This is a genomic window from Roseobacter sp. OBYS 0001, assembly GCF_019654895.1.
GTDB classification, from domain to species: Bacteria; Pseudomonadota; Alphaproteobacteria; order Rhodobacterales; family Rhodobacteraceae; genus Roseobacter; species Roseobacter litoralis.
The window spans coordinates 57,672-173,014 of sequence record NZ_BPES01000008.1 but is presented as its reverse complement, the minus strand read 5'-3'; the positions used below and the strand labels follow the sequence as shown (position 1 = coordinate 173,014).

Here is a 115,343-nt window from a genome sequence, read left to right as displayed (position 1 = left end):
CCGTCGCGTGCACCCTCAACAACTGCATCGGTGATCAGTGCAATCGCCTCAGGGTGATTCAGCTTGACCCCGCGCGCGAGTCTTTTACGGGCAACTTCGGCGGCCATTGAGATAAGTAACTTGTCTTTTTCCCGTGGGGTGAGTTGCATAGCCTATAGCCTCCAGCTTTGGGGAAGAGTGTCATCCGTGATCAGGTCCAGCACGGGTATCAAGGAGCGCCGCAGGATATACCCATCCGTGGCCAAAAGGCGCATGACCAGAACATCCTTGTGCAAAAGGCTGACGCCGCCTGAGGCACCAATTATCCGGCGCAATGCATCAATGCGCCCTTGTGCATCAGGTGACACCCACACGAGGCTTGCCATCGCGCGCGCGCAACCGCCAATCGCCGGTCTGTCGAGGTGCGCGGCCACATCGCCCTGTAAGTGAATGGCGTCGTGGTAAATCGGCGCGCCGTTACGTCGGATATCAATGCGATCCCGAAAGGCGAGAGCGCTGACATCTTCACCCATGGCCCTGCGCCCAAAGAGGACCGGTTCAACCATCAGGAACTCGGCCCCCGTGCAAAGGTTCACGCTGAGATGGCGGTCAATTGCGGCATTTTTGTAGAGGATCGTCTCCTGTGGCAGCCAGAAAAGGTGGCTGCCTGCTTCGGCTTTGAGGTTTGTTTTGATCTCGCCGGTTTGACCAACTTGTGCGCCATATGCGCGCTCTGCCGCCTGCGTCGTCATGGTCAACCGGGACCCCGCACCGGCACAGCCGTCAATTTCAAACCGGTCACCCCCTGTGACGCCGCCTGCTGTGTTGATCAGGGTCGCCTGAACGATGTCGCGGGATGTTGGAAACAAGAGCTTCAGCGCGCCCGACTGTCGCAATCCGTCGATGCCAGAGCCACCATTGACCCGCTTGCTGCTGACACGGGCAAAGCCGATGGCGCGGGGTTGGTCCAGCGGTGTGGCAGTGCGCATGAGCAAGGAAGAGGGCCTTCAGGTCGTTTCAAACTTGCGTCAGCTTCACATAAGGCCAAACGAAATGACCAGAATGAGGAAAGAATTCAGCCGCAATTTAAATCGCTGTGCCTGTTTATTGTGCGTTTTTCGCTATCGTGGCACGGGGGACGCCGGACCTTGATCCAGGCGCCGTATATGCGCTGCAGCGCCCTGCGGGAAAAGCGCGGCCACCAGCGGGTCGTGACCGGGTATGATCAAATCCGGGCTGGAGGCCAGCCTTTCAAGGGTCGCAAAGCCTTCCAGCATGTTTTGCAGATCAACTACAATCGGGAAGGGTTTGCGGGCAAAAACGTTCTCATAATAATGCGCGGCGTCCGATGCCAGCACGAGCCAACCCGCTTGCGTTCGGACCCGGACCGCCTGCAGGCCACGGCTGTGCCCGCCGATGCAATGGACGCTCACGCCATCCGCTACTTCTGCGTCGCCCTCGTAAAAGATTACCTTGCCCGCATAAAGGCGCTTGACCGCTTCGCAGATATGATCCGCCGTGAAGGGCATGCGCAAGGTGTCATGACACATGCAGGGGCCGGTGGCATAGGCCATTTCTGCCGCCTGCATATGCAGTTTCGCATTCGGGAAAAGGTGCAAGCCGCCCGCGTGATCGTAGTGCAGATGGGTGACGATCACGTGGTCGATCTGCTCCGGCAGTATCCCAAGGGGGCGCAAGGCGGCAACAGGGTCCATCCGGATGGGACGATCGCGATTTTGCGCTTCTGGCTGGTCATATCCAGTGTCCACGAGGATCACCTCGTTGCCTCGACGCAGCAGCCATATGAAATAATCCATCGGATGGGGCGCGTCGTGATTGTCATCAAAGATAAAGCTGTCGCGCCGTGTGCGGCTGTTTCGATCCGCATATTTGATGGCGTGTACTTCCCATGTGCTCACTGAACGACACTCCGGTAGGTTTTAATGTCCTTGGCTGCAATCATGTCGGCGGTTGCGGTATCGAAGGCTTGAAAATGCGCAGTGCGAAGATGTGCGTCAAATGCGGCAGCGTCTGAATATATCTCGTACAGAAAAACCTCCTCCGGGCGCGCGCTGTCTGTTGCCACGTCAAACTGCAGGCAGCCGACCTCATTCTCCAATGACGCCCTCGCGTTCTCATACATCAGCGGCATGAATTTTTCGGCGCGCCCGGCTTTAAGGGAGAATGTGACCGTGACTGCAAACATTCGTTTCGCTCTCTTCTAGGGTGCTTTTCTGGTCAAGCGTTCTGCGCGGTTGAATAAAGTATGCATTAATGTATACGCTAATGCAATCGCCATGAAAGTGGATTTCGCCCCTGACCTCCTGATTTGAGAATGAGCCATGCAAAACACCTATAAGATCGCTGTTTTCGAGGGGGACGGCATTGGCCCCGAGATCACGGCCCCCACCGTCGAGATATTACGCGCCCTGTCCGAGCGTGCCGCCTATGATTTCGATTTCATCCCCTGTGCTGCGGGGGCCGCGCATTACGCGCAGTTCGGAGAGTCTTTGCCGGAGTCGTCCATGACGCAGGCGCAGTCGGCTGACGCAATCCTGCTCTCCGCCATGGGGTTGCCATCGGTGCGCTATCGCGATGGCACCGAAATCTCGCCGCAGATCGAACTGCGCAAGAAACTCGATCTGTTTGCGGGTGTGCGACCAGTTCGGATATTTCCGGGGCTGAACACGCCCTTGAAGCTTGCACCTGACCAAGAGGTGGATTTCGTGCTGATCCGCGAAAGCACCGAAGGGCTGTTTCATACGCAGGGCTGTGGGGAAGTTACCGAGGATGAGGCGCGCGAAACGCTTCTGATCACGCGCGAGACATCTGAAAAACTGTTCCGTTTTGCCTTTGATCTCACAAAAACACGCAAGGCATCGGGCCGCGGCAAGGGGCGATTGACCTGTGTGGACAAGGCAAATGTGTTTCGCGCATTCGCCTTTTTTCGCGCACTTTTTGATGCGGAGGCCGCCAAACACGGCGATGTGCAGGCGGATCACGCTTATGTCGATGCCACGGCCTTGTGGTTTGTCCTTAAGCCTTGGGAATTCGATGTTTTGGTCACGGAAAACATGTTCGGCGACATCTTGTCTGACCTCGGCGCAGGTCTGATGGGGGGCTTGGGCGTTGCGCCTTCGGCTGACATCGGTCTGGATCATGCAGTGTTCCAGCCCTGTCATGGATCGGCCCCGGATATCGCGGGGCAGGGCGTGGCCAATCCGATGGCCATGATCCTGTCGGCGGCAATGATGCTGGTTTGGTTGGGGGAACGGCATGACTGTGCAGCCCTGAAACGCGACGGCAGCCAGTTGCAGGCGGCCGTAGAAGCCGTCATCGGTGCGGGTTACCATCTTACGGCGGATATGGGTGGCGTGGCCAGCACGGCAGAAGCAGCCCGCGCCGTCCTAGACAGCGTACTAAAGCAATGACAAACGCGCTGCGCCTTGCCTGCGTCGGGGCGGGCTATTTCAGCCAGTTCCATCTGGGATCATGGGCGCGGATCAAAGACGTTGAAGTCGTTGGTGTTGCTGATACGCAAGTTTCAGCGGCGCAGGCGACAGGCTGCCCAGCCTATTCGGACACGGGCGAAATGATCCAACGCACATCACCGGATATTCTGGACATTATTTTGCCCCCGGCAGCGCAGGCTGCCACTATCAATGCGGCCCTTAAGGCTGGCGTCAAAACGATCATTTGCCAAAAGCCCTTTTGCACCTCCCTCGAGCAAGCAAAAGAAGCCGCCGCGCGCGCGGCACATGCGCAGGCGCGGCTGATCGTGCATGAGAATTTTCGCTTCATGCCGTGGTACCGCGCCATCAAGGCTGAGATCGCGCGTGGTGGCATTGGCGATGTGCATCAGGCCGTGTTTCGGTTGCGCCCCGGCGATGGTCAGGGCCCCGATGCCTATCTGGACCGGCAGCCCTATTTCCAAAAGATGCCTGCGTTTTTGGTCCACGAAACCGCCGTGCATTGGATTGACACCTTCCGGTTTCTCTTTGGTGATCCGGTCTCGGTCTATGCCGATCTACGTCGCCTGAACCCGGTGATTGCGGGCGAAGATGCAGGCTATATTATCTTTGAACACAAAGGCGGTATCAGGTCGGTTTTTGATGGGAACCGACACCTTGATCACCAAAGCGACAACCTGCGGCGCACCATGGGCGAGGCCTTGATTGAAGGGACTGGCGGGACGCTGTCCCTGTTCGGCGACGGGCGGGTTGAAAAACGGGTCTTTGGTTCAGCAGAAACAACGCTCTTGTTGCCCCCCGACCGGTGGGATGGATTTGGCGGGGATTGCGTGCATGCGCTGCAAACACATGTGGTTGCTGGCTTGCGGGGGAGCGGCATGTTCGACAACGAAGCGGAAGAGTACTGCAAAGTCATCCGCATCCGCGATGCCATTTACCGATCCGCACAAGAGGGGGGCAAGGTGCTCGTGACATGACGGACATCAATGCCGCATCTAACACGCAGCGCGCGATCAGGATGTTGCGTGACCTCATTTTCAGCGGTGATCTGAGCCCCGGATCGGATCATCTGGAAACCGAGCTTGCTGCGCGGTTGGGCATGTCGCGTACGCCCGTGCGCGAGGCGGCGTTGTCGCTACAGGCGCAGGGTCTTGTTGAGGTGCGCCCGCGCCGTGGCGTCCGTGTGCTGGGCGTGTCGTCGCAAGATATGTGTGAGATATACGATGTGCTTACCCTGCTTGAAAGCCACGCCGCTGAGCGCGCCGCCGGACAGGGCTATGGTTCGGATGATCTGCGCGCGCTGGAAGCGGCTATCGACGAGATGGACACAGCCCTTGCACGTGACGACCGGGAGGCATGGGCCCGTGCGGATGATGCCTTTCATCTTGAACTCGTGCGTTTGGGTGGGAACCAGCGCATCGAGGCCATCGTGGCAATGATGGCGGATCAGGTGCGCCGCGCGCGCGCGATGACGCTTTATATGCGCCCCTCTCCTGTGCGCTCGAATGCAGATCACCGGGCGGTTTACGCGGCCATCGCAGCAGGCCAGCCGGATCAGGCGCGCAGCCTGCATCAAAGCCACAGGCGCGCCGCACGCGACATATTGGTCGGCCTGCTGGCCAAGCACAAATTGCATCGCCTTTAATTGCATAAAACTGTTGAATTTCTACGGACATTGGCTGCGTAAAACGTTACGATTGAAAAAACGCAGCTAATCAAGGGCGCAGAATGGAAAACACGCGACAGACAGCCGTCATCGGCTTGGGCTCCATGGGGTATGGCATCGCCTTATCGGCGCTGCGCGGGGGGCATCAGACTTATGGATTTGATGTGAACGCGGAACAAGCTGCGCGTTTCCTTGCCGACGGCGGGCAGACTGGCGCGCTTGGCGATCTTGCCCCGCAGCTAGAGGTCGTGGTGGTCGTTGTGCTGAACGCTGCCCAGACGGAATCCGTGTTGTTCGGCGACAACGGGGTGGTGGCAGACTTGGCCAATGGGGCGGTCGTTATCGCTTGTGCCACGGTGCCTCCGGACTTTGCAAAATCCATGAGTGCCAGATGCGCGGAATATGGTGTGCACTATCTGGATGCGCCAATCTCGGGCGGGTCGATCAAGGCGGCTCAGGGTAAGTTGTCGATCATGGCGGCGGGCACGCCAGAAGCATTTGACGCCGCGCGCCCTGTTCTGGACAGCATCGCCGAAACGGTTTTTGAACTGGGGGACAGCGCCGGGGCGGGATCGGCGATGAAGGCCGTCAACCAACTGCTGGCAGGGGTGCATATCGCAACCATGGCCGAAGCGCTGACCTTTGGTATGACGCAAGGGGTCAGCCCGGACAAGTTTGTCGAGGTGATCAGCAAATGTGCGGGCACCAGCTGGATGCTGGAAAACCGCGCACCGCACATTGTTGCGGGCGATTACACACCGCATAGTTCGGTGAACATCTGGCCCAAGGATCTTGGTATCGTGCTCGATATAGCCAAAAACGCGCAGTTCAGCGCGCCGATCACAGCAGCCGCCCTTCAACAGTTTGTCGCGGCAGCGGGGCAGGGATTGGGCCACGAGGATGACGCGGCCGTCGCCAAAGTATACGCGCGCAACGCCGGGCTCACGCTGCCCGGTGAAAGCTGAAGACAGGGAATAAGGCAGAGCAGATGAATACTATCCTTGGCTGTATTGCTGATGACTTTACCGGTGCCACTGATCTTGCAGGGTTGCTCGCGCGTTCCGGTATGCCCGTATCTTTGCGCATTGGTGTACCACAGGAACCGCCCACCGATACGGCTCCGTTTGAGGTCATCGCACTCAAATGCCGGACCGCGCCGGTGGATGCGGCGGTGGCCGAATGCCTCGCTGCTTTAGAGTGGCTGCGCAGTTCCGGTGCCACACGCTTTTTCTGGAAGTATTGTTCGACTTTCGACAGTACCTCTGAAGGCAACATCGGTCCGGTTGCAGAGGCGCTGATGGCGGCCCTGAACGCGGATCAGACGATCTATTGCCCGGCCTTTCCGGAAAATGGGCGCTCAATTTTCATGGGGAACCTGTTTGTCGGGCAACACCCCCTGTCCGAAAGCCCGATGAAGGATCACCCCCTTACGCCTATGCGGGACAGCAACCTGATGCGCCTGCTGAAACCACAGGTGACGCGCCCCGTTGGATTAATCGACCGTCTGACCGTTGCACGCGGCACGGACGCTGTGCGGGTCGCGATGCAGGATCACGCAAGCAAAGATACCGCTCATATCGTTGTCGACGCGGTCGCAAATGAGGATCTGTCGGTGATTGCCGAGGCGTGCCGGGATATGCCGCTTTTGACCGGAGGGAGTGCGCTCGCCATGCCGCTGCCAGCGCTGTATCTACGCGACGGGCTTATAGAAGCAGACACAGTCATTCGCCAAAAACCTGACGTGGTCGCTGATGGCATCGTTCTATCGGGTAGCTGTTCAGCAATGACGCAAACGCAGGTCGCAAAGTACCTTACGAAAGCACCCGGCTTTCGGCTTAACCCGCTGGAACTGGCCGAAGAGGGTCCAGAAAAGGCGCTCGAATGGCTTCAGAACCAAGCGCTAAACGCGATGCCGCTGATCTACGCCACGGCTGAACCCGCCGACGTTCTGGCAGCGCAAGCGAAACTGGGTGTCGCCCGGGCCGGTGAAATTGTGGAAGACGCGCTGGCACAGCTGGCCGTTCTTGCGCGGGATCGCGGCGCCAGACGGTTTGTCGTGGCGGGGGGCGAGACATCAGGCGCGGTGACCAAGGCGCTTGGGGTGTCTCAGCTTGATATCGGTTCTGAAATTGCGCCCGGCGTGCCTTGGACGTATTGCGAAAGCGCAGGCAAACACATCGCGCTGACGCTCAAATCAGGTAATTTTGGCGATGCAGATTTCTTTGCCAAAGCGATTGAGGTGCTGGACGCGTCATGACCGCAGAAAATCGCCTCAGGGAACAGATCTGCCAGTTGGCGAAATCTATGTTTGACCGTGGTTTGACGGGCGGCAGTACCGGCAATATCTCGGCGCGCACGGATGATGGGGGACTTTTGGTCTCGCCAACCGGTACAAGTTTCGGGCGCCTTGATCCGGGTCGGTTAAGCCGCTTTGATGCAACGGGAAAATTGATCGGAGGTGATGCGCCGACCAAGGAAATGCCCTTGCATTCAGCATTTTATGATACCCGTTCGACCGCAGGGGCGGTTGTGCACTTGCATTGCTGTCACGCTGTCGCGCTTTCCATGATGCCGGACGCGGATGAAGACAATTTTCTGCCGCCGCTGACGCCCTATGCCATCATGAAGCTTGGCAAGGTCAGGCTGTTGCCGTTCTTTCGGCCCGGTGATGCGGCAATGGGCAAGGCCGTGCGCAGTCTGGCGGGCAAACGCAGCGCGGTGATGTTGGCCAACCATGGCCCGGTGGTTGCCGGAAAAGACGTGGAGGCGGCGTGCAACGCGATCGAAGAGCTTGAGGATACCGCACGGTTGGCGTTGATGACACGCGGGCTTCAGCCCCGGATGCTGAATGCGGCACAGATCACCGATATCGTGACGCACTTTGACGTAGATTGGGAGGAATGATGCAGTTTTCTGCGAACTTGGGCTTTCTTTGGACCGACCGTCCTCTGCCGGAGGCGATACATGCCGCAAAGGCAGCGGGCTTTGATGCGGTTGAATGCCATTGGCCCTACGCAGAAGCTGCACAAGACGTCGTTGCAGCACTGAAAGCGACCGGTCTGCCCATGCTCGGGCTCAATACGCTGCGCGGAAATCTGGATGCGGGCGAAAACGGATTATCCGCCTTGCCCGGTCGAGAGGTGGAAGCACGCGCCGCCATTGATCAGGCGATCAGCTATGCGCAGGCGATCGGGGCGCAAAACGTGCATGTGATGGCGGGCTTTGCACAGGGTGTCATCGCTGAAAACTGCTTTGTGGAGGCGTTGGAATACGCCTGTGAACAAGCGGGACCGCATGGCATCAATATTTTAATTGAACCGTTAAACCACTATGATGCGCCGGGGTATTTCCTGAGCACGACAACGCATGCGCAAGAGATTATCACCCGAGTTAGTGCATCAAACCTGAAGCTGATGTTCGACTGTTATCACGTCCAGCTGATGGAGGGCGATCTGAGTAACAGACTTGCGCGCCTGATGCCGGTGATCGGGCATATCCAGTTCGCGCGTGTGCCGGATCGGGGTCCGCCCATTGGGGGCGAAGTCAACTACCCGCATATCTTTGGCGTGATCAAAGGGTTGGGGTGGAACAAACCCCTCGGGGCTGAGTATAAATCAACGCAGCCAACGGATGATACGCTGGCGTGGATGCCGGACTTGCCAGACTGAGGGTCATGCGATCACGTCAGTAAAGCGGCCCCTGATGCCCTGACAGGGCGTCACCAGTCAAATCTGATATGCTCAAGCCGTCTGCTGCGGACCCCGCAGGAACCAATCAAGCGAGATGAACGGCAAATAAATGCCTGACCTGATTTGCGCGCCAGCAAATACTTTGGTCTCAGGCTGGCTTCCTGATCATTCATCCTGATAAGATATGCTCATGTCACAAAAGAACAAAATAACCATCGGCTTCTTGATTTTCCCGGGCTTCCCCATGGCCTGTCTGACCTCAATGATTGAACCGTTGCGCGCGGCGAATGAGATCGCGGAGGTGGATGCGTTCGACTGGGTAATTTTGTCCGAGGACGGGAATACGGTGACATCCAGCGCGCAGGTTGTTTTTCAGGCCGACGCGGGGCTGCATGATGTGCATGACATTGATCAGCTGTACCTGATGGCGGCCCCTGCCAGCTCTTTTGCGGACCCCTCCAGGTCTGATGCTCAGTTGCGCAAACTGGAACGCCATGGCGTGACTTTGGGTGCGGTCAGTGGTGGGGTTTTCCCACTGGCCAGAGCGGGCTTGTTGCAGGGTTTTCGCACATCGGTTCACTGGTGTTACGCCGCGGCCTTCGCCCAAGAGTTCCCGCGCATTTCTGCCACAAACGAAGTGATTTCCATTGACCGTCGCCGCATCACGGTGTCAGGCGCCGCCGCTGGCTTTGATCTTGCGCTGCATCTCGTGGCAGAGCAGCTGGGGCAGGGCGTTTCCACCGAAGTTGCCTGCTGGTTTCAACATGCGCTTGTGCGCGGTCAAGGCGTCGATCAGAGGGTGCCGACGGTGCGCGCGGAAAGCACGGATGATATGCTGCCCACAGTCGTCAGGGAATCCATCGAGTTGTTCAGCAGCCATATCGAGGACCCGGTGAAAGTCGCCGATGTGGCAGATATCGTCGGCGTTTCTGCGCGGCAGCTTGAGCGCATGTTTCGCAAAGCCACAGGCCACAGTCCATTGCAGTATTACCGCATGATGCGGATGAACGCCGCGCGTCAACTCGTGCGCTATTCCAACGATAATATGACGGCGATTGCCCTGGCGGTGGGCTATGCATCTGCCACGCCCATGATCCAGAACTACAAGGAGGTCTTTGGACTTCACCCGGCAGAGGATCGCGAAAAGGTAAATCTGTTCAGGGTCCGCAAGAACCTCGCAGTGCCCGTGGTGTCCTAAACGACGGCCCGCGCTACGGTCATCAGGGCATGATGCAACGTGCCAGCGGACGAACGCGGCCCCAGTACTTGAAAGCCTTGCGCCTCAGCGTGGCAGTTCAAAAAACAACCGATGTGATGTATCGTCGTGCGCTGACCATCGCCTGCCACCATCCGTCTGGCCGGGGCGGGGCATAAGCGCTCGAACAGGTCGACAACACCGGCGCCTGTGACATCGAAAACAACCCATCCGTCCGTTTGTTCAGTGACGGAGGCCGCATCTTGCAGCGACGCCTTGAGGTCATCGGCCAGTAATTCATGCGTCTCGAACGGTGCAGACACCATCCATTGATCGGGTCCGGTCCAGAAGGCGGCAAAAGGCTCGCCGATAACAGCTCTGGCAGGGCCGGGCGCGGTTGCTCCGATATATGTACTGAGCGCGTTGGCGCAGCGTGCTTCCTGCCCATGGCGCGCTGAAACAGATGCCAGCGCAAGGCCGAAGTTCTCCGAAATCCGGATCGTGCCGATCTTATCGGCGCGTGGCGCAGACGCTCCCAAGGCGGATGTTGGTGATAGGTTATGCACGCAGGCGTTCTCCGTCCGGGTCTATGAAATGGGCGCTGACGATCTCGACTTGTGTTTCATACTCTGTCAGCGGGCTGACCAGCCGCATGACTTCACCGATGCGCGCATCGCCGTTCTTTACAAAGGCCAATGCGATATGGTGGCCAAGGTTTGGTGAATAGCAGGCCGACGTGACATAGCCTTGGCTATGGGCCGCGTCCACCGGACCAGAAGCCGCCATCAGATGTGCGCCTGCCGGGGTTTCCCTGTCGGCGTTGACGGGTTTAATCCCGACCTGCCGAAACGCATCCGGCTCGTTCAGGCCCTCGCGTCGCGACAGAACCGCACCGATGCTGTCTTTTGCCTGACTGACCATCCGCCCCAGACCGAGGTTCAGCGCCGTGGTGGTACCGTTCAGTTCGTTCCCCGCAGCGTGGCCCTTTTCGATCCGCATCACGCTGAGCGCTTCGGTGCCGTAAGGGGTGATGTCATATTCCGCGCCCACCTGCATAAGGCGTCGCATCAACGCATCGCCATAGCGGGTCGGCACGGCGATTTCATAGGCGAGCTCCCCACTGAAGGAGATACGAAAGAGCCGTGCGCGCAGCCCACCGCAGACCGTGATGTTGCCACAGCCCATGAAGGGAAAGGCTTCCTTGCTCAGGTCATAGTCCGCATCAACGATGCGTTGCAAAACCGCACGGGAATTTGGACCGGCAACAGCGAACTGTGCCCAGCTTTCGGTGGTGGAAATCAGTTGCACATCCAGACCAGGGAACAGACACTGATGCACGAATTCCATGTGCCGATAGACGTTTACCGCGTTCGCGGTTGTGGTTGTCACCACGAAATGGTCTTCGGCAAGGCGCCCGGCGGTGCCGTCATCCATGGCGATGCCATCCTCGCGCAGCATCAGGCCATAGCGCGTTTTGCCCACGGCCAGTTTGGCAAAGCCATTGCAGTAAACCTTGTTGAGGAAGGTCGCAGCATCACTGCCCTGCACATCCACCTTGCCCAGCGTCGTGACATCGCACACCCCGACCGACCGGCGCGTTGCCAGCACTTCACGATCAACACTTTCGCGCCAATGTGTTTCATGCGGCAACGGAAACCACTGTGCGCGCAGCCAGTTTCCCACTTCGACAAAAACCGCACCGCGCTCTTTGGCCCATTCGTGGCTCGGTGTTTTGCGGACCGGCTTGAAATCCTTGCCAACCGAGCGACCTGCAAGTGCACCCAGAGCCACGGGTGTGTAAGGCGGGCGGAACATCGTTGTCCCCACTTCGGGGATCGATTTTCCGGCCATTTCGGCCATGATCGCCAACCCGCCCATATTCGAGGTTTTGCCCTGATCCGTTGCCATGCCAAGCGTGGTGTAGCGCTTGAGGTGCTCAACGGAGCGAAACCCTTCCTGATGGCTCAGCTTGACATCCTTGACGGTAACGTCGTTCTGCTGATCGAGCCAGGCGCGGCTTGCGCCCTCTACGTACCAAAATGGCGTCACGGACACCTCAGCATCCTCGGCCTTTGGCAGTTTGGGCAACCGGCCTTTCAGACCCAACGCTGCTTTTGCCGCCTGCGCGCCGCCGCGCAATGCGCCCATGGTCGACAGATCACCGCGGGCGGCACCTGCGACCGTCATGCCGGGGGGCAGTGACGGGCCCGGTACAAATGCGGCAAGCTTTTCATTCCACACCGGGCGGCCACCGTGATGACAGGTCATATGCACATTGGGGTTCCAGCCGCCTGACACGGCCAAGGCACCACATTCGATGACGCGCGGGCTGCCGTCGGGCATTTGCACGTCGATAAAGGTGAGGCCAAGGCGACCTCTGGTATCGACGACCTGCGCCCCGGCGATTACTTCGAAATCGGTGCTCAGGGGGGCCGTTTCGCGTGTGTCGATAACTGCAGCGACCTTGATACCTTTGCCTGTCAGGTCGCGAGCGGTCTGATGCCCCTCGTCCGAATTTGTGAACACAGCGATCCGATGCGCCGGCGCGGCCCCGAAGCGGTTCACATAGCTACGCACGGCGGAGCCCAGCATGATGCCGGGTCGGTCGTTGTTGTTAAAGGCAATCGGGCGTTCGGTTGCGCCACCGCAGAGGATCGCGTTTTGCGTGTAAATGCGCCACAGAACCTGACGCGCCTTACCCGCTTGGGGTGTCCGCAGATGATCGCTGACCCGTTCAACTGCACCGTAAATTCCGTGGTCAAATGCGCCAAGGATCGTTGTGCGGGGCATCAACCGCACATTTGGCAGGCTTGCAAGCTCTGCCAGCGCAGTCATGGCCCAGTCACTGCCGGTTTGATCATCGACGCTGAGAACTTCGCTGTTCAAGCGCCCGCCCATGCGGAAATCTTCATCGGCAAGGATCACATCCGCACCGGATCGACCAGCGGTCAGGGCCGCCATCAACCCCGAGGGTCCCGCACCAATGATCAGAAGGTCACAATGCAGGAACCCTTTATCGTAATCGTCGGGGTCTGCCTTTAGGGACAAAGACCCAAGACCAGCGGCCTGTCGGATGATCGGCTCGTAGAGCTTTTCCCAAAAGGCGGCGGGCCACATGAACGTCTTGTAATAAAACCCGGCTGTCAGAAAGTTTGACAGGCGGTCGTTGATCGCCAGCAGATCAAAGCGCAGCGTTCCAAGGCGGTTTTGGCTTTTCGCCCACAACCCGTCGTAAAGCTCGGTTGTGGTGGCGCGCGTGTTGGGTTCCTGACGTGCGCCGCCGCGCAGTTCCACCAGCGCGTTTGGTTCCTCGGACCCTGCGGTCAGCGGGCCGCGCGGACGGTGATATTTAAACGACCGGCCCATAAGCCGCACATTGTTTGCCAGTAATGCGGAAGCCAGCGTATCGCCGGGGTGCCCTGTGTATTGGGTGCCGTCGAAATTGAATTTCAGTGTTTGGGTGCGGTCAATCTGGCCGCCCTCGACCCTGTTGATCTGGCTCATATGCTGCGCCCCCGCGCGCGCGCGACGTCGCGCGCCATCTCAACTGACGTTATCTCATGGGTAATGGTATTGCGGGTCACGACCAGCCAGGACCGATCGCCCCCCTCATGAAACCAAAGCTCGCGCAAGAGCCCCGCGGGGTTTTCACGAATGTATTGATATTCGTAGAAATCCTGCGCTGCGGTGTCCGTCTGAGGATCGGGCCGGTCGATCAACGATGCGTCCCCAAGATAGGTGAATTCGGAGCTGTCGCGCGGGCCAAGAAGGGGGTGATTAATGATCATCAGTGCAAATTGGGCTGTGCGCCCATCCCTTTCTCATCAATCATGCGCCCTTTTTCGAACCGGTCAAAGCGGAAGGCCGTTGCGGTCGGGTGCGGCGCGTCCTTGGCCAGCAGATGGGCAAAGCAGAAACCGGATGCAGGCGTTGCCTTGAAGCCCCCGTAACACCACCCGCCATTGAAATAGAGCCCGTCGATGTGCGTCCGGTCTATGATCGGTGAGCCATCCATCGACATATCCATGATCCCGCCCCACATGCGCAAAAGGCGCGCGCGGCCCATCATCGGGAAAATCGCCATGCCACCCTCGCAGACGTCTTCGAGTACGGGAAGATTGCCGCGCTGCGCATAGGAATTATACCCGTCCAGATCGCCGCCAAAGACCAAACCACCCTTGTCGGACTGGCTGCAATAAAAATGCCCTGCACCGAATGTGATGACACCCGGCAAGACGGGTTTCAGACCTTCGCTGACAAAGGCCTGCAAGACGTGGCTTTCCATGGGCAGGCGCATGTCGACTTTGGACATCAATCGCCCCGAAGATCCGGCAACCGCGCAGCCGATCTTGCCCGCGCCGACAAAGCCGCGCGAGGTTTCGACACCGGTACAGCGGCCGTTTTCAACGCGAAAACCCGTCACTTCACAGTTCTGGATGATGTCGACGCCTCGGCTGTCGGCGCCGCGCGCGTACCCCCAGGCCACCGCGTCGTGTCGCACTGTGCCGCCCCTGTGTTGGGCCAGACCACCCTTGATCGGGAAGCGCGCGTTTTCGAAATTGAGGAAGGGATAGCGTGCCCTGATCTCATCAACGCTTAAAAGATCAGCATCGATTCCGTTCAACCGCATGGCATTGCCGCGTCGGATAAAGGCATCCCGCTGCGCATCCGTATGAATCAGGTTCAATATCCCGCGCTGGCTGACCATCGCGTTATAATTGAAATCCTGCTCCAGTCCTTCCCAGAGCTTGAGCGCGAATTCGTAAAAGGGCGCGTTGCCATCCAGCAGATAGTTTGATCGCACGATCGTGGTATTGCGCCCGACGTTGCCGCCACCAATCCATCCCTTTTCAAGAACGGCGATCTTTTTATGCCCGAATTCCTTCGCAAGATAATAGGCGGTGGCAAGACCATGCCCGCCGCCCCCAATGATGACGATGTCATAGTGGCTTTTGGGTTCAGGGTCGCGCCACGCAGGCGCCCAGCCTTTGTGCCCTGTCAGCGCTTCTTTGATGACCTGAAAACCTGAATATCGCATTGGCTATCCTCTTGATCCGAAAATGGCAGGGTTTTTGCACCTTGCCAGTCTGAAACCGGACATGCTTATCCTCAAATACGACGCGCATCACGTGCTGCGATGATATGTGTTGGCGCAAGACTTGTACCGGCCCGGTTTCACCCGCAGTATCGCAGCCGAAGCGGAGGTGGCATGTTGGCGAGCATCCAGTTGACTGAGGACGAAGCGGCGGTGCTTGACGGGCAGACCGGATCGCAAGGTCATCGTATGGCATTGCAAATTGTGCTGGAGGCCGCGCAAATTCTGGGAGCTGACCGGCTGGTGCCGATCCATTCTGCTCATATTGACGGGTGTCTTTATCATGGCGCGTCCGGGACCCTTTTTTGCGAGCGATTGGTTGAGCTTGGCGCACAAACTGCTGTGCCTGCGACGACCAATGTGGGTGCTTTGAACCTCTTGAAACCCGCGCAATCCCGCCTGTCCGGCGAGGCGCGGAAAATGGCGTTTCGGTTAATGGTTGCGCACGAACGGTTGGGCTGCATTCCCAGCTGGACCTGCGCGCCCTATCAGGCGGGTGCGCGCCCGGCTTTTGGCACGCAGGTCGCATGGGGGGAATCCAACGCGGTGGCTTTTTGCAACAGTGTTCTGGGCGCGCGCACCAATCGGTATGGTGACTTTCTGGACATTGCCTGCGCAATTGCGGGCCGCGCGCCTTATTATGGGCTGCACCTTGCCGAAAACCGACATGCGACCCTCTTGCTCGACCTGACTGACATCCCTGCCGAATGGCAGCAGGATGAGGTTTTCTTTCCGGTCCTTGGCGCATTGATCGGTCGTCTGGCAGGCGCGCGCGTTTGCGCCGTTAAGGGTATCGTCGGCACACCGGGTGAGGATCAGCTCAAGGCATTATGCGCGGGTGCGGCGTCAACCGGGGCGGTGGGGCTTGTCCATCTGATTGGCATCACGCCTGAGGCCCCTGATCAGGCAACCGCATTCGGGGGCACCAAAGCCCGTGAAGTTATCGCGATCACACCGCGCATGATGATCGCTGCCAAACAGGATCTGAGCCGTGCGGATAGCGGTCACATTGATGCGGTGGCCTTGGGCAGTCCCCATTTTTCATCCGATGAATGTCGCTCGCTGCTCGAGATGGCGGGTGGCATACCGTTCAAAGTGCCGGTCTATGTTTGCCTCGGCCGTCACAGTATGACCGATCTGGAAAAGGACCGCACAGCGCAGGCGCTTGAGGCTTTGGGCGTTGTGTTTGTTCTGGACACCTGCGTGGTTGTGACGCCAATTCTGCCTGATCACCCCGGTGTTTTGATGACCAACTCCGCCAAATTTGCCCATTATGCCAAAGGAAATACTGGCTATGACCCGGTTTTTGGAAGCCTGAAAAACTGTGTCGCAAGTGCCCGCGCAGGCCGGGTTATCTGCTCTGGGGGGGCTTGGTGATGCGGTGGCAGGCGGAGGTGTTATGCGCAGGCGTCACCCGCGGCGAGGTCTTGCGCATGGACGCGCCGTTGAGTTTCTGGGGCGGTGTTGATCCGGCTTCCTCCAAAGTGGTGCTGGCAGGCCACCCACAACGGGGCGCGCCGATCACAGGTAAGGTCGTCGTTCTGCCGCACCTGATCGGGTCAAGCAGCTCGTCAGCGGTGCTGCTTGAGCTGATTTACCGCAAACTCAGCCCGCTTGCGCTGATCCTCGGGCAGCGCGACGCAATCCTGCCCATCGGCGTGGTTGTCGCCCGGCAGATGGGCTGGCGCGCACCTGCGGTTGTGCTCCTGCCAGACCCGCCTTTTGTGTCAGGCGATATGCTGTCCATTGCCAAAGATGGCTCGATTTTGACAACTGGTTCGCGGAATACGAGCCGCTGACCCACGACCAATGGCTTACCTGAGCGGTTCGGTTTTCTGATCTGGATCAAAGCGGGGCTGTTTGTGACAAGTGTATTTCTTGGAGGTGAAACGGGAGGGTATCAGACCACATGGATTATGGATCGTATTTCGCAAAGACGCTTTCAAGCCTGAAAGAAGAGGGTAACTACCGCGTATTCGCTGAACTTGAACGGAAACGGGGCGCTTTCCCACGGGCGCAGTCACATGGCGGCCAGACCGAGAAACCGGTGACGATCTGGTGTTCGAATGACTATCTTGGCATGGGGCAACACCCCGACGTGCTGCGCGCGATGCATGATGCGCTGGACCGCTGCGGTGCGGGGGCAGGTGGGACGCGTAATATTTCAGGCACGACCCACGATCATGTGAAGCTCGAAGCTGAGCTTGCGGATTTACACGGCAAAGAAAGCGCATTGCTTTTTACCTCCGGCTATGTGTCCAACTGGGCCGCGCTGGGGACGCTGGCGGGCAGAATTCCTGACTGTCTTGTGCTGTCAGATGCGCTCAACCATGCGTCGATGATCGAAGGCATCCGCCATTCCAAAGCAGAACGTCAGATTTGGAAACACAATGATCTGGCGGACCTCGAGGCCAAACTGGCGCAACAACCGCTCGATCGGCCCAAGTTGATCGCATTCGAGAGCGTTTATTCCATGGATGGCGACATCGCACCCATTGCTGAAATCTGCGATCTGGCGGATAAATACAACGCCATGACATATCTGGATGAAGTCCACGCGGTTGGCCTTTACGGCGCGCGCGGCGGTGGCATTGCAGATCGCGAAGGACTGATGGACCGGCTGACTGTGATCCAAGGCACTCTGGGCAAAGCCTTTGGCGTCGTGGGCGGCTATATCGCGGCATCCGCTGATTTGTGCGATTTTGTGCGCAGTTTTTCCAGCGGGTTTATCTTTACTACAGCTCTACCGCCTGCCGTGGCCGCGGGGGCAGCAGCCTCCGTCCGCCATCTCAAGACGTCGCAGACAGAACGCGACGCGCATCAAAACCGTGTGGCCGAGGTGCGCGCGCGGCTGGATGGCCTCGGCATTCCGCATGAGATGAACCCGAGCCATATCATTCCGGTGATGGTGGGCTGTCCGGTCAAATGCAAATACATTTCCGATATTCTGATGCGGGATTTCGGCGTCTACATCCAGCCGATCAATTACCCGACGGTTCCGAAGGGGACGGAGCGTTTGCGCATCACCCCGTCCCCGGTCCACAGCGCCGCAGACATCGACCATCTGGTGGCCGCATTGGGTGAACTGTGGACGCAATGCGAGTTGGCGCGTCTGCCCATGGCCGCGCAATGACGTGATGTCTTTGAGTGGCTTGTTGTGGGGGGCGTAAGCTGGCAAATTGCAGGCGATGACGCCTGTGTTCTATTCCTTTCGCCGCTGCCCTTACGCGATGCGCGCACGTCTTGCGCTGGTATCTGCGCAGGTTCCCGTGTGCCTGCGCGAAGTCGTGCTGAAAGACAAGCCGCAGGCGTTTCTGAACGCCTCGCCCAGCGGCACAGTCCCCTGTCTGGTCACGGATCAGGGCGTGATCGACGAGAGCCTCGATATCATGATCTGGGCGTTGAAGCAGAACGACCCGGAGAGATTGTTGGACATGCCCGACACCGGCTGGCAATTGATCGAAACCTGCGATGGTCCATTCAAAGCGGCGCTTGATCGCACGAAATATGCCACACGATACCCGGAGTCCGACCAAGGGGTGGCGCGCGCACAGGCGGCTGAGTTTTTATATGCGCTTGAGGCGCAGCTTTCGCAGTCTTTGTTTGGCAAGGCAACGCTGGCCGATCTGGCGATTTTACCCTTTGTGCGGCAATTCGCATTCATCGATAAACCGTGGTTTGATGCGCAGGACTGGCCACGGCTCCGGCACTGGCTGGCGCAGTTTCTCGCAAGTGACGCCTTTTCGGCGATCATGCCGAAATACCCGCAATGGCAACCGGGTCATGACGCTGTTGGTTTTCCGTAGCGCACCTCTGAACGCGCGCAAGCCGCGTTGACCTGCGTGTTAGCGCTCACTAGAAGGCCAGTACGGTCTTGATTGCCGGTCAACCCGGCCTTTTTTGGATTACCATCTATGCCTCACCCTTCGCAGAAGTATTCCTTGGTTGCAGATATTGGCGGTACGAACACGCGCGTGGCTTTATGCGATGGTGTAGACGTGCTCAAACCCACGATCCGGCGCTATCGCAATGCGGAAAATGACGGGTTCACCTCCGTTCTGGCGCAGTATCTTGCCGCCGAGGGGAATGTGCGGCCAAAGGCTGTCTGTGTTGCGATCGCAGGGCCCGTCAATGGCGGCAAGGGGCGGCTGACCAATCTTGACTGGGACATGGATGCCGAAGAAATAGCCAAGGCGACAGGGGCCGTACATGTGGCCTTGCTCAATGACTTGCAGGCGCAGGGATATGCGCTTGATCAACTGGCATCCGATGATCTTGCCTGCGTGCGCCAAGGGTCTGCAACGGCCAAAGGCAACGCGCGTCTTGTCGTAAACCTTGGGACGGGGTTCAATGCCTCCCCGGTTTTCATGACGCAGGCTGGTGCCTATGTGGCCACGTCTGAAAGCGGCCATGCCAACATGCCGATCCGAACGGATCAGGACCTGCGGCTCTGTGCGTTCATCGAGAAACATCACGGGTTTGCCGCGATTGATGACATCCTGTCGGGTCGCGGGCTGGAGCGTGTCTTTGCCTTCGTGGCGCATGAGGCTGGCGAAAGTCGCGTGTTGAACTCGGCAGCCATCATGTCCGCGTGTGTGGATGACAGCGATGACCTTTCGGTCGAAACTGTGCAGTATTTCGTGCGCCTGACGGCGATGGTCATTGCCAATCTTGCGTTGGTGCAACTGCCCTTCGGTGGCATTTATCTGGTGGGCGGGCTGTCGGGCGCAATCGCGCCGTTCATGAAGGACGCGAATTTCGAAGCGGCGTTTCTGGACAAAGGCCGCTTTGCAGATTTCATGACGGATTTTGGCATATATGTCGTGCAGGACGATTATGCCGCGCTGAAAGGCAATGCGGCCTATCTGAACGGTGTTTTGCAGGGCTAAACGTCAGACATCAAAGAAAACAGTTTCCCGCGCGCCCTGCAGGTGAATGTCAAAGTGATAGCTGTCTCCCTCGCGCCGGGCGATCAGGGTGTCGCGCCGGTCTTGCGGTACATATCCTGACAGCACGGGGTCAATGTCGTGCGCTTGGCTGTCCTGCGGGAAATACATCCGTGTGTTCAGCCCGATGTTGATCCCCCGCGCAAAAATCCAGAGGGTGAGGTGAGGGGCCATCACCTTGCCGCCCTGTGCCGGAACGCATCCCGGTTTGATGGTTTCAAACGAAAATACACCTGTATCAAAGTCCGTCGCCACGCGCCCCCACCCGGTGAACCCATCTGTTCCTGCCAAGCCGCCCTCGGCATCCGCCTGCCAGACCTCAATGATTGCATCTTTTATAGCTTCGCCCGCGCCGTCAAAAATGAAACCTTGCACCTCGACACGCTCACCTTGCGTATCTGGCCCTGCAAGGGCGCGGCCCAGTTCTTGTGGATAAATACTCAGTCCCGCCATGACGGGCATGAGACCGATGTGGACATAGGGGCCAGCGGTTTGCGACGCGGTTTCCTGTTTGGGGGTATCAGGCAGGATCATGGTCAATTCCCCTCGGGCCGGTTCTCAAAGGGGGTGGAACGTGCCCCGCGCAGGACGATGTCAAAGCGATAGGCGATACTGTCAAACGGTTCGCTCCTCTCCATGTCCAGCGGGGCAACCAACAGCTCTTTGGCGCGCTGGTCGGGAACCGCCTGATAGATCGGGCAAAGCTTCAGCAGCGGGTCGCCTTCAAAATACATCTGTGTTATCAGGCGTTGTGCAAATGCGGTGCCAAAGACCGAGAAATGGATATGCGCAGGGCGCCAGCTATTGGGACCGTTTGGCCAAGGGTAGGCGCCCGGTTTGATCGTGTGAAACCGAAAGGCACCGTCCTGATCGGTGAGGGCTCTGCCACAACCGCCAAAATTCGGATCCAGCGGTGCGAAATAGCTGTCGTTCGCATGACGATAGCGCCCGCTGGCATTGGCCTGCCAGATTTCGACCAGCGTATGTGGGACGGGTCGCGCCTGTTCATCCAGAACGCGCCCATGCACGATGATCCGCTCGCCTATCGGGAGGCCTGTGGTTTTGTGGTTTTGCAGCAGATCACTGTCGCTCACCGTGATCTGCGCCGGGCCGAATGTGGGGCCTGACAGCTCGCTTATGGTCGGGTCCATCGCGATGAGAGGTTGCGCAGGCGCACGCAACCGGCTGGTTTTATAGGCCGGTGCAAGGGCGGGCGGATGTACCTGCCAGTTTCTGGGGGGCAGCGCGCGTTTGCTCATTCACCTGCATCTTCCATTTCCGCATAGGTCTGCTTGGCCAGTTTGATCGCGCGGTTTGCGGCGGGCACCCCGGCATAGATCGCCACATGCTGAAAGGCTTCCATCACATCCTGCGGGCTGGCACCTGTACGCGCGGTGGCCCTTATGTGCATCGGGATTTCATCAAAATTTCTGGTGGCGGCAAGCAAGGCAAGCGTCAGCATGGAGCGTTCGCGCAGGCTGATGCCGTCGCTGGCCCAGACCGTGCCCCATGCCGCTTCGGTGATCAGTGTCTGAAACGGCGTCTCAATCGGGTGCCGCTCGGCCTCTGTCTTGTCGACATGCGCGTCTCCGAGAACGGCGCGCCTTATGGACATGCCATCTTCAAACCGATCGCTCATTGGTGCCTCCCTCGTCTGTTTGCCACAGGCAGGGTGTCAAATATTGCGCCCTTTGAATAGAGGCCTTTATGCCCTGTTGTCGCCTCAAGCAAAAACGGCGACCCGTGGGGCCGCCGTTTTGTCGAATTCTTTATCCGTAGACCAGATTGGGTAGCCAAGTGATCACCTGCGGAAAGAACATGCAGATCACGAGGGCCACGATTTGCAGCGCAAGGAAGGGCAGTGCTGCCTTGAAGATATCCGTCATCGGGATTTCGGGCGGTGCCACGCCGCGCAGGTAGAACAGCGCATAGCCAAAGGGCGGCGACAGGAACGACATCTGCATGTTGACCAGATAAAGCACCCCAAACCACAGCACCAGATCGTTCGGATCGGTCATGCCAAAAGGCTCCGGCCCCATGGCTTTGATGATCGGCACAAAGATCGGCACGCACAAAAGCAGGATGCCGACCCAGTCAAGGAACATGCCCAGAACGACCAGCACGATCATCATGATGATCAGGATGCCCCATGGCCCAAAACCGGTGGCGGCAAGGCTGTCCTGCACGAATTGCTGGCCACCTTCGAGCACGTAAAGACCAACGAAAATGGTCGCACCAAACATGATCCAGATGACCATTGCGCTGGCTTTCAGCGTGGTCAGGCAGGCCTCGCGGACCGTTGGCCAAGTCAGCTTGCGGTGGATGGCCGCGACGATAAACGCGCCAAACGTCCCGATGCCTGCCGCCTCAACCGGTGTCGCGACGCCGGAAAAGATCACACCCAGCACCACGGCGATCAAGGCAATTGGCGCGGACATTTTACCGATCAGACGGATCTTTTCCTGCGTTGATATCCGCTCTTCGATGGGAATGGGCGGGCCAAGGGTTGGATTGATCGCGCTGCGCAGCAGAACATACAGAATGTACATGCCCGACAGCATCAGACCGGGAATGACGGCCCCGATAAACAATTCCCCAACGGATTGTTCCGCCACAACCGCATAGATGATCGCGAGGATGGAGGGCGGGATCAGGATGCCCAGCGTACCCCCGGCCATGATCGAACCCATGGCAATCTTGGGGTCATAGCCACGTTTCAACATAGCGGGCAAGGCGATGATACCCATGGTCACCACGGCGGCACCGATCACGCCGACCATCGCAGCAAGCACAGTAGAGGCGATGATCGTTGCGGCAGCCAGACCCCCGCGCACCCCGCCCAGCACCTTATAGATCACATCGAACATATCGTTGATGATCCCCGCCCGCTCAAGCATGGCGGCCATAAAGATAAACAGCGGAATGGCCGATAACTGGTAGTTCGTCATCAGCGGAAAGATGCGGCTTGGAACGATGTTGAGCGATTGTGCGTCCCCAAGGATAAAGAGGAAGACACAGGCCAGACCACCGGTCACAAAGGCCAACGGCAAGCCTGCCATCAAAAGCGCCAACAGGCTGCCGAACATGATGAGCGTTAGAAGCTCAATTCCGATTTCAATGCCCATTTTTTATGCCCCTCTTGCGACTGCGCGCACGTCTTTTGCCAGCTTTGAGACGCCTTGCAGCACCAATAGCAGGCCGCCAATCACCATGACCCATTTCATTGGCCAAAGCGGGACTTCCCATTCGTTAAAGCTGATCTCGCCCCAGCGGATCGCAGGGTCTGTGAACTGCGCCATATTGAAGGTGGCCAGCATTTCGGTGGTCGGAATTTCACCGCGCGCCCATGAGGACAGCACCCCGTTACCGGAGGGGACGGCGATTGCATCCATCGCAAAGATGTAGCTGGTCACCAGCAGCGTCCCGGCGAAAATGAAGAAAAAGACAGACGTCAACAGATCGACCCACGCCTTGGATTTCTTTTTCAACGGCGCGTAAAAGATGTCGACCCTTACGTGGGTCTCGGTCAGCATCGCATAAGACCCTGCAATCAGATATTGCATGCCGAACATCAGATACATCGCCTCATGCGCCCAGTTGGTGGGCGAATTAAAGACGTAGCGCGCGATCACCTCGTAGTAATAGACAAAGACCGCGATCACCGCCCAATACGAGACAAACTCCCCACAAAAGAGCGAAAGACGGTCGATCCAGTTCTTGCCCCATTCGCGGTCGTCTTTTGGGCCTTCTTCTATTGCGGCATTTGCCAGCGCTCGTTCGAGCTCCGTCATCTCTTCGGGCTCAATCGCGGCATTTGCGCGTCTGACCATCCCGGGCAACATCAGCGCGTCGATCACCAGAAAGGCCAGAATGGTGTAGAGCGCGTATTTGGCAGCATTCGTCCAGAAAAGCCGCGCCTGCGTCGCAATTTCCAGTCGGTCACCAACGGCATCAAGGGCCTGTTGTGCCTCTTCAATGCGCTCGGAACTCGTCTCGACACCGCCAGTCGCGCGGTCCAGCCTGCGTTGCGCGGATTTCTCGGCGAATGACCCTTCCTCCGCCTCCGACAACGCGGTGGTAAATGTGATGACATCCTCGCGGGCCTTTTCCAACCTTGGCGTTTCGCGGTCTATCATCCGCTCGGCACTGCGCACCTCATTTGTAACATTTGACAGGGCGTTGCGCGCCGTCTGTTCCTGTCCATTTGAATAGAGAATGAACAAGAATACCGGCAAATACAGAAATCCGAGCATGCTTTTGAGGTAAAAGCGGTGCAGCCCGATGATGCCACCCGTCACAAGGATCATATATCCAAGTGCGGAGGAATATTCACGATCAGCGGGCTGGGGGCGACGGGCCAATGCCATGGCAATAAGTGGAAAGGCGATCAGGCCAACCAGATAGAGCCAGTGTGGCAGCGTAAAGCTTAGACTGGGCATGTCTTTGTCCTGTTGAGAAAGGGATGTCTCGCACGGACAGCCCGACAGAACGCCGGGCCGTCACATTGATTTGGTCAGTAACTGACCCCGATCAGAGGTTCAGCGTCAGACCTTCGATCTGCTCTGCCGTCACATACCCCAAAGAGCCGGACATCATGTAATCGAGCTGGATTTTGAACACGCGTGCCGCGTCCTTGTCGCGGTTGGCGTAGTCGAACCAGATCGGAACGGCCACTTCGGTCATCAGTTCGACATCGTCTTGGCTAAGGCGGTTGATCTCTGTGCCGTCTGCCTCAAACTTGGCCCAAGCTTCCTGATCCGCTTGCTGGATCGCGGCATGGTGCATGTCGGAATAGACGTGCGTCTCCATCTCGACAAACTGCTGCATTCGGGGCGTCAGGGCATCCCATGCGGCTTGGCCAACGGTGATGTCCATCAGGTCAACCGGCTGATAAAGCGACATAAAGCCTGGAGGGCCCATGGAGATGTACTTTGTCACCTGGCTGAAGCCAAGCGCGTAGTTCACCGCAGGTCCGACAAAGTCGGCCGCATCAATCGTGCCTTTTTCCAGCGCCGGGAAGATTTCAGAGCCTGGCAGAACGGTTGTTTCGGCACCGATTTCGCTGAACACTTCGGCGACCATACCACCGGGCATGCGCATTTTCAAACCGGCAAAATCGTCGATGGAGCGGATCGGCACCTTGGAGTGGATGATGTTGGGGCCGTGGTGGACCGGGCCGATAAACTTCATGCCCTGTGCGGCGTAAAGTTCGCGGGCAATCTCCAGACCGCCGAGGCTGTAAAAGAAGACGTCCCATTCATGTGGGTTGCGCAGCCCAAGTGGATAGCTGGTGAGGAAGGTCGCAGCAGGGATGATGCCTTGCGCGTAGATCGTGAACGGGTTTACCGCGTCAAGAACGCCGTTTTTCACCGCGTCATAGAGCTGGAAGTCCCCAACCACGTCGTTGGCGCCAAAAGCGGTAAAAGAAAGCTCGCCCCCGGTTTTCTCTTCGATGGAACTGCACCAGTCTTTAAAGGTCGCAAGGCCAATCCCGCCTGTGTGTGACGTCTGGATTTTCCAGGTTGTTCCTTCACCGGCTGCAGTTGCAATATGCGGTGCGGCCAAGGTTGCGGCACCAGCACCGGCAAGAGTGCGCAGCGCGTTCCGGCGGCTTGTTGTTTTGATGGTCATATCGTCCTCCCTATTTGGATCGGCAAAAGGCACGGGTGTGCTTTGGCCCTGATCTCGACCGAGGATTTAGTACTTTTTGTCGCAATTGGTAAGAAGTTTTTTCCAGTTTGGCCGCTAACAGTCAAAACTACCCTGTTTTTCAAGCGAATTGAGGGGGCAGTCACCCGGCCAAAAGTCCGTTTGATATTTCGACGGTCTAGCCAAAGGGAGGTTGAATCAGTGGATAAAACCCCCGTTTCGAATCACTTTCACTGAGATTTGTCGGGTGCGCGGACATGGATGGGGCAAAACGGGGCCGGGCTTGACTTAAAGCAAAGACGCCAAGCCGAAATCCTGTTCTGGTCGCGGTGAGCATGAATGATCGGAGGACCTATGTTTCAGTCAATAGTCGTCGCTGTGGATGGGTCGGACGCCGCGACCCGTGGTGTGGACGCCGCGTGCAAGTTGTCCGAAGCCTTTGGCGGCGAAGTCCACCTGATACACGCTTTGGAAAACAAGGCAGTGGACAAATCCGACCACGTAAAGCTGGCATCGGGCGGCAGCGGGCTCACCTCAGATGTCATAAAATCGGCAATGGCCCGTGCGCAAAGCGCTGGCATCACGCCCTCCAGTGCTACAGTCGCGGAAGGGGACGCGTTTGATGAAATCATGATGATCGTCGACCTTTACAGCGCTGATCTCGTCATCACCGGGCGACGTGGTCTTGGCACGTTCAGCGGCATGTTTGCAGGTAGCACCTCGCAACAAATCGCCAAACACGCAAGTTGCGCGTTTTTATCCATCAAATAGAAAAGCGGCGAGGGCGACCCTCACAGCTTCTCACCCATGTTGAAACAATGCATCTGGGCGGCCTTTTGAATTGTCGGGCGGGTGAAAAGTGACGCTCATGTTGCGGTCCGATGGGGCGCGCATTTTGCAATGGCGAAATCCGCCCGACGCCGCACGACTATGCCAAGTGACAGAGACATTCTTATTTGTTAAGCTGCCCGTATTACGTGCAACGAATTTTAAATTTCCAGATTTCAGATGGGAGTGACGCAATGTTATTCGTAACCAATCGATTTCCAAAGCAAAGCATACGATCCCGCAAGGGTAGAAAATTCAACTTCGATCTCAGAAACAATGCGCCAAGCAATTCCGTGTTTTTCTGCGAAATGGGCGATGATGAGGATCACACAGAAATTGGCAGCGCAGAGTTTCTTCTCAGGTTGAAGCAGTCCGAATACCGGCAAGTCCTGTTGTTTGTGCATGGCTTTAACAATCTTCCGGAAGACGTGTTTCGGATGGCAGGCGAACTGCAAGAACTTTGTGATCAGAAAAAGAAAAAAGAATCGCTGGTGGTGCCGATCATATGGCCCTGCGACAACGACCTTGGGATTGTTGATGACTATTGGGACGATCAAAAATCAGCGGACCAAAGCGGCTATTCCTTTGCTCGCGTTCTGGAAAAGTTTTTGGAATGGCGAAACTCGGATGCAAATGAACCCGACGTGGCACCCTGCCTGAAACGCATCAACATGCTGGCGCATTCCATGGGCAACCGTGTCTTGCGCCAGACCCTTGTTGAATGGGACAGATACGATCTGGCATCCGGCGTACCGCTGTTGTTTCGCAACACCTTTCTCGTTGCCGCAGACGTCGTGAATGAAACACTCCAAGAAGGAAATTCTGGTGAATTGATCAGCCATGCGTCGCGAAATGTGGTCGTTTATTATGCCTCTGATGATCTTGCGTTGCGCGCCAGCAAAGCGGCAAACCTCAGAAACAAGGTGGCATCTCGCCGGTTGGGCCATACCGGGCCCGAGGATATGAAAAAGACCCCGCGTAACGTATTTCAGGTCGATTGCGATGACATCAATACGGCGTATGACATGCCGACGGGCCACAATTATTTCCGCTATGCCAAACAAGACGGCAATCCGGGCGTGGTTTTTGAACACATCTTTCAGTGCGTCGAAAACGGTCGGGTCTTTCCCGATGATCCGGACCAGCGATCGATCATATTGACGTAGGAACGGATTGCCCATGGCCTGCCACAAGCGGCGTAAGACGTTGTGACACCTGCCCACGGGTTGTGTTTTGGGTGAGGCGGACACCAGATGGGTGCACGTAGTACGGATCGTACAGTTCCGCGCAGATTTCCGCCACTTGGGTGCAAAAGCTGCGCAGAAGTAGCCAATGAAAGAGGCCGTTTGCCATGATTACTTGTGGCAGGGGCCATGGTATACTATAATTTCCCGTATGAGGTGTGCCGCTCAGCCGATTGAGAAACGTCAGAGGTTCGCGAACAACCCCTCGCGGCATGTCCGACAGGCTGGACGCGGTTTGCAGGCGAAAGCGGATCAGAGTGCATCTGTAAATCGCCTCTCGGCGCTGCAACGTATGGCAGACAGCGGCGCTGGTGTGACACCGGTTTTGCAGGCTTATGCTGCGACATCTGCAGACCCGCCGCCCCAATGGCGTCTTAGTGATTCGCGAAAGTCGGCTGTCCCGCAGGACAAGAGCGGTGGGGGCGCGTCGCTTTATGCCACGCCAGAAATCATCAAGGATGGGGATGACAAGTTGCTCGCGGCCTCCTCAGCCATCGGCCTGACCCAAACGACTGATTTGATGGAGCTGGAAGGAAACGATATTTATCGGGTCGCACCATATCTGCGTGATACGGCGATTGCGGATGTCGACCATGACCGAACGAAAAAGCTCAAAGAAATCAACGCGGGTGATAAGGCAGACGATATGGGCGTCACCGATGATGATATTCTGGCCATGTGGACCGATTGCGGCAAGGTGGCCCGCACGGTCATGGGAGTGGAGGGTACACGGTCCAGCCCGAAGGCGACGACCGAAATTGGTGACAGCAAAGCCTCGGGCAATCCTGAGGCCTACTCCAAAGAGATGTTTCCAAAGGCAATTAAGGCGTTCTTCGGGACCGACGCCAGTGAGGGCTTTTTGACCAAAGGGGTGCACTACCGCTCAATCGGTCCTTTTTTCTGGTTCATCAAGCCGCGCAGCGCAAAGTCAGCGCGGCGGATGTATCACGCGCTTGGAGAAGAGGGCCGCACGGCGTTTGACAAGCACGTCGGTATCAACCGCTATGCAAACCCGGACATTGGGAGTGCGTATACGATGGTGACCGAAGGCGATATGCCGGGGTTTAAATCAAGTGGTCATACGTGGAATTTCCATTGGGCGGGCGTTGTGGCCAAAGATGGGGCTGACAATGTGACACTGGAAAGCTACGCGGTCAGTGCAGCAAGTCGGATCAAGACTGCTAAGGAAACGATGTCGGGCAAGGAACTGAAGGACGAGATCGCAAGATTGCGGAAATGGGCTGCTGAGTTTGTAGATAGAAGTTGGGCGTTCCAGATGTATGGTACTGAGGCTGAAGCTGGCAAAACGTTCCATGATGAGCATCTTGCCACCGGTACGCACGGCAATCGCGCCACGACATTCAACGCCAAGTCATGAGTGATGCGCCACCGATCATAAACGCATCTGACCTCAAGAGGAATGCAGGACAGATCGTGCGTGTTGCAGGTGAATACCGGCCAGAATTCAACCCTCGGCACAGAACATTGGTGGAAGACGCAAATGGCAACCTGACCGCAGCGGGATGTGTTGTCTTGCTTGCGCTTGCGGATGGCACATTCGTTGATCTGTTCGACCGACCCGAAGATGAAGGCCGGACGCTTCACGGCAAAGCTGTGGTGGTGACCGGCACGCTTTGTGCGCCCGACACGAACACCGGTGATGCGTCAGTGGCGCAGGCAGCGCCTCTATTTCACATGATCGGTATCAGCAGTATCGCATTGGCAGAATGACTGCGCACACGTTTGATCCAGCGTTTTGAGCGCTGACCGGATGGTCTTGCTGCTGCGATAAGCATCCTTTCAAAATGGAAATTGCCAGTCTTTGTCAGACTGACTAAGGTTCAGTCATGAAACAAGAAAACACACCCCTGTTTGCTGCAAGGCTCAATGCATTCAAAATCGGTGCCGAGGCCTATTGGCCGGGGAAAAATAAGGTCACAACCGCTGATCTGCTGGTGCGCGCGGCAACGGCAGGGCTCACGGCGGCGGATCTGAATTACCCGGATCATTTTGCAAACGACACGCCTGCCCAGCTTTCGGATGCTTTGCAGGACAGTGGTATGGTGCTCAACGGCATGGCCATGCGGTATTATACGGATCCGGGGTATAAACTGGGGGCCTTCACGCATCCTGATGCCAGCGTCCGGCGCGCGGCGATTGACGAAACCAAGCGCGGGCTTGACGTGCTGGCGGATATGGGCGGGCGTTTGATGACGCTTTGGATGGGGCAGGATGGCTTCGACTATTCGTTCCAGATGGACTATGCCCGCGCGTGGGAAAACACGATCGCGGCGATCACTGAGGTTGCGGATCACAACCCGGACCTTGATATCGCGTTGGAATATAAACCCAATGAGCCGCGCGCCTTTGCCCTGATGCCCGATGCGGCCACGACCCTTCTCGCGCTCAAGGAGATTGACCGGCCCAATACCGGTGTCACCCTTGATTTTGCCCATGTGCTTTATGCCGATGAGATGCCCGCCTTTGCCGCCGCCCTCGTGGCGCGTCATTCGCGCATCCTCGGTGTGCATCTTAATGATGGCTACGGCAAATGGGACAACGGGCTGATGGTGGGTGCCGTGCATCCCGTGCAGACCATTGAACTGCTCGTGGAACTGACGCGTGCAGGATATAATGGCGCGATCTATTTCGATACGTTCCCGGACCATTCCGGCCTTGATCCTGTCGCAGAGGCGCGCACCAATATCGACGTGGTGAACCGTCTGCGCGCGATTGCGCAGGGCCTCGCCGGGGACGCTGATCTTCAAGCGGCCATCGCCCGACAGGATGCGCCCTTGTCCATGCGTCTGGTACAGGCGGCCATGCTGAAATGACCATTCTGGTGGTCGGTGCGCTGCATCTTGATGTGGTCGTTCGCGCTGCGCACATACCTGCTCTTGATGAAACGCTTGCGGGGTCAGGCGTGGATTATGTTTTTGGTGGCAAGGGGGGCAATCAGGCGCTGGCCGCGGCCCGTTTGGGTGGAACCGTTCACTTTGCCGGCCGGGCGGGCAGCGATGCCTTTGGCGACGTTCTGCGCGCGCGTCTTGCGGCAAGTCCATTGGATATCAGCCAATTGCAGCGCGATCCCGGCCCAAGTGGCATGAGCAGTGCCATCGTGAATGATGCCGGAGAGTATGGTGCGGTGATTGTCTCTGCCGCCAACCTTGCCATTGACGCAGACCAGATCGAAATCCCGCCAGACACATCCCTTGTGCTGCTCCAGAATGAAATCCCGCACGAGGTTAATCTGGCAATCGCACAAAGGGCGCAGGCCGCAGGGGCGACTGTCTGGTTGAATGCCGCACCGGCCAGAGCGCTCTCAGATGATATGCTGGCCTGTGTCGATCTGTTGATCGTCAACCGGGTTGAGGCGGCATTTTATGCTGACCTGACGCAGAAAGCAGATGTTCTCACCACGCTGGGTGGGGAGGGAGTGACCTATGACGGGTCCACCTATCCGGCCTGGGATGTTGCCGTCGCGTCCACCCATGGCGCTGGGGACATGTTTGTCGGGGCCTTGGCCGCATTCGTTTCCCAAGGGGCCAGCATGAACGAGGCCTTGCCGCGCGCGCAGGCTGCCGCCGCATGGCTGGTTGCGACGCCAGTGGCAAAGCGTGACGATGATCACGCGCTGCACGCCTTTCTGGACGCTCAACTCAACCGGTAAAACCGCGCGGCTGATCCCCCAAAAACCGCCGCCTTTTCGTCTGCACTCAAACCTCTTGTGAGCGTTTGCGCAGCTGCGTACCAAACGTCGTATTCAGCCAGCAGACGGCACACCGGCCAGTCAGACCCCCACATCACGCGATCCGGGCCAAACACCTCAAGCACATGGGCAGTAAAGGGGGCCAGATCCTCGACCTGCCAAGCGTCATCTGCCTCTGTCACCAAGCCTGACATCTTGCACATGCCGCTGGTTTCCTGCGCCAGTCGGCGCATGCCCTCGGCCCATGCCGGAAAAATGTCCTTGCCTGCACGCTGGTCCCTGATCTGTGGTTTCATCGCGTGATCATAGACGACCCTGAGGGCTGGATAGCGTTGTGCAATCGTCAGAAAATTCGGGATATGTTGCGCAAACCCGAGCGCATCAAAGGTCAGATCCAGATCAATCAGCGCAGCGTAAGCCCATTGCACATCCTCCCGCAGCATCCAGTCGACATCCGGGATATCCTGAATCATCGGGCGTACACCCAGAAACTTTGGATGCTGCGCCCAGCTTTCCAGATGTTTCAGATGGGACGGGTCCTCGAAATCAATCCAGCCGACGACGCCTTTGACAAAGGGCGACGCATCCGCAAGGCCCAGCATGTATTCGGTTTCATGCAGCGTCGCGGCGGCCTGAACCAGAACCGTGCCGTCGATATCATGGGCCGCCAGTATCTGCGCCAGATCATGCGGCGCATAAGCGCGGTTCAGGGTTGCATTGTCTTGTGGCATCCAGTGGTAATCACCTCGCACAGGCTGCCAGAAATGCTGATGTGCGTCGATTTTCATACCAACGTCAGACCGGTGCATCTTCGCGCATCAGGCCTTTTGACTTGAGGTCCGCCCAAAGGGCCGCAGGGATTTCGGCCTGTGCCGCCTCTAGGTTGGCCCGCATTTCGCCCACGCCCTGACCCCCGGGAATGACGGCCACATGAGCCGGGTGCAAAAGCGGGAACTGGAAAGCGGCATCCACCATGCGCACACCATGCTCCCTGCACACAGCCTCGATTGCGTTCACCCGGTCCATGATTTCCTGAGGTGCCGGATCGTAATTGTAAAACGCGCCGGGCTTGGCACCTGTGGCCAATATGCCAGAATTATAGGGCCCGCCCGTGACAATGCCGATCCCACGGCTATCACAAAGCGGTAGAAAGCTGTCCAGCGCTTTTTGTTCCAGCAACGTGTAGCGCCCGGCTAACAGAAAGAGGTCAAAATCACCCCGCTCAGCCAGTGTTTGGCAGACTTCCCATTCATTCACACCGCCGCCGATGGCGCGGATCAACCCCTGATCACGCAGCGAGATCATCGCATCATAGCCCCGCCCGCCAAAGAACTCTTCGATCCGCATGTCGGAGGCTTCTTTCGAGCCATGCGAAAAGACACACAGATCATGCACATAGAGAATATCAATGCGATCAACCCCAAGGCGCGAGAACGAATGCTCGAACGAACGCATCACGCCGTCATAGGTATAATCGTATTGTTCGCGCCGTTGCGGGACGTCAAACCATTTGCCAATCCCTGACCGGTAGGGGGCATCGCAGGCCTGCATAAGCCGCCCCACCTTGGTCGACAGCACGTATTCATCCCGTGGTTTGTCGCGCAGGAAAGGATTGAGCCGCGTCTCCGACAGGCCCAGCCCATAAAGTGGTGCCGTGTCAAAATAGCGAACGCCCCCCTGCCATGCGGCATCCAGCGTGGCGCGCGCGTCCTCGTCGCTGATGGCGCGGTAAAGGTTGCCCAGAGGGGCGGTGCCGAACCCGAGTTCCGTAAATGTCAGCCCGCCATTGCCAAGTCTGTCCCAATGCCGCGTTTTCAATGCCATGTTGGTCTTCTCCCTGATGTTGGTGCGAGCATAGACCGATTTGCCATCGCAAGACCAGATCACCGCGCGGGCCTTCTGTCGACTATGGAACGCGGCGCAACTGGTCGGCCTTGCTGCGTTTTTGTTGTGCACAGGTTGGTAAGGCGTTCTATCTGCCCTATACACAGCGGCACCTGCGACGTGCATTGATTTGGCAGGTTTGGTTTCAGATTTTGGGGGCGCGTCCCGTTTGATGGGAAATCGTCAACTCAAACGGCGACAAGGGAAGAGAGAACGTGATGGCCTACACGCTCGGCATTGACATCGGCACATATGAAACCAAGGGCGTTCTGGTGGATGAAACGGGCCACATTCACGCGCAGGCGGCGCGGGGCCACAAGATGCTTGTGCCGCAACCGGGCTGGGCGGAACACCGTCCGGAAGAAGACTGGTGGGGCGATTTCGTCCATGTGTGCCGGACCATACTGAGCGACAGCGGGATAGATCCCGCCGATATCAAGGCCGTCGCCTGCAGCGCGATTGGCCCCTGCATGCTGCCGGTGGATGCCCGAGGCACGCCGCTGATGAACGGTGTGCTTTACGGTGTGGACGGGCGGGCCGAAGCGGAGGTGCGTGAACTCACCGAGCGCATCGGCGAAGACACGATCATCGCGCGCTGCGGCAATGCGCTGACATCGCAATCGGTCGGGCCCAAGATCCTCTGGCTGAAACGACAACGCCCCGAGATTTACGCAAACACTGCCCATATCCTGACATCGACCAGTTTTTTGGTGCAACGCCTCACGGGTGAGGTGGTGATTGATCATTTCACAGCGGCGAGTTTCTCACCGCTTTATGATGTCGTGACGCAGGGCTGGGTCGATGATCTTGCGCCGGATATTCTGCCACTGGACAAGCTGCCGCGGCTTTTGTGGTCCAACGAAATCGCCGGGACCATCACTGAGGCGGCGGCAGCGGCGACCGGGCTTGCGGCTGGCACGCCTGTCACGGCGGGCACCATTGATGCGGCGGTAGAGGCGTTCTCGGTAGGTGTCGATCAACCGGGTGACATGATGATGATGTATGGCTCGACCATTTTCATTGTCCTGCGCACCGCTGGTCGGACCCCTGATCCGCGCATCTGGTATGCGCCTTGGCTTTTTGAAGGCGCGCATACCGCGATGGCGGGCCTTGCGACCTCGGGGACGCTGACACATTGGTTCCGCGATCAGTTTGCGCGTGATCTTGCGGTAGATGCTGCATTCCCGACGCTGGCTGAGGAAGCGGCCACCAGCCCACCCGGTGCGAATGGGCTCTTGATGTTGCCCTACTTCTCCGGAGAGCGGACCCCGATCCACGACATGAATGCGAAAGGTGCGTTCTTTGGGTTGAACCTGACCCATACGCGCGGCGACATGTATCGCGCGCTGATCGAGGGGATCGCCTATGGCACGCGGCATGTGACGGACACCTTTGCCGAAACAGGTCAAAGCCCGACCCGCCTGCTTGCTGTTGGAGGTGGCACGAAAAACCGCCTTTGGCTGCAGGCCACGTCGGATATTACCGGGATTGATCAGATGGTTTGCGAAAAAACGTCCGGCGCGGCTTATGGTGATGCGTTCCTTGCCGCTTTGGCAATTGGCGCAGTCGATCGCGCGCATATCACAGACTGGAACCCGGTGCAGGAGACCGTGCGAGCCACCCCGGACCCGATCTATGAAAAGCACTACGCCCTGTTCCGCCGTCTCTATGAGCAGACCAAGGATATCGCGAAAGAGATGGGATGAAGTCCGCTGTGCGGGACAAACCCGACCTTGGGTTTTTCCTTCTCGCTGACGCAGCATCCGCTCGTAGCCGTGGCCATAAATACGTTATGACGTAGCATGTTGTCGCTAGAGCAGTCGTTCAAAGCGTGTTTGAACCTCGCAGATTGACAGTAGTTTCGTATGTTCGTTCACTTAATCGGCCCTGCTGAGTGATGTCGAAGCGATTTGCTCTGCTTGGGCAGCGCAATGCCCGGGGAAAAAATCGTTTGTGTGTGTGTGGTCTTATTGTCGACGATTTGGCCAGCAGGTCGATCCATCGGCTCAGGGGCATTACCCCGCAGAAGCAATAGCCGGACAAAGCGGTCAAACCCCTTCTTAGAGGGATCATCATCGCTCTCACAAAAACAAATCCCCTGCCGTGAAATCTGTCGCGTCGGTGCCAGGACCGTCGTTGATGCGGAGCTCCGTGTCGATGATGCCGTCGCCGTTGACCTCGCCGTAAAGCCGGGTCTGACCACCGAACTCCTGCACCCAGAGCGCCCCTGCGCCGAAGCTCAGGCCCACGGCTGAGGTGACAGCACCCAGGAAGGTGAAGGCCTGGTCGCCGACCACGTTCGTGTTCGCGTCGATTCCTGCCACATCGATGGTATCGCCTCCTCCCGCGCCCGCACCGTCAAAGCCCGAGATCGTGTCGGCGTACCCAAAGGCCGACTCCGAGATCGCGTTGAATTCGAAAACATCGAAGCCTGTGCCGCCATCCATGACGTCGATACCCGCACCACCAATGAGCGTGTCGCCAGAGTTGCCGCCAAAGAGCGTGTCATCATTCGAGCCGCCGAGCATTTGATCCGCGCCGGTCTGGCCGAACAGCGTGTCGGCGCCGTCCTCGCCGAAAACTTGGTCCGCACCGCCGTTGCCCATGAGCGCATCATCGCCCGCGCCGCCGCGCACGATGTCGTCGCCCTCTCCGCCGAACACAGTATCGTTCCCGTCACCGCCGTCGAGCTCGTCATTGCCGCTTGCCCCCCGTAGCCGGTCATCCCCCGCGCCGCCGTCGATGTCGTCATCGCCCTGTCGGCCAAAGACCTTGTCATCGCCTTCACCACCAGAAATCGTGTCGTCGCCCTCTCCACCATTCAAGCGATCGTTGCCTTCATCACCGTACAGAGAGTCGTTACCGATCCCACCCCGCAACACGTCATCTCCCGCTCTACCGTAAACGATGCTATCTTTTTCGCCCGAATTAACATGCTCTGACGTTTCGTCTCCTAGCCAAACATCTGCCGCATCACTGACGACGTTCATTTGAACGAACCGAGTTAGATCTGTAATGGGTCGCGAACCATCCAAGCTGAGTACATTGATCCAATCGTCTTCAACTAGAGCGAATAAACCCAAATTTCCTTCGAGATCAATTGCACTGGCATAAAACGTTCCGCCGAGAAACCCATGTAAAGAGAACTTTCCGGTCGGAAGTTCAAGTATCCTAGTTTCCCCATTTTCAACTACATAAATTAGGTCAGCGCTATCATCTGTTCGAATACCTTGGTAGGTTTGCGTATCAAAATCGATGACCACCGATGGCAACGGCAGTTTTTCCTTTCCAAACGTCGATGCAATACTTGCATGTCCATCGGGTGTTAAACGAATAAGGCCCTTGTACAGTGTGGTAAACGATCCCGTGTCGATACGTGCGGACTCCGTGTAAAAGTAGACATTCCCATCGTAAACGATGGGCCAAAGTGGCAGGACGTACTGATAGGTAAGCTCGAAGGATGAGGGCGCAGCGACTTCGAAACCATCTGCGGTCACCTAGTACAAATTGTTGCCCGCTTGACCATGACCTCCAACGTAAACCTCCCCGTCAAAAACCATCGCAGGGCGCGCACCAAAGATGGAGTTTTCCGAGTCAGACATTGTTAGATATGTCCAAACCCCGTCGACCAATTCCCAAAGGCCTGATACGCTTTCGCTGGAATCCGGAGTCCATCCTCTGATATCAGCAAACACCCGACCATTTGCTGTCCACTGATTCCAAGCGCTTATATACGTCGGATGCATGGGTATATCGAACGAATTCAGAAACGTCGCTGAGTCCGTTCTGAAGTCGTAATGGTAACTATGGAAGGACTGCAAAAAGCCCGGATTGCTCTTATAACTGAAAATAAAACCGTCATCGTGAGGGTAGGCCTGTTTGAAGCCGGTAATCTCTTCAACTCCTGGAATTTCGTCAGAAAGCCTGCTGGTTGAGCCATCTGTGAATAGAAAAGTCGGGACCCGATCGCCTCCGCCTTCGAGCGCCAAAATCCTGCCATCATCTTCAAAGCCCGGCACGATCGTGTCTAAGTCAAAAAAGTAGGATGCGGACCCATGCGTAATCTCAGAAAAAAGGGACAGCGCACCATCGTCGTTGAAATGATACAGCTCGTAACCAACGGCGTCACCTTCCACTCCATGAGGTCTACCCGACACCATGATTTCCCCGAAGACTTCGGTTACAATAGAATATGGTGTAAAGGTCGATCCGGTCGCAGTACGAACCTCTTTCAGGCCGCCTTCTTCGCTGTCAAACCCAAACAGTGTTTGGCCTGCTTCGGATCCAAACGCACCGAAGCATATCCCACCTAGCCCTTTGATCCACATAAATTTTTTTACCTAATAGCTTCATTAATTATTTCATTCTATGCGGCGCGATGAAAATGTAAATTTTTTCTGATCGCAAATTAACTAATGTTCATTTTGTAGATAATCCGCAAAGATCGGAAAACAGCGCCTGACGATGCGCCCGATCGGGGTGATAGCTTGTTCCGAGAACCGCCCCGCTGAGATCGATCAGAACCCATACGTTTCTACCGTCGGCGCAAAGCTCCGTTTTTGGCCTTATAGCGAAAGCGGGCGCTTGGGGGATGTCGGCTTCGTCCGCGACCTGATCCTTAACTCCCAAGGTTACGCTATGCGCAGGACGAATGGCAATTTTTCCGCTGCATAGCGGCGTCAGCAACCGCGCACCTGCAGCACTTCTTCTGCTGCGCGCGCGCAGCAAGATCAGAGCAATGACCGGCACGGGCTCAGAACCGACATTGTGCCGCGTTTATTTCACCGCCCCGGCTGCCATGCCCTTGATGATGTATTTCTCCAGAAACACAGCGACGATTATCAACGGAAAGATCGCAGCGGTCGACAGGGCGGCCATGGACCACCAGTTGATGCCTTGCGATCCGGTCTGAGAGGCCACCATCACCGGCAGCGTCGTTGAGTTCGTGGCCGTCAGAAGGGCGGCAAAGAAATATTCGTTCCAGCACAGCACGAGGCTGAGGATAAAGGCGGCGACCATGCCGGGCAGGGCGATGGGCAGGACGATCTGCATGAATGCGCCCCAGATGCCAAGCCCGTCGACCAATGCTGCTTCTTCCAGTTCCACGGGGATGCCCTGAAACTGGTCGCGCATGATCCAGATGACAATCGGCAGCACCATCAGCGTATACAGCAGGATCAGACCGATGCGGCTGTCCAGCAGGTCCAGCGAGCGGTACAGCACCAGAAACGGCAGTGCCAGAACCACCGGGGGCAGGATCATCTGGCTGAGGAAAAAGAACGAGATGTCGGAATTGCGCATGAATCCAAAGCGGTAGTTGAACCGCGACAGGCCATAGGCCGCCAGTGACCCAAGCACCACCGCGAGGGTGGAGGCGGAGATGGCGACGATGGCGCTGTTCCAGAAGCGTTTGAAGAACTCTTCGCGCACGGTGGAAACCTCGCCGATGAGGCGGGGCGACAAGCCTAAGCTTTCCCAGCCGCGCCATTTCGGTACGAAGTCGACCCATGGGATCATATTGCCCTTCATCACGTCTGGCGCGAGCTTGAAAGACGTGGTGATCGTCCAGAAAATCGGGAACAGACAGACAAAGGCCCATGTGATCAGGGCGGCATAAATGGCAATGCGGCTGGCCCACCATTTCGTCGGCATGCGCTGGTCGCCCTCGTGATCTTTGAAAACCGCGCTCATGCAGGACGCTCCATCCAGCGGCTCACGAGTTTCAGCATGAGCGTTACGAAAATGACGATCAGGACGAGATAGACCATCGCCAGTAAGGTCCCGTAGCCCACGTTCGAGCGGTCCCGGTATTCGCGGAATATGAAACTTGTCACGCTGTCGGTTGCCCCGCCGGGTCCGCCAGATGTCACGTTGATGATGATATCGGCGAGCTTGAGTTTGAAGATAATGCGGATCACCACGGCTGTGACCGATACGGGCAGCATCAGGGGGAATATTACTTCGCGAAAGCTTTGCCAGCCGGATGCGCCATCGACTTTCGAGGCCTCTATGATTTCACGCGGCAGGGCCTGCAGACCAGCCAGCAGCATGATCATCATGAAGGGAATAAACGTCCATGCGTCCATGGCCATGATCATGAAGCGGGCGATCTCCGGGGTGCCAAAAAAGCTCGGTTCAATGCCCATTTCGCGCAACACGCGTGAGATCGGGCCAAAGCGGACCTCCAGCATGGATTTTCCGATCATCCACGACACGGCCACAGGGCTCAGCATCAGCGGCAGTAAAAACACCACACGGAAGAACTTGCGCGCCCTGATCTGCGCGTTCAACAGCAGGGCCAGACCAAAGGCGATGACGTATTCCACACTGACCGCCAGCACGTAATAGACCATGTTTTTCAACGCGTTCCAGTAAAACGTATCATTCCACATCTCGCGCATGTTGTCCCAGCCGTTGGGCTGCGGTCCATTGGGCGAGGCGAGGTTCCAGTCGGTAAACGATATATAAAGCGCAAAGAGCAGCGGAAAGACCACAAGGCTGATCACAAACAGGGCGGCGGGCAGCACGAAAAGCGTGCGTTTGCCCTTTTCACCATTCACGATCACCTGAGCGGCACAAAGCGCCGTGGCCCAGAGCATATAGGCATAAAGCACGGGTCGCCACGTGTCGAAACCACTCGTCACGCGCCCGGTGTCAAAGGCCATTTGCCAGGCGGCCAGTGCTAAAAACAGCCCGGCGGATCCCCATACCAGTGCTTTGCCAACCCGCCTGCGCGTGTCGGAAATTGCGTCCGCCGTAACGGTGTGGAGAAGGTCGCCTTCGTTCGTCATACCGGGACGTTAGCGAGGAAGTTGCTGACTGTTAAGGCGTAAAATAAACCTGAAGCTTTTGGGGTGCCTCGGTTCGAAAGACCCTCGGTTCTATCTTCCAAGAAAATATGCCCACGCCGACGGTCAACCGTAAAAGATTTCTTCAGACGGATTAGCTTCGGTAAAAATGCGAAAGGCTGTTACGGTCAGCGCAGGGCAAATTTTTGGCCCATTGAGGGAAGAGTAGAATGATCAGAAGTCTTTACACTAAAGTGTTTTTTACCGCAGTTGGATTGTTTCTCATTGGCGTTGGCGCGCCGTCGCCTGCCGTCGCGCAATCAGGGGGGTGGGTATCGTGCGGCGATGCAGGCGGTTGGTGCGTGATCAACACAACTGATCCCGTGCGTCTTCGTTACGGCAGCGGCGAGGACTGGACTATTACGACGGCAGGCGTGGGACGGGATGGCGGACTTATTCCCTGCAATAACAGCTTGGGCGACGTCAAACCCGGCGCAAAGACCTGCGAATACCAGATATTGACGGGGATGGACCAGTATGTCGCCGAGAATACCTATAAATGCGGCACAGAAGGGACAAATTGCTTTGTAAATGGCGGCAAGGACCGACCCTATTACATGAAGTATGGGACGGACGATGCGTGGATCATGGTTCCTGTGGCCCCCAATGCACAGGGGAATGTCGCATGCAGCATACACACCTTTGGATATGATCCGGTCCCAAACGCCCATAAGCACTGTGAAGCAGGCATTGAGTATTCTGACATTACCGGTTGGGAAATCTGCTCTGGCGGCGAAAGGCCCTGCACGACCGACAAATCTGTTGTTCAGTTGGTGCGCTATGGTCAAGGCAACGATGGCAGCAACCATACGTATCGCGAGGTCGCTGCCAACAAGGTAAATTGTGGGCTGGACACATTTGTTGTGGACCCGATGAACAACGTTGTAAAATCATGCTATGTCGCGACAGTCCCGGATGACTCACTCGAAATTATTTCTGTCAAAGGTCAGTGGAAGCAGATCATAGGGCATAATGACAAGATGGCTTTTAAAACGGCTATTGGCGTTACTGGAAGCCGAGCGGACACAAAGACGTCGGAGTGGAACCTTTCGGTCACGACCGCCATTGAAGCTGAAGCAAACGCGCTCTTCGCAAAGCAAACGACCTCTTTATCCTTCACGGCGTCGGGTGGAGAGTCGCGTTCATTGACCGAGGCACTGGAACAATCGACTCTTCAGGAGTTATCGGTTTCCTGCACAGCCAGGAACGGTGAAGTGAACGTCGGGTTATTTCAATGGACATATGAAGTGGAGGAAAACTGCGCGGTTTCCGGCACCTGTGCCAGCTCCTCAAGTATCCAAACACGCGATACATGGTGCGTGTTCCATCCGAATATTTCTCTGATTAAGTTTCGGCCTGTCTGTCGCCCGGGCTGCTGTGCAAACAGGAATTGCACGACCTGTATGACTGAGCCTGAAGCCTGCACGGTCATGATCAATCCGCAATTCGCCGACTAACCCGGTGACATTAATTTGAGAGTGAGTGTTAATGGGCCGTTCTGCAATGGGCGGCGGCTTTGTAAAAACTGCTTTTGACAACTGCGCTAACGCCTGAGGGCATTTTTATGAACGTTTGATCGCGCGTCAGGTGTTGCACCATGCGGCCATCAGGTGACACAATAAAAAACGGCGCGGTGTAAAAACCGCGCCGTTTTTGTAGCGTTGCGAAGGATCAAAGACCCAGTGACGCCTTGTAAAGCGCGATCTGGCTGTCGCGGCCGATCTGGTCGGTGATCTTTTCCCAGGCGGCGGCAATCGCATCTGCCGTCTCCTGAGCGGAGCCGTATTGACCGGCATAGCCCTTGGCCAGTTCATCTTCGGCAACAGAGTAGTATTGGAAGATGCCCGGAATACGTGGTTCTACGGCCGCATTGGGGTGGTTGTAGCTATCCGCATTCGAGCCCAAGTAATCCTCGACAAAAGCGCGGTCGTAGCCTGCCTCTTCCCACTCTTCATACTGGAAGTGCGAATTCCGATAGGGCTGGAACCCGGTCGGATAGGCAGACGCCCAGAGCGAGATGTCCTTGCCCCCCAGATGTGCGGCCACGGACCATGCCGCCTTTTTCTTCTTCTCGTCGCCCTCAACGGTGGCCATGACATAGACGCCCCAGCCGATATAGGCGTTGTTGGGAGCCACGTTCGGCATTTCGTCCCATTGCCCGGCGGCGGTGTTCCAGACCTTTTCACTGCCCGGGTTGATGCTGAAGCCGACGACGTCGCCCACGACAGATGTATCGGACGTGCGCGCCGAGGCACCAACATCGCCCCACCAGCTGATCATGCCGCCGGTGCCTGCAAGGAACTGCTGGAAGGCAGTTGTGCCGGGGTCTGCGTTGATCTGATCGGTGGGATATGCACCCGCTTCGATCAGATCCATCACGTCCTGAATCGCCTGAACGAAGGCTGGATTATTAACGCGTGGTTTCATCGTATCGGGATCAAACAGCCATGCCGGATCATCGGGGTGTTTGGCATAGGGTGCTGCCCGGTTTTCGAGGAAGTAGAACCCGAAACCGCCCCAACCCTTGAGCGGGTCCAGATACCCATGCGCGGGCAGACCGGTCAGCGGATCTTCCTTGCCTACAAGGTCTTTGGTGATTTGATTGACCTCTGGCCAGGTCGTTGGCACCTCTTGCCCGGTGATGGAATCCGCTCCGAAATAGTCCTTGCGATAGGCGAATGTATGCGTGTCGCCATCAATCGAGACGCGATATGTCTTGCCATCCCATGTACCCACGGGCGCTTTGAGGTAATCCACATAATCGTCCATGTCGATCTGCTCTTTGACCCAATCGGGCATCTCCGATGCGAGGCCCTTGCCCAGCACGTCCCCCTCAAACGGCGCACCCATTTCGATGATGTCGAAATCCACCGTCCCTGTCGCAATCGACTGTTGCAGTCGGGCGTTGTAATCGGCCTGTGCAAGGTCGATCCAGTTGATCTTGGCCCCTGTGTAATCCTCCCACGCCCGCAGGAAACCACGGAAGATAAAGTTGTGCTGGTTCTGGTTGTTCAGCCCCATGAAGGTCAGCTCAACCCCTTCGAACTCGCCTTCGGCCACATTCGCCTTGGTGCCTTCGAGACACATCGCACCGACTTTCTGATAGTCGCTGTCCGTCGGCGTTCCCATGCCCACGCCGGGGATTTTCAGGATGTCGGCACGCACATTCCCGTGCCCGTCCGCCATTGCGGCCCCTTTTGGCATCATGGCCATGGCGCCGACTGCAGCGGTGCCTTTGAGCATCTGGCGGCGGTTCAGTTTTTGCGCCGCGCGGATGTAATTGTAAAGTTCGACCTTCATAGGTGTCCTCCCTGGAAGTAAATCAGATCTGCTAAAACGGGAAGGCGGCAGATATCTCGGCCATCAAATTGATTTGATTGACCGGCACCGTAAGCTCCCCCATCAAGACGCGAGTATGGTCGAGAAATACGTTTAGTCAACAAAAGGTGTCTGACCCCGTGGACAGCGAATTTTTCATTGTTTAGCATCGCCTTAATTCAGGGGGAGTGGAAACGGCATGGCTGACGTCAGGATCACAGATATCCGTAAATCATACGGGTCTGTCGAGGTCATTCGTGACCTGAATGTCGATATCGCGGATGGTGAGTTTGTAGCGCTGGTCGGTCCGTCAGGTTGCGGGAAATCGACGCTTTTGCGCATGATCGCCGGGCTTGAGCCGATCAACGGTGGGACGATTTCCATCGGGGACCGTGTGGTGAATAACCTGCCCCCCGCGCAGCGCGACATCGCCATGGTATTCCAGACCTATGCGCTTTATCCGCATAAATCCGTGGCCGAGAACATGGGCTTTGCGCTCAAGGTCGCCAAAACCGACCGCGCCGAGATCGACCGCCGGGTCAAAGAAGCGGCAGAAATCCTCAGCCTCACCGATTATCTGGACCGCAAGCCAAGGCATCTGTCCGGTGGGCAACGTCAGAGGGTGGCGATGGGGCGCGCCATCGTGCGCGATCCGCAGGTTTTTCTTTTCGATGAGCCCTTGTCGAACCTTGACGCCAAATTGCGCATTCAGATGCGCACCGAGATCAAGGAACTGCACCAGCGGCTCAAAACAACGACTGTTTTCGTCACCCATGATCAGATTGAGGCAATGACCCTCGCTGACCGCATCGTCGTGATGCAGGGCGGATTGATCGAACAGGTCGGCACACCGCTTGATCTATACGACAACCCGACCAATGAATTCGTGGCAACTTTCATTGGTGCGCCGTCGATGAACCTGCTGTCCGCCGAGCTTGAGGGCGGGCAAATTCGCATCGGGGATCATCTGTTCGCGGGGCCCTCAGGCTCTGGCAAGGTCAACCTTGGGGTGCGGCCCGAACATCTGATCCTGTCGGATGACGGTTTGCCCATGGAGGTCAAAGTGGTCGAACCGACCGGGTCGGAAACCATGGTGTTCTTGCGCTACGCAGGTCAGGATGTGACGGCAGTGTTCCGCGAGCGTCATGCCTTTGAGCCGGGCAGCACCATTCATCTGAAGCCAGACCCGGACCGCCTGCATTGTTTCGACGCAGAAACTGGCCAAAGGATGGTTTGACCCGATGATGCCGGATCGTTGGGCTGTGTTGAAGTGGTGATCCATACCGCCATTGGAGCGCCCTTTTGAGCAGGTTTTGGCGCAATAATAGAAAGGACGTAACCCATGTTGAAAGGAATTGATCCCATCTTGAATGCGGAAGTGCTTTTTGCACTGCGCGCAATGGGGCATGGCGATGATCTGATCATTGCGGATACAAATTTCCCCTCTGACAGTGTCGCGAGGGATACTGTGCTGGGAAAAATTCTGCGCATCGACAGGCCTGCCGCCGAAGTGGTGCGCGCTGTGCTGTCCGTTTATCCGATTGATACATTCGTCGATGATGCCGCCGCCCGGATGGAGGTTGTGGATGAGCCAGACACCATCCTGCCCGTCATGCAGGAGGTTCAGCATGAGGTCTCTGCCGCTGGCGGGCCGACAATGATGAGCATCGAACGTTTTGCCTTTTACGACCGATCCAAGAAAGCCTATGCGGTGATCCAGACCGGCGAGCGGCGGTTTTACGGCTGTTTCGCCTTTCGCAAAGGCGTTGTGCCGCCGGATGCGTCATAGATGAGTCGGGTCGTTATTCTCGGCGTCTTTGTGGCCGATACGGCCTACCGCGCGGACCGCATGCCAAAGATGGGTGAAACGATCATGGGCAAGTCCTTTGCCCTTGGTCCGGGCGGCAAAGGGTCCAATCAGGCCGTGGCATCTGCGCGGCTGGGGGCTGAAACACATCTGATTTCGCGGCTCGGGCAAGATGATTTTGGCCGGTTGGCGTTGGAGACTTGGCGCGCGGCAGGTGTCACCCCGCATGTAATCCAGATGGAGGACAGCTATACCGGTGCCGCGCATATCTTTATCGAAGAAGGCACCGGCGACAATGCGATCATCATCGCGCCCGGTGCTGCGGCCTTTATCAGCGGGCAGGATGTGCAGGCGCAGGCGGATTTGATCCAAAGCGCGGATGTCTTTGTAACGCAGCTTGAGCAACCGATGGATGCAGCAGTCAGGGCGCTTGAAATCGCGCGAACTGCCAATGTGGTGACGGTGTTGAACCCCGCACCCGCCGCCGAGTTGCCGCCCGGCATGCTTGCGCTTTGCGACTACATCACGCCCAATGAAACCGAATGCGAGGCACTTACCGGCATTGCAGTTACAGACGCGCGCAGCGCACAGAAAGCCTGTGATACTTTGTCAGAAATGGGTGTCGGCAGGCCAATTATCACGATGGGCGAACAAGGCGCTTATCTCGCAGGGCACGGTTTCGTTCCTGCGGTGCATGCAGGTCCGGTCGTGGAAACGACAGGTGCGGGAGATGCCTTTAACGGCGCATTTGCGGCGGCCCTCTCTGAAGGAAAATCGGCAGAGGTGGCGGTGCATTATGGATGCGTGACGGCAGGAATATCCGTGACACGGCCCGGAACCGCACCCGCCATGCCAACGCGGGCAGAGGTTGAGGCGCTGCTGTAAGCCGCGCTGTTATCTGAGGCAACGCAGCTGTCGAGTTTGAGAGGGCAGTGGTTTCGCCTGAGTCGGGGGCGTCTGCCAACGCGCTGCTGCATTCAAAATGATCGTATGTTTTGACAGCTTGAGCCACGTCCTTTTGGTGCTCAAGGGGCTGGGTGCACTACGTGTAAGAAAGAGCTTCACATGAGTGCCAACCCTATGCCGTGTATGTGAAAAATAGCGGACCGCGCTAAGGTTTACGCGATACTTTTCAGCACTGCCGTATCCCATCTTCAAAGGATGTGCCTCAGGCATTCGACTTCCAGCGCTGGCCCCCGGCGGGAGGCTCGTGCCCATGCCAGTTTGACTCAAAGCACTATTTATGGTTGTGTTAACCTTTAGATTGCTGCCATTTCTCACCGTTATTTTTCTCTTAGCAAGAATTGCGAAGGTGTTTGGCCTATGCCTTTTGACCTGTCACTCGTTGATCTTTTTCGCCCCTACATTTTGCGCGGCGAATCGACCCCTTGGCATGCAGTTCTATCCGTCATTTACGTTGAAAGCTACGAGACCGCGACCGGCCCCGGTGGCATGGTCATTCGCGGCATCGGGCGATTTTCCGGTGATGTGGACCTGCCCACTTTTGATCCCAGCACAGGCACGCTCAGCGGGGCGGCGGCGAATTCGGAAGGGCATCCGAGAAATCAACCCGACCGCTCGGAACCCTGGCTGGACGTAACCGACACAAAGGTCGAGTTCAGCATGACCGTCCCGCGCGTGGCGGGCGCCATTATCGCCGACGGTGTCGCGGGAGTGGCTGGTGGGGATGCCGCGTTTCAAGCGGTGCGCGATGTTCTGGATGCGCTTGATGCGCCACCGATTGACCCGCCGCCATCGGACTATCCAAACACCGGATTTACGCTGGACCTGATCCTGTCAGGCATTGAAATGCGCCCGCCCTTTCTGGAGCCTGCCGAGATGCGGGCGGATGGATTGCTGGTGCCACATACATCGCGCCGGGACGTGGTCTTTCACTTGCCCAAGGTCAAGCTGCGGCTGACCCAAGGGACGGATACGAACGCGCAGGTGCAGGTGTGCCTTGTCTCGCTGGGGGCCTCTGGCCTTGATGATCCGGGCGCGCTTTCGGCAGCCGAGCTTGTCACGATGGAGCCGCATCACGCCTTTATCGGGTCAGGCCGCGTGGTGGGATTTGGCTTTCGCTCTGCATATCTGGACCTGTCGGATGGCTACACACCGCCCGAAGTTCTGTCGCAGTTCGGATTTGATGAAGCCTGGACCGGTCTTTACCTGCCGGAAATCCGGATTTTCTTTGCCCCCAACGGGGCTGAGGATTTCGCCGTCAACGCAGGTGTTGAAAACCTGTTGATCGGATTGGGGGGCTCCAACGGGGTCACGGGCGATTTTGACGTTGCTGTCATCAATCAGGGCGGCGGCGATCTTGTGATCGGCGCGAACTTCTTTGCAAGTGACGGGCGCGGGATTGGTATTACGCGCACCAGCCCGGGTAATGCGACTGCGGCCCTGCCGGAAACCACGCGCCTTGCGGTCGATGTGCGCGGGGGGCGCGCGCCTTACAGCGTCACCGTGGATCAGGGCAGTGGGGCGCAGGCGGGCATCGTGCATGATGTGAGCGCGCCCGCGACCGGCACACGAACCATTACAATCACGGCAGCAGATGCAAGCGCGCCGCCCAAACAAGCAACCCTGACCGTTTCGGTCGGACGGCGCGCGCCGCCCGCGATTGCCCCACCGCCCGGCGCACCGCTTGCAGCCATTCTGGAAACCACATCCATCACGCGCGGCACGCAGTCCTTGGTCGCCCCCCCGCTGGCCTTGCTGAGTGACAACCGAGAGGCGGGCGGCGTCAGGGTCAGTCTGGCGGGGTTCAGCGTGCCGCCGGCGACGGAATGGCGCATCGACGGAGGCCCTCCCACAGTTGGTGTGACGGTGGATATCGATGTGACGGGCGGGCAATCGCGCGCGATTGAGGCGCGCACGCCAGACGATGCGGTGACATCGCTCGTCGGGTTTTTCCGTTTTGATACGCCACCAAAGGTGGATTACACCGATTATGCGCGGGTGCCGGGACACATTCGCGACAAGGAAGCACTGACCGCCAGCAAAACATCAGATTGGCAACCGGGTGCCCGTGCTTTTGATGTGGCCTATACGGATATTCTATCCCGCATTAACCCCAAGGACGTCACCATTACCGGCACGGCCAGCTGGGATGGGGATGATTCAAAGGCGCAGTATAACTGGAAGCTCAGCCAACGGCGCGCCGAAGGGTTGCGTGCACTGATCGAGGACCGTTTTCCGCCCACGTTCACCGGACCTAATGCGCCCTTGGGCGCGACCCACACGGCCAGTTGGCGCGACACCACATGGAAAACCCAAGGCCCCACCAACAGATCACAATATTGGAAGGCGACGATCACAGGCTTTTCGGTCAACCTGCCGGGTGAAGTCATCACCGGTACGGTGCGCAGGCCTGCAGCGCCCGAGCCACTGCCGCCCCCGGTCGTGCCCGACACGCCACCCAATGATCCGGCCACCCCGGATTGGTTCCATTCGGCGCGTCTGAAAGTGCGCATTATCCGCAACCAGTTTGTTGCACTTGAGCTTTCGGGCAAGATCGATTTCCAGACGGGTCTGGAAAGCACACTGCAAAACGGGGGGGCGACCGAACTCCCCGATGACATTCGCGGTATCGGCAACAACCCTGCCGATGGGATTACGGATTTTCTGTTTCTCTACCAGACCGACCCGGCGAGCCAGACGGATGAGGTCAAACTTTATATCGGCGCAGACCCGGCGGACAAAGATGGATTGCTGATGACAGGGCAACTGCCCGGGCAAGCCCTGAAGCCCAAGAATTTCGGACGCGATCTGTTGGGGATGACCACGATCTTCACGCCGTTGCTGGCGGAAAGCACGCCAGCGCAAGGTTCGGATGGCAGCATCGCCCCCCTCGTGGCGTCAGCGGCCGTAGTTGGTGTTGCAACAGGTCTGGCGCAAGCCGGGTTTTTCAACATTGAAAGAGTGATCCTGTTTGGCGGAGAGGGCGCTTTCCGCAGGCAGGGGGATCGCTGGTTGATGAGTTTCCTGTTCGACGTGGAAACAGCCGTATCCGTCAATATCGGGTTTGGCGATGGCGACCCGCTGCTGGAAATTCCGCGCGATACGCCGCTTGCCGTGCGCTATAAGGCGATCGGGCTGAGCTTTGGCGTGCCGCCGGGTGGGGGTGGACGTTTTGATTTGAGACCTGTTTTTGACAGCTCCAAAGGCTATTCCATTGATGTATCGGGCCCCGGTGCCATTCGCGTGGCTGAACCTTTGGGCCAGATATTGCAGGTTCTGGGTGCGCGCATTGCCCGCACGAACCCGCTCAGTTTTGAGATTGATCTGGGCTTTGCCATTGATCTCGGTGTGATCTCGGTTGACCGGGCACGGGTGCGCATGCCGGTTGATCCGCTGGGACCGCCCGAACTGACTGCCTTTGGTGCAGGGTTGAAGGTTCCGGGCGTGCTCGAAGGCTCCGGCTATATGGAGTTCAACAACGGGGACGATGGTACCGAGATCAAGGGCGGGATTGATGTCCGCCTGATCCCCGTCAAGATGCGGATTGCAGCGCAAATTGCGATCAAGCAGATCCCGGAAAGCGCGGGTGGTCCTGCAACCGGCGTGGCGGTGGCCCTTGAGGTTGAACTGCCCGTCGCCATTCCGCTGGCGCAATCGGGTTTTGGCATTTACGGTTTTGTCGGTCTTTTCGCGATGCATTATGCACGTGATGAGGACGGGATCACCTCGCTCACCCCGGCGCTTGAATGGCTGAAGAACCGCGCCAACGGGGATCCTACGAACTTACAAGCCTGGAAAACCAACCTCGACAGTTGGGCCTTTGGCGTTGGGATCACGCTGGGCACGATGGGCAGTCCGATCATCTTTAACGTCAAAGGCATGTTCCTGCTGGAGTTGCCCGGGCCGCGTGTCCTGCTGGTGGTCAAGGCCAACCTGCTGGCGGTGCTGCCTGAGCTGAAAGACAAGAACGCCGAGGGGACGTTCCTCTGTGTCATTGATCTGGACTTTGGGCGCGGGACGCTGACCATCGGCATTTCCATTGACTTCACCATCGACCCGCTGGTCGAGATCAAAATTCCGATTGAGGCGTTTTTCAACCTCAAGGATGGCAAATTCTGGCACGTGTATCTTGGCAGCTTTGCGGGCAAAGACCTGCAGGACAACCCGCTGCCGGGTCCGATCCGTGCGTCCATTCTGGGGGCTTTTGACGGCTCTGGTTACGTCATGTTCTCAGGGCATGGCATCCCAAGCTATCAGCCGCCGGGCAACAATCTGCCCGCGCTGAGCCAGGTCAATGGCTTTGGTATTGCCGCCGGGCTTGAGGTGTCGATCATCTGGGGTAACACCTCGATCAACCTCTACCTCAAGGTGACGGCGGGCTTTAACGCGATCATCGGGTTCCAGCCGTTTTACGTGGGCGGGCTGCTCTATATCCGGGGCGAGCTGAAGCTGTTCATCATCAGCCTGTCGGCCTCTGCGGCACTTTCCGCGCAGGTTGGCGAGCGCGCAGATGGCACGCAGGTCAGTCGCATCGACGGTGAGGTTTGCGGTGAGCTGGACCTCTTTTTCTTTTCCATCAAGGGCTGCGTTGATTTCCACCTCGGCGAGGATTCCAAGATACTGCCCCCGCCACCCGATCTTTATGCCGGGGCCGTCTTGGTGAGCCGCACGCCCGCGCTGGCCGAAGGCACCGGAGTGGATCGCGGCATAGACAGCAAAATTGGCGACATGCCGCGCGACGACAACACGCCCGCGGAGGCAGATATCCCCGTCGTACCGATTGATGCGATCCCGGTGATCAGCCTTGCGATGCCCGCATTGGACGGGGGTATCACGCCGCTGGGTGAGACGCCGGGCGGCAGTACCGGCGCCCCCGCAGGTGGCTTTATCGCACGGGGCGATTTCGCCTATCGCTATACAATGACCGAGGTCACGCTGGAGCGGGTAGGGGAAACCGACGCGGTCATGGCCGGAAATACGCCGTCAACATGGTGGACGCTTGAGCCGCCGGACGGTGAAAACCTGACCACGCATCTGTCCTTGCTGAATTGGGTGCCAAACCCTGCGCCCAAAGCGCTGGAACGGACGGAAATTCTGGAAGAGACCATCCGGGAGCGGTGGGGCAACGTGTGTGAACCCGCAGCCCCTGCGGCCCCGGTTCTGTGGACCTTTTCGGACGAACGTCTTGGCCCGTCAGCCGATGGCTGGGACCTGAAGGGGACTGCATGGCCCGACCCTGATGACGCCAAACGCTCCCGTGATCCGGACGTCGAGCTGCATGTGCATGAAACTTGGCGTTCGGGTGATTTCGCGCTCGATCAGATGCGCGGCATCGTCCCCGCGGTCGTCGAAGGGGGCTTGGTTGATTGCGCGCCCGAGGGCCGCGACGGAACTCCAAATCGCGGCGGCTTTGAAACTGGTCGCCTGACGACAGGCATCAGGGGCGGAGATCTGACAGGTGTGGTTGCCACCTCAGGGCGCGATCTGACGGGCACGCTCAAAAAGATAGATGAAACCGGCACGTCCGCGCTGAAGATGCGGACACTGACGCGGAATATGTCCTTGGGATCAGGCACGTTGAACAAGAGCCTTGGTGACAAGATAACGACCAAGGCCACGTTGAACACCAAACTGAACCGTACGTTGGAGCGCGAAAAGGTAAACCGTGCGATTGCCGGATCATTCGGGACAATCGGCCCGGTCGATCAGTTATCAGCGGAACATCTGGAGCTTGGCGAAGCGATCCGCCGGGTGACACGCGGCGTGGAAATCGAGCGCAGCGCACTGCTTAGCGTGCTGGCGGGTGCCACGGCTGCTGGCCCGCATGGCACGACTGTGCCGGGCGGCTCAAAGGTCGATGAACCAAAATGCCCGGGCCGTGTGCTGGCCTCCCCGCTGTGGGACACGGGCGAGCCGGTGGTCTTTGGAGATCGCAGCCGTGCAGATGAGGTCGCGGACCAGCTTGCATCTCTTGGACTGAAACACGGACCTCTTTCTGATGTGATTGAAGTGGACAGCGGCGAAATCCTGTCCGGTCATTTGCTGATGTGGGTCAACCGCGGCCTATTAAACGATGACCAGCAGGGCACGGGGCGCGGTCTGGTGATCCACTTCCTTGATGGGGATGGCAATGTGCTTGGCATGCGCCCGGTGCGGGTTTCAGACTTGCTGACCGTCACCAGCTTGCCGCCGAACTGGATGGACACAAATGGCCCTTGGTTCGAGGACGTGTATCACACGGTGCTCTATGGTCAGATGCGGCTTGCGCCACGCCAGCCTGTTTGCGTTGAGCTTGCGCCACCTGATGGCACGGAACGCTTCCGGATCGGCGTGCTTTATCTTGATGAAAAGCAGGCGCAGCGTTTTGAGCAACAGGGACGCCCCTATTATGTGGGCGCAATTGAGCTGACCCGCCTGAGTGAAGCGCGCCGTGAAGCTTACGATAACATTGAAATTGAAAAAGACCGGCAGGTGCTCGAAGACCTTGTGAGCGGTCCCAGCGCGGATGTGGCACTGCTATTCCCGGATGCGCTTTACCGTGTGAGCTGTAAAACGGATGTGCGGACCCGCGATGATGAAGGTGCTGAGAGTGATGCCGCGGATCAATCGGCTACATTCTGGTTCCGGACCGATAGTGCCGCACCCAAACGGCTGGATCCATGGATATTATGCACGTTGCCGGCTGAGGGTGAGGCGCATGTGTTCGGGTTGGATGCGCCCCGCTTTGTCTTTGCGACGAATTCAGTGGATCAGTTGTTTGCAGCTTATGGCAAAGAGCTGCGCGTCAGGCTCAAGGCTGCGTCTTTCCGGCAGGTGAACGAGCCAGGATTGCCGCACCCCGTGCCCATCGATGCAGGCACGCTGGAATACGTGAAGGCCCATGTGCTTTCCCCGTTTGAGGCGGTGGTCGAAGACGTTCTTGGCGAAAGCGGGCCTTGCGTTCCGATTGATGAAAACCGGGTGCGGCATTCAATGCTGACCCTGCCGATCCCGCTTGATCCTTACACCGACTACGTCATTGATATTGAGGCGGTAGACATTGGTGCGCCTGCGGAAACCGTCGGCGCGCGTGTCTATCGGTTGAATTTCTCCACCGGCCAGTTCGGACAATTGGAAGACTTTGCAGGTGATTTTCAGGCCACCTTGATGGAGCATCGTTTCGTGCAAAGCGGCGCGCTTCAGGCGATCGGAAATGATCCGCGTTTTGCCGGACGGACGCTGGAGAGCATCCTTGCCGGTCAGGATCTGTTGACCACAATGGGCCCGGAGCTGGACGAGGAACTGATTGGTGCCGGCCTTGAGCCGATGGATGTGCCCGGTGCCGCCCGCGTCATCGTCTTTTGGGAGCAGGCAAACCCGGCAGCCGATCCGCAACCAGCGGCATTGCTGCTGGATGCGAGTGAGCCGATGCATCGCACGCGACCGATTCCGCAGGAAGTCACCGAAGAGGACCCCGATGGAATCGCGGCCACCCGCTGGCGCCTTGAGCCTGCGCCGTGGTTGTCCATCGCGGAAAGCGCGGCATCCGATGACATCGTGGACAAGATCCTGTTTGCACCGGGCGCACAGCGTGCACTCGTAACGCTGAAGGCAGGCTCGCGCGGCAAGAGCCTGCGGATGGATATGATCCGCAAGGCTTTTGACGAACCTTACCTTAACGAAGGTTTTTCCGGCAACGTCGAGATCGAGATCATTGCAACTGACTTGGCCCGCGCCCCGTGGGAAGAAGAGTAGGTATGGCCGTGAAGCGAACATTTTTCCCATATTGGTTCCGCGGTCAGGGCGCGATGATCACCGCAAGCTCGGTTCTGCGACCTTTCGCCGATGAAAATGACGTTGTGACATTCCCTTTTGGCCCCGGCGGCGACACTGCTGCAGGGGGTGACGCGTTGCGGGCAGCGTCCAAGCGCGAAACCCAAGGCATCGACCTCAAGGATTTTGGTAACCACGTCTTTTCGGTGTTTTTGCGCTGGCAACTCAATCCGTCCGTTGGTCTGCCCTCTGAACCGTTCAAGGTCTGGCGTCGCATTGCTTTCCCGCTTCTGCCCAAACCTGTCGCGACGCCTGTCCGAAAGACTGCTATGCCGCCGCTCGGAACGGTCCATCAGTTCTTTCAACCGATGATGTCGGTGAACGTCACCATCAAAAGCAACGGTCCTGCCTTGACGGTCAATATTGTTCCGCTTGCAAATGGCGTTGGCTTTGAAAACATGTTGGGTTTTGAAAGCTTGAGCGTGGCTGCGAATGGCGAGCGGCGCTATCAGTTTTACGCCCCGCACATCACAGCACTGCTGATCAGCGGTGCCGATGGACAGGATGTCACAATCATTGGTGAACCTGTATCACATGCCAACGAAATCACCGGCTGGGAATTGGTCGAAACGGTCGGGCTACCGGTGGATCCCGACAACTTCGCAGACCTGAACGGTCAGGCGCATGGCAAGGAACAGGGTCTCGTGGGCAGCGAGGTCTCCGCGATAGATGCTGCTAAACAGCGGTTTTCGCGCGGCATTAACCCTTTCGGTTGGTATCCCAACTTCCCGACTGGTGACAAAGGACCTGTTTGGGAAATGCCTGACCCGGATGGCATGATTGACGACGCCCGAAAAACGCTTTTGCAAATGCTGCACAAGGCGTTGCAGGCCCCGCCTAATAAGCAGGTGGATGTGCTCGACACACATGTGATCAGCCCGCCGGAAAACCTGAGCGGAGAGGCCATGCCAGCCGAAAAGGGCGAGGCGCATGTTTCGGCTGTGAAGCTGTTGCAAATGGCTGTCGGAACCGACCCGATGCAGTCGGTACTGATGGGTTTCGGGACCGGGTTTCCTTATGTCAATCTTGACCCGATCGTGCTGGCCGATCGGAGTTTTCTCGGCTCTTCCGACATGGCCGACTACGATTATATGATCACAGGTCTTTGGCCAAACGACTTGAACGGAAAAGGAGAAGCACGCGAGCTGGCCGCGATTATCCCCCGTCCACGCCGGGTGATGCGCCCGCTGACGGCTGTTGATCTGCGTGTGCATTTTCTGTCGCATCAGCGCCCCGTCGCCCCGGATGGATCATGGATTGCGACAAGCCGTGCCAGTTGGGAGCGCTTGCCGCTTGATAATCTGAACGCCGTCTCAAGCTTTGCGTTCAGCCGTGCGGAAAGCGGCACGACCGACCCTGCCGCGCCCTTGATGGAGCGGCGTCCATCCGGCAAGGGGCACATGCCAATCGGGAACAACGAAAACCGCAAAGACCCAGAATACCCGCGCCAATCTGCGTCGGACACAGGTTTTGTGATCCCCAATGCCGCCGGTGCTGTCAGCGCCGAATACGGCATCGCCACCCAGAATATCTTTGGCATCTGGAGCCCATGGGCGACCCGCGCCTTTTCAACCACGCAGCCACCGCCTGATCCGGTCAATATCGTGTCAGCGGAACTCAGGCCGATAGATACGGGCAGCGGCACGGTGTGCCCGGCTGATCTGGTTGTCGAGTTTGTTGTGGACTGGCGCGTCCGTTCGGTCGCGCGCATCGACTTTCGCGGTCGGCTGTTTGCAGCGGCAACGCGCCATGCAGAACCGCCGGGTGGTCTGCCCGGAGCGGGCCTGCAAAAATCAATCGGTGGGGCTGTACAAAACGTCTTTATCACCTTTTCGGGGCATGTTGCATCGCTAACCGATCCCGGCGTGCCGGGGTTGAATGGTCAGGCAAGCGTCATCAATCTGGACGCGCAGGGCAGCGCCGAAGTGGCGACTCCGGGTTTTGCAAGTCAGGGACATGCGCGGCGTTACCGCGTGACCATTCCCGCCTTTTCGCTGGATTATGCGGCGACCCCGCATGTGGGGTTGGCGCTTCAGGCGCGTCTGCGCGAGGCTGTCGCACCGGGGCGGGCAGGGGGCTATGGCCCACGCAGCAAGCTGACCTATGCGTCAGACCCACGCTCGCGGCCGACGCAGGTGATTGATATCGTGCGGCTGGCCAGCCTTCCCGATGCAAAGGGCGAGTGCCATGCGATTGTCGAATGGCAATCTGTGCCGGGGGCCGAGGGCTACATCCTGTATCAAAGCACCGAAACCAGAATGCTCGCCAGCCGGAATCTGGCTGAGGCTTTGCCCGGTGTGTCTTTGAGCGACCGGCTGTCCACCCTGAAAACCGAATTTGCCAGCAAACCGGACCGCCGGGACTTCAATCGGGTCAACAAGAAACTGCTGACGGGCACCAATCTGGACGTGGCTTTGCCGCGCGGGTCCCAAGCCATTCATCTATTTGTCGTTATTCCCATAAGTACGGGCGGCGTCGAAGGCCCATGGCCAAGCGGGCCGACCGCAGATGAGGCGATGATACCCTTTGTGGCCCCACGCATTGCAACGCCCGCCCCACCAACCATCGAAGCCTTGCCCGTCGAAGGCCCCGGCGGGTTTGCCGCGCGCATCAGAGTTGAAACCCGCCCCGCGTCAGGCGCAAGGCCGGGTCGTGTTGATATCTATCGAACACGTGTTGCGGATGCGGCGCGCCGGTTGGACAGTATGGGGCCACCTCTGGTGTCGCTGACAGGGAGCACTGCCGATTGGGCAGCCAGTTCTGACACCAATGGATCAGAAACCTGGATTACTGATATCACCGGCAATGATGCTCCATCCGGGTCCTGGAAACCACAATGGTACCGCGCTATCGCATGGGGCTTGGATGATCCGCAACGCGGTATTCGCAAGGGCCGTGGCAGACCGTCCCCTGCAGTTTCGATTGTCATCCCACCCGATGGCCCACCACAGTTGAGCCCGCCCGTGCTTGTCTGGCCGGGTGGCGGGAATCTGGGCGATATACTTGTGTCATTCAATTCAGACGCACCGGTTGATCCCACCGAACTTGGATCGCACAGGATATCGGTCGATGTCCGGTTCGATGGAAAAGACCTGTCGCATTTCTATACTGTCGCACCTGAGGCTGCTGATGACCCGCGCAATCCGGGCGAGAAACTGCCCGGTGCAACGCCGCTGAATCTGGTGAGTGAAGTGCCGACAACAACGCAGACAGCATTCTGGCGCGAGCCTGACGGGTCAGCCCGAAACTATCGCGTCTTTATTCGACGCCCCGCTGCTATGCCCGGCGGCAGTGTCACGCTCAGGCTCACCGACCCGATTGGCCGGGTGACTGAACACTTGGCCCGCTTTGCTCAAGGCTCGATCGTTCCTTTGCCAACCCTCAGCGATGTGGACAGCTTTAGCATCTCTGGCCGTGGAACGGTTTATTCTGTCACAACCGATGCGCCCATCTCTGGGCCGCTTGAATACAGGGTCCGGATCACGATCAGACCAACCTCAGGCGGCGGTATTCTTGGGCCGAACCGTTTGCGCGCCCTGCGCGACCAGACAGAGGAATTTGGCCGCTTTGGTCGCCAATCCGGCAGCGATCCGGGATTTGCCGGTGGCAGAAAAATACCGCGGTTTGAGCCGCGCCCCGGTCCTATCATTGATCTGGGGTCCAACAGGCCGAAATCGCAGTTCAGGACTGATGGCAAGAACCTCGTCTATGAGGCACCGCTTGACGAAATACCTGTTGGTGGCGTTCCGGCCAAGACAAACGCTAAATCGCCGCTCTATTCCGCCAGCCGCCAGAGCATCGGAGTGCGCACCGGCATCACGGTATTCGCGCGCTCGGATCTGCGGGCGATCACCTTCGAGATCATCATGCCAGACGGGCGGCGCGTCTCAAGTTCAGATCGGGAGTGACCTAAGTGACACAGCTTAACGTTTTTACGCTGACACCACAGGCCGCTGCACAGGCCCTGCAGGATAATGGGCTGGATGCTTTGGGCCTGACCATGGCGCGCCTGTCAAATGCCTGGGGCAGCGCCAATCCGACTTTTGATGCCAACACATTGAGATTGACGCCATCAGGCAACGCACTGGCCCCATTTCGCGGCACGCTGGAGTATCTTGATCAGGGCCATGAATTCCGAGATGTAACGGGGGCTGGCATTGCCGGGCCGGTTGCGGCCTTTCGACTTCACCCCCAAGCCGTTGAACGCCTCAGCCGCTTGATGGCGCGCTATGCCGTGGCCCCTGCACCGCACCACCGCCCCGTGCCGGAAACGCTGGTGTTTACAGGGGCCGTTCCCATGCCGGACCGGTCGCCCCAAACCTATGAACCCGGTGAAAGCCTCGGTCGCACGGAACCGATGAGCTTTCATGACGGGCGCGGGTTGATCATTGACCCGATTTCCATCGCGGCGTTGTTTGATGATCTGATCACCAGTTTTCCGGCCCTCGATTTCTCAAACGGTGGGGGCACAGGCGGTGCAGGCGGGATTGGTGCGATTGCAACCGGTCTGGGTGCTGCATCCGGCGTTGTGGTGCAGGTGGTGGATCTGCATGGATCGCCCTTCGTGAGCCATCTGGGCGATGTCGGTGTGGAAAAGCAGGCCGCTGATACCACATCCACGGGAGTTCCGAATGCCTCGGGGCTGATGACACTGGCTGCAAATGAAACGGTTGCAGCGACCGGCGCGAATGCTGCAAGCCGCGTGCGCTTGGGGTGGGCGACGGGCGGCACTTTGGCTGCCGGGCCCTTGACGCAGCCCGCGCTGCCGGGTGGCGTGTCGTTGCCGAGACAGTTCCTGCGCGCCTATGCGGTTGATCTGGATTGGCATCTGCGTGGGAACCGCACCACCAGCGCCGTTGCTGGTGTGCCCGGTGAGGATGGGGATATGCCGTCGGATCTGAAACCGCAGGTGCGAACCGAAGTTGTGATAGACTACGTCGTCGATGGCCCGGACCTGATGGCGCGTGCGGATGCTGTGCTTGCAAGGGTTGATGGTGCACCGGGCAATCCGCTGATGTTTGCCGTCGCGCCGATTATTGACGATTTGGTCCCTGCGCCAACCGCGCCGGGTGCGGCGGCCCGCTGGCCTACGTTTCCGACCCCGGCAGGTATTGGCATGTTCGGCCCAAACCCGGCGCCGATCGTAGGAGCCACGGCGACATGGACTGCGGATGAAGATGTTATCGTTCAGATCGTTGCTGACGCTGTGCCTGATGGCAGTGCTGTCAGGCTTTATAATCAACGGTTTATTTCCATTCCCGCAATCGGAGAGACGCCGTCATTCAAGCGCGGTGATGGCGGTGCTGCAATTGCGGTGGCAGGCCAGCCGACGCTGATCCGGGTGCACAACCCGCTTGGCCTGAGCGCAGGTGACCCCAAGCCGGACCCGGCGACGTTGGTCTTTGATCTAGTGGTCACACCACGCGGACAAAACCGGCGTCTGTTTGCCGCCCGAACTTTGCAGATTGCGCCCGGACCTGCCGCTCTGCCGCCTGACGTCTTTGCACCTGCGCTCGATCGTATGGGCGGTCTGTCCGATAATTTGAAATCGGTGGCCCCAGTCCCGATTTTCGGTACGGATGCCGGGCCTGATGATGGCGCAGCTGGCACGCCCGTTGATGCGGCACGTGCGCTGGCGTCCGAAACGGTGCCGCGCATCGGGCCGAGGCTCCCGACTATGGCGCGTCTGGAAGGCATCGTCGTAAGTGGCATCGGCTCGGTCAATGTCAGCGCCGGTCTTGACTGGGACGGGGTGCTGAGTGCCGCGTCCTGGTCGCGTGATACGATGTCAGCCAGCCATGCGCAGGGCAACCCGGGCAACCCGCCCGGGCCGGATACCCACAGTAGTGCTGTGCGTGTCGAGGGGGCGCTGGGCTATGACCTCGCACGCCACGCAGTGCGCCGTGTGCAGCCATTCATTCCCTTGCCCGGTGGCCCTCCTGTCGGGCAGGCGCCGGGCTGGTTGGCGATGTCAGGAGGGGATAATATGAACCCGCCCGTGCGGGCAGGTGGGGCACCCGCAGGAGCCACATCATCCGGTGTGTTGCTGCAATCCATCGCGGCAGTGGCCGAAACGCCAGAACTGTCGCTATTGCCTGATGGCAACCCGCTCAACTCAGCCACTCCACTTGATTTGCAAACTGTTATCAATGATGTGGCTGGTGCGTTGGGACTGCCGGCCCCCACGGTGGATGTGACAAATGGTAACCGCTTGCTGAACGAGTTGCGTCGCGAATATGAGCTGTCGGTCCACGGGGCGCGCGATGCGCTGTGGTCTTTGGCGCGAGCGTTTCACGAAGCGCAGGAATTGGTTTACGTGGAAACGGCTGGCCTTGCCCGCACAGTTCATGCCGGTGCTGGCAGCGGTGCGGTCTCGGTGGACCTGATCCAGATATTGGCCGATCGTCTGGCTGTGCAACCGCGGCTCAAGGTCATTCTATGCACCCCGCGCGAAACCGACTTTATCAATCCGCCATATGTGCGCGCCGCGATCCAGTTGCGCAACGAAGCGCTGCTGGCGCTGCAAAGCGTGGCCGCAGATCGTGTGGTCGCCTTTCACCCGGGCGCCTTTCCGGGGCGGGCTGCGCGGCTGCAGGGCACGACCGTCGTTGTGGATGATGTCTATTCCCTGACCGGTGCCACACATTTGCGCAGACGTGGTATCAGCTTTGATGGCAGTGCTGCGGTGGCCTCTGTCGATCATACCATCGCCCAAGGTTACAGCGCCAAGGTGCGAAATCAGCGCATCCAATCGATGGCTGGACGTCTCGGTGTCGTGCCGAGAGATGCCAGTGGGTTACCCTCGTCGGACTTTATCCGGCTGCAGCGCCCCACGGCGGCATTTTCGTTGGTGCAGGACCTCGTCGAACAAGGCGGTCTGGGACGGTTGGAGCCGAACTGGGACGGACCGACAGACGCAAGCGTCATCGCGCAAACGGCCGCTGTTGCGGACCCTGACGGCAGCGATGGCGCCAACCTGTCCCTGTTTCTGGCAGCCCTTCTGGCATGAAACCAAAGACGGTCTGGAAACGCTAGGCGCGGGCTATTTCTTGGCCGCAGCGGCCTCTGCTGCTTCCTGCTCTATCTGTGCCTGCACTGCACCGCTTGCTGCTGCTTCGACGGTGGTGCGTTGCACATCACTCAGGTCGTCATGATCCTCCAGGCCGGGCATCGCGACGCGAACTTCCCGACGGGCAAATTCGATGCCGTTTGCTTCAAACTCTTTGCGGACACGGTTGTAGATTTCTTTGCGGATGGTGAATTGCGTGCCGGGTTTGGCCATGAACTTACCACGCATGACAATGCCCACATCGTCGAACTGAAACACGCCCTGGCTTTTGAAGGGCTCAAGAAAATCATCCTTGAATAGCGGGTCTTCCAGCATTTCCGCACCGATTTTCTTGAAGATCTTTTTGACCTTGTTGGGGTCGGTGTCAAAGGGCACCGTAAACATCAGCTTCATGATCACCCAGTCGCGGCTGAAATTGGTGACCTTTTCCACGCTGCCATAGGGAATCGTATGCACATTGCCGCGGTGGTGACGCAATTGCATGGAGCGTATGGAGATCTTTTCGACCGCGCCCATCGTGCCACCAACGTCGACGTATTCTCCGACCCGGAATGCATCATCAATCAAAAAGAAAATGCCTGATACGATATCGGTGACGAGTTTCTGCGCCCCGAAACCAATGGCCAGACCAAGTATCCCCGCCCCGGCAAGCAATGGCGTAATGTCGATGCCAAGCGTGCCCACGGCAAGCAAACCAAAGACGACGCCAATGGCGATTTGTGAGGCCATCAGGATCAGCGGCAAAACGGTGGCAAGGCGCGAACCTCCCGCTCCACCGCCTTCACCGGCTTCCTGATCCGACGTCAGGCTGGAGGATTGTTCACGCGTAAGGCGGCGGTTGATCCACAGCGACATCAGCTCGAACACGATGTAACCGACCGCACAAGTGACCAGAAACTCAATCAGATTGCCGATGAATTGCTCACCTGCACTGGTCGCGCCCACGTTGGACAGATCGATTTCCCAAGCGCCGGCAATGATGAGGACAATCATGCCAAAAGCGAGCACGCGCCCGATGCGGATCAGGCTTCGTTTGTTGGATTTATACGCCTGCTCTGCGACAGGACCTTCACCGATCATCGGAGGTTGCAGGTGGCGCACCAGACCGCGGATGATGGTATCAATAATCGGGGCCATGAGCAGCCAGAACATCGTGGTGTAATGTGGTGCTTTCAGCAGCAACGCGATATTGCCAAAGCCCGCAACAATCGTCGACAGCGCCCAGGTAAAGACAGACACAACGACCGCAAATACCGGATAGTACTGCGCGACCTGCTCATCATATCTGGTGCGGTCAGGGTCATTGCCCCGCATCATTTCGACAAGACCATCGCGGGCCGTCCATGCGATGACGATGATATAGACGTGCAGCGCAAATGTGAGCCAGAAACCGAGGCGGGTCTCGCCGATGGGCACGCCGAATTGGGCGTTAAAACCGATGATGAACATCGTGAAACCGCCCAGCAAACCCAATCCGATCAGGTTCCGGTGCAGGTATTTCGCCCAGTGATCACTCACGCTGACGAGACGGTACTGCGGTTCATACGGGGCAAGCGCAAAGCGCGACAGCGCCGCAATCAGCCTTGGCACCAGCACCAAGAGGCGCACCGCCGGAGCAAGGATGGCAATCTGCTGTGGGGTCAGGAAAGACGCGCCAACGATGCGGATAACGATGTAGAAAACGGCAAGACCCAGAATTTCCCGCCCGAACCGTTTGGCCAGAAAGAACAGTGTATCACGCAGTGACCCTGTCTCTTGGACGATTGCTTTTTTGGTACGCCGCTCAAGCGTCTTGGTAACCAGCAGTTCTGCCGCATAGCCTACAGCCAGGATGCCAATCAAAAGCCCGAACAAAACCGCAAGGCCACTCGCGCCGAAACTCGTTGCGAAATTGCCGAAAGCTTCGAACTGGCGCACAAACAGGATCGGAACGCGCTGAACAGCCTCAACGATGGGTGTGTAGAACGCTTCCCATGTGCGTGTCGCAGCTAGCGCGAGTGATTGAACTTCAGCTGTTTCTTCGGCGTTTCCTGTTGCAACGGCATCGAGCCTGTCCAGCAGCATGACCCGCACCTGATCGTCCGACATGCGCGCAACCATTTCGCGGATAGCCTCGGACGACAGCGGATCGGGCATCTGTGTCGTGTCCGGTTGGCTCGTTACTGTTTGCGCGTGAACTCCGGGTCCGGGCGCAACAATTGCAGCGAAAATCAATGAAAAAAAGATGACTAGAGGCAGCGCGAAACGAGTTAGCATGCATATTTCCTGAGGCTATTACCTTCGCCTTAAGCATCATGTCGTTTTTTTGCAACCAATAAGTGCGAGCAATTGTCGCGCATCGTATCGCCACAAAGCGCCTGAACGCATTGGCGGGCGACGTGCCGATCATGGCTTAACGTGCAATCACTTGAGTGTCTGTCGTGTTTCTGGATCTGGAGGGGATCACATCAATGCGCAATCGGCACCCGGCGGCAAAGGTGCGGCACCTTCTGGCAGCGTCGGCGAATATTCGAAACTTGCAATGCTTGTGCCGCTGTCAAAAGCGATGAACAGCTGGTTCGATCCGGGTCGTATGGCGATGCCTTCCGGGTCCATGCCGTATTCCAGAAGCGAGGCGGTCGCCAGCAACTGGCCGTCGGCGTCAAATTCATACAGGCTGTTCGTCCCTTCCATGTCATCTACGATCAACAAATGCCCGCTGCGCGGATCGCGCGCGATCCCTTGCGCTTCGCTTAGAGGTGGGGTCAATGTCATCGTGTCGATCCGGCGGATAATTTCGCCCGACGGGGACATCCAGGTCAGATATTCAGGGTCATCTTCGACCATGATCAAGGTGCCATCTGCATCAACGGCCAACCCTTCTGTATCGGCCCATTGCGATGAAATCCGAAATGGATCAGCAAGCGCGACCCCGTTTTTCGTTATGCGCTGAAAGCTTCCGGCTCCGTCTGCGACGAGTAAATGGTCCCCTTCGATGGTGATCGCCTTGATCCGGGAAAGTCCTGAGGAAATGCGGCGCAGTTCCAGCCCATCCAGCGTCAAAAGAATGGCTTCGGGGCCTTCGTTTGCAATCCAAAGCCCACAAAAGGCCGGATCGTAATCAAGGCTGGAGGGGTAATTCAGATCAAACTGGCCTGTCAATTTCAAGTCCAATGCAGACGCCGGACCTGCAAGTGTTATGCAAACCAAGGTGATGAGACGATACATTGTGGTACCTCCGTTTAACGGTGAGTGACTTCTCTGAGACCCTTCAATGACGACGGCGCGCTTGCCGGTTTTTACACACTGCCACAATACTTGACGCGAGTATCGGTTTTTCCATCAAGGGCTGCACCGAGATACCCCGTTACGGTTTTTACTGCGTCGGGGTGCTGTTCCGGTCATGCAAGGTAGGCATCCCAAAGCGTTGACAGATCAACCTTTGCGTTCAAACGCCCGCAGAGAAGAAACACCCCGCCGAGTTTTCGCTGCAACAGCAGAACATCGATCGGTAAGGGTGGCGGCACGAAACCCTCTTGGGCCAGCGCCATGCCTTCTGTTTGCATCTGTTGGGATAAATCTGTTGCGGCAAACTCGAACTCTGTGCTGTCGCGCAGCACGCCAAAAGCAAGTCGGATCATTTTTACAATCCGGTTTTTGTGTGTCTCAGGCGTCTCTGCCACAAAGAACCCGATGTCTTGCGCCGTTTGCGCGATCGCGCCCTTGTCGTCGCTCAGCCCCGCGCGCATCAACGCGCTGTATTGACGTACTATGACCGGATCGAGTGCGCGCGTCGCGCCAAAATCAAGCAAGACAATCTGCCCGGTTTCAGGTTGATACAGATAGTTTGCAAAGTTCGGGTCAGTTTGCATCAGGCCAAAATCGAAAAGCTCTTTCAAAGTCAGCTCTATAAGATTTCTCGCGATCCGGTTGCGCGTGTCCTGCGGCGCATTCTGTGCGCTTTCTATTGGTTCCCCGTCGACATAGCTCATCGCAAGAATGCCGGGCGTCGTCCAGTCGCGGTAAAGTTCGGGGACAATGAACGCCGGATTGTCGCGCAATAACGTGCCAAAGCGCGCGAGTTGCGCGCCTTCCAGAACGTAATCGGTTTCGTCATGCAATTGTTTGCGCGCTTCTTCCAGATATGGCGCGAGCTCAAACCCTTTCGGCAAGAGACCCGACATCCGCATCAGAACGCCGACGTTTGCAACATCGCTGTCAATGCTCTTTGCAACACCGGGGTATTGCACTTTGATCGCCAGATCACGCCCGTCTTTCAACTGCGCACGGTGTACTTGCCCGATGGAAGCTGCGGCGATGGGGCGGACATCAAACTTCTTGTACTTTTGAAGCCAGTCGTCGGGCCAATTGGCGTTGAGCACCTGCTTGAGTTGCGCGGGCGGCATGAAATGCGCGTCATCTCTGAGCCGGGCCATAATCTGGGCAAGTTCAGGGGGCAAGACATCACCAGTGTCCATGGACATCAACTGCCCAATCTTCATCGCAGCCCCGCGCATCTTGGCCAGTTGATCGGCCACGCGGGTGATGTTCTGAGGGGTAAGCAACAGGTCTCGCATGGACGGGCGCTGCCCTTGGCCAAGTTGCGCCAGACCGTTCACGGCCATGTTGCCCGCCACCCCGGCGGTCATTGAACTGAGGCGGCTCAGTCGGGCGATGCGGCCTGATGGGACGGCCAAGGCGCGCGGGTCGTCAGTTTTGTCACTCATGAACGACAGGTAGCGGGCGTGGTCAGTGCGGCAATGGCTGTTCGCGCTTCACTGTGCGGAAAAGCGAAGCTCGGGGCCAATCAGGTGTTGGCACATTTGACTGATTGAGGCTCGGCCGCGTGTTCCTGCGGGCGGGATTTGGATGGCAAGACCGTCTTTGCCAGTTGGTGAATTTCGATGCTTGTTTGGACGGATATTTTGTTCACCACGCCGCAAGAACGTGAAAACTGATGCAACCGGGATATAAGTTACCTCTCCCCGAAGGCATTCTCCAGCGAACGGCTAATTGGCTTGAGCAAGTAAGCCAGTACCGTTCTTTCGTCGGTTACGATCTCTGCAGTTGTCGTCATCCCGGATTGCAGATCCCTTTGCCAAACACCTTCGCCTATCGACGCGTTGTTCAGCGCGACAGTGGCACGAAAGTGTTCTTGGCCAGTATCGACATCCATAACCGAATTGGGTGAGATGCTAATGATTTCGCCTTCTACTTGCCCGTAACGTCTTGGATCGAATGTGTCGAACTTAAGGGCAACCGGATCGCCGGTTGAAATATGTCCGATATCCGATGGGTTCACTTCGATTTCTGCAACAAGGCTTTGCTGGGTCGGAAGGAGTTCAAAAAGGACGTCGCCGACGTTCACGATCTCACCTGGATTTGGAAATCCGATCGCATGTAAAACGCCGTTTGCGGGCGCGCGCAATTTTAATTTATCGCGTTGTTGTGCAATGACTCTGGCCCGATTATCCGCTGCCTCACGTTGCAATTCTAATTCAAACAACTTCTCAGTGTATTTTTCCTCCAGAGACAAACGGTTTTGCGCTGTCGAGGATTGTGCCAGACTAACCTCTTTTTGCAGTTGAGAAAGGCGCACATCCACATCCACAAGACGTGCTTGTAATTGGTCCAGGCGGTCTTTTTGTGCATCAAGGTCGCGAGAGGTAGTTAAACCTTTACTGAATAGATCTTCATCTGTTTCAACGGATATCGTTTTGGCGATGACGCGCTTTTCGGCAAGCTCACGTGCACGTTCCAATGTTTCGAGCGTTTCTTGAAGCCGTATCGTCAACTCCTCCTGTGCGCGTTGCTTGCTGGCGAAGAGTCTCAGTTGCGTTTCAGCAAACTCCAATTCGGGATTTGAAAATGAAACTGAGGTCGGGGTGTCTGATGCAACGCCCGCCAGAATAGCCCGAAAATTCCTCGCCTTTGTGTCAATTGCAGCAAGCTCTTGATGTATGTCTTGTTCATATTGGTCCAGAGTAGCGGAAGATAGCTCCGCTAAGACTTGCCCGTTTTCTATTTCTTGGCCTTCATGAACGTAAACTGATACGACTGTGCCGCTGTCTGGCGCTTGAATCTGGTGGTATCTACCCGTGGGAACAAGAGCACCACTTGCGCGCGTCAATTCAGGAACGACGGTTGATGCGGCCATCCACAACGACCCGCCAAGAAACCCGACAAGCGTCATAATGAAGAGGCTGGCCAGTTTTGGCCCACGCCTTGCTGCACGCGCGTCGGATTTTGCAAACACACCCTTTTTGCCTTGCATCAACTCGGTTCTGGTCATGTCAACTTGCTCCTGTTCGGTTTAGCAAAGCGTTGAATTTCTTCAGGCCTGCGCTGCCGCGGTCATCGGCTACGACCCTACCGTTTTGCAAATATAGATAATGGTCGGCCACGCGTGCGAGATCTGCGTCCTGAGTTGCAACGATGAACGTGCGAGATCCCTTCAAATCTGCCAAGGTTCGAAGCAAGGCATCGCGATGTTGGGTGTCCAGTCCTGCAAGCGGTTCGTTAAGCATGCAAATCGACCCGCCTCTGGCAATTGCTCTTGAAATCCCAAGGGCACGCTGAGTTGATAGCGGCAGCGTGCTGCGAAAAGACTCTGATAGCCTCGTATCCAAGCCATCGGGATAGCTGTCGATTTCATCTGACAGATCCATTTGCCTGAGCGCTTCATGGACGTCATCGCGGCTTAAAGACGGGGCAGCCAGCTTGAAGTTCTGGTAAATTGTGCCGTAAAATAGCTCTGGCTGCGACAGGCAATAGCTGATTGAGCGGCGAAGATCGTCAACTGCGATTTGCCTTAATTCAAGGCCGTCAATCTGGATCAAACCTATGCTGGGTTGGTAAAATCCTTGCAGCAGGTTTAACAAAGTTGTCTTCCCGCTGTTACTGGTGCCGCCCAATACAACAAACTCGTTGGCTTCGATATCGATTGAAACTTGTGAAAGCACGGGTGCGCTCGCTGAATCGTAGCGATGTGTAACCCCAGAAACGGAAATCTGGCCTTTGAGCGTTTTTTGGTGGTTTTGCGCCACGCCGCGCACCATTTCTTCAGGTAAGTTCAAGACGCGGTCACTTTGTGCTTTGCTGTTCCGGAAAGACACTATTTGAGCAGAGTTCGCATAGAGAGCCTGTAAGGGCGTCAGCACTTTCCACACTAGAGACAGAACCGCAATCAAGGCACCAAACGACATATTGCCTTGCATAGCGCTCAGCGTACCGAAGGTTATTGCGCCCAAGCCAGCGATGGCCATCAGGCTTTGACCTAGGTTCTGTGTGACCAATTGGAGTTGGGAAGCCCGACGCGTTGCACGCGCCGCTTTTCTGCTCAGCGCGTCGCTTTGTTTGCTCCAATAGTCAATCAGGCCAAGGCGCTGGATCGCTCGTTGATTTTGCGCGGTTTCAAATACGAAACTCTGTAAGGCCGCTTTGTGTTCTGCGGCACGGGCGTTCAGGGATGTTTGCATAGGAAGCGTAATGCACGCAATCACGGCGAACACGACGATAAGGGCCAGAATCAATAGGGCGATCTGCGGCGACAATACATACAAAACAGCCAAAAAAATCAGAGTGAAGGGTAAGTCGAGCACTGCTACTAGGATCTGACCCGTAAAAATATCCCGAAGGCTTTCAAATTGCCTAAACCTTGCAAGTTGTTGTTCAACGCTGGTTTTTTGAATTTGTGATACGGGTAAGGCGAGTATTTTGCGAAATAGAGCCAAGCCAAGACCGAGTTCTGTTTCGCGTCCCATATGAGCTATGGCCCGAGACCTGATGAGGCGAAAGCCCGCGTCCGTTGCCAATAAAATAAATGCAGCCAAAGCGAGGGATGTAATCAGATCAACTGAACCTGAAGGGATAACACGGTCGTAGATGACCATAATCAGCAAGGGTGTCGCGAGGCTTGCCAGATTGGACATGAACGAAGAAATGACCAGCCATGGCAATAGATTTTTAAAGGTTCCGGTGATCTGACCAAAGCTGTACTGATTTGTGGGTATTCGTTCGCTTTTGAAACGCTCCAAACGCACCAGACGTCCTGCCACACCGCTTGCTTTGACCCAGTGCGGGTCACTTTCTTCCAATCGACAGATGAGGAGATTTCCTGAACTGGCCTCAAGTATCGCTTGCATACGGTCTTGATTGTCAACGAATAACGCGGGGCAATCGTCGGCTTGGATATCGCTTAGTTTGCAACGTTGCGAGGATGTCGGAACGCCAAGGTTCTCAAATGTGCTCACCATGTCGAAAGGTGTCAGTTGATCTGACATATGCGGTACGGCTTCGTACAACCGATTTGGACTGCTGTGCCATCCTGCTGCTGACATGAGTTGGTTCAGCAGGTTGAAGCTGGGAGAGATTGCTTTTTCCATCAAGCGCTCCGTTCTTGAAACGGTCCGGTCATAAACTGCCTCGCTGCCTGACTATCGGCATGATTGTCTTCATCCCATTCATTTATGTTTTCGGTCGTCGCATGGTTAAGATCCACAGACGCCTCTGCGTACTCCAACAGTTTTTGGTCCGTACTCGAAATTATCAGCGTTGTATGTTGGTGGGTGTCTTCAATGAACGACAGGAACCCATCACGCGTTACTTTATCCATCGTTGCTGTAACGTCGTCCAAAATCAGTATTTTTGGTTCCAGCGCCATTACTCTGACAATGGATATACCTAACAAAGCCGCTTGATTGTTTATCAGCGCCGGACAGTCCTGCATCAGCGTATTGTACCCGAGCGGTAGGCGGTGCAGTACTTTGTCGATGCCCAAACGCTCTGAATACTCCAAGGCCTTCGTGATTGTTGCACCGTCGCCAAACGCAGAGATATTATCGAGGACGGTACCAGCAAAAACAACCGGTTGCTGGTCTGCATAACCAATTCCTTTGTTGCCTCTTGCATGGAACATTTCATGCGCAGGCCGACCGTCAATGAGTACTCGCCCCTCTGACGGTATGATCTCACCCAATACGAGCTTCATAAGCGTCGATTTGCCCGAGCCCGTTTTTCCCAGCAAGGCCAGATTTTGATTGGGTAGGATTTCAGTGTTCACACCGCGGAAAAGATATTCATCCCGTGCTGGGTGTCTCATCGCGACGTTTTCAAAGCGAATTCCACCCTCAAGCGATGTTTGCTGCCCAGTGGCGACCTGACGGGATGGTAGTGCGAATGTTTCATCAAGCTTTGAGCGTGACGAGGACAGATTTTCCGCCTGAACCCAAAGATTTAGCGTTTTTAACATCGGCTGTACGGTGCGCCCGTTCAGAAGCATGCAGGCCGCAAGCTCAGCGATGCCCAAGCTGCCGCTAATGATCAGGTAACCTCCAAACAAACCCATTGCTGCAACCGCCATTTGGGAGAACAATGCGCCAAACGATTGTGAAAAGCCGGAAAATTTGATGACCCGTTGGCTGATGTCGACTGTCTGATCCTGAAGCAGTTCATATCGCCGCTTAATCTGCGCCTCCATCGCGTTTGCCTTAAGCGTTTTGATTTGTGACATTACTTCAACGAGGAAGGAGTATCTTCTGTCGTCAAGCTTCTTGCGCTCTTCAAATACCGATGACTGAGCACGTTTAAGCGCGGTTTTGAACACCATCAACAGTGCAATGCTGACCAACGGAACAAGCACAAGCCAGCCGCCGATCAAGCCGATCATGACGACAAAAAGCGCGGCAAAAGGCAGGTCGATCGCCAGGATGCGACCCTGACCTGAGTAATAAGACCTCAGTTGCGATATCGCACCAAAATGATCCAGATGTGCGGCTGGGGTTACTTTGGTGAACGCTTCTGGTTCAGCATTAAGCGTGGATTGAGTGAAACGGGTTGTCAGCGTCTGATCGAAAGCCTCGCCGACGTTACTCAGCAAGACGATGCGCGCCCATTTCAACGAAAATTCCAGTATTGCTACCAAGCACATCCCAAAAAACAGAACAAATAGTGTTTCGGTTGCTTGAAATGGAATAACCCGGTCAAAGATCTGTAGCACAACCAAGGGCAACGCGAGAGCAAGCAGGTTCAAAGCCATTGTCGCCGATAGGACGGCTGTTCCCAGTCTTGGTCGCATCTGCTGCGTTGTGGTTATCTTTTCTTTTCCGGTCATACGAACTCACCCTTTTCGAAGTCACTTGGTAAAGCCCGTGCGTTTACGAACTGCTTAAGGTCTCACATTAGACGCCAGAAAAATCGGTTAAATTTGAACAGTATTGGAAAAGCACGTTAAGGAAATTTTTGCGTTTTCACCGAATTTTGGTCCAATCCAACCGGGGGAAGTGCCATGGCTGAAAACGAGTTCGAAGAAGAGATCGCAACCGCGCCACAAACAGATGCGGAAGACCTCAAAAAGAAGATCGCTGAACAGTCGCTGAAATCGGCAGAGCAGGTGCAGGATGATCCGGCGCGCAGCTCACTGCATTATGGCAAAGATGAAGAGCCTGAACAGGCATCCGAAGGGTCGCTCGACGGTGCCGGGACCTTCATTGCTGACCCAGAGGCCGCGGACAACACAGATGCGTCTGAGAATGAACTGGAATCTGAAACCACGTCCGCTGCAGAGGCAAATTCAACCGGGCAAGACGCTGGTACAATATCGCAGAGCGGGGGATTTCAGACGAACTCGGAGGCTGCGCCTCGTTCAGGGGGCGGCCGTTCTGCGGCCGATGGTACAAAGCTGGATTTGACGCAGATGGAGCCTGCTGCCAAGCAAGCCCCGGTGTCCGATCAAGAAGAGCAGGTGGCCCCGGACAAGAACCATCGTCAGGCCGCACCCGACGATGAAACAAACGCAGAAAATTCTCAAAACAGCGGTGTTGAGAATTCGGCGCCTACAGCGGTCCAACTGTCGAATGGGGCAATCGCCGAAAATGTTGATGGGGCAGTTCTGGGCCGGTTAAGCTTCAGCGATCTAGATGCACAGGACACGCATGAGTTCTCTGTTTCGGATGACCGGTTCGAAATTCTTGACGGTGTCGTCAAACTTAAGGACGGAACAAGTCTCGACACGGATGACGCCACCAATCTGACGCTAGACGTCACAGTAACGGACAGCGCCGGTAATGCCGTAACCGAGCAGTTTTCCGTCGACGTTGTTGATATGCCAGAGGTTAACCTTGGCTCCGGTTTTCATGCAAAGTACTTCGACGTAGACCAGACCCTGCGTAAACTTGATGATATTGATTGGTACGCAGAGCCAACGCACCACGAACTCGTAGAACAGATTGACTACACAAATGGCAGGGGATCGTTTTGGGAGGGCGGTGCCACAGATACCTTCGGTGCGCAGATTACTGGAAACATAGACGTTGAAGAAGGTGGCACCTTTGATTTTTTCATGGGCGGTGATGATGGCGTCGTTCTCTATGTGAATGGCATAGAGGTCATTGAGGACGATGGGTTACATTCTTACAGAACGCGGTCCGGTGAGGTTGATCTGGAGCCCGGCACACATGTAATCGAGATTAGGTATTTTGAGAATTATGGCCATGCCGGTCTAAAGCTTGAGTGGGAAGGTCCGGGAATTGACGGACGGGAGCTGGTCACCACGCCGCCCATTGATGACCTGCAAACGGTGAATGGTATGCCTCTCCATGTACACATGGATATTGAGCAAGGCGACGAAAATGCATCGCACACAATAGAAGGATTGCCGCCGGGCAGTATGGTTCAGCTTGGCGATCAACTCGTTGAGGTCGGCGAAACGGGGGCGGTCGACATTTCAGGCAGAGATGTTTCCGTCGTTCAAGTTACGCCACCAATTGACTTTGCCGGTGAGGTTTCTGCGGTAGTCAAAACGACTGTCACGCTTGAGGATGGTAACACTGCGACGAGCCAGACACCTCTGAACTTTGAAGTGAATACTATCGACATTCCTACGCCTGAGCTTGAAGTTCAAACCGGTTTCAAAGCCAGTTATTTCGACGTTGGTCACAGTCTGAGCGCCTTGGATCAAATTGATTGGTCAGGCACGCCGACGCATGAAGAAGTTGTTGGTGAAATAGACTACGAAAACGGATCAGGGTCGTTCTGGGAGGGCGGCGCCAAGGATACATTCGGCGCAAGAATTACCGGCGATGTCACCGTTGAAGAAGGCGGGGTGTACAACTTTTACCTCGGTGGCGACGATGGCGTCGTGCTGTTTGTAAATGGTGAAGAAGTGGTTGAAAATGACGGGCTGCACTCGTTTCGAACGCGAACGGGCGAGATTGAGCTTGAACCCGGCACGCATGAAATCGAAATCCGTTACTTTGAAAACCATGGCGTCGCAGGTCTGAAACTGGAATGGGACGGCCCCGGAACGGACGGGCGGGAACTGGTTCAGGCGGACAGTGATTTAATCGCAGATCAGAATGGCGCCATCGACATTCGTCTTGATACATCGGATTTTCTTTCTCACGGGCCTGCGACGCTTTCCGGGATACCCGCAGACACAATTCTTGTGAGTGGTGATATGACCGCTGTTGCTGATGGCAATGACATCGTACTTGAAGGGTGGAATCTCGATCTGATAGAAGTCATGCCACCGCCCGGTTTTGAGGGCGAAATTAACGTGGATGTCTCGGTTTCTTTTTTGGCAGTAAACGGTTCAGAAAACGAGGTCAGCACGTCGTTTCAAATCAACGTAGGCAGTGATGAAGTAGGTTCGCAAACGGATGACGCACAGCAAGACCTGGTTTTGCTTGAGCAAACGGGCGAAGGTGAAACCGCTTCCGGGGGTTGGGCTGATGTAGTGCATGACGATGGTCGTGACGGCAACTCTGAAAATGACGATATATTGGACGAAGCTGTCGCGCCTGGACAGGATGCTGAACAGACCTTTGAAGTTACAGAAACTTATGAGCGGCAGGATTGGTGAAAACCTGTTCCTGTGAACGATAAATGCCAAGTGTACAGTGATCGCGTTGATAGACAGATGGCGTGCAAATTAACTGCGAACATGCTGTCCAGTTCTTCCTCAGAGGTGGTCGACTGACCTATGCCTGACAATCCACGCACACCAGCAAAGCTGGTATCGCGTGAGAAAAGTGTCTTAGTGTTCTGGATCCCATTACCATAAACCAAAGTACGGCATGCTCCGACAGAGCTCCACTTGCACCATTATCCAACAGCGCGCAGTATAGACGCGGTGACACCAGAATGGATGAGCCTTGCCGAGATCGTCAAAACCAAGACCGCCCGTTACGATGCGGGACGTTGCGAGGGCAGCCGGCGTTTCTCGTATGACCGTGTCGCGCGCGTTGCGTGATAACAGCCCTGTGTCATCTGAAACACGTCAGCGCATTTTGCAGGTTGTGCGCGATATGAATTATGTGCCCGATCAAATGGCGGGCAGCTTGACCACGAAACGGTCTGGTTTCGTGGCTGTGTTGGTACCGTCGCTCAATAACTTGCATTTTGCCGAGACGGTGCAGGCTTTGACGGAAGAGCTTGAAAAAATTGGTCAGCAAATTTTGCTGGGCTATACCGATTACTCGGTGGAACGTGAAGAGAAGCTTGTCGAGAGCATGATGCGCCGCAGACCAGAAGCAATCGTTTTATCTTACGACGGTCACTCTGACAGGACCGTTCAGTTGCTCAGCGACTCTAATCTTCCTGTTATTGAATTGTGGGAACGACCAGAAAACCCGATTGGCCACACAATAGGGTTTTCCAACTGTGACGCGGCGGCCGAAATGACGCGTGCGCTGATCCAGCGAGGATACCGTAACATCGCGTTCTTAGGGGAAGCAGATGACGCCTGGACCCGCGGTGCCGCGCGGCGCCGGGGCTTTTCCGAGGCTATGCAATCCGCGGGACTGTCCGCGCACCGGATTCTGCAGCTGGGAAAACCGCCGCTTTCGATTCAGGATGGTGCAGTCGCGACGCCGGAACTGCTCAGTCGATATCCGGATGTGGATTGTATCTTTTGCGTCTCGGATGTTCCTGCTTTCGGGGTGCTGTCTGCGCTGTCCGGACTCCACAAATCAGTGCCGGATGATATTGGCGTTGCAGGTTTTGGCAATTTTGAGGTGTCCCGGTTCTCGAACCCTTCAATTACCACCGTAATTGTCGACCCAAGGCGCATAGGTCAGGCGACGGGGGCCCTTTTATCTGAGCTTTTTTCCGAAACTGACACAGTAAACACGACCGCGAGAACGGTGGCCGTTAAAGCGGAGTTGAGCTTTCGTGGGAGCACAAAATCTCGCTGAAAGTCAAAGAAGAGACCTGAAATCTAGCAAAAACTACTTGTGTTACCGGTCACAATCAATACGGTGGCCTGCATATGTGACATGGGATGCGGGCTGAATGCCGACAATTCACTTGGAAAATCTGATAAAACGATACGGTGACGTAGAGGTTTTGCATGGCATCGAACTTGAGATGGCCGACAATGAGTTCACGGTTCTTGTGGGTCCTTCAGGCTGCGGAAAATCCACGACTTTACGCATGATCGCAGGGCTTGAGGATGTGACAGAGGGTGAAATCTACGTAGATGGTCGGCCCGTCAGTCGGCTTGAGCCAAAAGACCGTGATCTGGCGATGGTGTTTCAGGACTACGCGCTTTATCCACACATGAACGTCGCCAAAAATATGTCCTTCGCTTTGCGCCTGCAAAAACGACCCAAAGCGGAAATTGACGAAAAGGTCCGCACCGTGGCGGCGACCCTCGGGTTGAGCGATTACCTCAACCGCAAACCGGGTGAGCTATCAGGTGGTCAACGCCAGCGGGTTGCCATGGGGCGTGCGCTGACGCGGGATGCCAGCACATTTCTTTTTGATGAACCGCTCTCAAACCTTGATGCCAAGCTGCGCGGTCAGATGCGGGCCGAACTGGCGCTAATGAGCCAGCGTGTTCAGAAAAACATGATCTACGTCACGCATGATCAGATCGAAGCGATGACATTGGCGGATCGGATTGTGGTGATGCATGGCGGGTACATCCAGCAGCAGGGCACCCCAGAAGAGCTGTTCAAGCACCCGGTCAACAAATTCGTGGCGGGTTTTCTGGGCATGCCACCGATGAACTTTCTCAACGCTGAAATCGAACAACGGGAAAACAAGGTCTATGCGAAGGGCGACGGGTTCGATCTGTTGCTGGAGGGCGAGAGGGCGTCGGCTGCTCTGCAGAACAAAAGCAAGGATGTGATCATTGGCGTGCGACCATCCGATCTGACCTATGCGCCGGATTGCGACAGGGAGCATGCGTTGGAATTGCATGTGATGGTGTCGGAATACGTAGGTGCGCAGTCTGTTTTGCTCTGCACCTGCGGTGGGGCAAAAATCATGGTTGAACTTGGCTCGGACACGCCTGTCGCACTGGGCCAGACGCTGACGTTTGCGGTCAATTCAGGAGGGATACATCTCTTTGACCGCCAGAGTGAGGTTGCTTTGTAGCGGCCTGAATTTTTTATGGGAGGACACAGATGTATACGACACTAAAACGGACAGGGATCAGCGTTTCCGCTGCGCTCTTCATGACGGGAGCGGCTTTCGCTAACCCTTATGCTGAATACGAGGGCACGACGCTGATCGTCAACTTTCCCGCACACCCGCATTACAACGCAGCCATGAAAATTCTGCCTGAGTTCACCGCAGAAACCGGGATTGAGGTTGAGGTTGATCAACTGCCCTACCTCAAGATGCGCGAACGTCAGACGTTGGAGCTTGCGCAGGATGAAGGTGAATACGACCTGATCTCCTACGTTGTGTTTTCAAAGGCTGATTATGTCTTCGCGGATCAACTTGAAAACTTGGCCAAGTACTTCATGGACCCTAAGCTGGCCGATCCAAACTACGATGCCGAAGACCTGATTGACGGCTATGTTCAAAACATCGGCGTTGCAGGTGGGGCCAAAGGTTATCTGCCGGGCCCGACGGGATCGCTTTTTGGTATCCCTTTCGGGTCGGAAACATCCGTGCTGGCCTATCGCAAGGACATCTTTGAAAAGCACGGGATCGCCAAGCCCGAGACCTATGACCAACTGCTTGATGCGGCGTGTAATATACCCGAACTGGAACCCGGCATGGGCGGTATGGCATCGCGTGCCGCATCCGGACATCAGGCCAGTCATGCGTTTTTGCTGCACCTCGCGCCATTGGGCGGGCGCGTCTTTGACGATGCGTGGAACCCAATCATCAACAACGCAGCGGGCAAGCAAGCTGCCGAAGCGCTCAAGACCATCGTGGATTGTGGCCCCGAAGGATCGCTCAGCTTTGGACCATCCGAGGCGGCGGCGGCCTTTTCCAACGGCGAAGCTGCGATGTTCCTTGATTCAATCGCCTTCATGCCCGGGTTTGAAGACCCTGACCGCTCAAAGGTTGTGGGCAAAGTCGGCTATGCGATGCACCCCGAAGGCGTGCGCAGGGGCAGCCAGACAGGTGGCTTCGGAATTGCGATCCCGAAGAATGCCGAAAACAAGGAAGCCGCCTTTTTGCTGATGCAGTGGCTCACGTCCAAACAGGGGGACCTGAAGGTCGCGATGGCAGGCGGTAACCCTTCGCGGTTCTCCACCTACCAAGACCCCGGCCTGAACGAGAAATTCCCGTTCTCGGCCACGTTCGGCGAAGCTCTGAAATACGCGGACCCTGACTGGCGTCCGATCATCCCCGTGTGGGGCAAGATCAACGCGGATATCGGCACCACGATGTCCAAGGTTCTGACAGAGGGTCTCGATATTCAGGAAGCACTGGACGGTGTTGCAGAGCGGACGCGCGCCGTGATGGATGATGCAGGTTATTATACCTGGCAGTAACCTCCCAGCGTTCGGGGCGCGCGCTGTTTTGTGCGCCCCGAGCCTGTCCTGACTGAACCAGAAAAGAGTTGTTTTCATGCGCATCGCCATGGCCAACCGTTTGACGCCTTACATGTTCATGGCCCCCGCTGTGCTGATCATGGCAATGGCATTGATGTATCCGCTGGGCTACATGATCTGGGGCAGTTTTCGCGAATGGAACCCCAGTCAGACAATCGGTGAGGCCGAATTCGTTGGCCTGAAAAACTACATTACCCTTTGGGGCGATCCGAATTTCCACGAAAGCCTTGTGGTCACGCTGAAGTTTGCGTTCTTCGTTGTGACATTGGAGATGCTGATTGGTGTGGGCCTTGCGTTGCTGCTTGATCGCAACATCCGCGGCATGTCCATTTTGCGCACATTGTTCATTCTGCCGATGATGATCGCACCGGTGGTGGTGGGTCTGATGTGGCGCTACATGTATCATCCGACCATCGGCACCTTTAACGGCTTTCTCGACAAGCTGGGTCTGCCCCGGGTGGACTGGCTGGGCGAACATGCGCTGATGTCGATCATCATTGCCGATATCTGGCAGTGGACGCCCTTCATTTTCATTCTCTCACTGGCAGCGCTGCAGTCCTTGCCCCGCTCAGCCCTTGAAGCGGCGCGGATTGACGGTGCGACCGGCTGGCAGCAAATCTGGCATATCAAACTGCCGCTGATGATGCCCGTGCTGATCGTCACCGCGCTTTTGCGTCTGATTGATGCGTTCAAGGTGCTTGAGGTGATCCTTGTGATGACCGAAGGCGGGCCGGGTCTGTCCACGGAAATCCTTGCCTTGCGCATTTCCCGCACCGCGACGGAGTTTCGCGAACTTGGGGTCGCAGCGGCCATGTCGAACTATCTGCTCATTCTGCTGCTGTTTTTGACGCTGGGCATGTTTGCCTTCACCCGCTGGCAAGAGGCGCGCGCGGCCCGTCTGAACGCGATGGTTCAGGAGGAGGACAGCTGATGGCCGCCAGACAAGAACGTCAACCCGTCGGTTTTTACGCCATCATTGTGGCGCTGGTCTTTATGTCTGTGGGGCCGGTTCTGTTGATGCTGGTCAATTCGTTCAAGCTGGACGTCGACATCCTGTCGGGCGGCACGGGCTTGCTGTTTTTGCCGACGATCCAGAACTACGAAACAGCGCTCTGCGATGTCTTGTGGTATGACATCGACCACCTTGATTTTTGCTCATTGAAATTCGGGGGCGCATTCATCAACTCGCTGATCATCGCGCTGATCTCGACCCTGCTGACCCTGATCATCGGCTGTATGGCGGCTTATGCCTTGGTGCGGTTCAGGTTCATGGGCCGTGACACTGTGTCGATGAGCACGCTGATGGTGCGCATGGTACCGCCCGCGGTGCTGCTTGTGCCGGTTTTCGGACTGTGGAACAATGAATTCTGCCTTGATCGCGATGGGTTGATCGGCGGCATGATCCGCGACACCTTTGGCGGGCGCGGTGATGTTTGTCTGGCCGGGACGCATTCGGGGATCATCCTGATCTATGTCGCGATGAACCTGCCCTTTGTGATCTGGATCTTGCAGAGCTTTATCGTTCAGGTGCCGCGATCATTGGAAGAAGCCGCGCGCGTGGACGGGGCCGGCCCGTTTCAGGTGTTCTTCAAGGTCGTGCTGCCGCTGATCAAACCGGGCCTCGCGGCGGCGGCCATTTTCACCTTTCGGATTGCATGGAACGAATACCTGCTGGCCTCGGCTCTGAGTGATCGCGACACCCGCACCGTGCCCATTCTGATCGTGAACAACATGTCGGAATTCAACGTCGAATGGGGTGTGATCATGGCGACCGGCATGCTGCTTGCCATCCCGCCGATCATCTTCACGCTCTTTGCGAGCCGTCAGATCATTACCGGCATGACGGCGGGCGCGGTCAAGGGATGATGTGGGACTGGCTGCTTGCGCCGATTGACCCGACACGGGTGCATGACGTCGGCTTTGCGGTTTCATGGCACGCGCGGACAATGGTCATTGCATGGGGCGTGATTGCCCCGCTGGCCATTCTGATCGCGCGGTTTTTCAAGATTTTACCGGGTCAGGACTGGCCGCGCGAGTTGGATGTACAGGTCTGGTGGCGGTGCCATCTGTTCGGGCAGTTGACGGTTGCCGCGCTTTCCGTCGTGGGGTTCGTTTTGCTCTACTGGGTCTCTTTTGACGGGCCTTTGTCGTGGCACGGGTGGCTGGGCTATGGCGTGCTTGCAGCCCTTTTTGTGCAGGTCACGCTCGGCTTTATGCGCGGTGACAAGGGGGGGCCAACCATGCCGGGCGGCAACATGCGCGGGGATCACTATGATATGACCCGATGGCGTTTGATTTTTGAACATGTGCATAAATCCGTAGGCTATGCGGCGATCCTGTTGGCCTTGGTGACGATCATTTTCGGGCTGTGGCACGCGAATGCACCGCATTGGATGTGGCTGACCTTGGGGCTGTGGTGGAGCGGATTGCTATGTGCATTCGTCGTGTTGCAGCGCAAGGGGTTTGCCGTGGACACCTATCAGGCCATCTGGGGCGCAGACCCGGCGCATCCGGGCAACCAGCGCGCGGCACCGGGGTGGGGCGTGCGCCGTATGAATATACCTGATGAACAGAAGGGAGAACGCGATGTTCGGGATGATCGACGGGACCGGCTTCAACGCAATTGACCCCAGCTTTAACGACTGCCTGATTGGACATGCGCGCGTGGATCGGTTGTGGACCGGCGCGCGCTGGTCCGAGGGGCCTGTGTGGTTTGCGGCAGGGCGCTATCTGCTCTGGTCGGATATTCCCAACAATCGGATGTTGCGCTGGGATGAGACCGATGGCAGCGTTTCGACCTTTCGCCAGCCTTCAAACAATTCCAACGGACACAGCGTGGACCGGCAAGGGCGTCTGGTTTCCTGCGAGCATTTGTCCCGCCGGGTGACCCGCACCGAGCCTGATGGCTCCATCACCGTGATCGCCGACAGTTATCAGGGAAAGCGGCTGAATTCGCCGAATGATGTTGTTGTCAAATCCGATGGATCGATCTGGTTCACGGACCCATCCTACGGCATCATGATGGATTACGAGGGGATGCGCGCCCCCAGTGAAATCGGGGCGTGTCACGTATACCGTGTCGATCCCAATGGGGACATTCGGATCGTCGCCGATGATTATATCAAGCCGAACGGTCTGGCCTTTTCACCGGATGAGACGCAGCTTTATATCGCAGATACCGGTGGAACGCACATGCCTGATGGCCCCGCCCATATCCGCCGCCACAGTGTGGCAGCTGATGGCACGCTTAGCGGTGGTGACGTCTTTGCCACCTGTGACAGCGGTTTTTTCGATGGGTTCCGGCTGGACACGGACGGTCGGATCTGGACCTCCGCGGCGGATGGTGTGCACTGTCTGTCCACTGGCGGGGAACTGCTCGGCAAAATCCTGATTCCGGAGTTTGTGGCAAACGTCTGTTTTGGCGGCGAAAAACTGAACCGGTTGTTCATTTGCGGCACCACGTCGCTTTATGCGGTGTATCTCAACGTGAATGGTGTCTCGCCCTATGGCTCTGCGTGATGGCTTGACCCGCTTGCGCGGATGAACCGACCCTCGCGGCATTCGACAAAGAAATGGTCAGCCGCGTAGCTCTGACTGTCCTTTGTGCCGGATTTGGTGGAATTTGCTGGGCAAACCGCGCTAAACAATGTTGGCTTGTGGCTGAACGTTCAAGACAACCGGACCTCTGAATAGATGAAAGCCAGTAAGACGACCTCCTTCAGCATGCGCCTCGCATCGCTCGTCCGTCAGATTTATCCAGACATTGACGCTGATATCCTCTCCAGCAAGATCGTTGAGGCGTTCTGGCCGGAAGGCACCAAGCCGCGCAAGCGGGGGCGCTTGCCGGGCAACAATCTGTGGACTGAAAAAGACGCGCTGCTGATCACCTATGGCAACTCTATACTGGACGGGTCTCACAAGCCGCTTGATCTGCTTCATGACTTTCTGCTGCGCTACATGAAAGGCGTGGTGAATGGCGTGCACATCCTGCCATTTTTTCCATTTACGTCTGACGATGGCTTTGCGGTATCTGACTTTCGGGCGGTAAATCCGCAGCTAGGTGATTGGGCCGATATAAACCGGATCGGGGGTGCGTTTCACCTCATGTCCGATCTTGTGCTGAACCATGTGTCCAGCCAGGGGGCGTGGTTCAATGCCTACCGGCAGGGGCAGGTGCCCTATGATCGCTTCTTTTTCGAGGCGTCCCCCGATGATGATCTGTCGGCAGTGGTCCGGCCGCGCACCACACCCTTGCTGCAGAAAATCGAAACCGTGAACGGGCCGCGCCATGTCTGGTGTACCTTTAGCCATGACCAGATCGATCTGGATTTCCGCAACCCGGAGGTCTTGTTGGAGTTTCTGCGCATTATCCGACTGCATGTAGACAATGGTGTTCAGATCATCCGCCTCGATGCCGTCGCGTTTCTGTGGAAAGAGGTGGGTTCACCGTCGATCCATTTGCCGCAGACCCATGCGATTGTGCAGCTCATGCGCATGCTGTGCGACTACGCGGCGGAGACGATCATTCTGCTGACTGAAACCAACGTGCCCAAGGCCGAAAACCTCAGCTATTTCGGGAACCGTAATGAGGCGCATGCGATTTACAACTTTCCGCTGCCGCCACTGATCCTGCATGCCATGATGTCGGGGTCCGCACGGTACCTGCGGCGCTGGCAAAGCGGGATGCCACCCGCGCAATTGGGCTGCGCCTATCTGAACTTCACGGCCAGCCACGATGGGATCGGAATGCGCCCGGCAGAAGGGCTTCTGCCGCCGCAGGAGCAGGCGCAGATGATCCAGACGGTCCGGGACATCGGCGGGCTCGTATCCATGCGCGCACTGCCGGACGGGGGTGAGGCGCCCTACGAGTTGAACACGACATTTTTCGAGGCTACATCGCGTACCTTCAAGGGGGAAGATGACCGGCATTTCGACCGGTTTACCTGCTCTCAGACAATCGTGATGTCTCTCGAAGGGATCCCGGCTTTCTACATCCATTCCATGCTCGCGACCTCCAATGATCATGGGCAGGTCGAAAGGCGGGGCATGAACCGGGCGATCAACCGGCATCGGTGGGATTATCCCAGCTTGCAGGCGCAACTGGCGGATCCTGAGACAATCCATGCAAAAGTTCTCGGTGCCCTGTCCGCGCGCTTGCGTCTGCGGGCGCGGCAATCCGCATTTCACCCCAATGCCACTCAGTTTACCATGTCGTTGGATGATCGGGTCTTTGGAGTATGGCGGCAAAGTTTGGACCGCTTTCAGTCGGTATTCGCCTTGCACAATGTGAGTGACGAGGTCGTCGACATCCCTGCCGCCTCAATGAACCTCATCGATGACGAAGACTGGGTGGATATTCTGAGCGGCGAAAAGATTGACGTTTTTGCTGACGCGATTACTCTTGCCCCTTATCAATGCCGCTGGATTACAAACAAAATCTAATCCGTCTGCTTACTGGTAGTCTGCTTCATCTGCCGCAGCTGCCGCACGCATGTCGCTCAAGAAGCGCGGGTCCGCTGAATGCACTCTGTTCCAGGTTGGGATGAACGGCGTTTCATGCGGGTTCTCGATGAAAACCTGACCTGCGCGCATGATGTTCTCGGCAAATAACTCAATCGCCGTTTCTTCCTCGTGTCGGTCAATCGAGAGGCCATTCATTTTGGCGTCGTTGTAATACGCCTCCAGAACATCCAGTGCGCTGCGGTAATATGTTGCTTTGAGAGCACGGAACGTGTTGGCGGTAAAGACCGTGCCGTCGGCAGCCAGTTTTCGAAACACCGCCTTGCAAATATCCGTGGACATTCGGCTGAGGCCTGCGTCTGCATCCTCTGTGCTCAGCTCCTGATGCTTGTGGTCGTAAGCATCGGATATCTCGACCTGACACACGGCTTTTGGGGCAAGGTTGCGCCAAGCTTCGGACAACACCCCAATCTCCAACCCCCAGTCGGAGGGTATACGCAAATCTGGCAGGATCGCAGTGCGCATGGCAAATTCGCCCGACAGCGGATAGCGGAAGCTGCGCAGGTAGTCGATGTAGTCCCTGTCACCGATCACGCGTTTCAAGGCGATCAGCAGCGGGCTGACCAACAGCCGCGTCACCCGGCCGTTCATCTTGTCGCCGCCAATGCGCGGGTAATAGCCCTTGGCGACCTGATAGGGGAAATTCGGATTGGCCACCGGATAGACAAGGCGGGACAGCATTTCGTTCTTATAGGTAAGAATATCGCAGTCATGGATGGCCATCACCGCGCTGTCCGCACAGGCGATCAGATAGCCAAGTGCGGACCAGACATTCTTGCCTTTGCCCTGTTCCGCCGGGGCAAGGCCCATTGCATCAAGGCGCGCGCCAAGTTCCAGCATGCGCGGGCTGTCGTTCCAGATCACGATGTGGTTTTGGTTCAGGCCCTTGAAAAACTGCTTTGCATGGCGAAATTGCGCCTCATCCGCCTGATCGAGTCCAATGATGATGCGGTGCAGAAATGTGACTTGCGACAGTTCAGACAGAATATTGGGCATCGCATCGCCCTCAAGCTCGGAATAGAGGCAAGGCAGGATCAATGAGATTTTGCGCGTCTGAGCAAAAGTGACCAGTTCGTCATTCATCTCGGGAACTGACCGGGTGCGCAGGTTGTGAAGGGTCGTGATGTTTCCATTCTGGTGGAAATCGGCCATGTGGGTCAGTCCTTTTGTAAGTCGAGCTTTTCTAGCAAGCCGAGTATTGCCGCGTTCCACCCCGCAGGGCCAGTCTCCGGCGCGCGAATAATCCGGCCTTTTGCTTCCCCAACAAGTTTGGGAAGCGCGCGTCCATTCGGATTGGGGATCACAACGCCGAATTCCGCGGCTTCCAGCATTTCCACATCGTTTGGTGCGTCGCCAAGGGCTATCGTATGCTTCGGTGCGTACCGGGTGACGATAGCCGCCATCTGGTCAGATTTGTTTTTGCCATATGACAAGGTGAGAAACCGGCCGCCGTCTCGTGTGCTGATACCGAGTGCCTGTAGCGCATTTTTGAACTCAGAAAGCTCATTTTCGGTGCCATGCCACAGCCCGGGCTCGGAAAACGCGCGTTCCTTGGCCTGCGTGGCGGCCGTGGTGGACAGGCCGGTCACCTTTTCGACCTCGGCAGGTGTCAGATCGCCAAAGCCGGTGAAGTGGCGGCGCAATGCATTCGGTATTTGCGCCAAAGCAGACCTGATCTGATGATATTCATGCCCATCGGGCGCGCTTTGACCATGTGCAGGCAGCAACCCGGCTCCGTTTTCAATGATTGCGGGCCAGTCTGCGAGGTCCAGCGCCTCTCGCAGGGCATTGACCTCAGGCGCGGTTTTGCTGCTGGCCAAGATGACGCCTGCATGTATCCGCGAAAGCGCACAAAGTGCAGGCTGGGCAGGGGCCCACTGATACGTGTCGTGATCAATCAATGTGCCGTCCAGATCGGTGAAGACCAACAGACGCAGTGCGTTTTGCATGATACTTAGCATGCCGCAGCAACTGCGGAACAACAAGAAGGCGCTTGTTGGATTTCGTCGAAATGGCGACTGAAATTGATATTATTACCCCTCGTGAGTTGGAAGCGCTGTTTTTCTCATCATGCGGTGCGACCGAGCAATGTTGATCTCAACGCTCAAAACCAAGGGCGGAAACGTCGATTAGCTGTTTCCCGCGGGTGTGCCCTCATCTTGCAAAAACAGGTCCGACAAGCGGCGGTTTTCCCACTCGGGCGTTGTGTTGAGTGCGACGACCCGCCAGCCTGCATCGGTGTTTTTCAAAACGTAGTCGAGACGACCCGTTTGCTCCCACGTCTGGCCATGCAGGTCGTATGTGGCGTGGTATCGCGCCGTCGCCCGCGCAACGACTGAGGACACGCCCAGCACCTCAATCTGCGAAATCTCATGGTGTGTGTTGTCAAAACGCGGCAGCAACTCTGCCCATATCCCGATTACCGTCCGGTCTTGGACACGCGCACCCTGATCGGTTTCCAGTGACAGTTGGTTCAGGATGACGTGATCACCGAATTTCATATCCAGACGGCTCCAGTCCTGAGCGTCCGCAGCCGTCGCGATGCCTTGGATCGTGGTGAGGATGGCAGCTTCGTCACTCGCGACAGCGGGGAGGGGCAGGGCAAGCAGGGTGGCAAGAATATAGTGTTTCATGGTCATGACCTTTCCATAGGGTTGTGATGCCCGCCAATCGCTTTGATTTTCGTGTCGGTGTTGGTCGTCTGCGCGGTCATCTTGGTGCTGCCTCAAGGGATAGACTTGAATCGCCCGGACTGATTGAACCGCTGCGCGCGATTTTTGAACAATCCTGCTTAATCGCCTCATCCGTTGGAACTATTGATTTTTTGCAACTTTAGCGATAGAATTAGCGAGTTTAGAGAAAATGGATTAAATTGATGCTTCGTATTATTGCGCTGATAACGATACTCACGGTTGGAAGTGTGCAACTGTTGCACGTGGCCGACCAGTCGAGTGAAATTGCTGCGGGACCTTGTAATCCTGCAGTACAAAAATGCTGGTAGGGCATCTTCGGGGCCGCGTGATCTGAGATGAACTGGCTGATTTACATCGGCGTGGTTTGTTTTGGTGCAATTGCGTTGCTGATCGAAGCGCGCCGAAATTACCGCGAGTCGCTGACACAGACGCCTTTCCAGCGTCATCCAATCCTTCAAGACGCACGCGTATCGGATCTGTGCACGCAAAAAGACGGCTTCTTTGGCTTCATCGTCTATTCGATGCTGTATCTTGTGTCATACGCGATCATCCTTTCGTCTGCTGAACTTTACGAATTGATCCGCAACGCCAATGTCGCAAAATTCGAGGTAGGGGCTACCGCGAGCTTTGACCCATTTGGCAATGATATCCTGAACCTTGAGGGAACAGTCTACGCAAAGCCGATCTTCGTGTCCGCCTTTCTGATCGCCATCATGTCGGTGGGCGTCATGCGGCCGATTGAGAATATGGTAAGGTCCGCGGCGCACCGCATTGCCGGGATTCCGCGCGGCGTTTATCGCGTGATTGATGCGCTTCAAACGCAGGAAACAACTCGGATTTGCAAGACCAGAAAACCCGGTGCTTTGACGGCCCATTTTCGTAAAGAACTGACAAAAGCGATAGAGGCAGAGGATGAAGAGGGCGCGGAAGATCAGGACGCAAGGCTCGCACCTGACCTTGCCGGACGGCGTGAAGAGATAGACAAGGCCCTGACCATCATCGATGCGCTGTCGCTGGCGGTGACCCCCAGCAAAAGGGCGCAATATTTCCCTGTTGCGGAGCTCGAAGAGTTGACCAAAATGTCGCGTCAGCTGGAGTGCGAGTTGACGGAGCTTTCTGACCTTCTTTTGGGGTATGATCCCAAAACGACAGACGGCTTGGTGACACTGCACAGGACGGCACTGCGGGTGGCTGAAAACACCAAGGCGTTGTTTGCCGTGCATTATATTCGCAACAACCAATCGGTAAAAAATCTCGATCCCGCAACGCCGTTGGCGAAGATCGTGCACGTGATTGACCGCAACTATGTTCCTGAAAAGAACTCTTTTGCTCTGTCGGCCTTCTTTTCCTGCTTTGCGTCTGTTGTGGCCGTGTTCATGATTTACGCGTTTTGGCATCAAGGTATGGTCGACAGGGATTTTACCTGGGCGGATGATCAGATCGAGACGAGCATCGCAATGTTCAACGCAAACCCGCCCCGTCAGTTCGAGCAAGCAGCACCTTTGACGCTGGCGGGGTGTGTGGTTCCCCGGCCAAGTGATGCCTGTCTGTCCGTGATCGAAGCCGGCAAGGTTGCCTACAAATACGAAATCCGGCCTGATTTGCTGGTGCAGGCGGCGTGGGACACCTTGCAGATGGCCCTCGTCACACTTGCTGCTGCAGGGGCGGTGATATTCGGACGGGATGTCCGGATGGAGCAGGAAAGCTGGAAACCGGGGTGGAGCATGCATCGCATCCCCTTTCTGCGCCTGCTGGGGTTATGTGTCGTGCCCGCAGTGCTTGCGTTTATTCTGGCGATCGCGGGGTCACTGTTGGAGCTTGCTTTTGACAGTAATTTTCAGGTGACGCAGTCGCAGATCATTCGTCAGATCGACGATGCTTTCATCTACTATGCAATGATGCCGCTTGTTGGGTTGTCGGTTGGGTTTGGCGTTTTGGTCATTCTGGACAAACATGACGATTTCAGCCGCTTGCGCACCATTGTGATGCTGGCTGTACCATGCGCCATATTTGTCGGGTTCCTGATGGCCGCTGTGGTCTTTTTCAGCTACAAATTTGACGATTTCCCTTTGTTTGAGGGCAATCAATGGATCACCTACAAAAAACGCGATTGGCTTATTCAGGCATTTTTGCCGATGCTTTTCCTGATACTCTTCGCATTCTTCATTGAGCTGACCGAAGACCGCTCAGAGGATGAGGAGGGTGAGGAAACCGTGGCGGAGCCGAACAAGCCGACGGGCTGGCTGCGCAAGTTGGTGGAGGGTCAATCCACTACAAAACCGCAGGGCCTTCCCGGTAAAAAGGACGTCGCGTGATGCGCAGGCTCATTGGCACACTGGCGGTGATATGTACGGCATTCTCTGTCGGCGCAAACGAGCTTGCACAAGCAGACGCGGGTGCTGAGGCGGACGACTATCAACTGCGCATCGGTGTGCGCTCCAAGGCGATGCCCTTTTCCTTTCAGGCCGAAACGATGGTGGATGTTCTGACAGCGGCGACACCGGGTCCGTTGTCCACGCAGAGATACACGGGCTACATCACCCGTATCTGCGATGCCGTCCTGACCGAAATGATGCTCGATCCGGATGGACCTGTCGGTCTTGCGCGCGATGGCGTGAAAATCGTGGACCTCGACAAGGAAATTGCAAAGCTGAATAAGCAGCCGAGCGAAGGACGCTTTGGCTTACTGAAAGGCTATGAAGTCGACGGGAACGACAGCGGTTCCGTCAAAACAACTGTGGCACCAACAATCGACATATTGTGCGACCCCGCAACGATTACCAATGCCCGCCGGACTGGTTTGATCATCTCACCACCCGTTTATCTGACCGGGGTTTCCTATCTCACGCAGCCCGGCATCAGCCGTCAGATCGGCAGCATTGACGATGGATCGTGCCCACAAATCCCTCGCGACAATCCAAAGGGTGCCAAATTTCTGTTTGGGCTGGTTGGGAACACGTCGTCGGCGCGTTCGGGGATCCGGGCCTTGCTGACGACGAACGAAATGCCCCAGTATCGCGATGCGTTGATTGCCTTTTTGCGCGGAGAGTCCAATTGTGATCTAAGCACCCAGCAAAAGCAGGCGATCAACGTTCTGCAAAGCAATCTGAACAGTGAAATCAGCGGCTCCGTCATTATGTTCCGGTCACACGAACAGGCAGCCGAGGCGTTTTGCAATGGTCAGGTGGCAAATTACATCGGCGACAGAGAGATCATTCTCGCCAATGTGAACGATATTCCGGGCTGTGATTTCACCAATGGCAACCGTACATTCACCACCGACCGATACGCGATATTTGGTCGTCTGGATTATGTGGATAACCCCGAAAGGGCCCTGCGCGTCGCGCGTTTCTTTGAAATTTTATCGCAAAAAATCGTCTCGCATCCGTCCATTATCGATCAGGCGTTTTACGATACGTTCCACCCCACATCGCCCACTACAACGCTGGATATGTTCTTTCGTTCAGTGCGCGGTTCGCCCTGATTGCATGGCCTGAAACGAAACACTCGAAAATCAAATCGCCTTGATGTAGCCTCGTCCAAGGGGAGAGGGAGGCGTGCCGTTGAGTGATCTGACGCATATCAGGGAAATCGACCGGGTTCTCAGTGGGCGAGCAAGTGACAATCACCGTGACCCTTTGGTTCTGGATAGCTGGCGGCGGTGTGTGGAAACCTATGGTCTTGATCCGGCCAAGGCGGAAGCTGCGCACATCGTAACGGATACTGAATTGCGCCTGCACCGCGAACAAGCCGAACGGTTGATCGCAACCGCACGTTCCGGTCTCAAGTCGCTTTTTCGTCAGGTGGCTGAGCAGAATTATGTATTGTTGCTGGCGGATGCCAAGGGCATTTGCGTGGATTCATTTGGTGATCCGCGGTTCGAGGAAGAGCTGCGTCGCTCGGGTCTTTATCTGGGATCGGACTGGTCGGAGGATCTGGCGGGCACCTGTGGTGTCGGATCCTGTCTGGTGACCGGCGAGGCGGTGACCATTCATCAAAGTGATCACTTTGGGATCGCCCATACGCCCCTGTCTTGTACAGCCGCGCCGATATATGACGCTCATGGCAAGCTGAGTGCGGTCCTTGATGTGTCGCTTTTGCGGTCGCCGTCGCCAAAGTCGAGCCAAAATCTGGCCATGAACCTCGTGAAAGCCTCCGCCCGGCGTGTTGAAATGGCTAACCTGATGGCGATGACCCGGCGGGATTGGGTTCTGCGGTTTTCCACCTCACCTGAGTTTCTTGAAGTGGACCCCGAGGCGGCGGTCGCCTTGGATGGGTCAGGTCGGATCATTGGCATGACACATGCCGCCGGGACCCTGCTGCTGCCGGATACCGGCGACGGGCTGATCGGCAAGCGCATTGATGCTTTGCTTGATATGTCGGTGGATGATCTGCCTGATTTGATGCGCGGGCGACCCGCAGAAGAACGCGTCTTGCGGCTCAAGGACGGGCGTGGCCTCTATGGGCATGCGATTGCGCCGCAACAGGCGCGCGTCGCGCCGCATCGTTCAGCCTTGGATATACCTGCGCCTCTGGCCAATTTAGCCGGTGCAGATCCGGCGCTGAACCGGTTGCAGCGCCGTGCCGCGCGTCTGGCACCAACACAGGTGCCGCTGATATTGCAAGGCGAGACAGGCACGGGCAAAGAGAGGTTCGCGAGAGCCATCCACGTTTGCGCAGCACAGGGTCGTGCCTTGCATGTCGTGCGATGCACAGCGGTAGGCTCCGACACGTGGCAGTCGCTGCAGACGGCACCGTCTGGAACGCTGTTTCTTAAGGGTGTGGACGAGTTGGACCCCACCGCGCAGTCGGCCCTTTTGGAACTGATTGAACAGCGAACGGACTTCAGGGTGATTTCATCGTGCCAAACGGATCTGCGCGCAGATGACCGGCCGGGGGGATTTCGGGCGGACTTGTTTTACCGGCTGGCCGGGGATGTGATGATCCTGCCTCCGTTGCGCTTGCGTCATGATATTGACTGGCTGATCGACCGCGTGTTGCGGAGACATACGGCAAAGGACCTCAGTCTTTCTGCGGCGGCGCGGGCGGAGCTTGCAGGTCGTCCATGGCCGGGCAACATCAGAGAGTTGGAGAGTGTGATGGATGTGGCGGCAGCCGTTGCCGAAAGCAATGTGATCGATTTGCCAGATCTGCCCATGCCGCAAGGAACCCAAAAGTCAGATACGCAAAGTGATGCAGCCCTTGAAGCGCTTCTGGATGCCTGTGGATGGAACATGTCGCGTGCGGCACGCCGTATGGGGGTGAACCGTTCAACCGTTTTGCGCCGCATCCGCAAGGCGGGTCTGTCGCCGCCTGCATAGGCATGGCGTATCAGTTGCGTTTTGTTGCGCGCGCAACATCTGTGGGCGCCAAGAGGTTTTACGCCACCGCGACATATCAATTGCACTGGCATCCTGTCACCATCACCGGCAGGTTTCAGGCAAGATTCAAGAGCTAAGGGAGGACGACATGCTCGATTCAACGGTTGAAGACCAAACACAGGCATTTCTGGACCAATTCGGCAAAGCGCTGGAAAGCGGGGATATTGCTGCCGCAAAGGAGATGTTTGCACAGGATTGTTATTGGCGCGATCTCGTGACCTTTACATGGAACATCAAAACGGTCGAAGGCAAAGATCAGGTTGAAGACATGCTCAAGCATCAGCTTGCGACCACCAAGCCATGCAATTGGCAGATCGCAGATGGTGAGGTCCCGACCGAAGAGGGTGGCGTGACGACCGCGTGGATCCAGTTTGAAACCGAAGTTGCGCGCGGCTACGGAATGGTACGGCTGCGGGAGGGGAAAATCTGGACGCTGCTGACGACGATGGTCGAGTTGAAAGGCTATGAAGAGCCAAAGGGATTTGACCGGCCGCTGGGCGCCAAGCATGGCGCGGGCAAAAATCGTAGCACTTGGCAGGAAGACCGCGAAAGAGAGTTGGCGGAATTAGGCTATAGTGAGCAACCCTACTGCCTGATTATCGGGGGCGGACAGGGTGGCATCGCCATGGGCGCGCGCCTGCGCCAGCTTGGGGTGCCAACGATCATCGTGGAGGGGAACGAACGAGCCGGGGATAGCTGGCGCAACCGCTACAAATCGCTCTGTCTGCATGACCCGGTCTGGTATGATCATCTGCCCTACCTCAAGTTTCCTGACAACTGGCCGGTGTTTGCGCCCAAGGACAAGATTGGCGACTGGCTGGAAATGTACACCAAGGTCATGGAGTTGAACTACTGGACCAAAACCTGGGCCAAGTCGGCAAGCTATGACGAGGCGACGCAGGAATGGACAGTTGTGGTTGACCGTGACGGCGAACAGGTCACTCTGAAGCCCAAGCAACTCGTGATGGCGACCGGCATGTCTGGCAAAAAACGAATGCCGAATTTTCCGGGAATGGATACATTCAAAGGCGTGCAGCAACACTCCTCTGAACATGACGGGCCGGACCAATGGGCGGGCAAGAAGGCTGTCGTCATCGGGTCCAACAATTCAGCGCATGATATTTGCGCAGCCCTTTGGGAAAACGACGTGGATGTCACGATGGTGCAGCGCTCATCGACGCATATCGTGCGCTCTGAAACCCTGATGGAGGTGGGCCTCGGCGCGCTTTATTCAGAAGAGGCCGTGCGCAACGGTATGACCACCGAAAAGGCGGATCTGATCTTTGCCTCACTGCCTTATGCGATCCTGCATGAGTTTCAGATACCCGCCTACGCGCAGATGAAAGAGCAGGATAAAGAGTTCTATGACGGGTTGGAAAAGGCCGGGTTTCAGCTCGATTGGGGCGATGACGACTCAGGTCTCTTCATGAAATACCTGCGTCGCGGGTCTGGCTATTATATTGATGTCGGCGCAAGCCAGCTGATCATTGATGGCGAAATCAAACTGGCACATGGGCAGGTCACAGAGGTGGTTGAGGATGGCGTGATCCTCGACACTGGTCAAAAACTTGAGGCAGATCTGATCGTTTATGCGACAGGTTATAATTCCATGAATGGTTGGGTTGCCGATCTGATGGGGCAGGAGATGTCCGACAGGGTTGGTAAAGTCTGGGGCCTTGGGTCTGACACAACCAAAGATCCCGGACCCTGGGAAGGGGAACAACGCAATATGTGGAAACCGACCCAACAGGAAAACCTCTGGTTTCACGGCGGTAACCTGCACCAGTCCAGACATTATTCGCAGTTTTTGTCGTTGCAGATCAAAGCTCGAATGGAGGGAATTGAAACACCGGTCTATGGCTTGCAAGATGTGCACCATCTGTCGTGAGCAACACAGCGGCCCGCTTGTCTCAGCGGGCCGCAAATCCGCCGACACGCTATCAGTTGTTTAAGTTCGCGATTAACTGATGAAACTTTTCACCCTGCACGGCCACATGTTGCCTTAGTATCGTTCCTGCTCGGGTTTCATCGCCTTCTTTGATCGCATTGACGATTTCATCATGTTCCGACATCGACTGCTTTAAGCGTCCGCGGAACTTCAATTGCATCCGGCGATAGGGTTTGAGGCGGTTTTGCAGCCGCAACGCCTCCTTTTCAAGAAAGCCATTCGCGCAGCCTTTGTATATCTCGCGGTGAAACGTCTCGTTCTCGTCATAGTAAAGTGCTGCGTCCTGTGCATCGATCGCACTGTGACAGCGGCGGTTGGCCGCTTCCAGCGCCTTGAGCCCATCGTCCGTAATACGCATCGCGGCAAAGCGCCCGCAGGCGGCCTCTAGCTCGGCCATTGTCTCGAACATGTCCATGAGCTCAACCGCGTCTGGTTTGCGCACAAAGACACCGCGTCGGGGAATCTGCTCTGCCATGCCCGACAGCACCAGCCGTTGGAGGGCTTCGCGAATGGGTGTGCGTGAGACGCTGAACTGCTGTGCCAGCCGAATTTCGTCCAGACGCTCCCCATTCTTGAATTCCCCAACGAATACAAGTTGTTCAATGCTGTGGGCGATTTGGTCGGCGCGTCTGGTTTCCATAAATTGCAGGGTAGGGACAACGGCAGTAGAATACAATAATTTTTATCTTGTATACAAAAAAGTTGACTGCGCATGCAAAGCGTGGAACACAAAAGGCATCATGGCCATCGTACGAGCCAGATAATCTGGGAGGAATTTATGAAATCGAAATTTTTTGCGACTGCTGCTGCAGTCGCGCTGATGGGGTTGTCGTCTGCCGCGTTTGCAACAGAGCTTCGGCTGTCGCACCAATGGTCCAACAAGGATGTGCGCCATCAGGTTGCGCAGATCGTGGCAGACGAGGTCGCGGCCGCTGATGTGGATCTGGAGATTAAAATCTTTGGATCAAAGTCTCTGTTCAAGCCGCGCGAGCAGTATCGCCCGCTCAGCCGGGGTCAGTTGGATATGACGGTTCTGCCGCTCAGCTATGCGGGCGGGCAACAACCTGCCTTTAACCTCACCTTGATGCCCGGACTTGTGAAAAACCACGACCATGCGGCCAGATTGAGCGCGTCACCCTTCATGGAAGCGCTCGAAGCCAAGCTGGCAGACGATGACGTTATGGTTCTGGTGCATGGCTATCTGGCGGGTGGTTTTGTCGGCAAAGACAAATGCATCACTGGTCCATCCGATATTGAGGGCATGCAAACACGTGCGGCGGGCAAGGCGTTTGAGCAAATGCTCGCCGGGGCAGGGGCTTCGATTACGTCCATGGCTTCTTCGGAAATCTACAATGCCATGCAGACGGGCATTCTGAATGCTGCAAATACGTCGTCTTCGTCTTTTGTATCCTACCGGATTTATGAGCAGGTCGCCTGTTACACACCCGCAGGTGATGTGGCCTTGTGGTTCATGTACCAGCCGTTGCTGATGAACAAATCCACCTTTGACGGGTTGAATGAAGCGCAGCAGGCTGCACTTCTGGCAGGCGCGGAAAAAGCCGAAGCGTTCTATCTGGCTGAAGCCAAAAAACAGGACGCCGCATCGGTAGACGTCTTTAAGGCAGCAGGCGTTGAAATTGCTGAAATGTCCACTGAGGATTTCGAAGCATGGCGCGCGCTTGCGCAGGAAACCTCCTACAAAGCCTTTGTAGACGAGGTGCCCGATGGTCAGGCCTTGCTCGATATGGCGCTTTCCGTCGAGTAATTCCCAACCTGCCGGTGATCCCTGATCAAGGGGTCACCGTTTGATCTATCAAAAAGGACGTGCGGAATGGCTGCTCAAAGCTCAGTGTCCGCGGCGCGCTCAGGCAACAATCGGTTCCTGCGTGTCGTTGCAGCGCTCTCTACAGTCGCGGGTTGGTGCTCAGCGGGTATGATTGTCGCGGCGGTCGGGATCACCTGTCAGATGATTTTTGTGCGCTTTGTGCTCAATGGATCAACCGTCTGGCAGACCGAAGCGGTTGTCTATCTTGCCATCGGCGCAACTCTGGTGGGATTACCCTACGTGCAGCACTTGCGCGGGCATGTGAACGTCGATCTGGTGCCGTTGGCCCTGCCAAAGAAAGCGCGATATTATCTGTGTATTGTGACGCTGTCGGTATCGATCGCGATGGTGGCCGTGCTGCTGTACTATGGGTTTGAGCATTGGCACCTCACCTACGAGCGGAACTGGAAATCGGATACGGTTTGGGGTGTTCGGCTGTGGATACCCTATCTGGCGCTGCCTGTCGGGTTTGGCTTGTTCCTGTTGCAACTCATCGCTGATCTTGTCGCCGTTATTTTGAAAATTGATACGCCCTTTGGGCTGGAGGACAGCTGATGGATCCGCTTGTTCTAGGGGGTATCGTTGCGATATCCACGATACTCGTCCTCTTTTCCGGCGTCTCTGTGGGCCTCGGCTTGTTGATCGTTTCGACAGGGTTTTTATTGGTCTTTGATGGCTTGCGATCTTTGGAGCTTTTGCCCGAAATCCTGTTCGGGAAACTCGACAACTTTGCGCTTCTGTCTATCCCGATGTTCATCATCATGGGGGCGTCCATTGCCTCCACCCGTGCAGGCGCGGATTTATACGAGGCGTTGGAACGGTGGCTGACGCGCGTGCCCGGCGGACTTGTGATTTCAAACCTGGGGGCCTGCGCGCTCTTTGCCGCAATGTCGGGATCAAGCCCCGCCACATGTGCGGCAATCGGCAAGATGGGCATCCCTGAGATGCGCAAACGCGGCTATCCAGATGGCGTGGCTGCGGGCTCCATCGCTGCAGGCGGCACGCTGGGCATTCTGATCCCGCCATCGGTCACAATGATTGTCTATGGCATCGCGACCGAAACATCCATTGGTCGTCTTTTTCTGGCTGGTGTCTTCCCCGGCTTGTTGCTGGTCAGCTTGTTCATGGCGTGGTCGCTCTATTCGACATGGAAATACGGGGACCGGGCCTTGCTGGCCTCAACGACCTACACATGGAAACAGAAATTTGAGATCTTGCCGCGCGTCTTGCCCTTTCTGGCGATCATCGTTGGCGTGCTTTATGCAATGTACGGCGGGATTGCGACACCGTCCGAAACAGCGGCAGTCGGGGCGCTTTTGTGCCTGCTGATTGCGATGATCATCTACAAACTCTGGAACCCCAAAGATCTCTGGCTGGTTTTGCGCGACAGCACCAAAGAAAGCGTGATGATCCTCTTCATTATCGCGGCAGCGGGCGTTTTCTCCTATATGCTGTCCAGCCTTTACATCACGCAATCCATTGCGGAATGGATCGCGACGCTTGATGTAAACCGGTGGGTGCTTATGGGGGCCGTGAACGTGTTCCTGCTGATTGCCGGGTTCTTTCTGCCGCCCGTGGCCGTGATTCTGATGGCAGCCCCGATCTTGCTGCCGATCATAACGACCGCAGGGTTCGATCCCATATGGTTCGCGGTCATCTTGACCATCAATATGGAGATTGGCCTGATCTCGCCGCCCGTCGGCCTCAATCTCTATGTGATCAATGGGATCGCGCCGGATATTTCGCTCAAGACAATCCTGAAGGGATCATTGCCCTTCGTGGCCTGCATGGTGATTGCAATTCTGTTGCTTTGCGTCTTTCCTGGCATTGCCACATGGTTGCCGGATGCTGTCATGGGGCAAGCGCTGTGAGGTATTTTGGCGATCTGATTTCAAATGTATTTGATCGCCGGTACTCAAGTTTTCTGGCGGGGCAATCGGATGATCGTCCGATAAATGAACTCTGTGAGGCGTTGTTGGGCAGTCGCGGCGAAATCTCCGGGGGCAGTCTGGCGCGTTGCGTGTTGGAGCGCTATGGCGAGATGGATGCATCCGAGAAAGGCGCGTTTTTCCACTTTTTGTGCGACGGGTTGGGTATCTCACCGCAAGAGGTGTTTCGGGCGCTTGAATCCTATCAGGCGCATCCGTCAAGATCGACATACAAAGAGTTTTCAGCCGCCAGTGAGCCACGCCGTCAGGAACTGATCCGTCGCCTGAACCGGATAGAAGATGCGACCCGGGATCTGGTCGCGATGCGCGCCGACTTGCTGGCAATGATGCCTAACCATCCGCGACTTGCGCCGCTTGATGTGGATTTCAAGCACTTGTTTGCCTCGTGGTTCAACCTTGGTTTTCTGATGTTGCGCCCGATCAACTGGAACAGCCCGGCGGCGATCCTTGAAAAGATCATCGCTTATGAGGCGGTTCATATGATCGAGAGTTGGGAGGACTTACGGCGCAGGATGCAGCCCGAGGACCGGCGTTGCTTTGCGTTTTTCCATCCCGCCATGGGGGATGAACCGCTGATCTTCGTCGAAGTCGCTTTGACCAAAGGTGTGCCGCACTCCATCCAGCACCTCTTGTCAGACACACGCGAAGAACTGGCAGCGCATGACACGGATACGGCGGTGTTTTATTCGATTTCAAACTGTCAGCCCGGCCTTGCAGGAATTTCGTTCGGGAATTCGTTGATCAAGCAGGTTGTCGCGGATCTTGCGCGCGAGTTTCCACAGGTCCGTCAGTTTGTGACCTTGTCCCCGATCCCCGGTTTGAGGGCCTGGGCGGAGGGGGCGGGGTTGTCTTTGGCTGGTGATCCTGAAGAGGTCCGCTCCCTTGCGTCCTGCTACCTGACGCAGGTCAAACGCGCCGATGGATTGCCCCTTGATCCGGTGGCGCGATTTCATTTGGGAAATGGCGCCTATATCCACGCAGTCCATGCTGAAGCGGACACGTCGGAAAACGGGCTTCGGCAATCTGGGGGGGCAATGGTGAATTACTGCTACGATCTTGCACAAATCCCTCAGAACCACGAAAGCTTTGTGGGACAACAGCGCGTTGCCGCATCAAAGGATGTGGTAAATCTGGCGCAAAAGACACCGGTGCAACCGGCAGGAGACTGAGCATGGCAAACCCTCTTTATGACGCAGTTTTTGGGCAATACCACGGCGCTGAGACAGTGTTTCTGAGGCTGCCTGATGGCCAGATAATAAGCCATGGTGCGTTTGTGGCGATGGCGGGGCGGTTCGCAAATGTCATTTCCGACATTGGCCTGAAACCGGGCGACAGGCTCGCGGTTCAGGTCGAAAAGTCGCCGCAAGCGCTTGCGGTCTATGCCGCTTGCGTGCGGGCAGGTATCATCTTTTTGCCCCTCAATACGGGGTATAGAGCAACAGAGCTTGCCTATTTTGTCGCAAACAGTGGTGCGCGCTTGTTGCTCTGCGACGACAGCAAACGCGAGGACCTCACGGCCGTTGCTGCACAGGCAGACGCGCGATTGGAAACCCTGAACGCGGATGGCACAGGCAGTTTCACAGATATGGCCAAAGACATGTCCGAAGCCTTCGAAACGGTCGACCGGTCATCGGATGATCTGGCGGCGTTTTTGTATACGTCGGGCACTACAGGTCGCTCCAAGGGGGCGATGTTGACACAGGAAAACCTGCTGTCGAACACGCAGACGCTGACCGATTTCTGGCGGTTTTCTGATCAGGATGTCCTGTTGCATGCCTTGCCGATCTTTCACACGCATGGTCTTTTCGTGGCGACGAACATCACATTGCTGGCGGGGGGGGAGATGATCTTTCTGCCAAAGTTTGATCTTGATGAGATGATCCGACTGATGCCGCAGGCGAGCACAATGATGGGTGTTCCGACGTTCTACACCCGTCTTTTGAGCGATGACCGTTTCACACGGGCACTGACAAAACACATGCGCCTGTTCGTGTCGGGCAGCGCACCGTTGCTGGCAGATACGCATACCGCTTTCGAAGAGCGCACCGGCCACCGTATCCTTGAGCGTTATGGCATGACGGAGACGAATATGAACACGTCAAATCCCTATGACGGGGATAGGCGTGCAGGCACCGTTGGTGTTGTGCTTCCGGGCGTGGAGGTTCGTGTCACGGATGCAAGCACAGGCGTTGCGCTGCCACAGGGCGAGATCGGCGATGTGGAAGTGCGCGGGCCCAATGTTTTCAAAGGCTATTGGCAGATGCCCGAGAAAACTGCCGAAGAATTACGAAAAGACGGGTTTTTCATTACCGGAGATTTGGGTCGGTTTGATGCAGACGGGTATTTGCAGATCGTCGGGCGCAACAAGGACCTGATTATTTCGGGCGGATACAATATCTATCCCAAAGAGATTGAACTGGTGCTTGATGAACAGCCCGGCGTGCTGGAAAGCGCTGTGATCGGCGTGCCACATCCGGATTTCGGCGAAACGGTCGTTGCTGTGCTGGTGCCCGTCCCGGAGGCCACGCCGGATCTGTCGCAAATCGAACAGGCCGTCAGGCAGGCGCTGGCGCGGTTCAAAAATCCGCAGAAGATGATCATTGTGCCGGAACTGCCCCGCAACACGATGGGCAAGGTGCAAAAGAACGAATTGCGCGCGCGCTATAAAGATCTGTTTACAAAAACCCCTTCCAGTGCCGCGACGGGTTAACGCCCCGCGCTGGTCGAATAGGTCCCGAAACGACCGCCCGGAACATGTGTGAACTCCGAGCAGGAGAGTGTTGTGCCCGGGTTTTCCGGCCACAATGGCGCGTGTTGAAGGTCGCCACAGCGCGTTAAAGGTATTTGTTGACCAGATTTTCGAGCCGTTCCTGCCGACCTGAACGTGGTTGTGGGTCAATGCCTTGTGCGGTCACCAGATCAGAGATCTCTGCCAGATCAGAGGTCAGCAGCTTTTGCCCCAAATCTTCCGACCAGCCCGCATAGCGCGCCTCACGGGCCGCCTCTAGCTGACCATCCTCGAGCATTGCCGCGGCGGCTTTAAGTCCGGCAGCGCAGGCATCCATACCACCCACATGCGCAAGGATCAGATCCGCCGGGTCCAGCGATTGTCGTCGCAGCTTGGCATCAAAATTGGTGCCCCCAGTGTCGAAGCCCCCGGCACGCAGAACTTCGTAATAGGCAAGCGCCATCTCGGGAACGTTGTTTGGGAACTGATCGGTATCCCACCCCGATTGGTAGTCATTCCGGTTCATGTCAATCGAGCCGAAAATCCCCAGTGCCCGTGCCAGTGCAAGCTCGTGCTCAAAACTATGGCCTGCAAGAATGGCGTGCCCCTGCTCAATATTGACTTTGACCTCATCTTCCAAACCGAAATCCTTGAGGAAGCCATAGACCGTCGCGACATCGTAATCATACTGGTGTTTCGTCGGTTCCTGCGGTTTGGGTTCGATCAGGATGGTGCCTGCAAAACCAGTCTTGTGTTTGTAATCGACCACCATTTGCAACATTCGGCCTGCCTGCGCGCGTTCGCGGGCCATGTCGGTGTTCAGCAGTGTTTCATAGCCTTCACGCCCGCCCCAGAGCACATAGTTCTCGCCGCCCAGTTTCAGGGTCGCATCCATGCAGGATTTGATCGTCGCGGCGGAATAGGCAAAGACTTCGGGGTCGGGATTGGTCGCCGCCCCGGCCATGAAACGGCGATGTGAGAACAGATTGGCTGTCCCCCACAGCAGTTTGACGCCTGTTGCGTCCATTTTTTCGGCGAAATAGTCGGTGATTTCTTCGAGATTGCGGGTGCTTTTGGCAAAGGTGTCGCCTTCGGGGCGCACGTCTGCATCGTGAAAACAGAAATAGGGCACGCCCAGACGCTCAAACATGTCAAAGGCGACGTCCGCCTTGAGCTTCGCGAGGTCCATCGTATCCCCGAACCATGGACGCTCAAACGTCTGCCCGCCAAAGGGGTCGCCGCCCGGCCATGCAAAGCTGTGCCAGTAGGCGCAGGCAAACCGCAAGTGATCCTTGAGCGTCTTGCCCATCACGACTTCATCCGGATTGTAGTGCCGGAACGCAAATTCGTTCCCGGTATCGGGTCCTTCATAGCGAATGGCGGGAATGTCCTTGAAGAAATCGGTCATGAATCAAAGGTCCTTCAGAAGTGTATATGCGTGTTTGTAGCGTGCATGCGCATCCGCCATGGCAGAGTGCAGGGCAGGGTCAGGATCAACGCTGCGGGAGATGGGCGGCTGCGATGCAATGTCCGCGCCCGCGCTGGCCATCATCGCCAATCGTGCAGCCCCCAATGCCGCGCCGAAATCACCGTCTTTGGGTACATCGAGCGTGATGTTCAATGTCGTGGCCAGCATCGCGACCCAGTGATCGGATTTGGCCCCCCCGCCAAGCGCCAGCGCGCGTGTGACTTCCGTGCCCGTGGCATGCAGCGCGTCCTTGCAATCGGCAAAGGCAAAGCTGACACCTTGCAGGACGGCGCGGGCGGCGGCCTTGGCGTCGGTCGCGTGATCAAGATGCAGGAACTGTCCACGGATTTGCGCGTCATTATGCGGTGTCCGCTCCCCGCCCAGATAGGGCAGAAACAGCGTCTTTTCAGGGGCGCGAACGTCACCAAGGTCGTGGGTCAACGCCGCTGCACTCTGACCCGTGAGCCGGGCAAGCCATTCCAAAGCGTCAGTTGCCGCGAGGATCACGCCCATCTGGTGCCACGTGTCGGGCAGCGCATGACAAAATGTGTGAACCGCAGAGGCCGGGGCAGGGCGGTAGCCCGCGTTGGCGGCAAAAAGAACCCCCGACGTGCCCAGCGATAAAAACGCAGAGCCTTCCGTGACAACGCCCGCGCCGATCGCGGCGGCGGCATTGTCACCGGCCCCGCCCGCGACGGTGCATTGCGGGACGCCCGTCTGCGCGGCAAGCTCCTTGCGCAATGTGCCTGACGGGGCGGACCCTTCGACCAGCGCGGGCATCTGCGCGCGTGTCAGGCCGCATTCAGAGAGCAGCGCATCCGACCAGTCCCGTTTCCCGGTGTCAAACCACGCCGTGCCCGCCGCATCCGACATCTCCGAGACATATTCGCCGGTCAGGAACAGGCGCAGGTAGTCTTTGGGCAGCAGGACTTTGGCGGTCTGATCGAACACATGCGGCTCATTGCGGCGGACCCATTCGACCTTGGGTGCGGTAAAGCCGGGAAAGACGATGTTGCCACTGATGTCGCGAAATTGCGGGTTGGCGTCCATGCCTGCGGCCTCGACGTGGCTGCGCGTGTCGTTCCACAGCATACAGGGCCGCAGGGGAGCATCATCTGCCCCGATCAGCGTTGCGCCATGCATATGGCCCGACAGGCCAATACCCATAACCTCGCCGCAGGCCGGGTGTGCTGCCAAAGCCGTCAGCGCTTCGATGGTAGCATCGCACCAGCTTTGCGGGTCCTGTTCGGACCATCCATCCTGCCGGCGCTCCACGCTCAGGGGAACAGCGTGTTCGGACAGGATGTTCTGTTGTGCGTCTATCAGGATCGCCTTGAGCGATGAGGTGCCGAGGTCCAGACCAATGAATGTCACGGTGCTACCTCAGCTTGACCCAGGCCGCATTGCGCGCGGAAGACCGCACGCAGGCGTCGACAAACTCGACACCGCGCAACCCATCCATCACCGTCGGGTAGATCACCGCTGCGTCCGCCTTTGAACCATCGCGGTGGGCTTCAATCGCATTGGCCGCTTCGGTGTAGATATTGGCAAATCCTTCGAGGTATCCCTCGGGGTGGCCGGGGGGCACGCGGCTCATCCGGGCGGCGGCGTCTCCGGTTCCGGCACCGTTGCGCGTCAAAAGCCGTTTTGGTTCGCCGAAAGGTGTGTGCCAGAGGTAATTGGGATCTTCCTGCGCCCATTCCAGACCGCCGGTTTCACCGTAAACGCGGATGCGCAGCGCGTTTTCATTGCCCGGCGCCACCTGACTGCACCACAGCATCCCCTTGGCCCCACCTTCAAAGCGCAGCATCACATGGCCGTTGTCATCGACCTGCCGCCCGGGCACGAATGCATCAAGGTCCGCGGCGAGGCTGTCGACCTCAAGACCGGTCATGAACCGCGCGAGGTTATGCGCATGGGTGCCGATGTCGCCGGTTGAACCGCCCGCGCCGGATTGCGCGGGATCAGTGCGCCAGTTTGCCTGTTTGAAATCCTGCTCGACCGTCAGCCAGTCCTGCGGGTATTCCACCTGTACCACGCGCACTTTGCCAATCTGACCGCCGGTGATCATCTCGCGGGCCTGACGCACCATCGGATAGCCGGTGTAATTGTGCGTCAGAATAAACAGCGCATCCGAGGTTTCGGCGGCTTTGACCATCTTTTTGGCATCCGCCAGCGAAGAGGTCAGCGGCTTGTCGCAAATGACGTGAATGCCACGTTTGAGAAACTCGCGCGCGGCGGCATAGTGCACATGGTTGGGGGTCACGATTGCCACCGCGTCGATGCCGTTCTTCAGCCGCGCCTCACGGATCGCCATCTGTTTGAAATCATCATATATGCGCGCCAATCCGATGGCTTTGCCCGAGGCTTGCGACTTTTCCGGCGTGGACGACAAAGCACCCGCCACCAGTTCGTAGCGATCATCAATGCGCGCAGCAATCCGGTGAACCGCGCCAATAAACGCGTCATTTCCGCCGCCAACCATACCAAGTTTGATCTTTGCCATATTATTCAATTCCTAACATTCTGCGATTTGCAGTTTCATCCGCGCCGCCATCCGCGAAGTCGTCAAAGGCGCGTTCCGTGACCCGAATGATATGATCTTTCACGAATTGTGCGCCTTCGCGCGCGCCATCCTCAGGGTGTTTCAGGCAGCATTCCCATTCAACAACCGCCCATCCGTCAAAATCGTTTGCGGCCATTTTCGAAAATATTGCACCAAAATCGACCTGCCCGTCACCGAGCGAACGAAACCGTCCCGCGCGATCAACCCAGGGCTGGTATCCGGAATAGACACACTGCCGCCCTGTCGGATTGAACTCTGCGTCTTTGACGTGAAACATCTTGATACGGTCTTTGTAGATGTCGATGTTGTCAAGGTAATCAAGGCACTGCAGCACATAATGGGACGGATCATAGAGCATATTGCACCGGGTATGATTATCGACGCGCTCCAGAAACATCTCGAAGGTGACGCCATCGTGCAAGTCTTCGCCGGGGTGGATTTCGTAGCAGATGTTGACGTCGTGATCTTCGGCATGATCCAGAATGGGTCGCCAGCGCCGGGCGAGTTCATCAAACGCGGTATCAATCAGACCGGCGGGGCGTTGCGGCCATGGATAGATGTAAGGCCACGCCAGAGCGCCGGAAAAAGTCACATGGTTTTTGATGCCAAGGTTGGCTGAGGCAGAAATCGCCTTTTTAACCTGATCGACCGCCCATGCCTGACGCGCCTCAGGATTGCCATGCACCGATGGGTCCGCAAATCCGTCAAAGCCTGCGTTATATGCGGGGTGAACAGCGACCAGTTGCCCTTGCAGATGGGTCGAAAGCTCGGTCACTTCGATCCCATTTTCGACCGCTTCGCCCTTGAATGTATCGCAGTAGTCCTTGCTTGTGGCGGCGGTTGACAGATCAAACAGGCGTGCATCCCAACTGGGTACCTGCACGCCCTTATAGCCGCAGTCTGCCGCCCATTTGGTGATCGCACCCCATGAGTTGAAAGGCGCTTCGTCACCTGCAAACTGCGCCAGAAAAAGGGCAGGTCCCTTGATTGTTTTCATGTCTGTTCCTCCCGGCTGTGATATCGCTCTTAGTGGCGTTTTTCGTGTCCGGCGCGTGGGGATACCCATCCACATTGCGAGCGCTTTGCGTGACCTGCACCGATATCGACCAAATTAATTGCATGCTTACGTGATGGTTGCCAGACCCTCGAATAACCGTGCTACGGCTTCCGCGCCCGGATCGTTGTGCCCGATCAGGTTTTCCTCGGGCACATAGGACGCGCGTCCCGCTTTGGCCTGTCCGATCCTTGCCGTTTCACTGGCCCCTTTGCGCGCTGCTGTTGCGGCGGCTGCGATCCCGTTGTGCAGGGCGTGCAGGGCTGGCTCCAACGCGTCGATCATCGTCCGGTCGCCTTTGCGCGCGCCGCCGACCTGGCTGATCCGTTCCAATGCGGAAAGCAGCGCTTGGGTGGGTGGCAGACCATTGGCCGAGGCATCACCTGCAGCGCCGAAGAAAATGGCAAGGATGACGCCCGAAGATCCACCCATCGTCTGGCTGAGTTCATTGCTGATCGCCCGGAAAAGCTGCGCCGGATCGGCCAGCGGCAAGCGGTCCAGTGCGCCTTTGAGATCGTGCGCGGCGGTGGCCAGCGTGCTGCCTGTGTCACCATCCCCTGATTTTGCATCCAGTGCGTTCAACTCGGCTTCGCTTGCAATCAACAGATCGCAGGCGTGGTCCAGCAGATTGCGTGTATCTTCATTTCGGGACGCAGCGGGCTGAACAGGGCGAAGCCCATCGGGCAAAAGAGCGACCTTGGGTGCGCTGATGGTTTGCATCTGTGGCCAGTCAGCCATGTCGACCGGATCCCTCAGATAAGAAAGGGTTGTGTCATCGACAGGCAAGACGGATACGGAAAACCCATGCATGTCGAGTGATGTCATCAGCGGGGCAGGACCGATAATGTGTTTGATGTTCTTGGCCTTGTCCGATGTCGTCAGGGCATTGGCCAGCACGCTCATCTCAAGCGGTGTCGTGGCACCAAGGTTATTCAGGATCGCAACATGGTCCCCGCCGGTGATCCGCGGGGCCAGCTTATCAAGCACCATATCCATGGCGGTGCCCGCATCCTCAAAGGCAACTTGTTGCACGCCGGGTTCGCCGTGAATGCCGAGGCCAAGCTCCGCCATGCCCGTGGCGATGCGGTTTTCCTTGCGCGCGCCGGGAACTGTGCATGTATCCAGCGACATGCCGATAGACGCCATGGAGTCGATGGCGGTTTGCGCGGCTTTGGTGATCTCGGTGAGCGTGGCACCCTGTTCAGCCATGGCCCCCGCAATTTTGTGGACAAACAACGTGCCTGCGACGCCGCGCGGCTGTGGTAAGTCAGGCAACGCGATGTCGTCGCCGACAACGACCATCGAGACCACCAAACCAAGAGCACGGGCGCGTTCTGCCGCCAGCCCGAAATTAAGCCGGTCGCCTGTGTAGTTCTTGACGATCAAAAGGCATCCCGCAGTGCCGGTCACGGCAATAATACCGGCAAGCACCGCATCCACGGAAGGCGAGGCAAAAACCTCGCCGCACACAGCGGCCGTTAACATGCCACGCCCGACAAAACCGGCATGCGCAGGTTCATGGCCCGAGCCGCCACCTGAGATCAACGCGACGTGCGATTTATCCCAGTCTGCACGACAGACAACCTTGATGTGAGGATACCCGTCGAGACGCTCAAGCGCCCCTCCCGAACTCGCCAGCAGCCCATCGATCGCATCGGTGACCAGTTTTTCCCTTTTGTTGATGAACTGCGTCATGCGTATTTAATCCTCTTATTCGTCTGATTGGCAGGGCAGGTGCGGCGAGCATCGGCTTACGTGTGTTTGTGGTTTCGGCTGCGATTTGGTCCGTAATGGGCGCGTCGTCCGCCGCACAAAAACGACGTCCAAACCGCGCATATTTCGCTTAATTGCGCAATTCGCTCGGGACATATCTGTCCGCTCGCCTCTCATCCCCTCAGACCTCCCCCGCCTTCGAAAGCGACTGTAGAGCAGGTTCAAAGGTTTCGTCAAACGGCGTTGCGCACATGCATGTCCGCTCATCCGCCGACGCCCTGACCAAGGTCCACCGTCGGGGAATCTGAAACCAGCCTCTGTGTGTTTCAAAAACCGAGATGTTTCACAGAATCCCGCGCAAAAACAGGCTCACTGCGCAGAATTGGAGACACCTGTTCATCAGACCCTAACGAAAATCGTTTAAGGCAAGGGCTTCGAGGTAGAGGTGGCGATGAAGTTCGAGACACTTCAGAGGACGTTTATGGATCTCACCGGCGATGCCGTCGTGGTTGGATGCATTTCGCCCGGGTGTGACATCGCCCGTGTCGCCTATATCAACAAGGGTTTTTCCCGCCTTTTCGGTTACGCGCCCAGCGACATAACCGGGCGATCCTTTGACGAGATCGGTGAGCTTCGGACCACGTTGCGCCTCTATGCGGCGCTTACCACAGATCAAACAGACTTGGAGCGAAACCCATCGACCCAATCGCAATTCACCCGCGCGGATGGCACTCAATTCTGGGCCAGCATTTCCTTTCTGGATGCCGGAGATGACCCGGAGGCAGAACGCTTCATCTGCGCAACCTATCGTGAAATTTCAGCGCTGAAAGACGCCGAGGCCAAAGCTAAACGATCCCGCGCGCGATTGATTGCTGCCTTGGATGCCTATCCTTCGCCCTTTGCGATTTACGACAAGGATGACTGTCTGATCGTCTGGAACGATGCCTATAGCCGGTCAATGACGGACGATCCTGCGGCGCTTTACGTCGGGATGCACCGAACAGAGGCGGCCCGCATCGCAATCGAAGGCGGCAAGATCGTGCAAGCCATCGGAAAGGAGAAAGAGTGGGCGTCAATTGAGCATCAGGAAGCGGATGTTGCCAAACCTGTTCAGGATCTGGAATTGGCCGGTGACATTCACCACAGGCTTTTGAGGTCACGCGCAAAGAACGGCGACCTGGTGATGCTGAGGATTGATACAACCGAGCTTGTGCGACAACGCCGCGCGCTTGAGGCGGCTCAGGAGCGCTTGATCTCTGCCATCAACGCTTACCCTGATCCATTCGCAATTTACGATGCGGAGCACAATCTGGTGGTCTGGAACCCGGCTTATGCGAGGTCCGTCACGGACACACCCCAACAACTGCGCACGGGAACCAACCTGAAAGACCTCTTGCGACAAGCGGCTTTTTCGGGGCGTATTCCGGCGGCGAGGGGCCGGGAGGAGGAGTGGCTGGAGGGATACTATAGCCCCGAACTTCTTGACAGATCTGTTGAGGACTTTGAATTCGCGGACGGTCAGCATTTCCGTATTGTGCGTTCAAAAGCCAAGAATGGCGAATATGTGGTGTTGCGACTGAACATTACCGAAGTGGTCAATCAGCGGCGCGCGGTGGAACGTTATACAAAGAAACTGGAACGCGCGAATGAGGAAATCACCCATACAGCAGTGCATGATGACCTCACGGGTCTGGGAAACCGTCGCCATTTGTCGCAAAGGTTTCAAGAGCTTGCAGAGTGCCAGCGGACGCATGGCGGCGAAATTGCCATGCTGCATATTGATCTGGACCGTTTCAAGCAGATCAATGACACGATGGGGCATGCTGCGGGTGATCACGTCCTGTTGGAAACGGCAAACCGTATCAGGCACGAGGTACAGCCGCAGGACGTTATCGCCCGCATCGGGGGGGACGAATTTGTTGTCTTGCTCCGTTTTAAGACGGGCAGCACACGCCCCTTTCAGTTGGCAACCACTTTGCTGAACGAGCTCCAGATGCCGGTGTATTTTGAAGGTAAGGAGTGTCGCTTTGGGGCATCAATAGGGGTTGCGGAAACGCCGCTTTCAGAAGTCGATAGACTGCTGACGAACTCAGACATCGCGCTCTACAAGGCCAAACGCGCAGGACGCGGTCGACTGGGTTTGTTTGACCGGAGCGACCTGCAGGACATCCTAAAAAATAAAACGCTGGCGGATGATGTATTGCGTGCCATCGAAAAGGATGAGTTCGTGCCGTACTATCAGCCACAAATCGACTCCAAAACAGGTCACGTCGCGGGCGTGGAGGTTCTGGCGCGCTGGCAGCATCCGGAAAAAGGGATCGTGGCGCCAGAAGGTTTTCTGGCAACCGCAACGGATCTCAACGTAACCGCCAGCATTGATGAAATGATTTTTGAAAAGGCGATGAAAGACTGCGAAGGCGTTCTGCCGCATTTGCCATCCCGGCCCTCGCTGTCCTTCAATGTGAGCGCAAGCCGGGTGCGGGAGAACAGCATCAATGAGATCAGAACACGAGTGTCAGGGTATTCAGGGAAAATCTGTTTTGAACTGTTGGAGACTATCTTTTTTGAAGAAGAGGACGACGCATTCCTTTTCCAACTGGACCGCTTGCGCGACATCGGAATCACGATTGAAATAGATGACTTTGGCAGTGGGCACGCGTCGGTCGTTGCACTACAGCGCATCGGTCCGGACCGATTGAAGATCGACGGCCGTTTGGTTGCGCAAGTGACCGAGAGTGATAGTGGTTTGCGGCTTGTGCGTTCAATCGTCGAAATCGGGCTCGCGCTTGAAATGGGTATTACGGCTGAGGGCGTGGAAACGCGGGAACAAGCCGCCGTCCTTGCCGATCTGGGGTGTGATCGGCTGCAGGGTTTCCTGTTTGCCAAACCGATGCCGTTCGAAAAGCTTCTTACCTTTGTGGCCAGAGATGGCTCGACTGAGTTTGTGGGGAACTGAATAAACGCAAGGTGTGTCATCGGTGGTTGCATATAGTTTAGACCAGCCGGCCGCTGTGCCAAGCTATTTTTTTCGATCAGAACACGTCTAATCAAACGCGCGGACGGTGTTGCTGCGCCCTTTTGCAAATGACGTCCAAACCGAAGGTTTACGTTGGCCGCGCTCACGACGCACTCGTTTACTCCTTAAAAAGGTTGAGCAAACTCTAGATCAGAACGAGCGAAGTTTCGGGGGGAAGGTCATTACCGTTGCAGGCCGTCCGATCGACGAAGGCGCCGCATTCATATGTCCCTTTTCAGGCTTGGCCTGTGATTTTTTTTGAGTAAGCTGCGAAACTCCGTATCTGTTTGCGGGACGAAATATCCAAGCTAGGCTGGCCGGCGCGACGGCGATCCACCGTGTTCACAAATATCGATGGAAATGCTGTTTGTTGCTCAATCTTTCAGGTTTTGAAAACCGGAGATGTGCGTTGCAAAGCGGTGTGGTTTGAGCGTTTTATGAGGGTGACGTGATAGAGTATACTGTTGCTTCGAAGTGCCATGGAAAGGCCGGTGCACTCATTCGAATGACACTTCGATCTTGGCACCTTGACCTGCATTTTCCACAGGCGGGCATACCCAAAGAACCGGTAGGAAAAAGGTGCTGATGCCGCACCTTCTTGCCATTTTACGTGCTGGGAATGCACAGTCTAAGTCTGGTCAGCAGAGCTTTTTTTCCTCAACTTGCTAACTTTTTAACGCTGTCTTTTGCCTTCGATGCCCCGCTTTTTGTCTTGGCCTGCGAGGTGATATGAGGGGCGTCCCAGAGATGCGGTGGCAAATCCAGTGCGTGCTTTAGCCAGCCCGTGGCATGATCTCCATCATTGGAGAGGGAGTTGTCAGCTGTCACCGTAAGGCTCAATTGGGATGCATCGTGTTGAGCGGTGACTGTCAAGTGGCCGCCTTCTGCTGCGAACTGCGGGCGATCCAGCAAGAAAGCGGTTCGTCCCCAGTGGCCGTCGGAATCGAGGTCGTTTGCAAGCAGGATACCCGGGGCCAGTTCCATCTCGAAACTCACAAAGACCGCGTGGATGGTGCCGGGGTCAGCGCAGGAAAGTTCCGTCGTTTTGCGTGCGGATCTCACGTTTGGCTTGGTGAAATCAAACTGGAATAGCTCTGATGCGGGTCCTAAGGGCTTCAGCCGACAGGCTGTGAGATCATTGGGTGTAAGTTGCGCGACGCTGGCAAAGCGATGAAAGGCACTCAGATCAAATCCTTCTGCCTCCCGCGGGCGCAACAGGTTCAAGAGCCCTTCGCTTTGCACGAGTTGCGCCATCAATGTCCCGCGTTCGGGGATCGCGCGGGCTTGTGGTTTGGCAAGCATGTGCATCGCATGGGTGAGTGTCGCAAGCGCGCCTTCGCCAAGCAGGACGGTGTCAACAATTTCCGAGATCACCACATCCGCAGGTTCCGGAATATCCACACCCACCACAAGATTATGGGACAATTTCGGAATGACCGTGATGCGATCACTCAGGCCATTGTCATTGATGACCCGAATTGCTGCTTGGGCGATCAGGGGCTGTTGTTCGCAGGTGTAGACATGTTTTGCACCCGCGCGCGCCGCCAGCATTGCGGTCAATCCCGCACCGCAGCCGATGTCGAGTACAATATCACCGGGGCGAACTTTGGCTTTTATCGCCTTGGCATATGCGCGGTTACGCGCCTTGTCGGCAAGCATCGGGAAATGCCAGCGCGGAACGAACATCTGGTGCAGGCGCTCCTGAAGCACCTGCGCTTCATGGTGGTCGGGGGCAATGGCCAGGGTTTCGCTCAGCAGCTGTGATGTTCGAAGGCCGCCATCTGTCAGGGGCTCCAGTTTTGCGAGGTGAACGAGGGTGTCAGCGTCCTCGGCGCTTTGCTCAAACGCTTGTTTTGTTTGTGAAGATGTCGGTGAATTTCTTTCAGCCAATTTTATTTTCCCTCATTTAAAGCAAATCCTGCCAACCGACATAATCAAAGCGAGACTCTAAAATATCGTAAAGGGACACCGGCCCGACCGCCACTCTGCGTCGAATGCATTGGGGTCATCCGAAAGCGCGGGCATTTTTGAACCGTCAGCACACCCCTCAGTGCGCATCTTTTGCAAGTATCGCAGCAGGCGCGCGCCGGCGCATATCAGGGGGAATGCGATTGATCCGCCTGCAATCCCTCAAGGTCGATGCCGCGTTTTTCGGCGCTGGCGCGTACTGCCGAGCGTAGTTTTGCACTGCGTGAGAGCAAACGTCGGAAGCGGTGTTCATCAAGGACGAGGAAGGTTGACGGCGCAATGGCACGCGCTTCAACGCGGATTTTTTTCTTTATCAGAATTGCCATTTGCCCGAACATCTCTCCGCGTCCCAACCGCCAGGACTGGCCTGCACTTTCCAATTCAACTGCGCCGGATGCGATGAAGTAGACCTGCTTGGCGGCACTGTCTTTCGTGATCAGCAGGTCACCGGCATTGGCGTATTGCGTCTTGAACGCGCGGCATAGCCGTTTCACGGCAGCTTCATCGAGGTCTACGAAGAGTGGAAATTGCCGGATCAGCTCCACACGTTGAAGCGCCAGATCAAGCAGCGGGCGGTCTTCAATCGCAGCGCGTCGCGTCGTGAGGTCCTGCATCAGCGTGGTGTGAACTTCTGCGCCAATCAAACCATCTTCGCGCATGGTGTTGTACTCTCGCTCTTCGATGCGAAGGACGGTCCGCCTGATGAAGCGACGCTCGAGTTCCTCAGCATAACCGGGGTATTGCAGGCGCAAACCCTCCAGCGCAGTTTCGACCATCTCGATACGTCTTGTGAGCATTTCCTGCAAAAGATCTGCAAGCCTGCGGCCATATATCCGGCGTATGCGACCCTCGATGAATGTCCCCATATCCTTGAGGATCAAACGTTGTGACAGGAGTTGTTCGAAGCGGTCAGCCGTCATTCGGGCCAAGGGGAATGATATGCCCAGACGGCTGTTCAGCAGCACGGCGGTGCGAAATGTCTTGCCGTAGGCCACGGAGCGGCGCGCGGCGCGTTGATAGCCGGTGCGCCCGCCAGTACGGGCGGCCTCGATCAGCCGATCCGCATTCTGGATCACCTGTTCGGCCATCCGCGCTGATATCGTGCGTTCCCGGACCCGTTCCAGTATCATGTCACGCTCAAAAGCGGCCAGTGCGATCAAGCCAAGGGTGACACGGTCCCGTTCCAGAATATCGTCGGCGTCCTCGGCCAGTTTGACTGCTGTATCCAGCCGCTCACCAAAATGTTTTGCTTCTGCGCGCACGATGTCATGTGTCAGATCGTAGTTCTCCGAAGTGCGCGCGACATCCTCCCGCACCGTTTGCAAAGCTACTGCAACGACTTGCCGCGACAGCGCATCTTCGATCGGTGACAGGCGGTCCAGACCAAGCCGACGGATCACCGTACGCAGGGTGGTTCCTTGCACCATCAGTGTGAAAAGCGTGAATCCGGTGGCGAGAATACCCACCACGCGCTGTAGTTCGCCCGGCACTCTTGCGCTTTCGGTGACGGCAAGGGCAAGCGCCAGCGTCACAGCACCACGCAGACCGCCCCAAAGAATGGCAACACGGTACTGCCGTTCTACCGGGGGTGAAATGCGTAGAATGGTCAGCAAGGGCAAAAGCCCAAACAGGATGACGACACGGGCGGCAATGGCCGCGAGAATGACCACGACAAGCAAGAAAAGATCACCAAGACGGACTTCTTCAAGGAGGCGGGGAATAAGAAGGGCGGCGAGGATAAAGATCAGCGCCCCTGCCCAATGGGCCAGCAGTTCCCAGACTTCGCGCAGGTTCGCCCAGGATTGCGGCGACAACCTGCCCGGTCCTGTCAGGTTCAGGGTTAGACCTGCAACGACAACGGCAATCACACCGGAGGCCCCGACGCTTTGTTCTGCGACGATATATGCCAGATAGGGCAGCGCGACAGAGATTGAGATTTGCGCCAGCTCATAGCGTGCGAACGCCGCCATGACCCAGACCGCACATCGCGCAGCCAGCCAACCGATCAGCGCGCCACCGATGATCAGCAATGGGAATTGCATGAATGCGTCGCTCAGAGTGGGGTCTGGGATGCCGAGCATAACGAACCCCATGAACAGACCAAACAGCGCGATGGCCGCAGCGTCGTTCAGCAGGCTTTCTCCCTCGATGATCCGGGACAAACGCCGTGGTGCCGAGATGGACCTGAAGATCGACACCACGGCAGAAGGGTCCGTCGTGGAGACAATCGCGCCCACCAGCAGGCAGGCCATCAAAGGCAAAGCACTGACAGAGGCCAGCGCATAGCCCACCGACAGCGTCGCCACGACCACGGCAACGACAGCAAGGGTCAGGATCGGCACCCAGTCGTCGATCATACGCCGCAGGTTCATGCCCAATGTGGCCTGAAACAGCAAAGTTGGCAGAAAGACATAGAGGAACACGTTGGATTTGATTGGCAGGCCAAGGATCGCCTCGGCCACGGGGTTGAGCACATCCGTCAGATCCGTACGCAGGAAGAACAGCGCGCCCACCCCGATCAGAATGCCGACCAGTGCCAGAATAACCGTGTAAGGCAGTCGCAAACGCGCGGCCAAAGGCTCTGACACCCCGATAACGAGGAACAGCGACGCGATGATGGTTGTGATCACTACGATATCCATAGGGATCAGATATCATACGGGCCATTGCGCGTATGTAAAAACACGCGGCCCTGAAGAGGAAAAACGATCAGTATGCGCAGCGGTCACGCCCGCACAGGACTGATGATTTAAGCGTGCCGTTTTGCGCCTGGAGGAAAGGCGCACACTGCCAACGACAAGAGCTGGATTTGCCCGTTTTGTAACAGCGGCAAAGCAAGCGCATTGAGAAAGGTCAGGCCCTTGTCGAAGCGTTTCGTCGGCTCAGGGTGAAATGGTGCGCCAGAACGTGGTCGCCGTGGCGCATTCCGCTTCGTGAAATGTGGCCGCTTCTGGTCCCGAAGCATCGCCCTCAAAGCGTCCCACCCGCGCTGCGCAGCCGAAAAAGCCGGGGGCGGGCAAGCCTTCCCTTGCTTTGCTGATCACAAGCGCGGCGATCAAGGGGCGGGATTGGGCGGCGTCTTGTTCGATCAGAACCTCAAGCGCGACCGTCAGTTGGTGTATTGTGTTTGGCGGTGACAGGTTCAAATTCAATGCGAGCGCCTGATAGGTGATCGGCGTTGATTGCCCGGCAATCTTGCACAGATGCGCGCGAACCCGCTCTGCCAAATCGTGGGCTGTGGTTTTGGTACTGGTCAAATCAGATCTCACAAAGTGCGATTGCGCGCGTTCCGTTTTGTCTGAAGCCTCTGCGCCATGCGGTCAACGTCTGAAACGCTGACCCCGATTAGCGCGCCTGCCCGGAAAGTAATACGCAGCGGCCTCTGGATTCGACCTATCATAGAATCCGAACGAAGGCAGTTCGGTTTTGTGCTGTTTGATATATGGGCAAAGAGCAGTGTGCGACCCACTTTGATGAGGATCGAAATGTCTGCCTTGTCCTCAGTGATTGAGTATCTTTGACAGAAAGTCCTTGGCGCGATCACTTGCGGGGTTGTCAAAAAACTCGG

Annotated in this window: 87 protein-coding genes (2 of these 87 cut by a window edge); 47 read left to right on the top strand and 40 right to left on the bottom strand. The window is 56.8% G+C overall.

Annotated elements, in window-relative coordinates:
• From K5Q35_RS15905 to K5Q35_RS15890, 4 genes are all read right to left on the bottom strand, one after another.
• Positions 1–149, bottom strand: partial view of an urease subunit gamma gene (locus K5Q35_RS15905; protein ID WP_013960617.1) — the start only. It extends 154 nt beyond the left edge of the window; only the first 149 of its 303 coding nucleotides appear in the window; the start codon lies at positions 147–149; the stop codon falls past the left edge of the window.
• Positions 150–152: 3 nt separating this feature from the next.
• Positions 153–968 (bottom strand): urease accessory protein UreD, encoded by an 816-nt coding sequence (locus tag K5Q35_RS15900; RefSeq protein WP_220800268.1) that lies wholly within the window; start codon positions 966–968, stop codon positions 153–155.
• A gap of 132 nt (positions 969–1,100) precedes the next feature.
• Positions 1,101–1,898 carry an N-acyl homoserine lactonase family protein gene (locus tag K5Q35_RS15895; protein ID WP_220800267.1) on the bottom strand — a complete coding sequence of 266 codons (798 nt, stop codon included), beginning with the start codon at positions 1,896–1,898 and terminating at the stop codon, positions 1,101–1,103.
• Positions 1,895–2,185 (bottom strand): putative quinol monooxygenase, encoded by a 291-nt coding sequence (locus K5Q35_RS15890; RefSeq protein ID WP_220800266.1) that lies wholly within the window; start codon positions 2,183–2,185, stop codon positions 1,895–1,897. Before K5Q35_RS15890 ends, K5Q35_RS15895 begins: the two co-directional genes overlap by 4 nt.
• A gap of 136 nt (positions 2,186–2,321) precedes the next feature.
• On the opposite strand from K5Q35_RS15890, the gene K5Q35_RS15885 reads away from it, so the two are divergent.
• The 8 genes from K5Q35_RS15885 to K5Q35_RS15850 all read left to right on the top strand — a co-directional run bounded on the left by K5Q35_RS15885 (position 2,322) and on the right by K5Q35_RS15850 (position 10,002).
• Positions 2,322–3,410 (top strand): isocitrate/isopropylmalate dehydrogenase family protein, encoded by a 1,089-nt coding sequence (locus tag K5Q35_RS15885; protein WP_220800265.1) that lies wholly within the window; start codon positions 2,322–2,324, stop codon positions 3,408–3,410.
• On the top strand, positions 3,407–4,426 hold the full coding sequence (locus K5Q35_RS15880) for a Gfo/Idh/MocA family protein (protein ID WP_220800264.1): 1,020 nt from the start codon (positions 3,407–3,409) through the stop codon (positions 4,424–4,426). Before K5Q35_RS15885 ends, K5Q35_RS15880 begins: the two co-directional genes overlap by 4 nt.
• Positions 4,423–5,094 carry a GntR family transcriptional regulator gene (locus tag K5Q35_RS15875; protein ID WP_220800263.1) on the top strand — a complete coding sequence of 224 codons (672 nt, stop codon included), beginning with the start codon at positions 4,423–4,425 and terminating at the stop codon, positions 5,092–5,094. The genes K5Q35_RS15880 and K5Q35_RS15875 overlap by 4 nt, the downstream gene beginning before the upstream one ends.
• Positions 5,095–5,177: 83 nt before the next feature.
• The gene (gene ltnD, locus K5Q35_RS15870; RefSeq protein WP_220800262.1) at positions 5,178–6,080 is read left to right on the top strand and encodes an L-threonate dehydrogenase; all 903 of its coding nucleotides are present in this window, start codon (positions 5,178–5,180) and stop codon (positions 6,078–6,080) included.
• Between the two features lie 23 nt (positions 6,081–6,103).
• Positions 6,104–7,372: a 3-oxo-tetronate kinase gene (gene otnK, locus K5Q35_RS15865; protein WP_220800261.1), complete on the top strand. Its 1,269-nt coding sequence runs from the start codon at positions 6,104–6,106 to the stop codon at positions 7,370–7,372.
• A complete protein-coding gene (locus K5Q35_RS15860; protein ID WP_013960626.1) occupies positions 7,369–8,019 on the top strand; it encodes an aldolase in 651 nt (216 codons plus the stop codon). The genes otnK and K5Q35_RS15860 overlap by 4 nt, the downstream gene beginning before the upstream one ends.
• Complete coding sequence (locus tag K5Q35_RS15855) at positions 8,019–8,783, top strand: hydroxypyruvate isomerase family protein (protein ID WP_220800260.1); 765 nt, start codon at positions 8,019–8,021, stop codon at positions 8,781–8,783. The genes K5Q35_RS15860 and K5Q35_RS15855 overlap by 1 nt, the downstream gene beginning before the upstream one ends.
• Before the next feature lie 211 nt (positions 8,784–8,994).
• Positions 8,995–10,002, top strand: a complete 1,008-nt coding sequence (locus K5Q35_RS15850) for a GlxA family transcriptional regulator (protein ID WP_044025513.1) — start codon at positions 8,995–8,997, stop codon at positions 10,000–10,002.
• Here K5Q35_RS15850 and K5Q35_RS15845 read toward each other — a convergent pair.
• Genes K5Q35_RS15845 through K5Q35_RS15830 form a run of 4 tightly spaced genes read right to left on the bottom strand, consistent with a single transcriptional unit; the run spans position 9,999 to position 15,037 of the window.
• Entirely contained in the window at positions 9,999–10,565 is a 567-nt protein-coding gene (locus tag K5Q35_RS15845) for a sarcosine oxidase subunit gamma (RefSeq protein WP_220800259.1), read from the bottom strand. The two genes, K5Q35_RS15850 and K5Q35_RS15845, sit on opposite strands and share 4 nt — an antisense overlap.
• On the bottom strand, positions 10,558–13,503 hold the full coding sequence (locus K5Q35_RS15840; protein WP_220800258.1) for a sarcosine oxidase subunit alpha family protein: 2,946 nt from the start codon (positions 13,501–13,503) through the stop codon (positions 10,558–10,560). The genes K5Q35_RS15845 and K5Q35_RS15840 overlap by 8 nt, the downstream gene beginning before the upstream one ends.
• Positions 13,500–13,787, bottom strand: coding sequence for a sarcosine oxidase subunit delta (locus tag K5Q35_RS15835; RefSeq protein WP_220800257.1), 288 nt, complete (start codon positions 13,785–13,787; stop codon positions 13,500–13,502). The genes K5Q35_RS15840 and K5Q35_RS15835 overlap by 4 nt, the downstream gene beginning before the upstream one ends.
• Complete coding sequence (locus K5Q35_RS15830; RefSeq protein ID WP_220800256.1) at positions 13,787–15,037, bottom strand: sarcosine oxidase subunit beta family protein; 1,251 nt, start codon at positions 15,035–15,037, stop codon at positions 13,787–13,789. The genes K5Q35_RS15835 and K5Q35_RS15830 overlap by 1 nt, the downstream gene beginning before the upstream one ends.
• Positions 15,038–15,208: 171 nt before the next feature.
• Between K5Q35_RS15830 and K5Q35_RS15825 the strand changes: the two genes are divergently transcribed.
• From K5Q35_RS15825 to K5Q35_RS15805, 5 genes are all read left to right on the top strand, one after another.
• Positions 15,209–16,471, top strand: a complete 1,263-nt coding sequence (locus tag K5Q35_RS15825) for an aconitase X catalytic domain-containing protein (RefSeq protein ID WP_220800255.1) — start codon at positions 15,209–15,211, stop codon at positions 16,469–16,471.
• Positions 16,471–16,893, top strand: a complete 423-nt coding sequence (locus tag K5Q35_RS15820) for an aconitase X swivel domain-containing protein (RefSeq protein WP_220800254.1) — start codon at positions 16,471–16,473, stop codon at positions 16,891–16,893. Before K5Q35_RS15825 ends, K5Q35_RS15820 begins: the two co-directional genes overlap by 1 nt.
• Positions 16,894–17,003: 110 nt before the next feature.
• On the top strand, positions 17,004–18,227 hold the full coding sequence (hemA, locus tag K5Q35_RS15815; protein ID WP_220800253.1) for a 5-aminolevulinate synthase: 1,224 nt from the start codon (positions 17,004–17,006) through the stop codon (positions 18,225–18,227).
• Between the two features lie 55 nt (positions 18,228–18,282).
• On the top strand, positions 18,283–18,900 hold the full coding sequence (locus tag K5Q35_RS15810; RefSeq protein WP_220800252.1) for a glutathione S-transferase: 618 nt from the start codon (positions 18,283–18,285) through the stop codon (positions 18,898–18,900).
• 108 nt (positions 18,901–19,008) lie between these two features.
• Entirely contained in the window at positions 19,009–19,983 is a 975-nt protein-coding gene (locus K5Q35_RS15805; protein WP_220800251.1) for a glucokinase, read from the top strand.
• A 3-nt stretch (positions 19,984–19,986) separates the two neighbouring features.
• Here the strand turns inward: K5Q35_RS15805 and pcaG are convergent, their stop codons facing one another.
• The 6 genes from pcaG to dctP (K5Q35_RS15775) all read right to left on the bottom strand — a co-directional run bounded on the left by pcaG (position 19,987) and on the right by dctP (K5Q35_RS15775) (position 25,671).
• Complete coding sequence (gene pcaG, locus K5Q35_RS15800) at positions 19,987–20,574, bottom strand: protocatechuate 3,4-dioxygenase subunit alpha (protein WP_220800250.1); 588 nt, start codon at positions 20,572–20,574, stop codon at positions 19,987–19,989.
• Between the two features lie 2 nt (positions 20,575–20,576).
• Positions 20,577–21,299, bottom strand: a complete 723-nt coding sequence (pcaH, locus tag K5Q35_RS15795) for a protocatechuate 3,4-dioxygenase subunit beta (protein WP_220800249.1) — start codon at positions 21,297–21,299, stop codon at positions 20,577–20,579.
• Positions 21,296–21,679 (bottom strand): 4-carboxymuconolactone decarboxylase, encoded by a 384-nt coding sequence (gene pcaC / locus K5Q35_RS15790; protein WP_011569852.1) that lies wholly within the window; start codon positions 21,677–21,679, stop codon positions 21,296–21,298. Before pcaC ends, pcaH begins: the two co-directional genes overlap by 4 nt.
• A gap of 130 nt (positions 21,680–21,809) precedes the next feature.
• Entirely contained in the window at positions 21,810–23,165 is a 1,356-nt protein-coding gene (locus K5Q35_RS15785) for a TRAP transporter large permease subunit (protein WP_013960641.1), read from the bottom strand.
• 3 nt (positions 23,166–23,168) lie between these two features.
• Positions 23,169–24,479: a TRAP transporter small permease subunit gene (locus K5Q35_RS15780; protein WP_013960642.1), complete on the bottom strand. Its 1,311-nt coding sequence runs from the start codon at positions 24,477–24,479 to the stop codon at positions 23,169–23,171.
• Positions 24,480–24,570: 91 nt separating this feature from the next.
• Positions 24,571–25,671: a TRAP transporter substrate-binding protein DctP gene (gene dctP, locus K5Q35_RS15775; RefSeq protein WP_220800248.1), complete on the bottom strand. Its 1,101-nt coding sequence runs from the start codon at positions 25,669–25,671 to the stop codon at positions 24,571–24,573.
• Positions 25,672–26,043: 372 nt separating this feature from the next.
• Here dctP (K5Q35_RS15775) and K5Q35_RS15770 point away from each other — a divergent pair, with 372 nt between their 5' ends.
• The 6 genes from K5Q35_RS15770 to K5Q35_RS15745 all read left to right on the top strand — a co-directional run bounded on the left by K5Q35_RS15770 (position 26,044) and on the right by K5Q35_RS15745 (position 31,431).
• A complete protein-coding gene (locus K5Q35_RS15770) occupies positions 26,044–26,460 on the top strand; it encodes a universal stress protein (RefSeq protein ID WP_220800247.1) in 417 nt (138 codons plus the stop codon).
• A 350-nt stretch (positions 26,461–26,810) separates the two neighbouring features.
• Positions 26,811–27,683 (top strand): alpha/beta hydrolase, encoded by an 873-nt coding sequence (locus K5Q35_RS15765; RefSeq protein ID WP_245538114.1) that lies wholly within the window; start codon positions 26,811–26,813, stop codon positions 27,681–27,683.
• A gap of 370 nt (positions 27,684–28,053) precedes the next feature.
• Positions 28,054–29,139, top strand: coding sequence for a hypothetical protein (locus K5Q35_RS15760; RefSeq protein ID WP_259650558.1), 1,086 nt, complete (start codon positions 28,054–28,056; stop codon positions 29,137–29,139).
• Positions 29,136–29,492: a replication factor A protein 3-like protein gene (locus K5Q35_RS15755; protein ID WP_220800245.1), complete on the top strand. Its 357-nt coding sequence runs from the start codon at positions 29,136–29,138 to the stop codon at positions 29,490–29,492. Before K5Q35_RS15760 ends, K5Q35_RS15755 begins: the two co-directional genes overlap by 4 nt.
• Positions 29,493–29,608: 116 nt before the next feature.
• Complete coding sequence (locus K5Q35_RS15750) at positions 29,609–30,595, top strand: TIM barrel protein (protein ID WP_220800244.1); 987 nt, start codon at positions 29,609–29,611, stop codon at positions 30,593–30,595.
• Complete coding sequence (locus tag K5Q35_RS15745) at positions 30,592–31,431, top strand: PfkB family carbohydrate kinase (protein ID WP_220800243.1); 840 nt, start codon at positions 30,592–30,594, stop codon at positions 31,429–31,431. Before K5Q35_RS15750 ends, K5Q35_RS15745 begins: the two co-directional genes overlap by 4 nt.
• Here K5Q35_RS15745 and K5Q35_RS15740 read toward each other — a convergent pair.
• Entirely contained in the window at positions 31,416–32,201 is a 786-nt protein-coding gene (locus K5Q35_RS15740) for an amidohydrolase (RefSeq protein WP_259650557.1), read from the bottom strand. The genes K5Q35_RS15745 and K5Q35_RS15740 overlap by 16 nt on opposite strands.
• A 64-nt stretch (positions 32,202–32,265) precedes the next feature.
• Positions 32,266–33,294, bottom strand: coding sequence for an aldo/keto reductase (locus K5Q35_RS15735; RefSeq protein WP_220800241.1), 1,029 nt, complete (start codon positions 33,292–33,294; stop codon positions 32,266–32,268).
• A gap of 278 nt (positions 33,295–33,572) precedes the next feature.
• Here K5Q35_RS15735 and K5Q35_RS15730 point away from each other — a divergent pair, with 278 nt between their 5' ends.
• Positions 33,573–35,060 (top strand): FGGY-family carbohydrate kinase, encoded by a 1,488-nt coding sequence (locus K5Q35_RS15730; protein ID WP_220800240.1) that lies wholly within the window; start codon positions 33,573–33,575, stop codon positions 35,058–35,060.
• 375 nt (positions 35,061–35,435) lie between these two features.
• Here K5Q35_RS15730 and K5Q35_RS15725 read toward each other — a convergent pair whose 3' ends face one another.
• From K5Q35_RS15725 to K5Q35_RS15710, 4 genes are all read right to left on the bottom strand, one after another.
• Positions 35,436–36,851 (bottom strand): calcium-binding protein, encoded by a 1,416-nt coding sequence (locus K5Q35_RS15725; RefSeq protein ID WP_220800239.1) that lies wholly within the window; start codon positions 36,849–36,851, stop codon positions 35,436–35,438.
• Positions 36,852–37,682 carry a hypothetical protein gene (locus K5Q35_RS15720; protein ID WP_220800238.1) on the bottom strand — a complete coding sequence of 277 codons (831 nt, stop codon included), beginning with the start codon at positions 37,680–37,682 and terminating at the stop codon, positions 36,852–36,854. It lies immediately after the preceding gene.
• Between the two features lie 448 nt (positions 37,683–38,130).
• On the bottom strand, positions 38,131–39,045 hold the full coding sequence (locus K5Q35_RS15715; protein ID WP_220800237.1) for a carbohydrate ABC transporter permease: 915 nt from the start codon (positions 39,043–39,045) through the stop codon (positions 38,131–38,133).
• Positions 39,042–40,145, bottom strand: a complete 1,104-nt coding sequence (locus tag K5Q35_RS15710; RefSeq protein WP_013960659.1) for a carbohydrate ABC transporter permease — start codon at positions 40,143–40,145, stop codon at positions 39,042–39,044. Before K5Q35_RS15710 ends, K5Q35_RS15715 begins: the two co-directional genes overlap by 4 nt.
• A 227-nt stretch (positions 40,146–40,372) precedes the next feature.
• On the opposite strand from K5Q35_RS15710, the gene K5Q35_RS15705 reads away from it, so the two are divergent.
• Positions 40,373–41,659, top strand: coding sequence for a hypothetical protein (locus tag K5Q35_RS15705; protein ID WP_220800236.1), 1,287 nt, complete (start codon positions 40,373–40,375; stop codon positions 41,657–41,659).
• 214 nt (positions 41,660–41,873) lie between these two features.
• On the opposite strand, the gene K5Q35_RS15700 is transcribed toward K5Q35_RS15705, so the two are convergent.
• Complete coding sequence (locus K5Q35_RS15700) at positions 41,874–43,502, bottom strand: substrate-binding domain-containing protein (protein ID WP_220800235.1); 1,629 nt, start codon at positions 43,500–43,502, stop codon at positions 41,874–41,876.
• 217 nt (positions 43,503–43,719) lie between these two features.
• Here K5Q35_RS15700 and K5Q35_RS15695 point away from each other — a divergent pair, with 217 nt between their 5' ends.
• The 6 genes from K5Q35_RS15695 to K5Q35_RS15670 all read left to right on the top strand — a co-directional run bounded on the left by K5Q35_RS15695 (position 43,720) and on the right by K5Q35_RS15670 (position 61,111).
• Complete coding sequence (locus tag K5Q35_RS15695) at positions 43,720–44,757, top strand: ABC transporter ATP-binding protein (RefSeq protein WP_013960662.1); 1,038 nt, start codon at positions 43,720–43,722, stop codon at positions 44,755–44,757.
• A 105-nt stretch (positions 44,758–44,862) separates the two neighbouring features.
• Complete coding sequence (locus tag K5Q35_RS15690) at positions 44,863–45,309, top strand: RbsD/FucU family protein (protein ID WP_220800234.1); 447 nt, start codon at positions 44,863–44,865, stop codon at positions 45,307–45,309.
• Positions 45,310–46,212 carry a ribokinase gene (gene rbsK / locus K5Q35_RS15685; protein WP_220800233.1) on the top strand — a complete coding sequence of 301 codons (903 nt, stop codon included), beginning with the start codon at positions 45,310–45,312 and terminating at the stop codon, positions 46,210–46,212.
• A 438-nt stretch (positions 46,213–46,650) separates the two neighbouring features.
• Positions 46,651–54,024: a DUF6603 domain-containing protein gene (locus K5Q35_RS15680; RefSeq protein WP_220800232.1), complete on the top strand. Its 7,374-nt coding sequence runs from the start codon at positions 46,651–46,653 to the stop codon at positions 54,022–54,024.
• A 2-nt stretch (positions 54,025–54,026) separates the two neighbouring features.
• Positions 54,027–58,010, top strand: a complete 3,984-nt coding sequence (locus tag K5Q35_RS15675) for a hypothetical protein (protein WP_220800231.1) — start codon at positions 54,027–54,029, stop codon at positions 58,008–58,010.
• 5 nt (positions 58,011–58,015) lie between these two features.
• Positions 58,016–61,111: a hypothetical protein gene (locus tag K5Q35_RS15670; RefSeq protein WP_220800230.1), complete on the top strand. Its 3,096-nt coding sequence runs from the start codon at positions 58,016–58,018 to the stop codon at positions 61,109–61,111.
• Positions 61,112–61,144: 33 nt separating this feature from the next.
• On the opposite strand, the gene K5Q35_RS15665 is transcribed toward K5Q35_RS15670, so the two are convergent.
• The 6 genes from K5Q35_RS15665 to K5Q35_RS15640 form a co-directional block, all read right to left on the bottom strand.
• Entirely contained in the window at positions 61,145–63,427 is a 2,283-nt protein-coding gene (locus tag K5Q35_RS15665; protein ID WP_220800229.1) for a mechanosensitive ion channel family protein, read from the bottom strand.
• A gap of 186 nt (positions 63,428–63,613) precedes the next feature.
• Entirely contained in the window at positions 63,614–64,378 is a 765-nt protein-coding gene (locus K5Q35_RS15660; RefSeq protein ID WP_220800228.1) for a hypothetical protein, read from the bottom strand.
• A gap of 173 nt (positions 64,379–64,551) precedes the next feature.
• On the bottom strand, positions 64,552–65,877 hold the full coding sequence (locus K5Q35_RS15655) for an AarF/ABC1/UbiB kinase family protein (protein ID WP_220800227.1): 1,326 nt from the start codon (positions 65,875–65,877) through the stop codon (positions 64,552–64,554).
• A 248-nt stretch (positions 65,878–66,125) separates the two neighbouring features.
• Positions 66,126–67,442, bottom strand: coding sequence for an HlyD family type I secretion periplasmic adaptor subunit (locus K5Q35_RS15650; RefSeq protein WP_259650556.1), 1,317 nt, complete (start codon positions 67,440–67,442; stop codon positions 66,126–66,128).
• 1 nt (position 67,443) lies between these two features.
• Entirely contained in the window at positions 67,444–69,534 is a 2,091-nt protein-coding gene (locus K5Q35_RS15645) for a peptidase domain-containing ABC transporter (RefSeq protein ID WP_220800226.1), read from the bottom strand.
• Positions 69,534–71,261 (bottom strand): ABC transporter transmembrane domain-containing protein, encoded by a 1,728-nt coding sequence (locus K5Q35_RS15640; protein WP_220800225.1) that lies wholly within the window; start codon positions 71,259–71,261, stop codon positions 69,534–69,536. Before K5Q35_RS15640 ends, K5Q35_RS15645 begins: the two co-directional genes overlap by 1 nt.
• A gap of 174 nt (positions 71,262–71,435) precedes the next feature.
• Between K5Q35_RS15640 and K5Q35_RS15635 the strand changes: the two genes are divergently transcribed.
• The 9 genes from K5Q35_RS15635 to K5Q35_RS15595 all read left to right on the top strand — a co-directional run bounded on the left by K5Q35_RS15635 (position 71,436) and on the right by K5Q35_RS15595 (position 83,388).
• Positions 71,436–74,009, top strand: a complete 2,574-nt coding sequence (locus tag K5Q35_RS15635) for a PA14 domain-containing protein (RefSeq protein ID WP_220800224.1) — start codon at positions 71,436–71,438, stop codon at positions 74,007–74,009.
• 328 nt (positions 74,010–74,337) lie between these two features.
• Positions 74,338–75,342, top strand: coding sequence for a LacI family DNA-binding transcriptional regulator (locus tag K5Q35_RS15630; protein WP_220800277.1), 1,005 nt, complete (start codon positions 74,338–74,340; stop codon positions 75,340–75,342).
• A 97-nt stretch (positions 75,343–75,439) separates the two neighbouring features.
• Positions 75,440–76,528, top strand: coding sequence for an ABC transporter ATP-binding protein (locus tag K5Q35_RS15625; protein WP_013960676.1), 1,089 nt, complete (start codon positions 75,440–75,442; stop codon positions 76,526–76,528).
• A gap of 29 nt (positions 76,529–76,557) precedes the next feature.
• A complete protein-coding gene (locus K5Q35_RS15620) occupies positions 76,558–77,886 on the top strand; it encodes an extracellular solute-binding protein (protein WP_220800223.1) in 1,329 nt (442 codons plus the stop codon).
• 76 nt (positions 77,887–77,962) lie between these two features.
• Positions 77,963–78,877 (top strand): carbohydrate ABC transporter permease, encoded by a 915-nt coding sequence (locus K5Q35_RS15615; protein ID WP_220800222.1) that lies wholly within the window; start codon positions 77,963–77,965, stop codon positions 78,875–78,877.
• The gene (locus K5Q35_RS15610; protein WP_220800221.1) at positions 78,877–79,812 is read left to right on the top strand and encodes a carbohydrate ABC transporter permease; all 936 of its coding nucleotides are present in this window, start codon (positions 78,877–78,879) and stop codon (positions 79,810–79,812) included. The genes K5Q35_RS15615 and K5Q35_RS15610 overlap by 1 nt, the downstream gene beginning before the upstream one ends.
• A complete protein-coding gene (locus tag K5Q35_RS15605) occupies positions 79,809–80,573 on the top strand; it encodes a cytochrome b561 domain-containing protein (RefSeq protein ID WP_220800220.1) in 765 nt (254 codons plus the stop codon). Before K5Q35_RS15610 ends, K5Q35_RS15605 begins: the two co-directional genes overlap by 4 nt.
• Positions 80,533–81,465: an SMP-30/gluconolactonase/LRE family protein gene (locus K5Q35_RS15600; protein WP_220800219.1), complete on the top strand. Its 933-nt coding sequence runs from the start codon at positions 80,533–80,535 to the stop codon at positions 81,463–81,465. Before K5Q35_RS15605 ends, K5Q35_RS15600 begins: the two co-directional genes overlap by 41 nt.
• A gap of 174 nt (positions 81,466–81,639) precedes the next feature.
• Complete coding sequence (locus K5Q35_RS15595; RefSeq protein ID WP_220800218.1) at positions 81,640–83,388, top strand: sugar phosphorylase; 1,749 nt, start codon at positions 81,640–81,642, stop codon at positions 83,386–83,388.
• 9 nt (positions 83,389–83,397) lie between these two features.
• Here the strand turns inward: K5Q35_RS15595 and K5Q35_RS15590 are convergent, their stop codons facing one another.
• From K5Q35_RS15590 to K5Q35_RS15580, 3 genes are all read right to left on the bottom strand, one after another.
• A complete protein-coding gene (locus K5Q35_RS15590; protein WP_013960683.1) occupies positions 83,398–84,618 on the bottom strand; it encodes a glycosyl transferase in 1,221 nt (406 codons plus the stop codon).
• A 5-nt stretch (positions 84,619–84,623) separates the two neighbouring features.
• Positions 84,624–85,415 (bottom strand): mannosyl-3-phosphoglycerate phosphatase, encoded by a 792-nt coding sequence (locus K5Q35_RS15585; protein ID WP_259650555.1) that lies wholly within the window; start codon positions 85,413–85,415, stop codon positions 84,624–84,626.
• A gap of 180 nt (positions 85,416–85,595) precedes the next feature.
• Positions 85,596–86,105 carry a nuclear transport factor 2 family protein gene (locus K5Q35_RS15580; RefSeq protein WP_259650554.1) on the bottom strand — a complete coding sequence of 170 codons (510 nt, stop codon included), beginning with the start codon at positions 86,103–86,105 and terminating at the stop codon, positions 85,596–85,598.
• Between the two features lie 20 nt (positions 86,106–86,125).
• Between K5Q35_RS15580 and K5Q35_RS15575 the strand changes: the two genes are divergently transcribed.
• From K5Q35_RS15575 to K5Q35_RS15555, 5 genes are all read left to right on the top strand, one after another.
• Positions 86,126–86,302: a hypothetical protein gene (locus tag K5Q35_RS15575; RefSeq protein WP_220800216.1), complete on the top strand. Its 177-nt coding sequence runs from the start codon at positions 86,126–86,128 to the stop codon at positions 86,300–86,302.
• Between the two features lie 192 nt (positions 86,303–86,494).
• Positions 86,495–88,474 carry a hypothetical protein gene (locus tag K5Q35_RS15570; protein WP_220800215.1) on the top strand — a complete coding sequence of 660 codons (1,980 nt, stop codon included), beginning with the start codon at positions 86,495–86,497 and terminating at the stop codon, positions 88,472–88,474.
• Entirely contained in the window at positions 88,474–89,643 is a 1,170-nt protein-coding gene (locus K5Q35_RS15565; protein ID WP_220800214.1) for a hypothetical protein, read from the top strand. The genes K5Q35_RS15570 and K5Q35_RS15565 overlap by 1 nt, the downstream gene beginning before the upstream one ends.
• Before the next feature lie 79 nt (positions 89,644–89,722).
• Positions 89,723–91,480, top strand: coding sequence for a sigma-54-dependent Fis family transcriptional regulator (locus K5Q35_RS15560; protein WP_220800213.1), 1,758 nt, complete (start codon positions 89,723–89,725; stop codon positions 91,478–91,480).
• A gap of 148 nt (positions 91,481–91,628) precedes the next feature.
• Positions 91,629–93,428: an NAD(P)/FAD-dependent oxidoreductase gene (locus K5Q35_RS15555; RefSeq protein ID WP_220800212.1), complete on the top strand. Its 1,800-nt coding sequence runs from the start codon at positions 91,629–91,631 to the stop codon at positions 93,426–93,428.
• Between the two features lie 52 nt (positions 93,429–93,480).
• Here K5Q35_RS15555 and K5Q35_RS15550 read toward each other — a convergent pair whose 3' ends face one another.
• Positions 93,481–94,128 carry a GntR family transcriptional regulator gene (locus K5Q35_RS15550; protein WP_220800211.1) on the bottom strand — a complete coding sequence of 216 codons (648 nt, stop codon included), beginning with the start codon at positions 94,126–94,128 and terminating at the stop codon, positions 93,481–93,483.
• 138 nt (positions 94,129–94,266) lie between these two features.
• On the opposite strand from K5Q35_RS15550, the gene dctP (K5Q35_RS15545) reads away from it, so the two are divergent.
• The 5 genes from dctP (K5Q35_RS15545) (at position 94,267) to K5Q35_RS15525 (ending at position 99,972) form a co-directional block, all read left to right on the top strand.
• Positions 94,267–95,253, top strand: coding sequence for a TRAP transporter substrate-binding protein DctP (gene dctP, locus K5Q35_RS15545; protein WP_220800210.1), 987 nt, complete (start codon positions 94,267–94,269; stop codon positions 95,251–95,253).
• Between the two features lie 66 nt (positions 95,254–95,319).
• Positions 95,320–95,868, top strand: a complete 549-nt coding sequence (locus tag K5Q35_RS15540; protein ID WP_013960693.1) for a TRAP transporter small permease — start codon at positions 95,320–95,322, stop codon at positions 95,866–95,868.
• Positions 95,868–97,184: a TRAP transporter large permease gene (locus K5Q35_RS15535; protein WP_013960694.1), complete on the top strand. Its 1,317-nt coding sequence runs from the start codon at positions 95,868–95,870 to the stop codon at positions 97,182–97,184. Before K5Q35_RS15540 ends, K5Q35_RS15535 begins: the two co-directional genes overlap by 1 nt.
• The gene (locus K5Q35_RS15530; RefSeq protein ID WP_259650553.1) at positions 97,181–98,431 is read left to right on the top strand and encodes a malonyl-CoA decarboxylase; all 1,251 of its coding nucleotides are present in this window, start codon (positions 97,181–97,183) and stop codon (positions 98,429–98,431) included. Before K5Q35_RS15535 ends, K5Q35_RS15530 begins: the two co-directional genes overlap by 4 nt.
• 2 nt (positions 98,432–98,433) lie before the next feature.
• Positions 98,434–99,972: a malonyl-CoA synthase gene (locus tag K5Q35_RS15525; RefSeq protein ID WP_220800208.1), complete on the top strand. Its 1,539-nt coding sequence runs from the start codon at positions 98,434–98,436 to the stop codon at positions 99,970–99,972.
• A gap of 124 nt (positions 99,973–100,096) precedes the next feature.
• On the opposite strand, the gene xylA is transcribed toward K5Q35_RS15525, so the two are convergent.
• The 5 genes from xylA to K5Q35_RS15500 all read right to left on the bottom strand — a co-directional run bounded on the left by xylA (position 100,097) and on the right by K5Q35_RS15500 (position 106,773).
• Positions 100,097–101,398 carry a xylose isomerase gene (gene xylA, locus K5Q35_RS15520; protein WP_220800207.1) on the bottom strand — a complete coding sequence of 434 codons (1,302 nt, stop codon included), beginning with the start codon at positions 101,396–101,398 and terminating at the stop codon, positions 100,097–100,099.
• Positions 101,399–101,401: 3 nt separating this feature from the next.
• Positions 101,402–102,832, bottom strand: coding sequence for a xylulokinase (xylB, locus tag K5Q35_RS15515; RefSeq protein ID WP_220800206.1), 1,431 nt, complete (start codon positions 102,830–102,832; stop codon positions 101,402–101,404).
• Between the two features lie 4 nt (positions 102,833–102,836).
• Positions 102,837–103,964 carry a Gfo/Idh/MocA family protein gene (locus K5Q35_RS15510; protein WP_220800205.1) on the bottom strand — a complete coding sequence of 376 codons (1,128 nt, stop codon included), beginning with the start codon at positions 103,962–103,964 and terminating at the stop codon, positions 102,837–102,839.
• Between the two features lies 1 nt (position 103,965).
• On the bottom strand, positions 103,966–105,021 hold the full coding sequence (locus K5Q35_RS15505; RefSeq protein ID WP_220800204.1) for a sugar phosphate isomerase/epimerase: 1,056 nt from the start codon (positions 105,019–105,021) through the stop codon (positions 103,966–103,968).
• Positions 105,022–105,147: 126 nt separating this feature from the next.
• Positions 105,148–106,773: a dihydroxyacetone kinase subunit DhaK gene (locus tag K5Q35_RS15500; RefSeq protein ID WP_220800203.1), complete on the bottom strand. Its 1,626-nt coding sequence runs from the start codon at positions 106,771–106,773 to the stop codon at positions 105,148–105,150.
• A 499-nt stretch (positions 106,774–107,272) separates the two neighbouring features.
• On the opposite strand from K5Q35_RS15500, the gene K5Q35_RS15495 reads away from it, so the two are divergent.
• Positions 107,273–109,747 carry an EAL domain-containing protein gene (locus K5Q35_RS15495; RefSeq protein WP_259650552.1) on the top strand — a complete coding sequence of 825 codons (2,475 nt, stop codon included), beginning with the start codon at positions 107,273–107,275 and terminating at the stop codon, positions 109,745–109,747.
• 717 nt (positions 109,748–110,464) lie between these two features.
• Here K5Q35_RS15495 and K5Q35_RS15490 read toward each other — a convergent pair.
• The 4 genes from K5Q35_RS15490 to K5Q35_RS15475 form a co-directional block, all read right to left on the bottom strand.
• The gene (locus tag K5Q35_RS15490; protein WP_220800201.1) at positions 110,465–111,697 is read right to left on the bottom strand and encodes a 50S ribosomal protein L11 methyltransferase; all 1,233 of its coding nucleotides are present in this window, start codon (positions 111,695–111,697) and stop codon (positions 110,465–110,467) included.
• 206 nt (positions 111,698–111,903) lie between these two features.
• Positions 111,904–114,417, bottom strand: a complete 2,514-nt coding sequence (locus K5Q35_RS15485) for a cation:proton antiporter (RefSeq protein ID WP_220800200.1) — start codon at positions 114,415–114,417, stop codon at positions 111,904–111,906.
• 240 nt (positions 114,418–114,657) lie between these two features.
• Positions 114,658–115,032 carry a hypothetical protein gene (locus tag K5Q35_RS15480; protein WP_220800199.1) on the bottom strand — a complete coding sequence of 125 codons (375 nt, stop codon included), beginning with the start codon at positions 115,030–115,032 and terminating at the stop codon, positions 114,658–114,660.
• A gap of 243 nt (positions 115,033–115,275) precedes the next feature.
• Positions 115,276–115,343: the end of an amino acid ABC transporter ATP-binding protein gene (locus tag K5Q35_RS15475; RefSeq protein ID WP_220800198.1), read on the bottom strand. The gene runs 661 nt beyond the window's last position; the window shows 68 of its 729 coding nt (coding positions 662–729); its start codon lies beyond the right edge, outside the window; its stop codon occupies positions 115,276–115,278.

Bases quoted from the DNA above. Each gene is read 5' to 3' on its own strand.
- K5Q35_RS15810 (WP_220800252.1), top strand. From the start codon at position 18,283: ATGACGCCTGTGTTCTATTCCTTTCGCCGCTGCCCTTACGCGATGCGC.
- K5Q35_RS15860 (WP_013960626.1), top strand. From the start codon at position 7,369: ATGACCGCAGAAAATCGCCTCAGGGAACAGATCTGCCAGTTGGCGAAA.
- K5Q35_RS15655 (WP_220800227.1), bottom strand. From the start codon at position 65,877: ATGAGTGACAAAACTGACGACCCGCGCGCCTTGGCCGTCCCATCAGGC.
- K5Q35_RS15680 (WP_220800232.1), top strand. From the start codon at position 46,651: ATGCCTTTTGACCTGTCACTCGTTGATCTTTTTCGCCCCTACATTTTG.
- K5Q35_RS15595 (WP_220800218.1), top strand. From the start codon at position 81,640: ATGAAAGCCAGTAAGACGACCTCCTTCAGCATGCGCCTCGCATCGCTC.
- xylA (WP_220800207.1), bottom strand. From the start codon at position 101,398: ATGACCGATTTCTTCAAGGACATTCCCGCCATTCGCTATGAAGGACCC.
- K5Q35_RS15645 (WP_220800226.1), bottom strand. From the start codon at position 69,534: ATGGAAAAAGCAATCTCTCCCAGCTTCAACCTGCTGAACCAACTCATG.
- K5Q35_RS15755 (WP_220800245.1), top strand. From the start codon at position 29,136: ATGAGTGATGCGCCACCGATCATAAACGCATCTGACCTCAAGAGGAAT.
- K5Q35_RS15525 (WP_220800208.1), top strand. From the start codon at position 98,434: ATGGCAAACCCTCTTTATGACGCAGTTTTTGGGCAATACCACGGCGCT.
- K5Q35_RS15890 (WP_220800266.1), bottom strand. From the start codon at position 2,185: ATGTTTGCAGTCACGGTCACATTCTCCCTTAAAGCCGGGCGCGCCGAA.
- K5Q35_RS15780 (WP_013960642.1), bottom strand. From the start codon at position 24,479: ATGCCCAGTCTAAGCTTTACGCTGCCACACTGGCTCTATCTGGTTGGC.
- K5Q35_RS15745 (WP_220800243.1), top strand. From the start codon at position 30,592: ATGACCATTCTGGTGGTCGGTGCGCTGCATCTTGATGTGGTCGTTCGC.
- K5Q35_RS15840 (WP_220800258.1), bottom strand. From the start codon at position 13,503: ATGAGCCAGATCAACAGGGTCGAGGGCGGCCAGATTGACCGCACCCAA.
- K5Q35_RS15695 (WP_013960662.1), top strand. From the start codon at position 43,720: ATGGCTGACGTCAGGATCACAGATATCCGTAAATCATACGGGTCTGTC.
- dctP (WP_220800248.1), bottom strand. From the start codon at position 25,671: ATGACCATCAAAACAACAAGCCGCCGGAACGCGCTGCGCACTCTTGCC.
- K5Q35_RS15600 (WP_220800219.1), top strand. From the start codon at position 80,533: ATGTTCGGGATGATCGACGGGACCGGCTTCAACGCAATTGACCCCAGC.
- K5Q35_RS15540 (WP_013960693.1), top strand. From the start codon at position 95,320: ATGGCTGCTCAAAGCTCAGTGTCCGCGGCGCGCTCAGGCAACAATCGG.
- otnK (WP_220800261.1), top strand. From the start codon at position 6,104: ATGAATACTATCCTTGGCTGTATTGCTGATGACTTTACCGGTGCCACT.
- dctP (WP_220800210.1), top strand. From the start codon at position 94,267: ATGAAATCGAAATTTTTTGCGACTGCTGCTGCAGTCGCGCTGATGGGG.
- K5Q35_RS15550 (WP_220800211.1), bottom strand. From the start codon at position 94,128: ATGGAAACCAGACGCGCCGACCAAATCGCCCACAGCATTGAACAACTT.
- K5Q35_RS15620 (WP_220800223.1), top strand. From the start codon at position 76,558: ATGTATACGACACTAAAACGGACAGGGATCAGCGTTTCCGCTGCGCTC.
- K5Q35_RS15615 (WP_220800222.1), top strand. From the start codon at position 77,963: ATGCGCATCGCCATGGCCAACCGTTTGACGCCTTACATGTTCATGGCC.
- K5Q35_RS15750 (WP_220800244.1), top strand. From the start codon at position 29,609: ATGAAACAAGAAAACACACCCCTGTTTGCTGCAAGGCTCAATGCATTC.
- K5Q35_RS15635 (WP_220800224.1), top strand. From the start codon at position 71,436: ATGGCTGAAAACGAGTTCGAAGAAGAGATCGCAACCGCGCCACAAACA.
- K5Q35_RS15835 (WP_220800257.1), bottom strand. From the start codon at position 13,787: ATGATCATTAATCACCCCCTTCTTGGCCCGCGCGACAGCTCCGAATTC.
- K5Q35_RS15660 (WP_220800228.1), bottom strand. From the start codon at position 64,378: ATGTATCGTCTCATCACCTTGGTTTGCATAACACTTGCAGGTCCGGCG.
- K5Q35_RS15610 (WP_220800221.1), top strand. From the start codon at position 78,877: ATGGCCGCCAGACAAGAACGTCAACCCGTCGGTTTTTACGCCATCATT.
- K5Q35_RS15500 (WP_220800203.1), bottom strand. From the start codon at position 106,773: ATGACGCAGTTCATCAACAAAAGGGAAAAACTGGTCACCGATGCGATC.
- K5Q35_RS15565 (WP_220800214.1), top strand. From the start codon at position 88,474: ATGCGCAGGCTCATTGGCACACTGGCGGTGATATGTACGGCATTCTCT.
- K5Q35_RS15630 (WP_220800277.1), top strand. From the start codon at position 74,338: ATGCGGGACGTTGCGAGGGCAGCCGGCGTTTCTCGTATGACCGTGTCG.
- K5Q35_RS15715 (WP_220800237.1), bottom strand. From the start codon at position 39,045: ATGAGCGCGGTTTTCAAAGATCACGAGGGCGACCAGCGCATGCCGACG.
- K5Q35_RS15760 (WP_259650558.1), top strand. From the start codon at position 28,054: ATGGCAGACAGCGGCGCTGGTGTGACACCGGTTTTGCAGGCTTATGCT.
- K5Q35_RS15720 (WP_220800238.1), bottom strand. From the start codon at position 37,682: ATGTGGATCAAAGGGCTAGGTGGGATATGCTTCGGTGCGTTTGGATCC.
- K5Q35_RS15650 (WP_259650556.1), bottom strand. From the start codon at position 67,442: ATGACCAGAACCGAGTTGATGCAAGGCAAAAAGGGTGTGTTTGCAAAA.
- K5Q35_RS15665 (WP_220800229.1), bottom strand. From the start codon at position 63,427: ATGCTAACTCGTTTCGCGCTGCCTCTAGTCATCTTTTTTTCATTGATT.
- K5Q35_RS15605 (WP_220800220.1), top strand. From the start codon at position 79,809: ATGATGTGGGACTGGCTGCTTGCGCCGATTGACCCGACACGGGTGCAT.
- K5Q35_RS15825 (WP_220800255.1), top strand. From the start codon at position 15,209: ATGTTGGCGAGCATCCAGTTGACTGAGGACGAAGCGGCGGTGCTTGAC.
- K5Q35_RS15505 (WP_220800204.1), bottom strand. From the start codon at position 105,021: ATGAAAACAATCAAGGGACCTGCCCTTTTTCTGGCGCAGTTTGCAGGT.
- K5Q35_RS15730 (WP_220800240.1), top strand. From the start codon at position 33,573: ATGGCCTACACGCTCGGCATTGACATCGGCACATATGAAACCAAGGGC.
- K5Q35_RS15640 (WP_220800225.1), bottom strand. From the start codon at position 71,261: ATGACCGGAAAAGAAAAGATAACCACAACGCAGCAGATGCGACCAAGA.
- K5Q35_RS15805 (WP_220800251.1), top strand. From the start codon at position 19,009: ATGCCTCACCCTTCGCAGAAGTATTCCTTGGTTGCAGATATTGGCGGT.
- K5Q35_RS15690 (WP_220800234.1), top strand. From the start codon at position 44,863: ATGTTGAAAGGAATTGATCCCATCTTGAATGCGGAAGTGCTTTTTGCA.
- K5Q35_RS15485 (WP_220800200.1), bottom strand. From the start codon at position 114,417: ATGGATATCGTAGTGATCACAACCATCATCGCGTCGCTGTTCCTCGTT.
- K5Q35_RS15675 (WP_220800231.1), top strand. From the start codon at position 54,027: ATGGCCGTGAAGCGAACATTTTTCCCATATTGGTTCCGCGGTCAGGGC.
- K5Q35_RS15705 (WP_220800236.1), top strand. From the start codon at position 40,373: ATGATCAGAAGTCTTTACACTAAAGTGTTTTTTACCGCAGTTGGATTG.
- ltnD (WP_220800262.1), top strand. From the start codon at position 5,178: ATGGAAAACACGCGACAGACAGCCGTCATCGGCTTGGGCTCCATGGGG.
- pcaH (WP_220800249.1), bottom strand. From the start codon at position 21,299: ATGAGCAAACGCGCGCTGCCCCCCAGAAACTGGCAGGTACATCCGCCC.
- K5Q35_RS15570 (WP_220800215.1), top strand. From the start codon at position 86,495: ATGAACTGGCTGATTTACATCGGCGTGGTTTGTTTTGGTGCAATTGCG.
- pcaC (WP_011569852.1), bottom strand. From the start codon at position 21,679: ATGAGCGATCGGTTTGAAGATGGCATGTCCATAAGGCGCGCCGTTCTC.
- K5Q35_RS15555 (WP_220800212.1), top strand. From the start codon at position 91,629: ATGCTCGATTCAACGGTTGAAGACCAAACACAGGCATTTCTGGACCAA.
- K5Q35_RS15510 (WP_220800205.1), bottom strand. From the start codon at position 103,964: ATGGCAAAGATCAAACTTGGTATGGTTGGCGGCGGAAATGACGCGTTT.
- hemA (WP_220800253.1), top strand. From the start codon at position 17,004: ATGGATTATGGATCGTATTTCGCAAAGACGCTTTCAAGCCTGAAAGAA.
- K5Q35_RS15535 (WP_013960694.1), top strand. From the start codon at position 95,868: ATGGATCCGCTTGTTCTAGGGGGTATCGTTGCGATATCCACGATACTC.
- K5Q35_RS15735 (WP_220800241.1), bottom strand. From the start codon at position 33,294: ATGGCATTGAAAACGCGGCATTGGGACAGACTTGGCAATGGCGGGCTG.
- K5Q35_RS15880 (WP_220800264.1), top strand. From the start codon at position 3,407: ATGACAAACGCGCTGCGCCTTGCCTGCGTCGGGGCGGGCTATTTCAGC.
- pcaG (WP_220800250.1), bottom strand. From the start codon at position 20,574: ATGATCCTGCCTGATACCCCCAAACAGGAAACCGCGTCGCAAACCGCT.
- K5Q35_RS15900 (WP_220800268.1), bottom strand. From the start codon at position 968: ATGCGCACTGCCACACCGCTGGACCAACCCCGCGCCATCGGCTTTGCC.
- K5Q35_RS15830 (WP_220800256.1), bottom strand. From the start codon at position 15,037: ATGCGATATTCAGGTTTTCAGGTCATCAAAGAAGCGCTGACAGGGCAC.
- K5Q35_RS15575 (WP_220800216.1), top strand. From the start codon at position 86,126: ATGCCCGCCAATCGCTTTGATTTTCGTGTCGGTGTTGGTCGTCTGCGC.
- rbsK (WP_220800233.1), top strand. From the start codon at position 45,310: ATGAGTCGGGTCGTTATTCTCGGCGTCTTTGTGGCCGATACGGCCTAC.
- K5Q35_RS15875 (WP_220800263.1), top strand. From the start codon at position 4,423: ATGACGGACATCAATGCCGCATCTAACACGCAGCGCGCGATCAGGATG.
- K5Q35_RS15580 (WP_259650554.1), bottom strand. From the start codon at position 86,105: ATGACCATGAAACACTATATTCTTGCCACCCTGCTTGCCCTGCCCCTC.
- K5Q35_RS15625 (WP_013960676.1), top strand. From the start codon at position 75,440: ATGCCGACAATTCACTTGGAAAATCTGATAAAACGATACGGTGACGTA.
- K5Q35_RS15590 (WP_013960683.1), bottom strand. From the start codon at position 84,618: ATGGCCGATTTCCACCAGAATGGAAACATCACGACCCTTCACAACCTG.
- K5Q35_RS15740 (WP_259650557.1), bottom strand. From the start codon at position 32,201: ATGCCACAAGACAATGCAACCCTGAACCGCGCTTATGCGCCGCATGAT.
- K5Q35_RS15850 (WP_044025513.1), top strand. From the start codon at position 8,995: ATGTCACAAAAGAACAAAATAACCATCGGCTTCTTGATTTTCCCGGGC.
- K5Q35_RS15495 (WP_259650552.1), top strand. From the start codon at position 107,273: ATGGATCTCACCGGCGATGCCGTCGTGGTTGGATGCATTTCGCCCGGG.
- K5Q35_RS15770 (WP_220800247.1), top strand. From the start codon at position 26,044: ATGTTTCAGTCAATAGTCGTCGCTGTGGATGGGTCGGACGCCGCGACC.
- K5Q35_RS15700 (WP_220800235.1), bottom strand. From the start codon at position 43,502: ATGAAGGTCGAACTTTACAATTACATCCGCGCGGCGCAAAAACTGAAC.
- K5Q35_RS15820 (WP_220800254.1), top strand. From the start codon at position 16,471: ATGCGGTGGCAGGCGGAGGTGTTATGCGCAGGCGTCACCCGCGGCGAG.
- K5Q35_RS15855 (WP_220800260.1), top strand. From the start codon at position 8,019: ATGCAGTTTTCTGCGAACTTGGGCTTTCTTTGGACCGACCGTCCTCTG.
- K5Q35_RS15785 (WP_013960641.1), bottom strand. From the start codon at position 23,165: ATGGGCATTGAAATCGGAATTGAGCTTCTAACGCTCATCATGTTCGGC.
- K5Q35_RS15885 (WP_220800265.1), top strand. From the start codon at position 2,322: ATGCAAAACACCTATAAGATCGCTGTTTTCGAGGGGGACGGCATTGGC.
- K5Q35_RS15710 (WP_013960659.1), bottom strand. From the start codon at position 40,145: ATGACGAACGAAGGCGACCTTCTCCACACCGTTACGGCGGACGCAATT.
- K5Q35_RS15585 (WP_259650555.1), bottom strand. From the start codon at position 85,415: ATGCAAAACGCACTGCGTCTGTTGGTCTTCACCGATCTGGACGGCACA.